This window comes from Paenibacillus sp. (assembly GCF_048976745.1).
Taxonomy (GTDB): Bacteria; Bacillota; Bacilli; order Paenibacillales; family Paenibacillaceae; genus Paenibacillus.
Genome location: NZ_JBHGUU010000005.1, coordinates 403117 through 518459, shown reverse-complemented (window position 1 = coordinate 518459; position 115343 = coordinate 403117). Strand labels below are relative to the sequence as shown.

Below are 115343 nucleotides of genomic sequence, written 5' to 3'. Positions count from 1 at the left end.
TATCGAGTCCATCCAGCAATCCTTTGGCATTACAAATATCAATCTGATCAAACCCGGAATCGGTGAAACAACCCGGGTGTTATTGCGTCGGGTCCCGTGGAAAATTCTTGTGAATCGACTGGATAATCCGGATTTGCAACATATCATGATGCTCGCCAGAGACAGAAATGTGCCGGTTGAGGTATATCCCGGACTAACCTATTCCTGTTGCGGCATTATTCAATCCCTGGGAGGTGGAGGAGAATGATGATCTACGCAAGTGATCTGGACCAAACGCTGGTGTACTCCCGTCGTGCGCTCCGTATTCCCGAAGATACACCGGGACTTGTTCCCGCAGAGTGGATTAACGGCAAGTTGTCCGCTTTTATGTCAGCTTATGCACTGGAGCGATTGCAGTCTTTGCCACAAGACATTGTATTTATGCCTGTGACGACACGTACAGTGGAGCAGTACCGGCGCATTCATATTTTTCAGAACGAATGTATTCCCAAATATGCGGTGACAAGTAATGGCGGCAACATCATTGTTGATGGTCATGTTGACGATGAATGGAACAGGCATATTCGTTCTTTGCTTCGTCAGCAGGCAGCTGCTCCTGAAGAGATTCTGGATTTATTTGACGATGTACTAAGCCCGGAATGGGTGATTAATCAGCGATTGTGTGATGAGTTGTTCTTTGCGCTGCTGATCGAACGTGATAAACTTCCCATGGAACGCATTGCGGACAAGATTCGGGTGTTAGAGACGCTGGGATGGGAGAGTTCAATTCAGGGTCGGAAGCTCTATCTGGTGCCTTCGGCCGTGAACAAACGATCTGCGGTGGAGCATGTTAGGCAACGGATAGGCGATGTGCCTGTGATTGCTTCGGGTGACTCGTTGCTGGATCGCTGTTTGCTGGATTTTGCTCACCATGCCATTGCTCCATCTCACGGAGAGCTGTATGTCGAGAGACAGCGAGCGCCCGAGCAAGTACCGTATCAATTTACGAAACAATTCGGTGCTTTTGCAGCAGATGAGATTCTCGATTACGTTCACCGTATTCATAACGATCAACAGATCCAGATAGACCATGCCGAGATAAGGGAGACCGTATAATGAATAAAAAGAAGATTTACTTCAATCGTTGGTTCTCTGTAACATATCATTATATGAATGCGATCCGAGACAATGAGGATGGGTTGGAATTTGAAATCTACGGCACTCATCCTGATCCGGGACACATGGCATTACAGGGCTGCGATGTTGCAGAAGTTGAACCGCGTGTAACGGGACGGGAATATGTAGATTTTTGCCTCGACTTTTGCCGTCGTCATCAGATTGATGTCTTCATTCCGCGGTGGAATATGCTGGATATCAGCAGACATATCTCCCTGTTCGAAGAGATCGGTACACAGGTTATCGTGTGCTCGGATACGGAATTGCTGGAACAATTGATGGAGAAAGACCGTTTCTATGAATCGGTACGTGAGAAGGGCATCATGGAGATTCCGGATTATTTCACGGTCAGTAATGCTGCCCAATTCCAGCAAGCTTATGAGGCGCTGCGTGCACGTGGACATGATGTATGCTTCAAACCATGTAATGGTGAGGGCGGCATGGGGTTCCGGGTGATTAACAATGAACGTGATCCGTTGCAGGAGTTGTTTGGGTATGCGCTTAACTCGATTTCATATGAAGATGCCCTGCGTGCGTTCTCTTCTGCTCCGTCCTTTCCCAATGTGATGGTGATGGAGGTGCTGGAAGGATATGAATACAGCATTGATTGTCTTTCGGACCGCAATGGGAAACTCTTAACGGCTATTCCGCGTAGAAAAGAAAGAGGACGCTTGCGCTTGCTGGAAGAAAAGGAGGAATTGCTGGCGATTGCCCGCAATGTGGCAGAGGTATATCGGATTCCTTATAATTTTAATATTCAGATGAAATATCGCAAGGATACACCGAAGTTGCTGGAGATCAATCCGCGAATGTCGGGTGGATTGCATATGTCTTGTCTGTCAGGCGTGAACTTCCCTTATCTGGCGGTCAAGTCTGCACTGGGCCATGATATTGGACCACTTCATCCGAAGTTTGGTATTCTGGGAAGTCATATCGAACAGCCATTTATAATCGACGTTCAGAAGGTAAGCGGAGTACAACACGTCTAGCTGAGAATTGACACCTTCTGGATGGTTTTTTTACAATACGGATAAGTGTTGTTACAGGCAGGAGGGCAAGTAATGTTACGAAAAACGAAGATAGGTATAGGCGCATTGGTCGGTTATGGTCTCGCGGCAATCACGAGTCCCTTCATCCCGGATGTCATCACGTGGGCGATTCCGGCACTGGCGACTGTAGTGGGTGGACTGATTCCTTCACGTTCCACGCCACGTACACAGGTCGAGGGTTCGTCATCTGCCCCTGTCCCCATTACAGACGCCGGTAATGAACCTTCCCGCTTGAATGGTGGACAAGCGACGAGTGGAGTGCCAACGGGGGCTAAAGATGCTTCTCCAGCACAGCCCCATTCGAGTTCCACTCCCGCACAACATCCGGGCTCAGAACAAGCGAAGCCTTCCCGGACTGAACCAGATCCTGTCTTTGATCCGGTGATTGAATACCTGGAAGTTCTGGAGGACATGATCATCTCCGAAGGTCAGAAGAACGAGCTGGATAATGAGATCGTGGAGAAATCCCTGGCGCTGTTTGCACGTCTGCAGCGTGTGATTCCCTCTCTTCAGGAGTTGAACAATGGGGATATCAACCATACGGTACGCAGATTGATTTTGAAAGACTTGAACGGGTTTATTAATCCATTTTTACGATTGAGTGGCGAAGCCAAACGCAATAATCGGCGTATGCTTTTGAATGGTCTTCGAGATGTGGATTCCAAGATATCGGATATTGTATCAACGATTGAACATAAAGACTTAATGGAGCTTCAGAACAAAGCGGAACTGATACATCAACGGTATAACAGCTCTGAATTATAGGAGGGATTGGCATGGCAACGGAATGGGCGCAGTTGAAACAGGAAGATGAGCAACGGATTAACCAGGAAGCAACGCAGCTTATTCAGAAAGTGTCCCAAAGTGATCCGGCTCACCTGGATACCTTAATGGATGATATCGGCAAGTTGGGCGTGAAAACACAAGAGAGAGCAGGACAGACTCTCAAGCTGCTTGATCGTCCGGTCAATGAACTGATGTCTGGCAATCGGGCTGAGGTATCAAATATGATTCTGAAGCTCCGTGATGAATGCGAGAGTCTACAGCAGAGCAAAAATGTGAGTTTTGTCGGGAAATTGTTACGGAAGAGCCCCCTGAAAAACTATGTATATCGTTATCAATCTGTTCGAACGAACATTGATGCCATCATTAACGGTCTGCGAGACGGTAAGGATAACCTGGAAGAAAGCATCGTGAATATGCGACAGTTGAAACGTTCTTCCATTCAGGAGATCTACAATCTGCAGACCAAAATCTCGTTTGGAAATCAACTGAAAGCATTATTTGAAACCGAGATTGCCAAGCCGGAGAACGAGAATCGTAAAGCACATCTGGAGCGTGGATTACGCAAAGTGGTTACACGTACCCAATCCATGACAGAGATGATTATGCTGTACAATCAGGCGATCGCAGCTACCGACATCATTAATGATAACAATGACAAACTGATTGATTCGGTTAATAATGCGATTGATAAAACAGCGAATCTGATCACGGTTTCGGCGATGATTGCAATGGCACTTAATGATCAGGAAAAGGTTATCTCCGCTGTGGAAGCTACGAATAAGACGATTGAAGATCAATTCAAAGAGAACGCCAGATTGTTGAAGACAACAACAGAGAAAACAAATGAGCTTTTGTCCAAACCGGCTATGTCCCTTGAAGCGGTCAATCAAGCGATGGGTGATCTGATGTCTGCGTTGGATCTGTCCGAGCAGTCCAATCGCCGCATCATCGCGAGCTGTAATGACTATACCAATAAGATGACAACACTTAACGCCAAAATGAGTGATCGATTGGGTCTGGAAGGGCCGAAGGCAGCTGCCATTCCGGAGAAAAACAAACCGGATTCCAGCGCATTAGGATCTTATCTGGATTAGGATAAAACTCGCTGCATATTGTGTCGAAATCGCTACATGTAATTATTTTCTACGAGGGACGCCGAGTGCGTCTCTTTGTTTCATTGGATAGAGTGAAGTTAAAATCTGGGGATGTGCAAAGGAGCTTGCTGAACATGCTGGACTTTTCATTCGAGATTATTGATGAGACCAAGATTAATATTCAATACAAATATGGCAGTGAGTTGTTTAACTTTAACCTGTATTATGCAAACGGGGAGTGGACGCTGCATCCATTTGACGGCATACTGATCCAAAATCGTGAAATGTGCAGTCTGATTGTGTCTGAGCTGCTCCGTAACAAAGATTTTCATGTCATGTTGGTCAAAGAAAAAATCATCTTATCTCAATTGCGCACCAGTATTAATCTTCAGTCCGACAGTCCAGATGAATGGGGAGTAGATCGAAGAATTGCAGATTACTCCAGCCATGATGATGAGTTGATGGATTACATAGGAAACCATAGCTTCGAAGACATATTACAGCTTGAGCAAGAACAGATTGAGTCCAGAGTGCAGTTCTTCCAACAGATCATTCAGAGAATGTTTATGGAGGGATTTGGACCTGAGGATGCTGATTTTATCAAAGTTCAGTCCGTGATTCGGGTATATAAAGAGACATACGATCGCCTGGGCGAATTGAGTGATGACTACCAGAGTGAGCGAGGACGTAGAAGATGGTAGGATGTAAAGTTGAAAAAAAGGTTCATCAGCCATAGGCAGATGAACCTTTTTGTTCTTCAGGTACTTAAGGGAGATGAATGGTTTGGATATGATCAGTATGCATCATGAAAGAAGCACCATCCGCTTCTACCAAGGTGAGCAAGTGACTGTCTGCATTCTTTAATAACCCTGCTCGGTAAGGCTTGCAACCGAGGTTGAGTACAACAAGTTCACCTATCATTTTATGAAGTTGCTGATCAAGTGTACGGGAAAGTGACATGGACGAAGGTTGCATAGGAAAATGTTGCTTACTAAGGGAGTAGGGTGTGCTGTTGGTAGGGGAAGGAATAATATACTTCAGATGATTAATGGAAACATAGACAGAATGATATATCGGAGAGTAGAACATAAAGTAATCATTCATAATATTGGTAATATAACCATGCAATGTTTTGCCTCCGATGGAGATTTCACTGAATCGTCCACGGGCATTCATCAATATTTTGCGGTAAGAGATGTTGGTGTGATCCATTTCAGGGTCAGGTGTTGGCAAAACTATACTTGAGTCATCTGACGTATTAACATGCATGGATTGAACATGATGAAGTGGAATATACACAAATCGCTGGTTTCCGTAGACGACAATCAGATCCTGACCTACATCAATGATCTCACCCTGGATTGGTAGTTTACAGCCGGACAGCTCCAATTCGATGGATTTACCCATCCACTGTGTTACGAGTTCCATAGTATTCCTCCTCTCAGTAGAGTATAGATGTCCAAATATATAGTGAAATTAGGCTAACAGTTAGACTGATTGGTATCACAATAAAGGTAACTTTCATATACTGTTTCCAGGAGATTCGAATATGATGGGTCTTTAATATATACATCCAAATTAACGTTGCTAAGGTGCCAATAGGCGTCAGCAAGGCTCCGATATCACTTCCCAGAATGTTCGCAAGATATGCAAGATGCAGTTGATATTCACTTAGTGGAAGATCTGTAACAGCAAAGGTCCCAATCATGACGGAGGGTAAATTGTTGAATAGATTGGAAAGTAGAGTGAGCATTAACCCCGACACAGCAATGATGCTGGCATTTCCTCCTTCTATTAAAGGTTTCACCCACTGAATGATCGACGCGGTCATGCCTGCTCGGTGAAGACTATCCACAATAACATAAATGCTGAAGGCGAAGAGTAGAATGTGCCAAGGCGTTTGTGTTATCACATCTTTGAGTCCGGTCCGGGTGCGATACCAACGCACAGCGAGCATGAGAAGAACACCAGTGATGGCAACTACCTCCATACGTATACCGACTTGCTCAGCCAGAAAATATCCTGCACGGATAAATACAACGATACCTATACAGACACGGAACAGCCACCAGTCTACTTTATTCTCGGATTCAGTTGTCTGTAACGGATGATATCCTGAACCTGATGAAGGCTGCAGGGATACTGGGAAATGATGAATAACTTTGGGAATACTTCTGCGAAAATAATAGAACAGCAGTATGGTCATCACCATGATTGCCAGCATGGATGGCACAAACATCATCTGAGTATACGTATTCAGATTTAAGCCAACCATTTGCAAAGCAATCAGATTAGCCAGATTACTAAGACCAATTGGCGCACTGGAAGCCGTAGCGATGAGCGCACCGGAGATCAGGTAGGGCAACCGTTGATGCATTTTCAGACGAAGGATAGAACAGATTCGAATAATAATCGGAGTTGTGATCAGAATACTGCCATCATTGTTGAAGAAGATGGTCATGAGAAAACAAAGTAATAAAATGAGCCAGAACAATCGAAAGCCGGAACCCCTCGCTTTCTCAATCATATTCAAAGCGATCCAGCGAAAAAAACCGATGCTATCGAGAATAATCGACATGACAATAGTCGAGAGAATGGTTACGGCTGCACCAGATACAATCCCGAAGATTCCAACAATGTGAGCATAGCTGCTCACGCCAGTTAAAATAAGAAGAAGGGCGCCAAGGGAGGTGGGTATAGATTCATTCAATCCGCCAGGACGCCACATCAGGAAAATGACAGTGATGATAAAGACCCCGAAGGTTAACCACAACTGGTAGTCAGGCATTTACTGTGATTCACCTCCCAGGGGGAGAAGTCCTGACGAAGCCTGAAGCAGATGTTCATGGGATGGAGTGGGCCTTCCGGGTGCAACGATCCAGTAAAAAGGCACACCAATCAAGACTAATGTGACGAAGATCAACATGATAATTCCCCCCTTTAAGCTGGTAGATAACTTAAGTGTCAGTTTATTTCAGTTACTTCTTTTTACCGCCAGATTTGTTGCCACGGGATTGGTTGCCTTGATTGCCTCGCGACTTGTTACCACCAGATTTATTGCCCTGGGATTGGTTGCCTTGAACCCGTTGTCCCTGAGAACGATTGCCTTGATTGCTCCGCGATTTGTTGCCTCCGGACTTATTACCCTGAGATTGGTTGCCTTGAGCTGCCTGGTTCCCTTGTGAACGGTTGCCACGAGACTGGTTGCCTTGAGCCGCCTGATTCCCTTGAGCTGCTTGGTTCCCTTGACTTGTATTATTACTGTTATTGTTGTTGTTCCCAGCCCCACGTACGAGGGAAACAGATTTCACATGTTGCATCGGGATACGAACAATCTCCTGATTTTTCAAAGCCATGATCAATTGGTTCTGGTTGGCATCGGCCAGGATGCCTTCCACTTTTTCAGGTCCTCCCCGGTTAATCTGAACACGGCGGAAGCGGAGTGCCTGCATAACACCCAGAAACGTGTTGGAAGGAATAGGATTCCCCATGGCTGAATTTCGGTTACCACCGGAACGGCCTGTATCTGTTATGCTTTTGACATGTGATTCATTAACGTAGACAATCCCTTCTTTGCAGTTCATTGCCATATAGTCCCAGCGTACGTCCGTAAGTGTACCTTGTACTGAATCAGGTCCTCCCCGGTTAATCTTGATCTCTCTTCCCAACAAACCTCTTATTCCTTGACCATTCATAGACATAGTGTTTTACCCCTTCCATGATATAAGTTCAGATGGACAAAAATGGTGGATGTGATTGTGATCCCTTCCATACATCATTCGTGTCTGTCTGTAGTTTAAGCATATGTAACATGCCTTTTGGAGGGACTAGCCAGTTAACTATATTTATATTATTTTGGCTATAATCTATTAGAATTTATGTATATTTATAGATTAATAACTCGGTTACCCACATTATGACAAGTGAAGTTGGCTGTGACATGTACAGGACTGTGCATTCGCCCGTACGACTTTCTGTGCTTCTGCATAGGATGGTGTAAGAGCCTGCGGGCGAATCTTACAGGTACTCGAAAGGCGGATGGAAATGGCTCTACCTGTATACCATATCAGCTTGTCTCCAACTGAATATCAAGAGTTAACGTCCAATATATGGTCAGAGACGTTTGTGAACAGCACGATGCAGATGGACGGCAAGCCGTTTCCAATCCGGATTCGATACCGGGGAGGACATACACGTGGCTATGTGAAAAAATCATTTGAGATTCGCACGGCCAGCCGGACGTATCATTTTAATGCGGAGTATGATGATCCTTCGTTGCTGCGCAATGCGCTTTCTTTTCGCTTTTTTGAGTCGATTCGTGTACCCGCACCGTCTTCACAACACTGCGTACTTTATCTGAACGGGCAGCTTCAGGGTGTATACCTGCGGATCGAAGGTGTAAAATCATTCTTTTTTCGCCAAAGGAAAATCCCTGTGCGCAGTATCTTCTATGCGGTGAATGATCATGCTGGTTTTACATTAAATTCGGATACCTCTTCTGCAAGCACCGATCTATTGTCTGGGTACAGCTTAATTCGGGGCAAAGATGCGGATCGCACAAGGCTGCGTAACTTTATTCAGCAGTTGAACACAAAGTCCAGGCTGGAATTGTTTCGTTTTTTACAATCGAGGGTGGACACGGACAACTATTTACGCTGGTTAAGTGGAGCTGTGCTTACAGGGAACTTCGATGGATTTCATCAGAATTACACTTGGTATGAGAAAATCAAAAGTGGAAAATATGGCATCCTGCCTTGGGATTATGAGGGGACTTGGGGGAGGAACTGTTATGGAACACGAGTTGACCCCAATCTTGTTCGTATTCAGGGGTATAACAGACTTACCGGACGATTGCTGGCCTTTCGCAGTTTCCGTCAACAATATAAGAAGCTGATGCGTCAGCATCTGATGAATGCTTTTACAGAGAAGCGAATTATGCCTGTAGTCCATCGATTGCACAATGAGATTCGTGAAGATGTCAGCAAAGATCCTTACATGAAATGGCCAATGGACGTATTTGCAGGTGAACCGGAAAGAATTCGCGAATATGTAGTGAAACGTCGGGAGTACCTAAGTGAAAAACTACATCAGTTGTAAGCATCGTACTGGAGGGGAAGGGAGACCTTCCTTTTTTTGCTGTCAAAATGTTATGTTCTCCCGCCAATGGAGGTTTCACTGCCACAAGCTCGTCCAACAGCCTCTTGAGACTGTAAACGTTAGAAAAGCCAACAAAATTTCTATACAAACAAATTAAAGTAATATAATATAATTTAAAATCAAAGTTAATTAATTGGAATAGTTTGTATTGACAGGGGGGGATGAAGTGGAAGAACGGGATTGGCGAATTCTGCAGGAATTGTACAAGCAGCGTAATATCACAAAGACTGCACAGAATCTGTTCATGTCACAACCAGCGCTAACAGCAAGGATTCAACAAATCGAGAAAGAATTCGAAACCACGATTGTACAAAGGGGAAGAAGAGGCGTAGATTTTACTCCCCATGGTGAATATATGGCAAAAGCAGCCGATGAAATGCTCAAAAGATATCAACATATCAAGGATGATTTACTTAAGCTGAATGACCAGGTTACCGGGACACTGAGACTTGGCGTCGGCTATTTTTTTACCAAGAACAAGCTGCCTCGGATGCTGCAGATGTTCAAGGAGCTATATCCGGAGGTGGAATATAAGGTCATTACTGCACGCAGTAAAACCATTCATAACCTGATATTGAATCAAGATATCCATATCGGTCTCATTCGGGGAGATTATACATGGAATGGGGAAAAACATTTTCTGTTTCAGGACACGTTATGTGTAGTGTCCAAGGAAGCGTTCACTTTGGAAGAACTGCCGCATCTGCCTCGGATTGATTACAGGACAGATCAGGTGCTTAAATCCGAGATCGATAATTGGTGGTCCGACCATTATTCCGTACCTCCCCGAATAGGCATGGAGGTCGACCATGCAGACTCAGCCAGGGAGATGGTGATGAATGGATTGGGTTACGCCATCATGCCAAGCATGTACTTCAACGGAGAGAGCCTGATGAAAATCCATATCAAGAACAGGAAGGGAGAGCCCATCATCCGCCGGACATATATGTTTTATCATCAGGAATTCATGCAGCTTAATCAGGTCAATGCCTTTGTGCAATTTCTGAAAAACTTTGATTTTAACAAATCCCTATAGGTATCATAGGGATTTGTAATGGTTAAGCATAGCGATTTCTTATTTTATTTATCTCACGCTATCGGTTAGAGTGAATTACAGTTACATTTCCAGTAAACGTCGTCACAAGAATGGATAAATCAGCTGATAAACCAACTAAACTCATGGGTTTATTTAATTTTAATTCTGTTCTGAGATTTGATGTGAATCTGACATATATATCAAAGGGAGATGGAAATTATGGCAACGTTGAATGAGTACCTTGCACAGAAAAGAGAAGCTGCACTGGCGTTACATCAACAGGCACTAGCCAACCCGGTGCCAAGAAAGTATTCCGCCAAGGTACGTGCGGCTGGTAGAAGCGGGGTCCGCGAGATTCGGATCAGGGATTTTCAGATCATTAGCGACAGTCCCGAAAATTTTGCCGGATATAGTCTTGGCCCGGCATCGCCGGAAATTCAACTGGGGGTTCTGGGCAGCTGCATGACGCACATCACATTGATCCAGGCTGCCAAGCTTGGAATTTCGCTGGAATCTCTCGAGATCGAGGTCCATGGACAGGAACATCCCCTGGCGGGACAAGAAGGGTACGAAGATGTCCCTATTTATCCGCACAATATTCATTACAAAATTCACATCACCTCTGACGAGAGCCCCGAAAAAATCCAGGAACTTCATGAAACGGTTGAGCGAGTATGCCCTATATATAATCTTTTGCTTAATCCTCAGACCATTACAGGCGAGGTTGTGTTAAACGCGGTCTCCGGTCTTCAAGGAGCAGCATCAGAACAAGGGAATTAAAACAATGGCCAAATATATCGTTCGATCCTTGCTCCAGATTGTACCGGTTCTATTCATCATTACAATGATTGTATTTATACTCGTTCATGTCACAGGTGATCCCGTGGCTATGATGCTTCCAGATACAGCCACGGCTGAGGACAGGCAGGTTCTAAGGGTTGCCTTGGGTCTGGATCAGCCTTTATATGTACAGTATTCCATATTTGTATCCAATTTGCTGCGAGGGGACTTCGGTGACTCCTTCCGTTACGGTCAAGCCGCCCTGCCCATCGTTATGGAGAGATTACCTGCCAGCTTCGAACTGGCGGCGGCTTCGATGGTCGTGGCCTGCTGTATTTCAATCCCTCTTGGCATATGGTCCGCGGTCAAACGCAACTCGTTTATGGATCTGCTGATCTCGGGCATATCCGTACTTGGCAAGGCGATGCCTAACTTCTGGGTCGGGATCATGCTGATCCTGCTTATCTCCGTCAAACTGGAATGGACACCCGTGTCGGGAAGAGGCGGCTTCTCACACTTGATTCTACCTGCGCTCACACTGGGTACTGGCATTGCCGCCGAGATGACTCGGATGATTCGTTCAAGTTTTCTTGAAATTATCGGGCAGGATTATATTCGAACGGCGCGAAGCAAGGGGCTCCGTGAAATGGTCGTTTTGGGCAAACATGCTCTGAGAAATGCTCTGATTCCGGTCGTGACGATATCCGGTTTGCAGCTGACCAATCTGGTCAGTGGATCACTGGTCACCGAAACGGTTTTCTCATGGCCAGGCATGGGCCTGCTTATTGTTCAGGCGATCAACACCCATGATATGGCGATCATACAGGCTGCCGTATTCATTATTGCATTTATCGTAATCCTGATTAATCTGCTCACAGACATCGTGTACAAGCTGTTGGATCCACGGATTAAATACAGCTCTTAATATCTGATGGCATTAATCCTACTTAACCTGTAAATGAACTTGGTATATATTTTAATTTTTTTGATCACTCATCTGAGAAAGGCGGATTAAACCGATGCAACGTTTGTATAAATGGCCACTAACCCTGCTTGTATTCCTTTTGGTTATCACCGGGTGTAATAATGCTGCTTCAGTAAGCAACGGCTCGTCTGGCGACGAAAAAGTGCTGACCATCGGCAATACCATTGATAATGTCACGTTTGATGTCCACGATCATGGCAACACACAAACCGAATCCATTCATGTCAATCTGTTTGAGTACCTTGTCAAAAAAGATGCTTCCGATCCCAAAAAGAAGCTGCCGGGTCTTGCTGTTTCCTGGGAAAGAACAGATGATCTGACATGGCACTTTATTCTGAAAGAAGGGGTCACATTCCATAATGGAGACCCGTTCACCGCAGCAGATGTCAAATTCACCCTGGAAAGGGTAGCACGGGACAAATCCCTCATCGATTATCCCTCGTATAATATCATCGACCGGGTTGAGATCAAGGATGATTACACCGTTGATATTATAACGAAAGAGCCTGACCCCATCTTGCTATCAAGGTTGAGTCGAATAAGCTCCGGCATTTTGCCAGCCAAGTATTTTCAGGAAAAAGGTGTTGAAGGTTTCAATGCGGCTCCGGTGGGGACAGGACCCTACAAGTTTGATCGATGGATTAAGGACGACCGGGTTGAACTTGTCAAAAACGAAAACTACTACGCTGGAGAGCCAAAATGGGACAGGGTCATCTTCCGTACAATACCCGAATCCACAACACGCATATCCGAGCTGCTTACGGGTTCGATTGATATCGCTGTGATTATTCCTCCGGGAGATATCCAGCGGGTCAAGGACAGTGGCAAAACGTATTATACGGATCTGGAGAGTGCCAGAGTCCAAAGCTTGCTGGTGCGTCAGACCCCCGGAACTGTCACCGCAGATCCTAAGGTGCGGGAAGCGATTGAGCTTGCAATCGACAAACAAACATTGGTGGACAATGTGCTTGAAGGTGCAGGAGTGCCAACACAAGAAGCAATCGGGCCTGGTATTTTAGGATTTAATCCGGATTTGTTCAATACCAATCTCTACGATCCGGATCGTGCCAAGCAATTGCTTGTGGAGGCAGGTTATGCAAACGGAGTTGAGCTGACGCTTAGCAGCCCGTCTAGCACCAAAGAGGTCGCAGAGGCCATCGCCGCCTATCTGACAGAGGCTAACTTTAAAGTGAATCTTGAAATTCTGGAGCAGACACAATACAAGCAGCGAGACAATTCCAACACGTTTAAGGAACTGGCCCTGCAAGGCAAAGGAAATTCCATGTTCGAGGCCCCGCTTCAATTGGAAGTGTTCAAATCGGAAAATGCCAAAGGACAAACAGACTATAACAATCCAGAAGTTGATGAACTCCTGACTGAAGCCTCTGTGAACCTGGACGACCAAAAAAGGGAAGCTCAGTACCAGAGAGTCCAATCTATTCTGGCGGAAGAGCGTCCAAGAATTTTTCTGTATCAGAATAAATTCAATTATGGCGTGAGCAACAGGATAGACTTTACGCCACGTGCGGATGAGATGTTCTTCGCAGAAGACATTACCCTGAAAGAATAGGCAACAACGTAAAGAAGGATTGGAGGGGATGGATTTGGCAAAATCCATTCAGACAGAAGCTTCACTGGTTATGCCGGCTCACTCATCCCATGAGGAACCGCAGCAACGTAGAGGTAACTGGAGGAACTTGTTCCAGAGTAAGACCGGGGTGGTGGGCCTGGTCCTGCTTCTGATAATCATATTACTATCACTCGCTGCACCTTATATTGCGCCACATGATGCGTCAAAGGCAAATATTGCACAAAAGCTTCTTCCCCCTGCTTGGATAGAAGGCGGAACTTGGGAATACGTCCTGGGTACCGATGGGCTGGGCCGTGATATTTGGAGTCGGATTTTATATGGATCACAGGTCTCACTTATCGTCGGTTTTAGCGCCGTGATTATTTCAGGACTCATCGGTATTGTGCTTGGCCTTTTGGCCGGATACTACGGCTCGTGGATTGATGCCATCATTATGCGTGTGACAGATGCTTTTGTCGCCATTCCTACCATTTTGTTCATGATGTTGTTCATGTTCGTACTTGGGGAAGGGGTAGGGACCTTAATCTTTGTCATTGGCATTACAGGCTGGGTGAGCTATACCCGATTGGTCCGAAGTGAGGTACTGAGTGTACGAGAGCGTGATTATGTGCGTGCAGCCCGTGTTAGTGGTGCCAAAACACGTCGAATTATAGGGATTCATATCCTGCCCAATATTAGTTCCTCCATTATTGTCATCGCTACGATTAATGTAGGCAGAGTCATTATATCGGAAGCCGCTTTGAGCTTTCTTGGATTGGGCATTCAGCCGCCGGCTGTATCATGGGGAGGCATGCTCAGCGACGGGAGGCAATACCTGGCTACAAGCTGGTGGGTAGCTACACTTCCGGGACTGGCCATTACCATCACAGTACTGGCGATTATTTTTGTTGGAGATTGGTTACGTGACTGGCTGGACCCCAAATTGAAATAGGCCGTATGGCAGAGTGGCTCATCCAAAATTCAGATTCGAGGTGATGTGTCTATGTCTATGCCCGAAACGTTGCTGGAAGTGAAGAATCTCCAAACCTCTTTCAGAACAAGGGAGGGGGTCATTCCTGCAGTCAACCGGGTTTCTTTTGAAATAGGGAGAGGTGAAACCCTTTGTATTGTCGGTGAATCGGGTTCAGGCAAAAGCGTAACCTCATTGTCGATTATCGGTCTGCTTGATTCACCAAACAAAGCGGTTACTGGTGAGATCAAGTTAAAAGGGCGTAATCTCCTTACCTTGAGCAAAAACGAAATGAGGAAAATTCGTGGCAGCGAAATTGCCATGATCTTTCAGGAACCGATGACTTCGCTCAATCCTGTATTTACGATCGGCAGCCAAATTGCCGAGTCACTCCGGACGCATACGGGGTTGAAGCGAGGTGAGGCCAAGGCTAGAAGCATCGAATTATTAAGAATCGTTGGCATTGCACACCCGGAAAAGGCATATCACTATTTTCCCCATCAGCTATCCGGGGGTATGAGACAGCGAGTGATGATTGCATCCGCATTATCCTGTAATCCAAGTCTGCTCATTGCAGATGAACCTACAACAGCTTTGGATGTTACCATCCAGGCTCAGATTCTTGAAGTGATCAAAGACCTGAGCAACAAGCTGAATACGGGCGTGATCCTCATAACGCATGATCTTGGGATCGTTGCCGAAATGGCCGATCGGGTCATCGTCATGTATGCAGGGGAAATCGTAGAAGAGGCACGGGTTGAGGATCTGTTCGATCGTCCGCTACATCCTTATACTTCCGGCCTGCTAAAGTCGCTGCCCCAGCTTCATATCGATCAGGAAGAGCTCTTTTCGATTAAGGGCACGGTACCGAACCTGCAGCAGCTTCCTCCCGGATGCGCCTTTCAGTCCAGATGCCCGTTCGCCACAAGCAGGTGTGGAACAGAGAAACCGGAACTTGAGTGGATTGAAGCAGGGCATAGGGCAAGATGTTTTTATCCGCTGAATTAGGGAGGGATAAGGTGAAAAGTGCATTGCTCGAAAATCATAAAGAACCATTATTGAAGGTACAGGGCCTAAAAAAATATTATCCCTACAGAACGGGCTGGCTGGGTGCAAGGAAGGGACACATTCAGGCTGTTGACGACCTCAGCTTCGTTGTGCACAAGGGAGAAACGCTTGGCATTGTAGGAGAATCGGGGTGTGGCAAATCGACGTTGGGGCAGCTGATACTTCAATTAGAGGAACCAACAGAAGGAGAAGTATGGTTTGCGGACCAAAGGCTGACGGGCATGAGCGAGAAGAAGCTTGGCAGCATACGTTCAGACTTGCAATTGATCTTTCAGGACCCCTATTCTTCATTGAATCCAAGGCTTAAAGTCAGGGACATTATTGCAGAGCCGTTTCGTATCCATGGTCTGCCGAAGGGAGAGTCTTTAGAGAGCAGACTTGCAGAATTAATGGAAACGGTTGGTCTGGCCAAGTATCACTTGGATCGGTATCCACATGAATTCAGCGGTGGGCAGCGGCAACGAATCAGCATTGCCAGAGCGCTGGCATTAAGACCCAAGCTCATCGTGTGCGATGAAGCTGTATCTGCACTGGATGCATCGATTCAGGCACAGATCCTTAACTTGCTCAGGAAGCTACGGCGAGAGCAAGGGATCACATTTATTTTTATTGCCCACGGTTTAGCCTCCGTCAAATTTGTCAGCGATAAAATCGCAGTCATGTATCTTGGCAAAATCGTAGAGCTGGCAGACAAAAATGAGTTGTTCAGCCATCCAAGACATCCATACACCCAATCCCTGTTGTCAGCAATTCCTGTATCGCATCCACGGGATAAAAAGCAGCGAATCGTGCTGAAAGGGGATGTCCCAAGCCCATCGAATCCACCCAACGGGTGCAGGTTTCATACGAGATGTCCGATAGCGCAGGAAATTTGCAGGAATCAATCCCCTGAACTTAGGGAAATCACAGCAGATCACAGGGTATCGTGTCACTTTCCGTTATAAACATTATATGAAAGTTGAGGTGAGGCAAATCAATGAACAGGAACCGCCAGATGATATTGAATTTTTTCATGAATAGCACAGGCTTTCACGAAACGGCTTGGAGATTGCCTTCGGCTGAACCAGAAGGCGTCACTTCATTTTCGCTGTACAAAAAAATGGCGCTGATCGCTGAGCAGGCCAAATTCCATACCGTATTTTTGGCCGATGCCTACGAACTTGGAGAGAATATGAAACATCAGGCGCTTAGCCGTCTGGAACCGTATACTCTTTTATCCGCATTGGCAGGGGTTACTGAACGAATTGGTCTTGTAGCAACGGTATCCACTTCTTATACAGAGCCTTATCACACGGCCAGACTGTTCGCTTCCCTGGACCATCTGAGCGGCGGCCGGGCAGGCTGGAATATCGTGACAACGGGTATCGGGAATACACATCTTAATTTTGGCCGCAAAGAAAATTATGAGCATAACGAGCGATATCAGCGTGCATTGGAGTTTGTACAGCTAGCCACTAAACTATGGGACAGCTGGGAAGACGATGCGCTCAAGTTTGACAAGGCCCAGGGCTTGTATGCGGATGTGGAACGTATTCATGCGGTGAGACATCAAAGTGAAATATTCTCCGTAGAGGGTCCATTGAATCTGCCGCGTCCACCACAGGGATACCCGGTTTTGGCCCAAGCAGGTTCTTCGGAGGATGGCAAGGAGCTGGCGGCGCGTATCGGAGAATTGATATATACAGCCCAGCAGACATTGGCAGATGCCCAGGCATTTTATACCGACGTCAAGTCCCGGGTAGAAAAATACGGACGCCATCCGGATGATGTAAAGATCGTTCCAGGAATCAGCGTAGTCGTGGGCGCAACCGAATCGGAAGCAAAAGAAAAAGAGGCCGAGCTGCGTGAATCCATTATTCCTGAACTGGGATTGTATCGGCTCTCCAAGCGGTTAAAGGTGGATCTGTCCTCTTATCCGCTTGATGGGCCTGTGCCTGAGCTTCCCGATCCTGCAACCATTAATGAAAACCGAAGCCGATTTGAACTGATGAAAAATATGATTGAATCTGAAAATCTTACCATTCGCCAGTTGATTGAAAGGGTGTCTGGTGGCAATGGCCACCGCACTTTTGCCGGTACGGCCGAGCAGGTGGCAGATGAACTGGAAGAGTGGTTCACGAACGGTGCATGTGATGGCTTTGTCATCCGGCCGCAGGCACTCCCTTCCGGCCTTGAGGATTTTGCCAAATTGGTGATTCCTGAGCTGCAGCGCAGAGGATTGTTTCACAAGGAGTATCGCGGAAATACGCTTCGCGAGAATCTCGGACTTGCCCGTCCGGCCAATTCGTTTGCAGTTCAGAGCCAGCGAAATAAGGGGGTGCAGCTGATATGAGCAGGGGAAGAACACTGAAGCTGGGATTATTCGTGCAAGGTGCGGGCCATCATGTGGCGGGTTGGCGTCACCCTAAGGCACTATCCGGGAGCGAAAATTTTGAATTGATCAAGCAGGTTGCGCAAAAGGCGGAGCAGGCAAAGCTGGATATGATCTTTTTGGCGGATGGACTTACGACATCTGCAAGCAGTCCGGCCTCCGTTGTAACGCGTTTTGAGCCGATTACGCTATTGGCGGCCTTGTCAACGGTAACCCAGCAGATTGGTTTGGCCGTTACAGCTTCCACGACGTATTACGATCCGTTCAATCTCGCGCGTCTTATCGCTTCGGTGGATAAGCTGAGCGGGGGCCGGGCAGCGTGGAATGTAGTGACTACGTCTACCCCTGAAGCAGCCCAAAATTTCTCCAACACAGCACATCTGGAGCACCACTTGCGTTATGAGCGTGCGGCTGAATTCGTCGAGGTTGTTAAGGGACTTTGGGACAGTTGGGAACAGGACCCTTACCTTGTAAACAAGGAGACTGGTGAGTACATCGACCCAAGCAAAGTGCACGAGTTGAATCATACAGGCAAGCATTTTGCTGTTAAAGGTCCATTAAGTGTGACCCAGAGTCCGCAAGGTCATCCTGTCATCATTCAGGCGGGGTCATCGGGACCAGGGCAAGAGCTGGCTGCACGGATTGGAGAAGTCGTGTTTACAGCGCAACAGTCTTATGCAGATGCCCAGGCATTTTACGCAAGCCTTAAGGGGATGCTGCCGAAGTATGGCCGTTCTCCAGAACACCTGCATATTCTTCCCGGTTTGTTTCCCGTCATCGGCAACACGGAAAAGGAAGCCAAGGAGAAGTATGAGGAACTTCAGCATTTCATCGATGATTCCCGAGCCTATGCGACGCTTGAGGAACGTTTCCAATATGATCTGAGCGGTTACTCCCTCGATGATCCAATACCGGATATCCCAGAGTCGGATGGTCGCAAGAGCAGACCTCAGCTTCTGATGAAGCTTGCCAGAGAAAAAGGGCTTACCCTGCGGCAGCTGTACCGTGAGGTTGCGGGAGCACGCGGGCACCGCATTGTGGTGGGCACTGCAAACCAGTTGGCTGACCATATTCAGAAATGGTTTGAAGGTTATGCTGCGGACGGCTTCAATATTATGCCTCCTTTCCTGCCAGACGGGTTTGATGACTTTGTTGAGGGCGTTATACCGGAGCTACAGAATCGCGGGTTATTCCGAACCGAATACGAAGGCAGCACGCTTCGGGAACATCTCGGTTTACCTGTACCCCAAAACCGCCATTCTATCGTTCCCACCCTATAAATAAGTTGAGGAGAGAAGAATCATGTCTGATATCGAGGTAAAGAACATTTTCCTTGGATTGCCAACGACCTGTATTTCAGATGTACTCGGGGGGCTGACCAATCTGGATTATGCGATCAAACCGATCGATCCCCAGCACAGAATCGTTGGGAGGGCCTTTACGGTGAGCATTCCCGCAGGAGATAATCTAACCGTTCTGCAGGGAATACGGGAAGCCCAGCCAGGAGATGTGCTGGTGATTGCAGCTCAGGGCGATACTCGCCGGGCTGTTGCAGGTGACTTCGTTGCAGGGCTGGCGCAAACCTTCGGACTTCAGGGGATGGTCGTTGACGGCGTCATTCGGGATATTGAAGGGATTCGGAACCTGAATTTTCCCGTTTTCAGCCGAGGCACAACGACGGCAGCGTCCAATAAGTACGGGGGTGGGCATACGAATATTCCGGTCTCGGCAGGAGGGACCAATATCCGGCCTGGTGACTGGATCATTGGAGACATCGATGGTGTGGTGACCGTTCCTAGGGAACAAGTGCACGAAGTAGCAAAGGCTGCCAGAAAGAAACTAATTCAGGACGAAGAACGCAGCAGCGGCATCCAGAGGGATAAAATTTTGGCCGGAATCTATATAGATAACCTGTTGGGGGCAATTCCTCAATCCAATTAATAATGTCGTTTCAGCTATTAGCTGTCTGAGAAATAAATGTAGTTGCTTAGAAAGGTCGCCAAATGGCGGCTTTTTTTCTTTTTTCTCCCTGGTCAGGGCGTTCCGTATTTTGTATTTGGGCAAACTAAGGGAAAATATGCATGGCACCCTGTCCATTTCAGGTTAATAATAAGAAGGAAAGTAAGATATTAGCGATTTGATGATTCAAAATGCGATATAATAAGCGTATTGTATACGTGAAATTTTACATAGATTTAAAGAAAGAGAATAACGGAGCTGATGGTAAGAACGTGGTGTAGGATCGCCTGAACGATGCTCCGAGCCGGAGGAATGCTTATGATCAAGCTGTTGTACTACTTGAAGAAGTACCGAGTTGCCGCGATTGCAGCCCTGGTCATGATGTTAATTGAGCTTGCTGTGGAGCTGGCTCAGCCTTATCTGATCTCCAAGATCATTGATAACGGGATTCAACAGGGAGATTTAGCTGTCGTCTGGTTATGGGGCGGCGTGCTGGTTGGCAGTGCTGTGGTAGCTTTTGCTGCCGGCATTGCGAGTTCGTTCTTTGCATCCCATGCGAGTCTGGGGTTTGGATACGATCTGCGGGAGAAGCTGTATGAGAAAGTGCAAACGTTCTCTTATGCCGTATTCAACCGATTCGCGACATCGTCCCTGATCACCCGATTAACGGGGGATGTGACCCAGGTTCAGGACACGGTCTTCATGAGTCTGCGATTCATGACACGTGTGCCGCTAGTGGTTGTGGGTAGCATGATTATGGCAGTCATCGTAAACCCGAGGTTGGGTCTGCTGCTGGTTGTCATGGTTCCTGTACTGCTCGTCGTTGTGGTGTGGATGATTAAAAAGGCAGCGCTGCTGTTCCGCAATGTGCAGCGCAGACTGGATGCCGTCAACGGAGTCATCCAGGAGAATCTGACAGGCATTCGGCTGATCCGTGTCTTTGTACGGATGGGCCATGAGATCGAACGCTTTGCCGGATTCAGTGGCAAGCTGATGAAGGGCACGATCTCCGCGCTACGCCTGACGGAGACCACGATGCCGTTCATGCTGCTGATGATGAACGTATGTATCATCGCCGTGCTCTGGTTTGGACGAGTAGACATCGCCTCCGGTAATGCAACCGTGGGTGAAGTGGTTGCCGTCATTAACTATTTGCTTCGCACTATCGGTGCCATGTCTGCATTGTCATGGATTCTGGTAACCTTCTCGAGAGCAAGCGCCTCAGCGCAGCGGCTGAATGAAGTGTTTAATACGGAGGATACGTCAGAGACTGAACAGAATAAAGCGGTAGCAACGTCTGCACCTTCTGCCGGATCTATGAAATCTTCACATTTTCCTCAATCTGTATACTCTTCGAAGAAACAGCGCGCTGTGCAGGGAGCGGTTGAATTCCGCAGCGTAGGTTTCAGTTATCCGAATAGTGAAATTACAGTACTGGATAACATCACGTTTACTGCAAAAGCAGGGGAACGTATTGCGATTATGGGAGCAACAGGCTCAGGCAAATCTTCACTGGTGCAGCTTATTCCACGGTTATACACAGAGGATCAAGGCAAGGTACGAATTGATGGTATGGATGCAACAGAACTGGATCTGTCCATGCTGCGTGGTTCAATTGGTTATGTGCCTCAGGAGGTTGTCCTGTTTACCGGTTCCATCCGGGAGAATATTGCCTGGGGTCAGGAAGATGCTACCCTGGAGGAGATTGTGGAAGCGGCGAAGCGCGCCCAGATTCATGAGACCATTGAGAATTTGCCAAACGGTTATGATACATTGCTGGGTCAACGGGGAGTGAATCTCTCCGGTGGACAGAAGCAGCGACTTTCTATTGCACGAGCACTGGTGCGCAGGCCGAAAATTCTGATTCTGGACGATAGCACGAGCGCACTGGATGTAGCCACAGAAGGCCGACTGCTGGATGCGTTGGAAGAATTGTCGTGTACGACGTTTATCATCACCCAGAAGATCAGTTCGACGACATCGGCGGATCTGATTCTGCTGCTTGATGATGGACAACTCATTGGACAAGGGAAACATGAAGACCTGATGGAATCGTCAGAGCTGTATCGTCGAATCCATGAATCACAATACGGGGAGGGTGCACAGCATGTTCAAAGCATTCATTGAGCCTTTCCGTCAGCCGCCACCGCCCATTGATCCACAGACGTTACGATCAGGCGGTGGCCGCAAACCCAAGGCACGGGCGAAGAACTGGTCAGGAACGCTAGGTCGCATCTGGACCTATTTGGCACGGCGTAAAGTCAAGCTGTCCATGGTACTGTTGATGGTATTTGCCAGCTCTGCCCTTGCTTTGCTTGGCCCCTACATGGTGGGGGTGGCCGTGGATGATTTCATCGCGGGTGAAGCCGGCTCAAGCTGGACTCGGTTTCTGATTGGATTAACGGCAGTGTACGTTTTGTTCTCTCTTACATCCTGGTTACAAAACATATGGATGATCGAGATTGCACAGGAAACCGTGTTCCGCATGCGGTATGATCTGTTCTCCCATCTGCACAAGCTGCCGATTCCATTCTTCGGTAAACGCCAGCAGGGGGAGATTATGAGTCGGGTGACCAATGATATCGAGAATGTCAGCGGTACGTTGAACAGCTCGGCGATCCAGATTTTTTCGAGTGTATTAACGCTGCTTGGAACGTTTGGGGTTATGCTCTGGCTCAGTCCGCTGCTGACCCTGCTAACCTTTATCGTTGTGCCTTTGATGGCGATCGGCATGCGTTGGATTACGCGCAGAACCGGACCGCTCTTCAAGGAGCGGCAGCGCAATCTCGGTGAACTGAACGGTTACATCGAAGAGACATTATCCGGGCAGCGGATCATTAAGGCATTCTCGCAAGAGGAGCGGGTGATTCGCGGTTTTGAGGAACGGAATACACGCATCCGGATTTCCGGTTTCTGGGCACAGACGATCTCCGGTTTTATCCCGAAACTGATGAATGGATTGAATAACTTGAGCTTTGCGATTGTTGCGGGCATCGGGGGTATTCTGGCAATTCAGGGTTCGGTTTCGGTCGGAGTAATTATTATCTTTGTGGAATATGCTCGTCAATTCACCCGTCCGCTGAATGATCTGGCAAACCAGTGGAATACATTATTGTCCGCAATTGCGGGGGCTGAGCGTGTATTCGAGGTATTGGACGAAGATGAAGAAGCGAAGGATGAAGGGGCAGCGGTATCTCTGGACAAGGTGGAGGGAGCCGTTCGTTTCGACAAAGTATCCTTTGGATACGATGAAGGACGTAACATTTTGCATGACATCAGCTTTGAAGCCAAACCGGGTGAGATGATTGCCCTGGTAGGTCCGACCGGAGCGGGGAAAACAACATTGATTCAGCTATTATCCCGTTTTTATGATCCGACAGGAGGCACATTAACGGTAGATGGACGCGACATGACCACCATTCGGCGTGAGAATCTGCGGTCCCACATGGCATTTGTACTACAGGATTCATTTCTATTCCAGGGCACGATTCGGGAAAATATTCGATTTGGCCGCCTGGACGCGACGGATGAAGAGGTGGAAGCAGCCTCCCGTCTGGCGAATGCCCATTCCTTCATTGTGAGAATGAAGGACGGGTACGACAAAGTGCTCCAGGCCGACGGAAGTGGCATCAGTCAGGGACAGAAGCAGCTGCTCGCCATTGCCCGGGCAATTCTGGCGGACCCTTCCATCCTTGTTCTGGACGAAGCGACGAGTAGCATCGATACTGTTACGGAGATTAAAATCCAGGAAGGACTGCAACGTCTGATGCAGGGACGGACCAGTTTTGTCATTGCCCACAGACTGAACACGATCCGCCAGGCCGATCGAATTCTGGTGCTGAAGGATGGGCATTTACTGGAGCAAGGCTCGCATGAAGCGCTGCTGGAACAAGGCGGGTTCTACAGCGAGCTGTATTACAGTCAGTTGCGTAAAAAGGCGCAATAGCTTTGGATAATATGTGACATGAATTAGAAAGCTTTAAAAAGAGTAAAAGAGCAGGGATGAGGGCACGATGCTCCTCAGTTCTGCTCTTTTTGCATATTTTATTGAATAAACGTGGGAAATGGAACTGTGATTGTATGTTAAAATAAGGATATATTGGAATAGGTCCGTTTTTAAAAGGTTGCCGGCGGTTTTGAAGAATGAGAAAATTGCTGCCTATAGTCATCAAGTAATGCATTAACAGAGAGGAGGGCAATGCAGAATGGAATTCAAATTTGGGAATGCTGCTATTCTTCTCCCCCCTTTACACATTACGATTATCGCAATCATTATTATTATCTTTCTGGTAAGGTGGAGCAAGCAATTAGAAACAAGACGTTTTACGGTTTTCTTTTATTTTTTGATTAGTACATTCATTACTCCGATTTATTCTCAAAGTACAAGAGAAGGTGTCTTTGAGCTATGGATTCCTTTAGGATTTATCGTGGTTTTCTTGTATTTAATTCGCAACGAACGAAATCATCCATCTAAAATGAAAGCGAGTATCTTAGGATTTTCCATAGCAATATATCAGTTAATTCTTCAATATATCGGATAACGGGACGTGTCAGGATAGATCAATTAGAACAAGTAAGCAATAGGTTGAAAACAAAAGAGCAAATCCTGTATCAGGATCTGCTCTTTCTCATTTAGCTGCCAACAACATGCCAGTTATCCGCCTGCTCCACTGTTAACGGCTGGTGTCTGCGGATGTAATCCTCTACCAGTGCGGCCATATCTGTCGCGCCTTCGTGCAGCACTTTTTTACCTGGATACATCGCATAATCCCCGCCGCCAGCAGCACGGTAGCTGTTCATCACCACAGAGTACATGCCATCCATGTCCATGGCTTTGCCTTCACGTTCCAACTTCACAACTCGACTACCTACAGGCTGGGAGATATCCAGCTCGTATTCAATGCCAGCCCACATATCGTAATTATAATGCTGAGGTTTGGGTTCCATATAAGCCGGATTGACTGCCACCTCGCCAGAAACATTTACTTCAAAGTAACGAGCCGTTTGTTCCAACGCCTCCCGGACATCCTGACCACTCAGCTTCAGCACCGTCAGAGTATTAGGATAAATGAAGTTGGATAACACGTCCCGTACGGTGATGTGACTCCCGAAACCACGGGCTTCTTCACTTAGCATGGCGGTATTGGAGAGCTGCGCTCCAGTCGCTTCCATCTGCACTTGATGTACAAAAGCAATAAAAGGATGCGCCTTAAGCCGCAGAGCCGTTGCATTGGAGATGGACAAATCCCCAGCAACCTCGCCAATCGGTTGATCCAGCCATGCTTGTGCTTCAGCTTCCAGCTCGTCCGTAAGCTTCATAATCGTAGCATCAGGCTTAATTTCCTCATTATGTTCATCCAGAAGCAACAACCGAGCCTTCTTATCTGTAATCTTCCATTTCCCGCTCGATGATTGCTCCAACTGAACGGAGACGTGCCCCGCACCATTTCCGCTGAATCCTGGCTGAATGACGGTTACGCCGTGGATATTAGCAGTAAGCTGACGATGCTGATGTCCGGTAAGCAGCACATCGATGCCTTCAATGTCTTGGCAGATGGCATAGCCTTGATTTTCTCCAGTTAACCGTTCGGCAGGCTCTCCTGTTTCCAGATCACTCTCAAACCCGCCATGATAACTGACAACCATTACATCTGGTTGTTCATGCTCGCGTATATAGTTAACCCATGTACGAATGGTCTCCAAGGCATCAAGGAACTGCAGACCTTCAATATTCTTCGGATGCTCCCAGTTCGGGATATAATGTGTCGTTGCACCCAAGAGTGCAATTCGAACACCGGAGGAGAGTGTCTTCATTAGATAGGGAGGGCCGAAGGCTGGCAGAGCTGCGCCTGTTGGTAGATCTGTCGAAGATTCTGATCCATTGGCTCTTGTGTGCTCATCATGCACAATGTTGGCTGACAGCCATGGGAAGTTGGAAGCGTCAACTGCTCGGCGCAGCAGATCCTGACCATAGTTGAACTCGTGGTTACCCATCACCGCAGCATCATATCCGAGTTCATTCAGTACTGTGATGAAGGGATGCCCTTCGTTGTTAGAAGTCTGTGAAGCTGCATAAGAGGCCAAGGGTGATCCTTGCAGCAGATCCCCGTTATCCACCAGCATCAGTTCAGGTGAACGTTCGCGTTCCTTACGAATCAGGGAAGCCAGCAAGGCAAGCCCAGCCGGGCGGTACGCATTGGTATTGTAATGAATGGGGCGAATTGCCCCGTGCAGATCACTGGTATACAGAATATCGAAGCTTGCCGTAGGGTGTATGGATGTCATTTTACAATCTCCTCTAATATATAAGTTCTTCCCATATCTTCAACCATAATGAGCCTATTTTAACAGACTACAAGTCGCGCTGACAGCCTGACAGGAAACTTTACAAAACTCCAAATTTCGTTTCACATCGCGCAAATATTTGGCAATTATAGTAGACAAGTACTGAAAAATAGAAAATCTTTGGAGGGTGTTCGTTTGAAGAAGTCTGCTTTATTTTTACCATTGTTGATTTTGGTTCTGTTTCTGAGTGCTTGTGGGTCTGGTAGTACAAATGGTTCGGCTAACGGAGAGAATTCGAGTTCCAATGCATCCGGTACGGCGACGACAGAGACAGAGAAAGCTGTCGAAGGTTATGTGCCAACGGAACTGACGGTTCAATTTGTTCCTTCCCAGAATGCAGACACGCTTGAAGCCAAAGCAAAACCGCTCGAGAAGTTGCTGGGTGACAAACTAGGCATTCCGGTGAAAGTCAGCGTATCCACGGACTACAACACGATTATTGAAGCAATGGCTTCCAACAAAGTAGACGTAGGTTTCTTGCCTCCGACAGCTTATGTACTGGCAAAAGAAAAAGGCGCTGCACAGGTTATTTTGCAAGCACAACGTTTTGGTGTAAATGATGAGACAGGTGCTCCAACCGAACAGTTGGCGGATTCCTATAAATCCATGTTTATCGTGAAAAAAGATTCACCGATCCAATCCATCGAAGACCTTAAAGGTAAAAAAGTCGCTTACCAAAACGTAACGTCTTCCGCAGGTTATGTATGGCCAGCAGGTCTGTTGCTCGACAGAGGCATTGACCCATTGAAAGATGTAACACCTGTAACGTTGAAAGGTCATGACCAGGGTGTGATCGCTGTATTGAACGGTGATGTTGATGCAGCAGCGATCTTCCAAGATGCCCGCAACACGGTAGCCAAAGACTATCCGACTGTATTTGAAGATACACGTGTACTGGCGTTCACTGAGCCTATTCCTAACGATACCATTGCCGTTCGTACCGACATGAATGCCGATTGGACTGCGAAGATCAAACAAGCCTTCATCGATATCGGTAAAGATACGGAAGGTCACCAGATCATCAAAGAAATCTATACGCATGAAGGTTATGTAGAATCCGATGATAGCAAGTTTGAGATCGTTCGTCAGTATGGCGAAAAAGTGAAAGGTGAATAATTTGGATCCAAAAGTAGTTCGGGATCTGTTCACTTTGTAGTAGCTTTCTTGGATGGGAACAGCTTAATCGTAGCAATGGACAGGCCAGTTCAGCGTGATCTACGCTGCGCTGGCTTGTGCCATTGTAGCAAGCACTTAGGTAGGGTTGATCATTATGAATGAAAGAAGGATTATTGCCATGATTGAGCTTCATAACGTTACCAAAACTTACGCTAACGGCACCAAGGGCCTGGATAATATTAATCTAAAATTTGAGCAGGGGGAATTCATTGCTGTAGTGGGTCTGTCGGGTGCGGGTAAATCAACTCTCCTGCGATCCATTAATCGGCTGCACGACATTAGTGAGGGCGAGATTCTGATTAACGGAAGTTCCATCACGAAGGCGCAAGGCAAACGGCTGCGCATGATCAGACGTGACATCGGCATGATCTTCCAGAGTTTCAATCTGGTGAAACGGTCCAGTGTACTACGTAACGTACTCGCTGGGCGAGTTGGATATCATTCCACCATGCGAACCATTCTGGGTCGTTTTCCCAAAGAGGATATTGAACTGGCTTTCACTGCGCTGGATCGGGTTAACATCTCGGAGAAAGCCTATTCCCGTGCAGATCAGCTATCCGGTGGACAGCAACAGCGTGTGGCTATTGCCCGTGTACTGGCACAGGAAGCGAAAATCATTCTGGCCGACGAACCGGTTGCGTCACTCGATCCCCTTACAACGAAACAGGTCATGGATGACCTGAAACGCATCAATCAAGACCTCGGGATTACCACCATCGTCAATCTTCACTTTATCGATCTGGCGAGAGAGTATGCGACCCGTATTGTCGGATTGCGAGCAGGTGAGGTGGTATTCGACGGTCCGGTGGAAGAGGCAACGGATGAGCGCTTTGCAGAAATATACGGCAGAAAGATTCTGGCTGACGAATTGTTGGACAAGCAGGCTGTGCATGAGCAGGGAGAAGTTGTGATATGAAGGGGCAGTCCAACGTTCCACTTCAGAATGCAGGCGGAGTGGGCAAGGAACCTGGTTCCAGCCCGGCTCAGGTTGTGAATCGCCCGAAACCGCCTGGGCGTACGAAACATCTGCTCACCTTCGTGATCATTCTGCTCCTTCTGTGGGCCAGTGCGAAGCAGACAGATGCCAGCTTTACGGAGTTGTATGAAGGTTTTCCCAACATGCTGGACCTGCTGAAGGAGATGTTCCCACCTCGGTGGAGTTACTTTGATAATATCGTGCAAGGCATGCTGGAAACGATCCGAATGGCCCTGATCGGGACAACCATTGGTGCCATTATTGCGATTCCGATCTCGATCATCTGTGCCGGTAACCTGATGCCGAGCCGCTGGATCTACTATCCGGCACGTTTTCTGCTGAACCTCATTCGGACCGTGCCGGATCTGCTGCTTGCTGCTCTATTTGTAGCCGTATTTGGTCTGGGCCCAATCCCCGGAATCCTGGCGCTGGCTGTGTTCTCGGTAGGTCTGATCGCGAAGCTCACGTATGAGACACTGGAAACGATTGATCAGGGGCCGCTGGAAGCGATGACGGCTGTTGGTATGAACCGGATTCAGCTCATTGTGTATGGCGTGGTGCCGCAACTGGCTGCCCAGTTCACATCCTATGTGTTATATGCCTTTGAAATTAATATACGTGCCGCTGCCATTCTCGGACTGGTGGGAGCCGGAGGAATTGGGCTCTATTATGAGGCCACACTTGGATTCCTGGAGTATGACAAGACCAGTGTAATCATTCTATTTACCCTTGTCATCGTTCTGATCATTGATTATGTAAGTACTAAGCTGCGGGAGAAATTGCTATGATGAAAAACGAAACAAGCCGCATCCGGCCAAAACCACGGAAGAACCCGCTTCGCTGGGTCATTGTGTTACTGCTGATCCTTGTATATGTCTGGGCGCTCGCAGGCGTACCGTTTACTGGCTTTAAGGAAACCGCTGGTCAGATTATGAAGGCCATTGTAGCCGGTATTTTCTCACCGGACTGGGATTTTGTATACTTGCCAGAGGGTGAAGACCTGCTTCGGGGACTGCTCGATACACTGGCGATTTCCGTGTTGGGAACCGTGATCTCGGCTGTACTCTGTATCCCGTTTGCCTTCTGGTCTGCCCGTAATATGAGTGGGCATCGTTCCATCTCCGGTGCAGGCAAAATGGTACTCAGCTTCATCCGCACGTTCCCTGAGATTATCATGGCCTTGTTATTCATCAAGGCAGTGGGTCCCGGATCATTCGCAGGGGTACTCGCCCTCGGATTGCATTCCATCGGCATGTTAGGCAAATTGTACGCCGATGAAGTTGAAAATATCGACTACGGCCCATCTGAGGCGCTGCTTGCCTCCGGAGCCAATCGCATGCAGCAGTTGTGGTTCGCCATTCTGCCGCAGGTTATGCCTGGATTCCTGAACTATACCTTGTATCGGTTCGAGATTAATGTACGCTCTGCGACCATACTGGGGGTAATCGGCGCAGGGGGGATTGGTACACCGCTGATCTTCGCGTTAAGTACTCGGAACTGGCCGCGAGTAGGGATTATCCTGCTGGGGATAATCGTGATGATCACGATTATCGACTTGATCTCGGGGTATATTCGTAAGAAGCTGGTGTAGGGTTTCTGTGGGGCTACGAAGATAGTGGTTCTACAAAGTATACTAGATAATAAAGTAAGAACAGATAATAGAGTAAGAATAGAGGGCTATTCTGTGCCAGAATAATGGCAGGGATAGTCTTTTTTGTGTCTGCAAATCAACAACAGAATGTTTTATTGCCGTGCTGATCATTATTCAATAAGGATGTTCAAAGAATATGCAGACCGAGGATTGAATTAATTTCCAATTACATGTAGTATTAATAGATTCCTATATAAAGGGAATTAAGGATATTAATCGATATTCCTCATAGATAACCATTACAAGTAATCAGTTTTTCAAAAGGAAGGTGACCTATGGAATTATTTCAATATATATGGATTGGGTTTATGGTACTCCTGTTACTCTACAGAATGTTCTTTCAGAAGTTTAAAAAGCATAACATAGAGAATATTGGACTCAGTGCAATCCTAATCGTTTTCACGGGAAGCGCTTCGCTTACACACATGAACTTGATCTTTGTCATCAGTGTCATCGCCGTGGCTGTTTATGCTGCTGTATGGAACAGTATCCTAGGTTGGAAGAAATGGAATGAACCGGAACGATTGAAATGAATCAGCGCTTTGCATCTTCGCTAAGTTAAGGCATTTAAACCATGTAGCGTAGCTTTGCTTTGCAGGAGCTGGGCTAACGAACTTGAGAGCACTTATATTGCCTCATAAGGCCTCACTGGAATTCTAACGAATCGTAGTGACGCTATATGTTGCATTTTGTCCGTTTTGATCCTTTGGTTGCTGCAATGTAGTTCAATAGCGATGCTGAGGTTCGTTAGATTTTGGAATTCGGTCAAAATGGCTGAATAAGATCTGTCAGGTTCGTTAGGGCCTATGGAGTGCAGCAATTTGGAAGGCAGAGGCCGACAGAGTTATCATTAGCGCCAAAATTGCCATTAGTGTCATAAATGCAATAAGTGCCATTACTGCATAAGTACCACAAGCGTCATAAATGCAATTATTGAAATAATCTCCATAATTGTCTTGAGTGTCTTAAGTGCCATAAATGCCACGAGTGTCTACTTTCTGGCCAGGGGTCCTACAGGCATGATCATCAATAAACGCAACCAATTCACCCGTTTTACCGACACATGTGTCCTTCCAACCAAAAAAACCGAAACCAGGTTGCCCTGTGAATCAGGCAATGTTGGTTTCGGTTTTTTGTTGCTTGGTTAAACGTTAGGCTTCTTTATTAAGACTTAGCTAGCCAAAGGCAACGCTTTGGTCACTTGAACCGTGATCGTCTCTGTGCTAGTTACGCCTGCGGCGTTGATCAGCTCAGCACGGTACGTATATGTTCCGTTAGCACGACCGGACACGTTCGTTGTTGCACTTTGAGAAGCAGGTGTAGCGGCTTTCAAAGTTTGTGTATCAATCAATACATCATTCTCATAGAGACGGTATTCGGTTGCGTTCGTACCCCACCAGAGGTTCATGGATACGCTGTAGTTGCCATCACCATCCCAGTTGTTTTGGGACAATGTTGCTTTGCCAGGGGAGGCGTTCGTTACTTGTACCGTCAGCACGTCACTGCGTGTTGTGCCTTTGTCATTGGTCAGCTCGGCAACGTAAGTATATGTGCCATTCGTTTTGCCAGTAATGGCCGTTTTAGCAAACTGTGAAGAAGGTGTAGCCGCAGTCAACTTCTGCGTATCAATCAGAACACCGTTCTCATACAGTTTGTACTCGGAACCATTTTCACCCCACCAGAGGTTCATGCTTACGTTATACGCACCTTCGAACAAGCCAGTCGTATATCCATTATCAGAAGAAAGCACTGGTTTACCCGGTGCTCCTGCAGCTGGAGTGGAAGGCTGTTCGCCTCCACCTTGATCTTCAGCAGGTACAAAATCATTCAAGCTTCTAGGTTTCAATTGATATACGTCTTTGAAAATAGCAGAAACGCCTGTGATATCAATTTTGTCCCCAGCAGTATAAGGGAAGGAAGTCTCCGTCACGCCTGTACGGGTGTCTACACGGATATGTGTAGTTGCTCCGTCCGCAGCCACTGCGTCAAATTCGAAAGATCCAGCCGGTGTAGCGCTGATGATATTCTCAATCGTTACATTTTTCAGTTGAACCAGTTGTCCTTGGTTCCCATCTGTAATGGCTGTAACTTCGATTGGAGCAGGTACGGAAGCCGTGCCTGTTTTCTCAATCGCAACGATGTCCGTAAGCTCGAACTCGCTGTTATAGATGGTTGTTGCTGCGGTTACTTTTACAGTGTCACCTGCATGAAAGCCACTTGTGTGCTGGAAGACATAAATTCCGGCAGTTTCATCTTGAAGATAGAAGGCTTGTCCACCGAATGCACCTGGTTCTGTCGTTACAACACCTTCGATGGTTACGGTAGTACCGACAGCTTTGGTGCGTGCTTCAGCAACGGTAATCGCTGCTGGAATCGGTCCTTCTTCTTCCGGAAGCTGCTCTGCTGGCACATTGCCAACGGTTACTGCATTGGTAATCAGGTTACTGCCGTTCAGACGCAGACGCAGGCTCGCAGCGCCAGTTGTACCCGGTTTGATACGTACATTCAGATCTTTGATCCCGCGACCTTGGCTATCCGAGGTTACACTGAATGTGGAGCTGTAACCGTACGATGTCGGCCAAGTACCACTTTCATTCTGAATCATGGCTACCTGTGTTCCGCCAGTCAGATAGATACCAGCACTATAACCGGATACGGTTGTGTTTGGAGCCATGTTCTCCACAACGACACGAATCTGGAAGTCTTCTGCATTCGGAAGCGTATCCTGTTTCACGAAGCTGTAAGAAGCATTTGCGCTGGATGCAGGGCCGCCGTAAGAACCAGCCTTGAACGTGGAACGATCGTACCACTTGTATCCGGCAGCAGGTGCGGCCCAAGGTTCAGCCTGTGGTTCTGTAGAAGCAGCCGGCTCTTCGAATGGCAACAGCGCTGTAGCTGTATCCAGTTCAAGTCCGTTTACTTGAGTGAAGTCCGTGTAGTTCTCTTGTGTAGCAAGCCAGTTCACCGTGTTCACGAGCAATACGGCATCATCGACTTCTTTGAATCCGTCATAGGTTGTTTTGCGTGTGCCCGTCTCTTCACGCAAGTATTTAGGCGATGCATCTTCTACTGGAGAGGAGTCACCGATGAAGGCAGCCTTACCTGCTCCAAGCTTGGATACGGCTACGTAAGGACCTTCTTCGATCCCGCCGCCGTTGTATACGCCTTGGTCCACCGCGTTGTTCCATTTTGCGTTGGTTTTTGGCAGGTACACAATGCCTTTTGCCTTTTCCGGATCAGTGATTGCGAGGGTTGAGCCGGCATGCATGGCTACAGCCGACACGCCTTCTGTGATGCCGAAGGCTTGATCTGCCGGTACAACGATATTGGCATTGATATCGCCAAGTGCGTTATAGCGGAATCGTACGCCAAAATTATCGGACAACCAGTCCGAGCTGGTGATGTTTTGCATGGCTTCAGAATTACGCTCATCTGTGCTCATGCCTTTGGCTGGATCTTCGAATGCTCCACGACGATAACCGTTGATAACTTCAGAGCCATCCCAGCGGTTTTTATTACGGTCTGCATTATAGTGATCTCCAACGAAGAAGATGCTGCCGCCTGTTTCAACATATTGTTTGAGTGCTGCCTGTTCGGATGTTTTGAAAGGAATTTGAGGCTCTGCAATAACGAATACGTTATACTCTTTCAGATCATCATAGGTAAATGGAGTCGTCTTGCGAAGTTCTTTGACATAATAACCATCATTCGCGAGTGCATTCCCGAAGTCAGAGAAACCTCCATCGATGACCCAGTCTGCTGCTCCAGCCGTCTGGCCGTGTGAGTTGTCGAACAATACTTTCTTGCCTGCATTTTGGTTCACAACCTTCGCTTGGATGAATGGTGCCGGGTCTGTCGGTCCTTCCGCATGAACCGATGCATCTCCGTTCCATAATCCGATCTGAAGCGGCAAAGCCATGGACAATGCGAGGAGTGATTTTAGAAATACTCCGCGCATACCTGTTAATTTACCCAACCAAATCCCTCCCAAATATTAGTTAATTCATGAGTTCGTCCATATTCTACCACATGAAAATCTCACATAGTCATAACAATTTGTAAAAATTAACTCGATATTTGTAAAATTGGGTCTTTTGACATATCCATAGGTATTTCGATCCTGTCTTAACACTCCCATCCGGCGTCACTGTTGATTTTGCATAAAAAAAGCCATCTCTATGAGATGACTTTGGCCCGAATTCGATTGACGGCATGGAAGACAGAAGACTTAATCATGCCTTCACTGCGATTCACCAGCTCTGCCGTTTCCTTGATGGAGTATCCGTGGATAAGGCGAAGTTCTAATATTTTTCGGTGTTCCGTGTTGTTGATATGGGAGACAAGATCATGAACGCCTTCATTGATTTCAAGTTGGGGTGTATCGAGGTGATGGGTAGGTACCTCCAGACGGCTGTCACGTTTAAGTGTACGGGTTCGCCTGCGGAAACTGTCCATGGCAAGGTTTCGGGCAATCCGTTTGAGATAATAGAGGAGTCGATCTTCAGGGATATCTACGGTCACATTCATCAGTCGAATGAAGCAATCCTGAGCCAGATCTTCTGCGTCTTGTGGCTGTTTGACGATATGGGATAGATACCGAGTGATTTCTGATTTATAGTTGACATAAGCATCGTTGATTTGTGCAGTGTTCATATGATGTGAATCCCCCTTGGATACAGATCAGGCTTGGGTCCGGTCTGGTATGAGTCTCTTATGATCCAAGTATATCGAGAGGTTGTTTCCAAACGGTTCAGAGTTGTATCGAAGTTGTAACATTTCGTGCTTCCCTCTATTCAAGCACAAGGCTTGGGATACAAAATATAGGCAGATGAAATCCATAGAGCAGGGAGATTACGAGGGTATCATGAGACCAAAAGAGATTTTAATTATTGAGGATGAGGAGTCCATTCGAGATATTTTGTCCTATTCGTTACGCAAGGAAGGATTTGAGATCAAGGAAGCAGCTACGGGTAAAGAGGGGTTGAATCTGCTTCGGGATTCGAAGCCGGATCTGATCCTGCTGGATCTGATGCTGCCGGATATGAGCGGTTTTGATGTGTGTCGGCAACTGTCTGTGAACTCCAAGATACCCGTCATCATGATCACTGCGAAGTCTGACATGCTGGACAAGGTACTTGGCATGGAGCTTGGGGCGGATGATTATATCACGAAACCTTTTGATATCCGTGAGGTGGTTGCGCGCATTCGGGCGATCTTTCGCCGGATTGATCTCATCAGCGAGACGCTGGAGAATCAGTCCTATGAGGTGGTCAGGCTTGGCAAGCATATTGAGATTCGCAAGGATGAACGGGAAGTGTGGAAAGACGGGGAACGCGCAGGACTCACCAATAAGGAATATGACCTGTTGTTATTTCTCGTGACCCATCATCGTAAGGTACATACACGTTCTGAACTGCTGGACAAGGTATGGGGATTTGATTTTGCAGGAGATACCCGAACGGTGGATATTCATATACAACGAATTCGCAAGAAATTGGATAGTGGTGTGCAGGGCATTTCGATGATCGAGACTGTATTTGGTGTAGGGTATAAGCTGAATATTCAGGTGCAGACATGAAGTGGACCATCCAGTTCAAAATGGTGGTGCTCTTCTCGGTCATCGTCTTTATCGGATTCTCCGTTCTGCTGATTCTGTCCAATAAGGTGGCACAGGAGAATATGTACCGGGAAGTGCATGAGGACATGGTGCAATCGAAGAAAAATCTGGATATCGCGCTGAATCAGTACTTCCTGATTCATAACAAACGCATGAGCAGAGACTCGCTCGAAGCAGGAAGCCGCGAGCTTGCGGAGCAGATTGGTTCAGCCGTTGGCGGAAAAATTACCGTATATCGCCCTGATGCTTCGCCATACGGATCTACTGGCAGTGAAGCTAATGTCGCTAAGCGGTCTGACCATCCTGATGTGAAGGCGGCCATACAATCCAAGATCGCGTATACCACAGTTGTGGATAAAGGTCGGGTCACCTCCAGTCTGTCCTTTCCGCTTCAGATGGATCAACAATTGATCGGAATTGTGCAGATGGAGAAGGATTACACGGATTTGTTCAAACGCAACCTGCGTTTTCAAAATACGATCAAATTGTTCGCAGCGGTGATTTTCGTATTTGTATTTATCGCCTCCATCTTCATTTCCCGGAAAATCACCCAGCCTATCCGTGTACTTACGAAACGTTCTGCGGAAGTGGCTCAGGGGAGTCTGAATGCAGACATTCAGATAACCACCAAGGATGAGATTGGTGAACTGGCTTCAAGCTTCACCATCATGATTGATCGTGTGCGGGAGCAGATTGATGTGATTGAGCGAGAGCGGGACGAAGTGAATCAAGTACAGGCGCGAAGCAAAGTCTTTTTTGACAATGTGACACATGAACTGAAGACACCACTAACGACCATTCTGGGATACGCCCAGATTTTGCGGGATAACGGATTTACCGATCAGGATTTTTTTGACAAAGGCATGAATTATATTATCAAGGAAAGCCAGCGTCTCAACACGATGGTTGCGGATATCCTGGAGGTCTCGGTCTCCTCTGCGGTCATTCAGGCGTACCGATTCGAACGTATCGATGTATCGGATATTATTCGTGAAGCTTGTGAAGACATGTCGATTAAGGCGGGCAAGTACAATATAGGCATTCATTATGAGCTGGAGGAACATCAGTATCTACAGGGCGATCGGGACAAGCTGAAGGAGGTATTCCTCAACGTTCTGGATAATTCGGTTAAATACAGTGATGTCAATTCAATCATTGAAGTACAATCCTTCCGGTTAGGTGAGACTATCGCTATTGTGATTCGTGATCAGGGGGAAGGAATTGGTGCTGAAGCACTCCAGCATGTATTTGAACCCTTTTACCAGGATAAGGGAATCAACAGGGCGGAGAAGGGCAGCGCCGGACTGGGCTTGTCTATTGTGAAAAACATCGTGGAGCGTCATGGAGGAACAGTGGAGATGAAGAGCATCATGCGGCAAGGGACACAAGTAAATATCAGTCTTCCGGGGGAAATGAACGCATGAGACATCCTGGATTTTGGCGTAAACACCGCGACATATTGATGCTGTCCGGGCTGTTGATCACATTTGTCAGCGGAATTTTTGGGATTGGAAGCCTGTTCAGTATCGCAAATCTCAAACCAAGAACAGTAATTTTGCCAAGTCAGCAATTCAACAGCCGTTTGGCGCCACCGCCGAGTAGTACAATTCAGATTGAGTCGGCTACGAAGATTCCGAATGACTTTGCAATCTTTGATTTTGAAGTGGTGGATCGAAACACGATTATCATCAATCATTTGGAACCCTCTTACTCACGACTTCAGCTATCTCTCCTGCATCTGGATGATAACGCAGTGAAGAGCATTGCGAGTAATACGGATTATGGCGTTGCGCTAAGCCCGGATCACAAGAAAATCATCTACTCTCAGTACCGAGCGGGGCAAGTGCAGAAGACGACGTATGAGTATGTGATTGAGAGCGGGGAACGTCGCAAGCTTCCGAACGACAACTCGTATTATAGAGTGTTTACAGGGAACCAGTCCTACATCGGTCAGGATGATCTTTTGTTTAAACAGGTCGATCTGAGCCAGGAGACGAGTCAAGTCATCTACACGCAAGAAGAGCTGATGAGCATATTCACAGGATCAACACAAGGGAAAGATTCGAAAGATACGTTTATCGTTACGGATGTGTTGCAGGTCAGTGAAGATCTGAAGCAGTTCTATATGCTGGTGATGCTGAAAGACAGTTATGCCATCTATCAGGTGTCGCTTGAGGGTGAGCATGAAGTAAAGGCGTATGCTGCAATGGAGGACATTCAACAATTCAGGTTGCTGAAAAATGGGGACATGCTCATCCAGGGGACGAGGAATAAGGTGCAGGGGCTATATCGGTATCGTGCCGCGCAGGGGCAGTATGATCTGGTATTACAAGCTTCCATCTGGAACTTCGAACTGGATGCAGATGAGTCTCGAATCGCTTATTTTTATCCCATGGATAATCAAAATCTGAAGAATGAGCTGCATATTGCCTACCTGAACGAGAACAAACTTTCGTCAGATACGGTCATCTACCGCAATATTGATAGCTTCATCAATCTGAAATGGAACAACGATGAGCTATTTGCAGTGGGCAGCACGATGGATAAAAGTGAGATGTACCGCTTTAGTTTCAGAGCCTGGTAAGCTGCGGAAGGTTATATAAATATAAGGCCTTGGTCTGGTGGAGCTGGCGATAGCGGCTCTGTGGACAAGGTCTTTTTGTTTCGACATTTTACAAGTTGGATACAACTCCGGCCAGCCCGGATACATCTCCACCCTATAATGAAAAGGGAATGAGCTGCGCGAATCCATACATATTCAGAAAGTAGAAAGGAAGACATGTAGTAATGCTTCAAGTTGAACAATTATCCCACTCGTTCCGGAATAGCCAGGGAAATGTGCCGGTGCTTCACGATATCAACCTGACGATTGAAGAAGGCAAGATGGTGGCTCTGCTGGGCAGTTCAGGTTCGGGCAAGTCCACACTGCTGAATCTGATGGCGGGGCTGATGAAACCGGATCAGGGCAAGATTCTCATTGCGGGACAAGATATTGTGCGTTTCAGTGAAAATTGCCTGGCTGAGTTCAGGCGCAGTCACATCGGGTTTATTTTCCAGTCCTATGAGCTGCTGTCTAATCTTACGATCCGGGAAAATGTAGAGTTACCTTTGGTGTTCATGGGCATAAGCCCTGCGAAACGCAAAGCAAAAGCATTAAAGCTGCTGGAACAGGTTGGACTGAGTGAAAAAACAAACTTGTTCCCGTCCCAGTTGTCGGGCGGTCAGCAACAACGTGTCAGTATTGCACGTTCGCTTATTACCGAACCCTCGGTGATCTTTGCAGATGAGCCTACCGGGAATCTGGATACCGAGACGGAGGAAGAGATTATTGCGATTTTGCAGCAGCTTAACCGGGAGTTGAATACCACCTTTGTTATTGTGACACATGAAGCAGAGGTCGCGGAGCAGATGCAGGTCGTGCTGACACTGCAACATGGAATATTGGTTGAAGAGGCTGTAAGGGAAGTTTGAGGCAAAAGGAGAGGAAATGTGAGAATACGCGATGTAGCACGTATGGCCTGGGGCCAGATCATTCGCAGAAAAATGGTCACACTGCTGTGTATGATGGGGCTGTCCATCGGCTCTGCCGCCATGATCATTGCACTTAGTGTGGGGCAGTCCGTACAGACCTATAGCGAGAAAACATTAAATGACAACTACAAGATGGACGAAATTACGATTACGCCTAATGAAGGCATACGTACTGGCAACGGCAAGGGGAGTGGTCAGACATCGAAGTTTGAGCGGGGTGCGCTGACGCTGGAAAAAATTAAGATTATCCAACGACTTCCTCATGTTGTTGCCGTGGCTCCCATGTTAAAGCTGGATTCGCTCGAAATGGTGCTTCCGGATGGCCGCAGTACTTACGTTGAAGTGATGGGTACTGAGCTGGAGACACTAGGCGGGTTTGGATACAGATACGCTGAGGGACGTGGTGCAGAGGATGGCCGTATGGCGGTGACCAGTTATGGGGCCACATTCGGACTCATAGATCCCAAAGTCACGCAGAAATTATTTGAGCAGTTGAATGCTGATCCCTATAACAATGAGCTTTTGCAGCAGTATGCGGAAATGTCATCAAAGCAGGATCAGCTCGTTCAGCAAAGTATTCAGTTTCGATATGAAGATTATACCAATGCGAGTAAAACCAAAATGAGCGGCTCGATACGCGTGTCTGGAGAACTGACGAAGCCTCCCAACATGGATGAGATGAGTGCTCAGAACGATAAAAAGATATATCTGCCGCTGGATACAGCTCGCGCCTTGCAGGATGAGCTTGGATTGCAGCAGGCTGACAGCAGTGCAGCCAAACATCTGAACTTGGCTCTGGTCAAGGTTGAGGACAAACGTTATGTATCCCAGGTGGAAGAACAGATCCAAAAGTTGACGTTAAACACACAGAGTAATCTGTTTCAGGAGGAAGCGATGACAGGCCAATTGGCAATGTACCAAAAAGCAGCATTGGGAATCGGTGGTTTTATCATGCTGCTGGCCTCGTTGTCCATTATTGTGGCAATGATCATGTCTACGCATCAGCGGCGTAAACAGATTGGCGTGATGAAGGTGCTGGGTGCAAATCTGTGGCAGATCCGCCAGATGTTTATTACCGAAGCAGCGATGCTTGGATTGATGGGTGGCGTGGCTGGTGTTGGGATTGCCTTTGCTGCCCTCGGCGGGGTGAACAGTCTGCTGGCGAGTCAGATGGCAGATCAGGTCAATGGCCCGATGACCGTGGTTATTCAGCAGTCCGCTCTGCCACTGGGCATTGTGTTTGCTGTGCTGGTTGGCATTGTGTCGGGGATTTATCCGGCAATCAGCGCATCCCGAACCAACGCATTAACTGTGATCAAATCGATGTAACTTTATCAGCGAAAGGGAAATTGGGCACATGAAGAAATGGATTAAAATCATCATCACCGTTGTACTTTTGGCAGGTGTAGGGTACTGGCTGTATGAAAAGTATAAGCCAAAACCGGAGGCACCTATAGAGATCCCGCCCCCGATTACCTTTGATGTGACACAGGAAACGATGACGCAATCGATACAGGTGAAGGGGAAATCCGTATACACCGATCAGACCGATATCTTCGCACCGTATGCTTCCAATATCAAGCAGTGGCACGTGAAAAGTGGGGAGCAGGTGAGCAAGGGAGATATCCTGTTTACGCTCGACACCTCCACGTTACAAACGGAAGTAGAGCAACTGCAGAGTGATCTGGAGAAAGCCCAGTTGGAAAATAAGATGAATCAGGTTAGCCAGGATCAGGCGAATATGAGTGAGACGCTTGGCGTGACGGAAGAAGAGCGCAAGAAGGCATTTGCAGATCGGGAAGGCAAACGCCTGACGAATGAATTGAACGTAAAAGCACTGGTGCTCAAGGAGAAGGAGATACAGAAAAAGCAGGCAGTAATAAGTAAGTCTGTTGTATATGCTTCTGCCTCCGGTATATTTCAGATGAATGAAGAGGACAGCAAGACACGTGCAGTGACGGAAGGACAGTTAATCGGGTCCATTACCAATATCAACAAATTGAAATTTATGACGATTGTTGGTGAAGAAGAAATGTTCAGACTTAAGGCGGGAATGCCGGTTAAGGTGCGAATGACAGCGCAGAAAGACCTTCAATTCACCGGGAAGGTAAGCAAGGTGTCCAAGTTCGCCCGGAAGAGTAGCGATACAGACCTCAAGCAGGCTTCCCAGTTTGACGTGGTCATTGATCTGAAGCCGGATGCAAGGATGTATGGAGGTGTGAGTCTGGAAGGCGATATCGAGACGATGCGTAAAGATAAAGTGACGGTTGTATCCAGCCTGGCCATCATGCGGGATCAGACCGAACCTTACGTCCTGTTAGACAAAGGGAACGGACTGACAGAGCCGCTGACCATCAAGGCTGGAATGGAATCGGGGGACAAGACGGAAGTGGTAAGCGGGTTAAAACCGGGAGATGTCGTTGTTCTGCCCTAAACAAACGGGTGAAATTCGACCTTGATCAACACGAGGTTCATTGTGGTATAAGGCCAGGATGAACCTTTGGTGTGGTTAGGTCCAAAGGATGTCCAGATTCCTGCCTGAATTATGGAAAAAAATATAATTAAATTTATATAATTCAATTTACAGTAATATTTACATGTCGTATAATCAGAACATAAGGAGGTGACACCAAACTTCATGATTTCAGATGGTAGGGAAGGCCTTTTTTTAAACCGCTTAAAGAAAGCGCTTACCTAAATGGGTTGTTAGATCCTATAATCCATCTTTCATGCTTCTTCATGTCTAACACACGTTCAACCACACCCACCACATTATATTCATTCACATGATTCGCCCTCACACACCATTTTTTTGCTCAATATTCCAGTTCTACAACCATTCCTTGTGGAGGTGATACAACCAACTCATCCGGACGTTCTCTTCGTGCTAAGCATCTTAATGACACAGAGGATCAGACATTGAGTACAACCCAATCTAACTAAAGGAAAGGTGGAACTATGAAGACTAAATTGAAAACCAAATCGAGAGGTAAGAAGATCCTGCGCAAAGGGGTAAAACAAATGCTGGCAGCAACGTTGCTCGCGGCGGGGATTTTCCCGGGGATGTCTCCAGGTCTGACTCAGGCGGCTGAAGCACATGTGGATAATCCATTTGTGGGAGCCACGGCTTATCTGAACCAGGACTATTCGGCACTCGTGGATACGTCCATTGCGCTGACCAACGATACATCGCTGAAGGCCCAGATGGAGACGGTCAAATCGTATCCAACCGCAGTATGGATTGACCGGATTGCTGCGATCTATGGCGGTACGGACAATGCGGGTCGCAAAAGTGTAGAGGAACATCTTGATGCTGTTCTCGCCCAAAAGAAACCTGGAACACCAATAACGGCTTCATTTGTTATCTACAACTTGCCCGGACGGGATTGTCATGCCCTTGCTTCGAATGGTGAACTTCCACTAACACAGGCTGCACTACAGACGTATAAAACGGATTATATTGATGTGATTGCAGATATCTTCGCAGATCCGAAGTATCAGGATATTCGTATTATTGCCGTCATTGAACCGGACAGTCTGCCTAACCTTGTGACCAACCTGAGTACACCAGCTTGTGGTCAAGCTAGCTCAACAGGTATCTATGAGGCTGGTGTGAAGTATGCACTGGACAAGCTTCACGCCATTCCGAATGTGTACAACTATCTGGATATCGGCCACTCCGGCTGGCTTGGATGGGATAACAACCGTTCTGCAGCAGTCGCGCTGTATACAAGTGTTGTGCAAGGGACGGACGCGGGTCTGAGCAGTGCAGATGGCTTTATTACAAATACAGCGAACACTACACCGCTGGGGGAGCCGAACCTGTCTAACCCTGATCTTAATATCGGTGGACAACCGATTAAATCGGCCAAGTTTTATGAGTGGAATCCGTATTTTGACGAAACCGATTTCACCGCTGCGCTGTATGCCGATTTCGTACAAGCTGGTTGGCCAAGCAGCACAGGTTTCCTGATTGATACTAGCCGGAATGGCTGGGGCGGGGTAGACCGTCCAACATCTGCCACGGGTAGCAACATCAACGATTATGTGAATTCCGGACGTGTAGACCGCCGGGAGCATCGGGGAAACTGGTGTAATGCCAGTGGCGCTGGTATAGGGGAAGTCCCTAAGGCTGCACCGGGACCCGCACATCTGGATGCTTATGTATGGGTGAAACCTCCGGGTGAATCCGATGGCTCCAGCTCCGAAATTCCGAATAACGAAGGGAAAGGTTTCGACCGGATGTGTGATCCAACCTTCACAACTCGGGATGGGGTATTAACAGGTGCATTGCCTAATGCTCCGGTATCCGGTCACTGGTTCCATGATCAATTTGTACAACTGGTGAAAAACTCATTCCCTGTACTTCCTGCAAGTAACGGTGGCAATCCTCCGGGTGGCAATACCGCTCCGGCAGCACCAGCAGCATTGACGGCTACTGCCGGTAACGCTCAAGTCTCCTTGACGTGGACTGCTTCTGCAGGTGCAACGAGTTATAGCGTGAAGCGGGCACTGAGTGCATCAGGTCCATTCACAACGATTGCGGAGAATGTGAGTGGTACATCTTATACGAACACTTCCCTGACCAACGGCACAACGTATCATTATGTGGTAAGTGCAGTGAATACAGCAGGGCAAAGTGCCAATTCCGCTGTAGCTTCAGCAACACCTCAAAGTGTTGTTGTACCGACCAGTGATCTTGTTCTGCAATATCGTGCTGGAGATACCAATGCGCTGGATAGCCAGATCAAACCGTATTTTAATATCAAAAATCTGGGCAGTACTGCTGTGAATCTGAGTGACCTGAAGATTCGTTATTATTTCTCCAAAGAAGGCTCGGCTGCGATGGATTCTGCCATCGATTACGCTCAAGTTGGCGGAGCCAATATCCAGCGTACCTTCACAGACTCGTATGTGGAGCTGAGCTTCACATCTGACGCTGGCAGCATTCAGGCTGGTGGACAGACTGGCGACATCCAGCTTCGCATGTACAAAACTGACTGGTCCAACTTTGACGAGAGTAATGACTACTCCTTCGATCCAACCAAAACATCCTATCAGGATTGGAACAAGGTAACACTTTACCAAGATGGAAACCTGGTATGGGGCATTGAGCCTTAAAATTTACTCGTAATTGTCTTAACCGCAATCCTCAGTATATTAGAGGATTGCGGTTTTTTGCTATTCATTACAAGAGTCATTTTGAAATGAAGTACTTGATCAACTGAGGAACGTAGTGGAGGGGACGAAATCGATTCTGAAGAAGCGAAGAAAGGGGATGGAAGAAAATCCGGGGATAACAGCGATCATAAGAACGATTCGTAACCGGAACGGATATCCCTCACAGCTGCAAGTGCTTATTCCTAAATGACTCCTAAAAACACTGATTATTGATCGTTTTGGACGGATATTTGCCTAGGGTCTGACAGGCAGGATGTCTATAATAGAAGCCGATGGGTGAGATCGCTTCGCTCGGATTGGAGAGAGAATGGAAGGGGGACCGCACTCCGGTAGTTGGGCAAGCTGATTTCTCTTTTTTAATATTGTAAGCGCAATCATTGCGTGGAGAAACATCCGTTGAAGAAAGTCTTCACGGTTGATCAAACGTCCAAATCATCATCAAAGTGTATGTATAAGCGGCACCTATTCTGTCTCAAGGAGCGTGAACGTGAATGAACTCAGAAACAACAGCGCCGATACATAAAGGATCGGCTTCAGATCAGCAATCCGGTCGCAGGAAGGGGCGTATGCCACTTGCAGCAAAGGTGCTCTCTTCGGCACTCAGCGTAGCTTTGCTCATTGGAGGGACAGCGGGAATCACTGGAGCAGAAGCTTCGAATGGAAAGAGTACAACGGAGGCTGGTCTGCAATCACATAAGGGGGGCAGTCACTTGAAAGGGATTCAACTGGAATATCTGGATCGGGGTCTGGTGGCTGCATCCACATCCGAAGGGGTGTTTCTCAGTTGGAGATTGCTTGGTGACGAAGCCACAGGGTATAGCGACCAAGGGCTGACAGGGACGGACTTTAACGTCTACCGTGATGGCAAAAAGATCGCTACCGTCACCGATAGCACCAACTATGTAGATAGTGCGGGCAAATCGTCTTCCCGTTATGAAGTGGCAGCGGTGAACAAGAAGGGCAAGGAAAGCAAACGCAACGCATCCGTCAAACCTTGGGCGAACGGGTATGTGGATATTCCATTGCAAAAACCCGCCGATGGTGTGACACCTGTGGGAGAAGCTTATACGTATTCCGCCAATGACATGAGTGTTGGGGATGTGGACGGGGATGGCCAGTATGAGTTTTTCGTCAAATGGGACCCTTCCAATGCCAAGGACGTATCACAAAAAGGATACACCGGTAAAACCTACATTGATGCGTACACCTTGGACGGACAATTGCTCTACCGGATCGATCTTGGAGTCAACATCCGTGCAGGTGCTCATTATACACAGATGCTTGTTTATGATTTTGACGGGGATGGCAAGGCCGAAATGATGTTTAAGACCGCTCCGGGCACGAAGATTATCCAATATAACAAAAAAGGAAAAGTGACATCCGAGAAGTACATCACGTTACCGAAGGAAGATCGCAAGGCAGGCGTGAAGAACGAGGATGACTATCGTTTAAGTGCTGAGGGTTACTACGATCACGTGGTGGATATGTTCAGGAACTGGCACAAGCACGACGAGGTTGTGAAGGGTAACTGGCCTGCAACATTGGAAGAGGCTTTTGGAATGGAGCAAAAATATAATTATCCATTATCTCAGCAGGATGCCGAGAGCCTGGCCGACTACTTCATTGATGTATACGCGGTAGAACGCAGCAACCGCAATGAGTTGCGCAAGTTCGAAGGGTTTATCGTGGATGGACCGGAGTATGTTACGGTATTTGAAGGGAAATCAGGAAAAGAGCTGGAGACCATTCCATATGAACCCGAGCGTCATGATGATGGCCTGATGTGGGGCGATTATGCCATGGCACGGATTGAACCGGGCAATCGGGTGGACCGTTTCCTGGCAGGTGTGGCGTATCTGGACGGCAAGACACCGTCTGCTATCTTTGCACGCGGATATTATACACGTTCAACGATGGTTGCCTACAATTGGGACGGCAAGAAGCTGAAAAAGGAATGGAAAGTGGACAGCGGCTGGACACCAATGAAGAACCCGTTTAATGATGGGCCACATGGTGTGGATGGCACAGATCCACAGTATGGCTCCATTACAACACAGGGCGCACACTATTTCAGTGTGGCGGATGTGGATGGAGACGGCAAACAGGAGATCATCTATGGCTCCGCGACAATTGATCATGACGGCAGCGTGCTGTACAGCTCAACAGACCTGATGCCTGCGGAGAGTGCTGCCCCGGGAACGATTGCCCGTCTGGGTCATGGAGATGCACTTCATGTGGCAGATATCGACCCGGATCGTCCGGGACTGGAGATCTTCATGGTTCACGAGGGTGGTCCTTGGGCGCCATATGGCTATTCCCTGCGTGATGCAAAGACCGGAGAAGTAATCTATGGTGGATACACAGGGAAAGATACCGGACGTGGTATGGTGGGTGATGTTGATCCAACTCGTCGTGGGCTGGAGACATGGGCTGTAGGATTATGGACAGCGACTGGTGAGAAAATCAGCGATCAAGCACCGGGAACAAATATGAATATACGTTGGGCTGCCGATATGACGACACAGATCGTTGATGGTGCGATTGATGTTACACCAACCATCAAGGATTGGAATCGTGGCACGTTGCTCACGGCAACAGGCACATTGACCAACAATCATACGAAAGGTACACCTTCGCTCGTAGCTGATATTTTCGGGGATTGGCGGGAAGAGATGCTGGTGAGAACCACAGACAGTTCCGCGATCCGCATCTATCTCAGTACCGAGAAAACGGACCGCAAGTTGTACACGCTGATGCATGATGCAATGTATCGTGTGGGCATTGCCGGACAGAACAGTGGATACAACCAGCCGTCCTATCCGTCCTTCTACATGGCATCGGATATAGACTGGTCAAAAGTAACGCTGCCCAAGTTCTACACGCCAGGTAAAGGCGGAAAGTAAGCAGAACAGATGAGTAATAGCTGGCAATAGCCATACAAAATGTGTTCAGGATCAGCCTGAAACGTAAAGCAGCGTCAATGGATATGAGCAGGGATTGAAAAGGGATTGAAGCGTTCTGAAGCGCTGCAACACTCTTTGAAGTGCTTTAAAACTCTCGAATCTCCCATGTGTCTCGGCATAGGGGAGATCCGAGAGCTTTTTCTACATGAGGATCAGAGGATTTGTGGACATCACTTGGCATTTTTTAATCCGTCCGGTACGTCACTCTTGTACATAGTTAGTTAGAGTCTTAGATGCTCGGTAGAAGCGAACGCCTTGATAGTGTAGTTTCCTTGATCATGAATTAATGTGGTAATGGAGCACTCAGGGATCAATTGGTTCTGCATAGCTATAAAGTCGGAATGCCAGAGGTTTAGCTCGCGCTCGTTAAAAGTCTGCACCAGAAAATCCGTAATGAGTCCACCATGTGCGACCACAATGATGTTACGATTCTCCGGTTCTTCACTAGCCAATTCAGTTAGCAGGGAGGCCAGACGTTCACCAGCCTGTTTGGCCGAGTCTCCGACCGGTGGAATGTAATCTGGGTAAGCGGTACATCTATCCCACATCGCGATAAATTCTTCGAATGACTGTTTCGGGCAATCTCCCCAATTGGCACGTTCACGCAGACGAGGATCTTCGGTTATATAGGCATGGGTAAGGCGGGCAATCATGCTGGCGGTTTCTTGGGCTCGTCGAAGTGGGCTGGTCAGGATTTTAGTAACGGGATAGGCAGCTTTGGCAAAATGAAGAGCTGTGGCTTCGGCTTGTAAAATGCCTTCGGAAGTGAGGGGGACATCCCCGATTTGTCGTTCTTTAAGTCCATGTCTTACCAGATGAAAGGTGGTACTCATGCATGAAAACCTCCTTTAGTTATTGACCGTTTACTTTTAAGATTAGATAATATACTAATTATATATTCATCTAATTAAATGATGCAATGAGACTTTTAAACAAGACCGTTTATATTCAACCTATAGAATTGCTACAATGGAGAAAAGTGAGGATCGATCGTTGCAGGGATGGAGGCAAGGACATGAGCATTTCGAAGCGCTGGACAGGAAGTCTGTACCAGGAGACATTGCGCACAGAGGACTGCGGGCCGCGTTTTTACGCGTACTATTACAAGCAGTGGGACAACTACCGTATGTCCTATCACCATCATGATTCAACGGAGATCATGTATATTATTTCGGGAATTTGCCGGGTGGATGTGCAGATGCCGGATGGCAGCTCAGAGCAGAGCGTTTTGAAAAAAGGACAGTTCATTATTCTTGATGCAGATGTCCCGCACCGATTGCTGGTGGAAGATGGCGTGCCTTGCCGGATGCTCAATGTGGAGTTTGGCTTCTCCGGCTCGCCTCCCGGACAATTATCCATCCGTCAGCTCGCGCAGGAAGAGGAAGAAGTCCATACTTTACTAACTAATGCATCGCCATATCTGGTACTGCCTGATCCGGAAGAGGTGTATCACATTATGAAAAGTCTGGTGCTGGAACTTGATCAGCGCGGTCTGCTGGAGCAAGGAAGATCAACTGCGCCGATGAGGATTATTCCGTCAGAGGAACGGTCGCATCATCGCGAAGCCCGGAATCTCTCGTCTCCGGAACAGGGGATGCTGGTGCGTACATTGTTCATCCAATTGCTGGTCCGTGTTGCACGTCTGCGCGGAGAGATGAGCCGGAGTGCGACCGATCAGGCGGAGCTGTATGTCAAACGAACCATTGAATTCATGCATCACAATATGGATCGTAACATTCAGATGAAGGATACCGCAGCAGCCGTCAATCTGCATCCGGGCTATTTACATCGCATTTTTCGCCAACACACGCAGCGGACACCGACCGACTACTTGACGATGCTTCGCATGGAGAAGGCCAAGATGCTGCTCCAGCAGACCAATATTCCAATATCGGAGATCTCTGACTATGTTGGAGTAGGCAGTCGTCAGTATTTTCATATGTTATTCAAAAAATATACAGGCCGTACGCCAGTTGAATTTCGCTCCTCGATGGAACGACATGTGAGTCAATATCCTCCGGATGAATGAGTCGTTTGCAGTTATTTTCGAAGACAACTGGATTAGTGGATCTGGCGCGTAGAAGTTAGGATTTTTGACAACAAGAACTTGAACAGGTCATGATTTTGATAACGCTTCCCCGTTTGCCGTTGGTACAATGATTTCATGAAGAGAGTCATTAACCGAAACAAAAGGTTCGGATTAGGGGAGGACATAGGTATGTCATTTAAAGTGGCGTTTATCGGGGCAGGGAGTATCGGATTTACACGGGGATTGCTGCGGGATTTGCTCACGGTACCGGAATTCAACAACATTGAGATTGCATTCTGCGATATTAGCCAGCACAATCTGGACATGGTAACTGAGCTGTGTCAGCGGGATATCCGGGAGAATGGATTGAATATTCAGATTCAGCCGACAACGGATCGGAAAGAAGCGTTAAAAGATGCAAAGTATGTACTGTGTACGATTCGTGTCGGGGGACTGGAAGCCTTTGCAACGGATGTGGATATTCCACTGAAATATGGGGTAGACCAATGTGTCGGCGATACGTTGTGTGCAGGCGGCATTATGTATGGGCAACGCGGAATCGCCGAGATGCTGGACATCTGTAAAGATATTCGTGAACAGAGCGCACCCGACGTGCTGCTCTTGAACTATTCCAATCCGATGGCGATGCTCACATGGGCTTGCAATAAGTATGGTGGTGTGCGGACGATCGGACTGTGTCATGGGGTACAGCATGGTCATCATCAGATTGCGGAAGCTTTTGGTTTGAAAAAGAGTGAAGTGGATATCGTCTGTGCCGGCATCAACCATCAGACCTGGTATATTCAGGCTTCTCATGAAGGTAAGGACCTTACAGGTGATCTGCTCGAAGCCTTCGAGAAACATCCAGAGTACAGCCGTACCGAGAAAGTGCGGATTGATATGCTGCGACGCTTCGGATACTACAGTACGGAATCGAATGGTCATCTGAGTGAATATGTGCCGTGGTATCGCAAACGTCCCGAAGAGATCAACGAATGGATCGACCTGGGCAACTGGATTAATGGAGAGACAGGTGGGTATCTGCGGGTATGTACCGAGGGGCGCAACTGGTTCGAGACTGATTTTCCAAACTGGATGAAGGATGAGCCGATGCAATTCGTTCCGGACAAACGGGGCGAGGAGCACGGTTCGTACATTATTGAAGGACTGGAGACGGGACGTGTCTATCGTGGACATTTCAATACCGTTAATAACGGAGTCATCTCCAACCTGCCAGATGATGCGATTATTGAAGCACCGGGATATGTGGATCGAAACGGTATTTCCATGCCGCATGTAGGGGATCTGCCCCTTGGCCCGGCTGCGGTATGTAATGTGAGTATTTCCGTGCAACGGCTTGCGGTTGAAGCAGCGGTCAATGGAGATGATAAATTACTTCGTCAGGCGTTCATGATGGACCCACTCGTGGGTGCCGTATGTAATCCAAAAGAGATCTGGCAGATGGTCGATGAGATGTTGGTTGCACAGGCTCAGTGGCTGCCGCAGTATGGTGAGGCGATTGCAGCCGCAGAAGCAAGACTCGCTGGAGGAGACTTGATTCCAACGAAGGAATACGAAGGTGCTGCTCGTCTCAAGGTGAAAACGGTGGAAGAGATGCAACAGGATCGCGATGCTGCCAACAAAAACGCGGGTGAATCCGATAAAGGCAAAGATCGTGAGAAAGTGCAGCAATAGACAAAACGAGTATAGGGCTTCTCCATAATTGGAGGAGCCCTGTTTTATTTTTTTTGGACGCCGCGGACAACGGCTAAAGTAACGTTCACATCGTACTTATGAATTGTATTATAACCACCTCTTTATTCCTTCCATGCGAAAAGCAAGAGAGGAATATTGCAACGTTGCTCACTTTGAGGCATATTTACCATGTGATACATATTACCTTTACAGACATAGTAATATGTCTTATAGTATACGAAGGATGGAAGAAAGTCGGTGAATTTAGCAGATGGATGTTCAAGTAATTAACAGTGATCTGATTCGGGGCAATATTGACCCCATCATTCTGAGTGTACTTATACCTTCTGATAACTATGGTTACAGCATTATTAAGGAGATCTATCGCAAGAGTGGAGAGCAGTTTGAATTGAAGGAACCTACGCTTTATTCCAGTTTGAAGAGGCTGGAGAAGAGTGGATATGTGGAGTCCTACTGGGGGGAAGAGACACAGGGAGGACGACGCAAATATTACCGGATTACAGTGCAAGGCCTCGAAGCCTATAGAGAGCAGGTTCAAGCTTGGCAGGCAGCCAAGGCACTGATTGATTGTATGATTGTCACTGGAGAAAAAGGAGATGAAGACCTATGAGATTGGAAGCTCGCATCACCCGTCATGTAAAGCATCTGTTCGCTCACGTACCGGATACATTGGACAATCGAGAACTGCAAGAAGAGATTCACAGTAATCTCGCTGCGCGGATTGACGATTATATCTCGCAGGGGATGAGTGAAGAGAAGGCGTTCCAGACCGCCATCCAGCATATCGCTGGTATGGATGAAGTGATGAGTGACCATCGAAGAGTACATCGTGTTCCTTACTGGACAGCGTTGTTGCAGTCTGCTCTGATATACAGCCTCATAGCCTGGATCATTACCATCCCAATGAGAGTGCTGATACAAGGCTCCGCCATAAACAACCTGCTTATGATCGTGAGTCTCATTGTTGGTGGAACGTATGTGTTGTATATCTTGACCAACAGGACGAATGATCCTGCCACTTCTGTTAAAACAACGGTTATTCGAATCCCTGCCTTAGTGCTGTGGAATCGAAGAATATGGTGGTTGTGGGCGGCATTCATATTCGTACTATGGGGTACGCAGGCAGCGTTGCGATTCGGAAGCAACATCTGGTTTAATCGACCCATTCAGGTGGAAGGACCCTACCAGTTTGCTGTGATCGTCATTGCTTTTGCCGTCCCGTTACTAAGCGTTATTATTCCTTTGGTAGTGCATCGGGCGTATCGGATCGTTAGCAAGTATGAAGTGAGGGATGCGTTATGAGAGGCAGGAATATATGGATTATTGCCCTCGTTGTTCTGGGTGTGGTTGGCCTCGCAATCGTTGAGGGTTTCGTTAATCCGAGGATTGAAGCACAGCAGGATCGGTATGAAGCAGAGCAGCAGAACCCGCTGACGCATGATTTTGAAGCTTTAACGAAATATCGCAGTCCCTACATGGGTGATAATTCAAACTTGAGTCATCTGAATCAGGCTTTACCTTTACGTGAAAGATTGAATGGTTACCAACTGTACCCGGAGGCGTTCACGGCTCAAGTGAATTATAGCTTGGATACGCATGAGATGGATGCAGAGGAACTTGAGCGGATACTGGTATATAATGCGGTTGCGAACTTTGTTATGATCGATAATCTGGAGCAGGTCGTCTACCAGTTAGAGAATACCAGCTATACCTTACGTCGTGAATCCGCCCAACAGTGGACAGGTTCGGAATTAAAAGAGCTTCAGACCCCGGAGTTATGGAATTCGACTGTTCGCAAGAAGCTGGTGGAACCGGCGCAAGTGAAAGAGGCTTTTTCACAAATTGTTGACAATTAAGCTGCATGAAATAGAAGGAAATAGGCAACATACTCGACTCTTCTTCCATGCTATGTTATTATAAATCTCTGATAACGTGGTAACGAACTAAAGCGTTTGGGTTTTGGTTATAGACATGGAGGGGTTCAAGAGATGAGAAAAAAAGCGATTCTACTATTATTCATTAGTATATGTGTATTGATTGTGGCTGGTTGTTCCAGTTCTGCAAGCAAAGACGATAACACGATTGTTGTAGGCATTGACGATAAGTTTGCTCCAATGGGTTTCCGGGACGAGCAGAATGAAATTGTTGGTTTTGATATTGATTACGCAAGAGCTGCAGCGGAGAAAATGGGTAAAGAAATCACATTCCAGCCAATCGACTGGTCTTCCAAAGAGTCAGAGCTGAATAGTGGCCGGATCGACATGATCTGGAACGGGTACACCATTACGGATGAGCGCAAAGAAAAAGTGCTCTTCACGAAGCCGTATCTGGAAAACAGCCAAGTAGCTATTACCTTGGCAGACTCACCAATTACGAAGCTGGATGAACTGGATGGCAAAAATGTGGGATTGCAGGCGCTATCCTCAGCGGCAGATGCACTGGCAGCAAGTCCTCTCAAGGATAAAGTAAAAGCTTCCGAGTTCAAGGATAACGTCCTTGCTCTTACCGATCTGAAGACGAAACGTCTGGATGCGGTCATCATTGATGAAGTGGTAGCGAGATACTACATGTCCAAGGAAGAGGGAACATTCAAACTGATGGATGAATCTCTTGCACCGGAACAATATGGCATTGGTATCAAAAAGGGAAATGAAGAGCTCTTGAATCAGTTGCAAAAAGCGCTGGATGAGTTGAATGCAGACGGAACAGCCGCTAAAATCTCTACCCAATGGTTGGGTGAAGATAAGGTTCTGAAATAGACAGGTTACACACCTGATATATAGTTAGAAACAAAACGGACCCCGTATTCCATGCTGGAGCGATTTATGCTTCGGAGGAATGCGGGGTTAACAGATTAGAGGAGACAAAATAATGAGTTGGGATTATATATCGACCATTTTAAAACCGATGCTAGAGGGTGCGCAGACCACCATTTTCATGTTCTTGCTCGCGATCGTGTTATCTGTACCGCTTGGATTCGCGGTCACGCTGGCGATGAGAAGCCAAATTAAACCACTGGCATGGATTGCCCATACGTATGTATATGTGATGCGAGGAACACCACTGCTGCTCCAAATTCTATTTTTCTGCTTCGGTTTACCGTTGCTTCCTGTGATTGGAGAGTATTTGGTGTTTGATCGCTTTGTTGCAGCGGGGATTGCGTTCATCCTCAACTATGCGGCGTACTTCGCTGAAATCTTCAGGGGCGGTCTGCTTTCCATTGATAAAGGGCAACATGAGGCAGCGAAGGTACTTGGATTAACGAAGTGGCAGACGATGACCAAAGTCATCATTCCTCAGATGATTCGTGTGGTACTGCCCGCAACGGCCAATGAGTCCATTACGCTCATCAAGGATACGGCACTTCTCTACGCTGTAGCTGTACCTGAGCTGTTGTATTACGCCCAAGCGGCGGTAAATCGGGACTTGCAGTTGATCCCTTTCTTCGTGGCAGCGGTGATGTATCTGCTCATGACACTCGTACTTACGTTGTTGTTCAAGGCACTGGAGAAGCGGTTTTCATTTGAATAAATTAAATCTGATCAATCAAAGGACTGTCTGCATATGAAACATATAATAGAAGTAAAAGAGTTGAGAAAATCTTTCGGTACCCTTGATGTGCTGAAGCAGGTATCCTTCAACGTGGAACCAGGCGAAGTGATTGCGGTGATCGGTCCTTCGGGATCGGGGAAAAGTACGATGCTGCGCAGCCTGATCCATCTGGAGGATATTTCGGGCGGAACGATTCGCATTCAGGATCAGACGTTGGTTGATAATGGCCGTTACGCGGGTGCCGCAGATATTCGCAAGATGACGGATCGTATGGGTATGGTATTCCAGCATTTCAACTTGTTCCCGCATCTGACCGTACAGGATAATCTGGAACTTGCACCGAAGACTTTGAAAAAAGAAAGCTCAAATGTCATTCGATATCGTAGTCTGGAATTACTCGGCAAAGTAGGGCTGTCGGACAAGGCCGATGTCTATCCAGCCAATCTGTCCGGTGGACAGAAACAGCGTGTTGCCATCGCTCGTGCACTGATGATGCAACCAGACATTCTCCTGTTCGATGAGCCGACGTCGGCGCTCGATCCCGAACTGACGGGAGAAGTACTGCGTGTTATCAAACAACTTGCGCAGGAAAATATGACGATGATGATTGTCACACATGAGATGGGCTTCGCCCGTGACGTTGCGGATCGTGTGTTCTTCATGGATAACGGGGAGATCGCAGAGGCGGGACCGCCAGAACAGATCTTCGGCAATCCAAAGCTTGCACGTACCCGTACCTTTTTGCAGCGGGTGGAAGTGGAAGGATAGAAGACATTGCATCTAAGAAATGTGGAAAGAACGCAATCCTATGAGTAATGAGGGATTGCGTTCTTTTTTTAATAGCTTATGTCCACAGGTATATATTCCAGATAATTAATACCATGGTCAACACGATATAAGTCACTACATTCCAATGGGTTCGAATTCTAAAAGTCGTATAACTCATGATTCCAAACAAAGCAATGCTAAAGCATAAAACAGCTACATTATTTCGATAAAGAGCAATAAGAAGAAGCATCAAAATCATAAGTATATTCATGACTTTATCGATTTTCATCCGAGTGATCCCCCAATGTAATCCAGAAAAGTACTTCCATAATAATATCTGTATGTTAGAGAAATTATTTGTTTGGATCATCAGAGTGAAAAACGGGTTCTAAACTTCATATTCTAGAAGTACAATGTGTAAGCTTACGCTTCAATTATGTGTTCAGAGGATGGATAAAATAAAATTAATAACAATTCGCTATTTACAAAATATGGTACACTCATTCCCTCTAAAACATTATAATGAACATACTTAATAAACAGGGAGGATTTACCATGGAACATCGTGAAAATGATGTGAATCGTTATTATAACGACACACTTCCACCACCACCTTATGTAATACCAAAAACGAATAGCAAATCGATTGCAGCACTTGTTTTGGGCATATTGTCCATCGTGATTCCATATGTGGGATTATTGATTGGTATTGTTGCCATCATCATTGCCTCTATATCACTCAAAGAAGTGAAGAACCGCATGGAACAGGGCAGAGGCTTAGCCATTGCTGGCCTTGTCTGTGGAATAATCAGTGTAGCGTTATATGTATTACTGATTACGATCGTGCTATTATTTACTTTCGCTGTCTCGAGTTCTGATATGTACTCTACATACTAGGAAAAGGAATACTATCGATGCTATTAATCACTAGAAAATCTATAGACCGGTTAACTGAACCATATAGAGAACCTGATATGCTGGCCTGTTACGCCATTTCACAGACGATTTCATCACCGACGAGCAAAGCGATTTTACTAATCAATAAAGACAGATTAAGAGTTCTCTTTCTCAATGTATTTTCCTCGAAAGTTGTAGAAATGGTTGATTTTGCTTTGGAGGATCTGAAAAATCAAAAATTAAAATCTGGAATGGGGCTTTCCACTATATGGTCATTCCAGCTCAATGGTACCCATTGGCGATTTAGCATGATCAAGAAAATGCTTACCCTTGGCTCCATGCAAGGTGATTTTCTGAGTTTTCTGAACCAACACATTGTGAAGGATCTTGGCTAAACTGAATATCGAAACTAACAAAAAGACAAAGGCATATCCTTTTAGCCCAGACTTGCGATCCAGCGAGTCGGGACAGGGGGATATGCCTTGCCTATTTTTTCGTACTACGCGTGAAGTGCGACTTCACTGCTGATGTTTTCGTTCTCTGTGGTGCGAGTGCGAGGCATCAGGAAATACGTTAAAGTTCCTCCCAGACCAATCACGGCGAATATGCACAGAATGCCGATCTGATCCCAAGCAACACCCAACTGTCCACTTGAGATGACTGCTTTATAACCTGTTACAGAATAGGTCATAGGCAACCATGGGTTGAAAACTTTCAGCCAATTAGGAATGAGTTCGAGCGGGAAGGTGCCCGCGCTGGTAGTAAGCTGGAAGATCAGCATGAGAATCGCAAGGAATCGTCCCGGGTTCTCCAACCAAGTTACCAGTGCCTGAATGATGTACATGAAGCTTAGACTGGTCACAAAGCTGAACAAGAGGAACAATGGAACACTCTGTACTTCCAGACCCAGACCGTACAAGACCAGCCATGAAGCAAGCAGCGACTGCACAGCACTCATGAGCGTGAAAGCCAGCGTTTTACTCACAAAACGATTCCAGCCACTTGCCTCGCTAACCGTGCTGCCTCGTGTTGGAACTACCAATGTGGCAATCAATGCCCCGACAAACAGCCCGAGGGACAGGAAGTAAGGCGAGAATCCTGTACCGTAGTTGGGTACCTCATTATATTTATGCTCATCCACCTGAACCGGCTCCGCATACATCGTTACCAATTCATCGGTCTTTTTCACACTACCCGTCTGCTCAGCCGCTTCATTCAGCTTGGTGGCAAGTTCGCCAGAGCCGTCCGTCAGCTTAAGCGTACCTTCTTTTAACTGACCGGCGCCGTCATCGAGCTTATGTGAACCATCTGCAAGGGTTGAGATTCCGTCTGTAAGCTGGCTTACACCTGCAACCAATTTGCCTGCACCAGCATTCAATTGACCTGAACCATCCGCAAGTTTGGCTCCACCAGCGGCTGCCTCGGATAATTTTGAATTGAATTGCTGTAGGCCCGTTGCAAGCTTTTCTTGTCCGGCGGATAACTGTGTAGCTCCTTGTACCAGTTGTTGTTCACCCTGTACCAACTGACTGCTGCCTTGATGCAGTTGCTGTTGTGCAGCATACAGGTTTTGGCTGCCTGCGACCAACTGCTGTCCACCCTGATACACTTGTTCGCTGCCAGCGGCTACGGCTTGACTGGCTGCCAGGAGCTGCTGGACAGCAGGACTTGCGGCCAGTTCCGGACTGGCTTCAGCTAATTGCGCAAGACCTTGGGCAACCGCTTTGGCCCCTTCGCTGACTTTGCCACTGCCTTCAACAGAACTTTGCAGCCCGGCAGTCAGCTTTGCACTGCCTTCCTCGGAAGCCGCCAGTCCTGCATCCAGCCTGGCTGCGCCTTCTTGAGCAGATTGAATGCCAGCCTGTAGCTGTTTGCCGCCAGTTTCAGCCTGGGTTGCTCCATCACTCAGTTTCGAACCTGCTGCTGCCAGTTGGGACAGCCCATTGGATAGGGCACTCGCACCTGTATGAAGATCACTGATACCTTGAGCGAGAGTAGATGTACCTTCTTTTAACGGAACAACGCCTGTTTCCAGCTTGTCGGTGCCAGCGGCCAGTTTGGACAGGTTCTCTTTTAATGTAGCCGCACCCTCATCCAGCTTGATCGCACCATCATGAATCTGACCTGCGCCATCCCCGGCATCCGCCAAACCGCCAGAGATTTTTTCGACCTGATCCAATAACGTTTCGGTATACGATTCAGTGACTTTGGCAGCGACTTTGGAGCGAATTTGTTTGACCGCCGTCCCGCCAATCTGACCCGCAAGGAAGTTGTATCCTTCATTGGGTTCATAGATTAGGTCTGCCGGCTCCGGGTGCTCATCCATCAGAGTGGTGGCTTTTGCTGAAAAATCCTCCGGAATCACAATGGTCATATAATACGTGTTGTCTTGCATACCTTGTTCTGCTTGTTCACGAGTCACGAATTGCCAGTCGAAATCATCACTTTTTTTCAATTCATCGACCAGATTCTGACCGACCTCCAGTGATTTATCGTTGTAGACTGCACCCTGATCCGTGTTGACCACGGCTACAGGTAATTCATTCATTTTGCCATAGGGGTCCCAGAATGCGTTCAGGAACAGGCCACTATACAGCACCGGAATGAACAGTACAACGAGAATCGGAATAAATACTTTTGGTTTCTTGAAGGCGGACTTCAAGTCCTGCCCAAATACATGTAATGATTTCATCATGTTCTCTCCCTATCCTTACGCTCATCCGTTTGTTCTATCTCTATTATGTGTTTAATTTAGCGGCGTGCCTTTCTCTAGGTGGGGGATAAGCCATTCTTGAGAAAGAGGCCCACAAAATCCTTGATCTGATCCTTATGCAGCGTAGGATGTGCTTTGTTCCAATCCGAGGTTAAGGTGACATACAGCTTCAGCAGGACAAAAGAAACCAGTTTGGGATCGTCCCTGCGAATCTGCTCCAACTCCATGGCACGGCTGACCTGACGCTCCAGGTATTCGAGAATGGCTGTCTCCACTGTCTGCAAACCTTCCTTGGCTTGCGGTGTACCGAACTCGTTGACCTCCTGAAAGAGCTTGATTAACAGCTCATGTTCCTCCCGGTACTCCAGCAAAGAATCCATGCTCATATGCACGTTATCCAGAAAGGAGTTCTCTTCCTTCACCGTCTGCTCTGTAATCTGTCTCATATCCGCAATGATCGAGCGCAGAATCTCGCTGAACAGCTCTTCTTTATTTTCGAAAAAAGTATAGATCGTTCCCTTGCCCACATTGGCAAGTCGCGCCACCTGCTCCATTGTTGTGGCCTTGTAGCCAAACAGGGCAAAGGATTTCTCGGCAGAATCCATTACCTGCTGCCTTCGATCTATCGTTTTCATGGCATATACACCTCCTTGTAGGTTGAAAGGATAATGGGTATGGTAGATTTTTTTTGACCGTTTTACTATTTCGGTCATTTGGTCGTTGATAACTGTATCACTTGAACAGGGAAAGTGGATGTGAGGATTGTCATAATGTGGGCTGAGAAATGAAAAAAACTGACTAGAGGGAGGTAGGGAGTGAGATGTTTCTATTATATGGAAAGTTTCGAATATATCTGTTCTAGAGGTGAATCGCTATAATAGCTAAGGGATAGTGATGAAACTGTGAGTTATAAAATTGAGCAATGAATGAGGAGTATATATGGAACACGTTTTATGGACGGTCTATCTTGGGTTGCTGGGCACAGCTTCACTCTCGTACCTTATTAAAGGGAAGTATAAGTCTAACCTTAGCAAGATAGATTTTGTCGTATCCGTCATTACATGGATAGGGTTGCTAGGATATGTTACGGAAACAGCTATTTTAAATCCTTCCTGGTGGAGAATTATTACTGTTCCTGCTCTGTTATGGGATGTATTATTCGCGATGCTTTTAAAGGATAACGAAGGGGAAGAGATTTTGGATGGATTACCGATGATGACGAGGATAGTTTGGATGTTGATAACATTAGTTGTCGTGATCGGACCTCTATACTATGGACTGTTTAGATATGCTTTCTCTTAGGGGGTCCAACATGATACGGGGAAGGTATAGAACATACCTCAGTAACAACAAAAAAACCAAGGCTTTGAGTGTAGTCACTCATGAGCCTTGGTTTTTTACTGTGTCGTATTCTTGTTCGCTGTATCCTATTAATTCTCTGCGCGTACTTTAAAGAATGAGATCAGTTCTTGAAGTTGCTCGGATACAACGGAGAGCTCATCGGAGGCACTCACAATGGCTGCCATGGAGGCTTCCTGCTCATCAATGGACTGCTCAATCTGTTTACTGCTATTGGCTGCCTTGCTGACACTGGCAGACAGTTCATCAGCCGTGGCAGACATTTCTTGAGTGCTTGCCGAGATCTCTTCGGTAGAACTGGAGATATCCTGAATCTGGTTTGCAACTTTATTCGTAGCAGTCAGAATATTCTCAAAAAATACGCCAGTCTCTTGGGTAACTTCCAAGCCTCTGGTGACTTCCTTGGAACCCAGCTGCATCGCCTCGGAAGACTCCATGATATCCCGCTGAATTTCTTCAATTAGCTGTCGTATTTGCTTCGCTGATTCCTGCGATTGCTCTGCCAGGTTACGTACCTCGCCTGCAACGACAGCAAAACCTCTTCCTTCTTCGCCTGCGCGGGCCGCCTCGATCGAAGCGTTGAGTGCCAGCAAGTTGGTTTGTCCGGCAATCTCCGTGATCAGATTAACAATGTTGCTAATCTGGTTTGAGTTGTTTTCCAACGACTGAATCGATTTTGACGTATTTTGCACCGCACCCGAGATCAGACGCATCTGCTCAATGACTTGTTGCATCACCACATTACCCGTGCTGGAGCGCTGCTCCATGCTGAGTGCTTCATCTGCCACATCGGCTGAACTGCTGGCGATGGTCTGCACTACCGTTGACATCTCTGTCATGGCACGTGCATTCTCTACAGTGGCTTTGTCCTGTGATACCAGTCCAGTGGATATCTCCCGGATATTGCTGCTGATCGATTGAATATTTACATTATTTTTCTCGGAAATGCCCAGTAGTTGTTTGGAAGATTCCGAGAGGTGATGCGAAGTATTCTGTACTTTATAGATGGTTGTATTGAATCGATGGATCATCGCATTGAACTTCTCGTTGATGATACCCAGATCATCTCGCCCGGTATCGATGGTTACGTCCAGATTACCTGTGCTGACTTCTTCGATCCCTTTCATCAGGTTGCGGATTGGAAGCAACGTTCTCTTCAGCAAAATGAATTGCAACACCATGAACAGGATCAGGAAACCAATCAGGAACATCAAACCGTACGTGAGTAGTTCGTTCAGTCCTTTTGGAACCGCACTTGCATCAACATCGAAGTAAAGAGCAGCGTACATGGAGCCATCTGCGTTATTAATAGGGTAGATCAGGGTGGTCCAAGTTCCGTACTCATCCGTGTAGAAATCACTGAAGGCAGGCTTTCCGTCCTTTTTCATCTGTTCCAGCACTACGACGTTATTCTGAGGCAGCGGGTACATGGCACCTGCGGGCAGATTGCTTTCCTCGAATGGTGCCAACAGGTTTGTTGGAATCGCGATGATGGACGTTCCGTTGCCTTGCTCAAGTTCTGAACCAAAAATGTACGCTTGCGCGATGTTTGGATAGAACTCATGGATGGAATCGAGATACGTTTTCATTTCCTTTTGTACAGGACCGGAGTAGCTTTTTTCCTTAGCTGCTTCTGCCACTTTGGCCGTGTCGAGATCGTCGTACCATTTCTGGGTGATGACGGTAGCCTGGTCGTGCAACTGTTCAACCAGGATGTTTTTTTGTAATTGATACGCGGCAGTAATCAAGATAATACCAATCAAGGTGATGCTACCAAACGAGATCACCAAATTTTTGATAAAGAAAGGCATGGTACTCCAGCGAAGCTTAGTTAACAAATTGTTCACTCCTTCTACAAATATGAAAATGCACTATACCTGGATGGGATCTATACGCTATGTAATCTAACGAATATTTAGTGGGAAGTTGTGATCGTGCAACTTCTATCATTCTGATTTTTGCTGTGGTTACGGGACGTTCTCTCATGCTTCAGTGTGTTTCTTGCATTGTTTCCAGTTCTACTCACTTATAGGACCCCCAGGTAAGTTACTTCGTAGAATATATCGTTATATAGTCATATTAATATTAGCTTTTAGAGAAAAAATGGTTCTAAGGTACTGGTTCTGTAGGCTTGTTATTCGTTTTCGAACTTTATTGTTTCGTTTGTTAATGCAAGGTCCTGAGCTTTTTGGGCTTGCTTGTCATGACCTAAAGAAAACACAAGTGAACGAAAAGACAGTCCATTGTTGCCCTTCCGCAGGAACGTTAAGATGAAGTTGTTAAAGCGTTTATATCACCGTAATGAAGGGAGCTTAAATCGGATGCCAGAAATTACGATCAGGCTGTATGAAGGAAGGACGGATGAGCAAAAGCAGGAGATAGTGGAGGTGTTCACACGCGAGCTCTCGCGTATTATCGACCGTGAGCCGGATTACATTTCCATCAAATTCAATGAAATCCCGTGGGACGAGAACGTTCCTGATAATTTGAGAGCCATGCAATCACAGAAGCAGGGAGGGGAGAAGACGTGAAGCCGGTAGATATCGTGCCACCAAGCCGGAATGCGACCGGGCTTCACTCGTCTGGTCTGGGCGCTCGGCTCGGAGATGCGGGACGTTATCTGTGGCGATACCGGATACTATATCTGCTCTCGGTACCGGGTATTCTGTATTTTTTCCTCTTCAAATATGTACCTTTATTCGGTTCAGTCATTGCCTTTCAGAACTACAACATTTTCAAGGGCATCACCGGAAGTGATTGGGTAGGTCTGGAGCACTTCCAGAAGATGTTCAGCCATTATGATTTTTTAAGAATTCTCAATAACACACTTCTGCTTGGATTATATGATCTTGTGATTGCATTTCCAGTACCGATTGTGCTGGCAATTCTGCTCAATGAAGTGCGGATGATTATGTTCAAGCGTATGCTGCAAACGATTGTATACATGCCTCACTTTTTGTCCTGGGTCGTCATTAGCGGCATCTTCATGGGTATTTTTTCGATGGACGCCGGGGTGGTGAACAAGGCGCTTGAATTTCTGGGGATGCAGCCGGTCTACTTCCTTGGAGAAGACTCGTACATTCGTTCCATTCTGATTGGTTCCGGGATCTGGCGCGACTCGGGGTACGGCACGATTATTTTCCTGGCTGCCATTGCCGGCATCAATCCCGATCTGTATGAGGCGGCAGAGGTGGATGGAGCTGGACGTTTGAAGCAGATATGGTCGATTACCCTGCCATCCTTGCTGCCAACGATTATGATTCTGTTGCTGCTGCACATTGGGAAGTTCCTCGATCTGGGCTTTGAGCGTGTGTTTGTATTTCTGAATCCGCTTAATCTGGAATCGGGCGAGATTCTCGATACGTACATCTACAAAGCCGGGCTTCTCTCACAGCAGTACAGCTATACAACAGCCATCGGGTTGTTCAAGTCGGTCGTGGGCTTGATGCTTATTCTACTCGGTAACTTTTTTAGCAAAAAAACAACCGGCGAAAGCCTGTATTAGGAGGCGAGGTAGATGCGTACCCCCAGTGTCCGTTACCGTATATTTCGCATTGGAAATCTCGTTTTTCTTACGCTGCTCTCGTTGACGATGATTCTGCCTTTCATTAACGTGCTGGCCCAATCACTTAGCAGCTCGGAAGCGATTATGGGCGGAAAGGTCAGCTTCTGGCCTGTTGCTTTTACCTGGATCAATTACGAATATGTATTCGGCGATGCTGCCTTCTGGCGGGCCTTTGCGGTATCAGTTGGGGTAACGTTAGTGGGTACGCTGGTCAATCTCGCCGCAACGGCATCACTCGCGTATCCCGTGTCCCGTCCAGAGTACAAGGGGCGCTCTCTTGTTGTCATGTTTGTCCTGATAACCGTTGTATTCTCGGCGCCGCTCATTCCGAACTTTATCCTGATGAAGGAGCTTCATCTGGTCAACAATCCACTGGTGCTGATTGTGCCAGGAGCGATTAACGCCTTTAACTTTTTTGTCATGCGTTCGTTCTTCTCACAGCTACCGGGTGAACTGATCGACGCTGCCCGCATCGATGGCTGTGGGGAGTTTGGCATCATCTGGCGTATCGTTATTCCATTATCCAAACCGGCCATGGCATCACTTGGCATTTTCTATGCGGTGGGCCACTGGAATGCGTATTCCACGGCGCTCTATTATCTGAATGATCCGGCCTGGTGGCCGATTCAGGTCACGCTCAAGAAGCTGTTTGAGAGTGACGATATTTCCGTTGATCCGGGTTCCGCCGTCTATAGCACCCTAGCACATACATCGCCGGAAGGCATCAAAATGGCGACCATCATCATCGCCACCTTGCCAATCATTATCATTTACCCTTTCCTGCAAAAGCATTTTGTAAAAGGAATCATGGTCGGCTCCGTCAAATCTTAACTACAAGCAGCATACAGATCTGACGGAAACGGGGGAATGGCGATGTTCAGAATCTTGATTACGGATGATGAGCCGATGATTCGGATGGGTCTGGCAAAGATGATTGAGCAAGCAGGGCTGTTTGAATGTGAGATTCGACAGGCGACGAATGGGGAAGAAGCCCTTCAGGTGGTGAAGGACTTTCGGCCACATATCCTGTTCACGGATATTCGCATGCCAACGATGGATGGCATTGAGCTATGCCGACATTTATCCGAGCAAGGCAGTACGATGCGCATTATTGTAGTCTCCGGTTATTCTGACTTTGAATATGCAAGAGCCTGTATGGATTATGGGGTTAAGCGATATCTGCTCAAACCTGTGGGACGACAGGAGCTCCATGAGCTGCTGCTCAAATTGCTGGTCTCGGAAGAGGATAAACCTACGGTATCTCTTGTCCCCGTGAGGGAGCTGAATGATTGGGCCATGCGTCTGGAAGAGGCGATATGGGAGCTAAGGCAATCCGATGTGACTGAGCTGCTCGCAGCATGGTCAACTCGTTATCCGGCATATGCCCTGATGCCTGAGCAGACAGCAGAGCTTTTTCAGGAATTGCTGGAATTGATCGTGGCTCGAATGAATGCACGGGGAAACGGAACGATGAGTACGTCCAGCGAGGTAATTGTAAGCGCTTCCTCAAAAGAGTGTTTTGAGGCTCTGGGCAACGAAATCCAGATGTTGATGAAGACAATCAAGGAAAAGCGCAGCGGCAAGCGCAAACATCCGGTAGAAGAAGCAAAGGCTTATCTGGCGCAGCATTTGCGCCAGGAAGTGTCACTGGACGAGATTGCCGCCAAGTTGGGACTGAACCCGTCTTACTTCAGCCAACTGTTTAAACAGACGACTGGTCAGACCTTTATCCAATACCGAATACGCAGCAAAATGGAACTGGCCAAACGCATGCTGGAACAGCCGGGCAACCGAATTACGGATATATCCTACGAAGTGGGGTATGCGGATCATCCCCATTTTACCAAAACATTCAAGAAGATTACCGGACTGACCCCATCCGAATACCGAAGCAAGTTGGGCATTGAATGATGAAGCGCAGCCTGTCAATCCGCCTGTTCTTTCATTTTGCCATCGTGATTACGTTGTCCCTGTCCGCCATCGGCTTTTTTACCTATACCTATGCTTCGACTGAAATGAACGATCAGCTGGCGGACAACATCGCCCAAACGATGCGTAATACGGCATACCAAACTGATCTGTATTTGCAAAATTATGATCGCGCGACCTACTCCATCCTCTCGAATGGAAGTGTGAAGCACTTTCTCGATATGAATTCGGAAGATAGTTATGCCTATTACGAGTACAGCCGTCAGATTAAAAGGAACGTATTCCCGCCTGTCTTTATGTTATATCCACAGATCAAGTTCCTGTATGTTATTGGGGAGAACGGGCGGGTTGTCATCGATGATAACCAGAATTCAGCGGGCATACCCGATATCGATGCTGTACAGCAGTATAAGGAGCTGCTCGCTGCAACCCCTGCGAATGGCGAATCAACTTTGCTTACCCGCAGCATTCGCAGTGGACAGAGTGCCAATGTCATTACGATTGCACGCCGGATCAGGGGAATGTCCTCCTATACACCCAATGGAGTGTTGGCGATGGAAGTAAATGTGCTGGAGCTTGACAACATCTGGGGAGAACTCGATCTCGGTCAAGGGGGATACCAGTATGTGATGGATCAGAACGGAAATGTCATCTACCTTCCTGGGGACGAGCAGGCGCAGACCGTGATGTCGTCCAGCACGGTGGACAGACTTATGGACATGGAGGCAGGATCACTGGAACAGGACACGGATGGCACCAAACGGCTGTTTATATCGGAACTGTCTGCCTATTCGGGCTGGCGCTTTGTCGCTTCCGTGCCGCTGTCGGAGCTTCAAAGGCCAATTGCAACGATCCGCTCAGCCACATTATGGGTTGGTGCAGGGACCTTGCTCGCTGCACTTGTTGTGGCCTACCGGATTGGAGCATCTCAAGTGGAACCCATTCGGGTGCTGATGAACGGCATGAGACAGACGGAGAAGGGAATCTGGAACAAGGTGGAGATGAAGGAACGGCGTGATGAGATCGGAGTGCTGATCCGCAGTTATAATCTGATGGTCAGTCGTCTGTCGGACATGATTGAGAGTGTATATGAGTCAGAACTGCGCCGCCAGAAGTCGGAAATTGAGCTACAACAGGAAGCGTTGGAACGACACCGTGCGGAATTTCAGGCGCTCCAGTTGCAGATCAATCCGCATTTTCTCTACAACACGCTGGAGACGATCAAATGTTATGCCGTTGTACAGGATTCCGAAGAAATTACGCAGATGGTGGAATCGATGGCTCATATGCTCCGTTATTCCATTCAGACCAATCTGGAGGAAATTACGGTTGCCAATGAGCTGAAGCATGTGCTGGCCTACCTTTCCATCATGAAACATCGCATGGATCGGGAGCTTGAAGTTGAAGTGATCATTGCACCGGATCTGTTGTTGGAAAAAATGGTTCGTCTTACCCTCCAGCCCCTGGTGGAAAATGTGCTGCAACATGCGTTTCCGCAGGGCATGGAACCCGGTCATTTTATACGCATCGATGCTCGGCGTCTGGAAGATCGATTTCTTGTCATCATTCAGGATAATGGTACAGGGATGAGCAAGGCACGTCTGGAGAAGCTGCGTCGCCGTCTGGAACTGAACCGCCTGGCAGGTGAAGACACTGATGATGTTTATCATCGCGGAGGGATCGGACTTATGAATGTGCATCGCCGGATTCAGCTCGTATTTGGAGACACGTACGGTTTGATGATGGAGAGTGAGGAAGGCATGGGAACGACCATTACGATGGCGCTTCCGGCGGACCAGCACAGCAAGCGGATTTAATTCAGACCAATAACAAGGAGGAAGATAGAACATGAATATCAATTTACAGAACAAAATCGCATTGGTCACAGGTTCCAGTGGAGGGATTGGCGCTGCTATTGCCGGAGCATTGGCTCGTTGCGGGGCGAAAGTTGCTGTGAATGGTCTGCATAATATGGAGCGGGCGGAGGAAGTTGTGACCGCAATCCGGGATGCTGGTGGTGAAGCGGCGGCATTCCAGGCAGATGTGACAGATACGGATGCGATCAGGGCGATGGTTGAAGATATTACACTCTGTTTTGGCGGTCCAATTGACCTGTTGGTTAACAACGCGGGACATCTGGTAGAGCGAAGCCCCATTGAAACGATGAGTGAGGAGCTGTACAGCCGAATTATGGATGTCAATCTGAAGAGCACCGTCTTTGTCTCCAAAGCGGTCATTCCTGGCATGAAGGCGGCTGGTGGCGGACGAATTATCAATCTGACCTCCGTAGCGGCTCATAATGGTGGCGGGCCGGGTGCAGCTATTTACGCAGCATCCAAGGCGGCCATCATTGCGTTAACCAAAGGGCTTGCCAAAGAGCTTGCACCTGGCGGGATTACGGTGAATGCTCTCTCTCCAGGCTTCATCGGACAGACGGCGTTCCATGCTACATTTACCTCGGCAGAAGGTCGGTCTTCTGCGGTAAGCAGCATCCCGCTTGGACGGGAAGGTACTCCCGATGATGTCGCAGGAGCGGCGTTGTACCTTTGTTCTGACCTGGGTTCTTTTATTACCGGAGAGACGCTTGAAATCAATGGCGGCATGTATATGCGTTGATGTTACAACATTGCGATAAGGAGGGGACAAAACGATGGAAGTGAAGCGAAAGCTTACAGAAAGATCGTTGTACCAACCCATCAGCGGGCCGTTTCATGTGGACTATGCCCCTGACGAGCATACTGTTCTGGCAGAGAATCCGCCAAGGTTTACCTGGATGGCGGCACAGCAGGAGGATGACAATGCCTATCTGCTGCAAGTGTCGGCGAGCCCTTCTTTTCAGGAAGAAGAAACGATGACCTTTGCGCCGATTCCGTATAATTTTTTTACGCCGGACCGGGTATTTGAAACCGGGGATTATTATTGGCGATATGCGCTGCTTGTGAATCATCCAATGCAGCAAGGGAGCGACTCCGAAGCACATGTCGCACAGGGGAAGCCAGAAGAAATGTCAGCATGGAGTGAGGTACGGCGTTTTATGGTACCAGTGGGACTACCCGAGACACCTCTACCTTCCCGGGCACAGCGATACGTCTCCACAGACACGTCTCACCCACGGCTGTGGCTTGGTGAGCATGGGCTGAATGCACTTGCCAGAAGTATTGCATCCGATTCCGCGTATTGTGGCTGGGATGCATTTATGGCCAATTCCGTGGAGCCGTGGGCAAACCGTGAGCCAATTCGTGAACCGCAGCCTTACCCGGAGAACAAACGTGTCGCCGCACTCTGGAGGCAAATGTACATTGACTGTCAGGAAGTGTTATATGCCATTCGTCATCTGAGTATCGCCGGGCGGGTGCTTCGAGACAAACGGCTGCTTGAAGCGGCGAAAACCTGGCTGTTGCATGTGGCAGCTTGGGACCCGGAGGGAACGACCTCCCGCGATTATAATGACGAGGCGGCCTTTCGGGTTGCCGCTGCGCTCGCTTGGGGTTATGACTGGCTGCATGAGGAGTTGAACAGTGAGGAGCAGGAAGTGGTAAGGCGCAGTTTGCTGCGTCGTACAGAACAGGTAGCCCAGCATGTGATGGTCCGCTCGAAGATTCATCATGTGCCCTATGACAGCCATGCGGTGCGTTCATTGTCCTCCGTGCTTGTACCGTGCTGTATGGCTTTGTTGCATGAGGAGCAGCAAGCTGCAGCGTGGCTGGATTATGCGATCGATTATTATGCCTGTCTGTACTCCCCTTGGGGTGGCAGTGATGGGGGTTGGGCGGAAGGTCCGATGTACTGGACAACAGGCATGGCCTATGTGACCGAAGCGATGAATCTGCTGCGAAACTATGCGGGCATCGACTTCTTCCGTCGACCGTTCTTCCAGCGTACCGGGGATTTTCCGCTCTACGTGTACCCGCCTGATGCACGGCGCGCCAGCTTTGGAGACCAGTCTACGCTGGGTGACCCGGTAAACCTGAAAACAGGTTATCTTGTGCGCCAACTGGCTGGGGTTACAGGCAATCGCTGGTACCAGTGGTATTTTGAGCGTGTACGCCAATCCGATCCGGGGACAGAGGGAGCTTTTTATAACTACGGCTGGTGGGACTTTAAATTTGACGAATTGGTATATCGCCACGATTATCCGCAGGTGGAGGAAGAGTCGCCTGTAGACATCGAGCCGCTGAAGTGGTTCCGTGATGTGGGGTGGGTAGCCATGCATCACCGGATGGATGATCCGGATGAGCATATGATGCTGCTGCTCAAGTCAAGCCGTTACGGCTCCATCAGCCACAGTCATGCGGATCAGAACAGCTTTACCCTGCATGCATTCGGCGAGCCGCTTGCGGCGGATACCGGCTATTATATCGCGCATGGAAGTTCCTTTCACCGGGAATGGCGCAGGCAGACACGCTCCAAAAACAATCTGCTGATTGGCGGAGCAGGGCAGTATGCCGAAAACAACAAGGTGCTGAACATGGCCGCAACCGGACAGATTGAAGAGGCCTATTGGCGGGATGGCGATGGTTATGTACGCGCGGTAGCAACGGATGCCTATGCCAGCACCGTACCCCATGTGAAGCGTGTTATACGGGATATTCATTTTCTGCAATCCGCCTACTTCGTTATTGTGGACCACATTGATCTGGAGAAACCGGACAGGATTCAGTGGCTGTTCCATGCACTGCACCCGTTACAGCTGAAAGGGCAGAGCTTCCGTCTGAACGGCACTAAGGCGGGGCTTGAGGGGACGTTTGTATATGCTTCCTCTGGTGAGTTGTCGCTCAGCCAGACGGATCAATTCGCAGAGGTGGACCCGACAGAGTACGAAGGGCTGGACAGACATTATCATCTGAGCGCGGAAACGCGGCCTGCGACAAGTCATACCATTGTAACGCTGCTTGTTCCCTATAAGATCGAGGAGCCGAAGTATGTCCCTTATTTCATCGATGACCAGGATCACGGCATTCATCTCTATTTTACCGACAACGGTATAACAAAAAAGATCGAGGTATCCAAGACGTACTAGTAAGTGATGACCTAAAGAAAACGCAATCTCATCTAAAACATCCCCATTGTTGCAGGCGGTGGGGATGTTTTATCATTTGTATGAAAGCGCTTCACCAATAAGTGATACCTAAACCTAATCAGGATGAAAAGAGGGGTAGCATGAAAAAGTGGATGATCACAGGCATGGCGCTATTGCTGACGGCAACCGTCATGGCGGGATGCAGCACTGGAAGCGGGGCGGAATCCGGTGAGAATGGGGGAGACGGCAAGACGAGATTCTCCATGTCACTGCGAACGCTGGCGTATACGTATGTGGAGAAGTCGCCGGACATCAACCAGGATAAATGGGTGAAAAAGCTGGAGGAACTGACCCATACCGATCTGAAAATCGTGCTTGTGCCTCATAAGGAATATGAGCAGAAAATGGTCCAGATGTTTGCCACCAATGATATTCCTGATGTGGTGCAGGGTGATGGCGGCGTCAACGGCAAGGAGATGGCCGGTTCGGTCGAAGCCGGAGTATTCCAGCCGCTGGATGAGCTGTTGCAGCAGTATGGGCAAGATTTGCTGAAGGCTGTACCGAAGGAAGCCTGGGACCAGGTCACCCATGACGGTCAGATCTATGCCATTCCCGAATATTTATCCAATCCATCCCGCCGGGCAACCTGGATTCGTAAGGACCTGCTGGATCAAACCGGATTGCCGGTGCCTACCACGGTGGAGGAAACATTGGAAGTGCTGCGCGCCTTTAAAAAGCTTGGCGTGGAGAATCCATATATGGGGCGTGAGGATTTCAAATATGCGGATACCTTCTTTGGGGCCTATGATGTGCAGCAGTTCCTGTCCATGATGGAGCAGCAGGGCGACCAGATTGTACCTAAGTTCATGGATAACGAGAATATGCAGCAAGCCCTGACGGTTTATAAGACGATGTACGAAGAAGGGCTGATTAACAAAGAGTTTGCGACCATTAATTCGACGGTATTCAAAAATACGATTCTCTCCGGCAAGGCGGGCATGTGGTCCATGAACGCCAACGAACTGATTCAATGGGAGAAGCAGATTAAAGCGTCGGTTCCCGATGCCAAAATCGAAATTATCCCTTCGCCTGTTGGGCCGGACGGAAAGGGCGGGTATTATCTGTACGGTCCGGTGACACGTGCCTACTTTATCAATAAGGATGCTGCTGATCCGGCCTCCATTATCCGTTTTTTTAACTGGATGGTGTCCGATGAAGCGGAAAAATTTTTCACGTACGGGACGGAGGGAGAAACCTATACAGAGGATAATGGCGTGATTTCGTATACCTCTCCAACGGATTCCGCTGGCGTGGATGAAGAGCGTTACCGTCAGTCGTTCTTATGGTTTGTACAGGACACAACGTACAATAAAGGCTCGTTATCGCTGACAGAAGAAGGCAGGAAGCTGATGAATATTTACGATACGATTTTAGCCAAAGAAGGCCGGGATGGCATCAACTTTGATCCGCGGTTGGAGGCCTTTGTACAGAATCCCGAGATTGCTCCCAATTCGGATACACCTCCTCAGGTATTGCTCACACACATGATCAAGATGGTTTATGGTAAGGAACCGATCTCGGATTGGCCAAAAGTGGTAGAGGAATGGAAAGCCAAAGGTGGCGATCAGGCCATCAAGGAAGCTACGGAGAAATTTAAGAAGGGTGAGGGCGTGTCCGCACCACGTCGCTAACTATATAAGTCGAACTATACATTTTACACGATAACGGAGAGGACAGAAATAACCTTAAGAAGCGAAGCGCGCGCCTTTATCCCCGGATTTTCCCCTTTGAAAAGAGGAATCAAAAAATTTGAGGATAACAGTGATCAGAAGGTTGTTCTGTCATCGGAGTGGCAAGTCAGGCTGAATACGGAGGGATACTAATGAAAGACTTGTTCAAAACGTGGACGAAGCGGGCTGTACTTCTTGCCATATCTTTCATACTCATTAGCGGTATCGCCATTCCTGTGCATAAAGTCCGGGCGATGGAAGACGATATTCCTCATTCTGTTATCAATGCTGCACAAGAAGAAAATATCCCGGAACCCGACGGTCCAGAACTGGAGATTTACGCGGAAAACTTTGATGATCCCGACAATTTTGGCTCTACCGGCGGAATTGCATTGAAGGCACCGTGGCGTCAGGACGGTGCGGGTGGGAGCAAGGTCAAAACGTCTTCTTCAACAACCGCACCATCCCAACCCAATATGATCAAGATGGACGGAACCGATGCGCTTGCACTGCCTCTAAACTTGACTGGATACGGAAATATACGGCTGAGCTACTACACGCGTGCTTCCTCCTATGTAAGCGGCAGTGTGATTATTGAATGGTCGAAGGATGGTGGCACATCCTGGACGACGCTGGAGACATTTGAACTTCCCCCGGGCACCCCGGACCTGAAGAACAAGGAAGGCAATACGCTAAAAAGCTGGACGCTGGGTTCGGAAGCGAACAATAACAGTACAGTGAACATTCGATTTCGGACAGGAGATGCCATGCAGGCCAACATGTATATCGACAATGTTGCCATTTACGGTCAAGCGATTCCCGGCATAACGCCTGCCCCATCTCCAGTGCCGCCTGGAGAAGAGAATACTGAGTTTACGCCACCGCAAGGAGTGACTTTATACGAGGATGTGGAGATTGGCATGGCTGGTGGGCGGGCGATGTATTCATCCATTGCCGTTCCCGAGACAGCGACAGCTGAACCGATGCCAGTCATGGTCTATATCCATGGAGGTGGATGGAACCACGGGGATCGAAAGCAGGCATTAAACTCCATATGCAATTATGTACTTAAACGCGGTTACATCGGTGTATCTCTCGATTACCGGCTGACGCCTGAGGCGCCTTTCCCTGCCCAGATTCAGGATGTCAAACTTGCTATCCGATATTTGCGGGCCCATGCTTCCCAGTACAATCTGGACCCAAGTCGTATCGGCGTCTGGGGATCATCCGCGGGTGGTCATCTGGCCGCATTACTCGGGACTACGGGAGACTTGGTCGCTGGTGCTCCTGTCATGCTTGATACAGGAGTCACGGCAGAGGTCCCAGATCTCGAAGGCTCTGGAGGCTGGCCCGAGTATTCCGACAAAGTGCAGGCGGTCGCCGACTGGTACGGACCTGCCGATTTTACGACGACATTTGCTAATAACTATAGCTCGGTCACGGCCCTGCTTGGCGGGCATCGTGCGTTCGATGTTCCGGAGCAGGCCAGACTTGCCATGCCGGGCACTTATGCTTCACCGGATGATCCACCGTTCTGGATTCGGCACGGTGACGCTGACGCCACTATTCCCTATACCGACAGTGTTACTTTGGCGGGACAGCTTCAATCTGCGGGTGTGCCCATTGTGGATATGAAAGTCGTACCCGGTCAAGGTCATGGATTCACAGGGACGGCTTCCGAGACTGCGAATGCAGAGGCATGGGCCTTCCTGGATGAACATGTGAAGAACCGGATCGTTACGGAGCCTATTATTTACAAAAGCAATCCTGAAGACACTTCGCCTGAAGATGAAGAAGTGGCTGAAGAAAAACCGTTGATTGAAAAGGTCATCGCCAGTAAGCTGCCAAGCGACGATGCGGCGATTGACAGCAGCAAGCCTGACCTGAATTTCAATCAGGCCACGGGCTCCAGTACCGGATTACTAAGCATCTCTTCCACTTCTTCAACCAAGAAATATGTGTACTTCAAATTTGATATGTCTGGAAATGAGCCGGAAGGAGATCGGTATCGATTGCGGATTGCAGCCAAGAAAGGCACATCAAATATCGATACCACGTTGTCTCTGTACGGTTTGAATCTAACAGACTGGAGTGAATCATCGTTAACCTGGTCGAATGCTCCGGTCCAAAGTCTGAGCGAAGGTTCGCTGCTCGGCACATTCCAGGTTACGGCAGATCGGAATGGAAGCCCAGCCGTCTATGAAGTGGATGTAACCGATGTTGTGAAGAGTCGTCCAGATGCGGAGCAGGTTGCATTTTTGCTTGCGGATGCGGAATCAACGGGTGTTTCCGTGAACGTATACACCAAGGAAGCGAATGGAACGAGCAATCCGCGTCCACAGTTAGCAGTCATTGCTTTGATCGAAGAAGGCAGTGACACGCAGTCACCCGAATGGGAGCAGGGAGCTGAGCTTGAGGTTCGCAACTGGGGTACGGATTTTGCGGAACTGAGATGGCCAGCGGCTAGCGATGATACAGCTGTATCTGCCTACCGAATTTATCGGGATGGAGTCCTGCTGGCAGAACAAAGTAAGCGGTCATTTCATGACAGCGAACTTGCAGCTGGGACATTGTATACGTTTCAAGTGAAAGCAATTGACGAGGCGGGCAATATCAGCAGTGCTTTATCAACCGAAATGACAACCCTTGCGGTTCCGGTATCGTCCCTGCCTGTGGCTTCTGTCACGGCAAGTGGCAGCGACGGCAACCTCGCGACCAATACCCTCGACAATAACAGCTATACACGCTGGTCTGTTGCCGGGGAGGGCCAATGGATCACATTTGATCTGGGTCAGATACAGTCAGTGGGTTATGTGGGGATTGGTTTTTACAAAGGGGATGTCCGAAAGACCTTTTTTGAGATGGAATCGTCTGTTGACGGTGAGCAGTGGACCCAGGTATTCAACGGCGAAAGCAGTGGGGATACAACCGAAATGCAGGCGTTTGATATCCCGGATATATCTGCACGTTATGTGCGAATCACCGGACGTGGCAATTCAGATGCAAGTATTTACACAAGTCTGACCGATGTGCATCTGTATGCCGCTTTTGAAGGAGGAGGGACACCTGTGGCTCTGATTCCACACATTGTGCCACAACCACCTGAAGGGACGATGCCCTTTATCTCCCCAGGTCTGACGGAAATAGATGGCACACCACATGCTGTCCATGCTCCACATGCCGTGACCGGACGTACAATTGATGTACGGGATTATGGAGCAGATCCTGCCGACAATATGAGTGATGACCGCCCTGCTATACAGGCTGCCATGCACGAGGCCAACGTTGGGGATGAAGTGTTTTTGCCTGACGGAGTGTACAATTTGTTATCCGGGCCGGATGGAACCACCAACCTGATGCTCAAATCCGGGGTGAATCTGAGAGGAGAGAGCCGTGAAGGAACCGTGCTCAAGACATCACTGGATCAGGTGACGGGCAGTGCCGTTCTGAAGGCATCAGCTCAGCATAGCATTCTCGTATCCAACATGACCCTCACTTCATCCTGGTCCGGCAGCTACACGACGGATCATCAGTCCAATAATCCCTCCGCAGGGGGGCCGGATAGTCTGATTCATATCGCCAATTATGGTGAGTTACCATCGTATGACATTACAATTGACGGCGTAATTGTGGAGAAGTTCAAACGAATGGCGATCCGAATTGAGCACAGCCGCGATGTCGTTGTGAAGCATGCCACATTTCGCAATGCAACCGATCTGGGCCCCGGAGGTTCAGGATACGGAATTTCAATTCAGGGAACGGCCAAGACCGATCGACTTGGTTTTGATAATGATACGTTATGGAATGTGGTGGAGGACAGTACATTTGAGGGTCCTTATCTCAGACATGGAGCACTGATTCAGTTTGTGGCTCACAATAACGTGTTACGTGGCAATACATTTAATGGAACCAAGCTGGATGCCATTGATCTTCATGGTGAACTGGAGTATTTGAATGAAATCTCTGGCAATGTCATTACGGATGTGCTGACAGGTGCAGGGATTGGGCTTGGCAATACAGGGGGTTCAGCGCCCAGTAACCACAGCAAGTCTGGCAAAGGAAACTACATCCATGACAACACAATCAAGAACAGCCGGATCGGTATTTCGGTGACGATGGGTACCCCCGATACTCTAATTGAGGATAATCTCATCGAGAATACAACCACGATTGCAGATGCGGCTGGAATCAAAGTGTTGAATGGACCAGGTACGGTAATTCGCGGCAATGTGATTCGTAACAATACGGCGAGCGGTTACTGGGGTGTGAGGCTTGAGCGTGACAAAGGCGATGCCGGAGCAGGCAATGTCGGCGAAGGGGACCCTGAGAATGTGTCGATTGAAGATAACCTTATTGAAGGGAACACAAACGGAATCGGTCTCTTTGCCGGAGTAGGCATTCTAATGAAGGCCAACATTTTAAACAACGTGAATGAGAATTATTACAAAGCAGCAGGTGTTACAGTTACCGAGTTATAAAAGATCAGAGCAAGTAGCCTGATGGGGCTACTTTTTTATAGTTTGTTTATTTAAGATTCACTAAAGGTTCGTCCTCTACCATGGTTACATAAGCCTCAGTTGCTTAACAGAAACCAAGAAGGAGGATTTATCATTTGAATATTTTATTACGAAAAGCTGCAGTGACGGCATTGTCCGTGACCATGGTAACGTCATCTTTTGGCCTGATTCCAAGTCCGAATGCGGCATATGCTGCAGAAAGTACAGCGACAACTACGAGTGCAGGCGTGACGCAAGCTTATGAATCGTTGTTCCAGACGGATAACGTCATTGACGTGAATGTAACGATTGATGATGCAGACTGGAAGAGTATGCTCGAAAGTCCGCTGGATAAGGATTATAAGAATGTTAGTGTGGAAGTGGATGGCAACAAGCTGGACAACGTCGGTTTCTCCACCAAGGGCAATCTGACCCTGAAAGCCGTATCCTCAATGGAAGATTCAGACCGGTACAGCTTCAGACTGAAGTTTGATAAATACGATAAAACACAAACCCTGCTTGGACTGGATAAAATGGTCTTGAACAACAACTATGCCGATCCATCATACATGCGTGAAGTTCTTCATTATGAAGCACTGCGCAGCATTGGCATGGATGTACCGATGACGAACTATGTTAATCTATATGTTAACGGCGAGCTGGTTGGTTTCTATACTGGCGTTGAAGCGGTGGATGACAGCTATCTGGAGCGTAACTACGGTGAGGATTACGAAGAAGGTGTCCTCTATGATACGGATGAGAAGAGTTATCTGCAATATGAAGAGGGCAGTGACTACAGCACAATCACCAAAGACTTGGGTACGGATAAGGACAAAGCCAAACTAAAAACGTTTATCCAAACCCTGAACGAGATGCCAGAAGGTGAAAAAGGCGATATTGAAAGTGTGCTGGACGTGGATTCGGCACTTCAATATATTGCGGGCAACATGGTTTTTGGCAACTATGACAGTTATAACGGCGACAAAGGACACAACTACATGCTCTACAGTGATGCCGATGGCAAGTTCACCGTTGTTCCTTGGGACTTTAACATGTCCTTCAACGGGTACTCGGGTGGAGGCGGACGTGGCACAACAACCGGATCAACCACGACCAACACCAATGCAACAAACGTATCTGTGGACGAGCCCGTACTGGGCATTAGCATGGAAAATGTACCGATGATTAATAACCTGCTTGCTGTGCCGGAGTATAAGGAAAAATATATGAGTTACGTCAATGAACTGACGGACTATATGGAAGGCATTCAGGATCGTATTACCGGCCTTGCCGATGAGATTCGTCCTTATGTAGAAGCAGATCCAACGAAATTCTATACAACAGAACAGTTTGAATCCAACATTGCTTATTCTGCAAATGCAGATGCAGCAGGTGGCATGGGCGGCACACCACCAGAAGGATTTGAGGAAATGACACCACCGGAGGGCATGGAAGGCATGACGCCGCCTGAAGGTTTTGAAGGAATGACACCTCCAGATGGAGCAACACCTCCGGATGGCACAACGGGAACAGGAACAACAGATAGCACAGGCAATATGCAGATACGTCCTGGCGGTAACTTTGGCGGAGGAGGCGGAGGTATGGGCTCCATGGCAGCCGGATCACTGACGACATTTGCCCTGAACCGTCTTGCGAATCTGCAAGAGCAACTTGGGCGTGAAGTAACGCCGTTGCCTGAGACTTCAGAAGATACAGGCTCGAGTACTTCATCCGGTACAACCGACAAAACCATTACCGTAAAACTTGATGGTAAATCAATCACCTTCCCGGATCAGGATCCGCTGCAGCAAAGTGGCAGAGTGATGGTACCTGTGAATGCAATTCTCGAAGCACTTGGTGCAGAAGTGACTTGGGACAAAACGGCAAAAACAGTAACAACCGTTCTGAATGACCAGACTCTTGTGCTCAAGATCGGAAGCAGCACGGCAACCGTAAATGGGGAGACATTCGAAATTGATGCACCAGCGATTATTCAAAACAGTCGCACACTCGTGCCGGTTCGCTTCATCTCCGAAGGACTGGGACTGACCGTGGATTGGGATCAAACCGCTGCACAAGTAAGCCTTACATCCAAATAAGAAATATCTCCTGAAGAGCAGCTTTGTTGTACGGAGAACGAGAAAAGGGATTCGATGGTCAGATCGAATCCCTTTTTGTGCTGCTTTTGCAGATTATTCTCACATAATTACGGAGAAAGCGGAAAAACTTTGATTTTTAATTGTGAAAACTGTGATAAATGTCACTGAAATATTATAAATATTGTGATCTATCCTACCGATAAGACTATAGTGATGTTCGAAACGGAATTGAAATCGGCTTGAATATCCCCACAATTATATAGGGAAAAGGGTGGCTCACACACATGCGAAGCATGAGCATCGGTACCAAAATCAGTTTGATCGTTATCAGTATATTTATCGTCTTCTCCTCAGCCGTGGCGGTAAGTGTAATCATGGAGATGAGACAGGGGATTACGACATTCGCAACAGAGAAGGCGAAGCGAGATTTGGAGATGGCGAATCATATCATTACATATAAGTATCCAGGAGATTGGGTCATTAAGGATGGACAATTATTCAAAGGGGATACCGCGCTGGAAGGTAACTTTGAACTTGTAGATGAGATTGGAGAAGCATCCGGGGACACGGTAACGATCTTCCGAGGTGACGAACGTGTTGCTACGAATGTTATGGTGGACGGGGAGCGCGCTGTGGGCACGAAGGTATCGGCTGAGGTTGCCCAGACCGTTTTGCAGCAAGGGGAAAAATACTTCGGTGAAGCTGTGGTTGTGGGTCAGAAATATCAAACGGCCTATGAACCAATCAAGAACGCATCCGGAGAGATTATCGGAATTTTCTATGTTGGTGCTTCTCAATCATTAATCGATGTGATTATCTCCTCGTTCCTTAAGACATTCCTGATCGTATTCCTGCTTGCAATGTTGGTCGCAATCATCTTGATCCTGTGGTATGTTCGCAGGGTGAGAGTACGGATTGAACGGGTATCCGTGGCGATTAAGCGTGCGGGTACAGGCGATTTTACACAGCCGGTTGTGGACCATGTCCAAGACGAAATTGGCATGTTGGGCACCGGATACAATGAGATGAGAAGTAATCTGCAGGTCATCATTCAGGGGGGACTTCAGGCTGCGGAGAAGGCGGGACATTCGACCGGGCTGCTCCTGAAGATTGCGGATCAAACAGCCAAAGAATCGGCGCAGATTGCATCCTCTGTTGAACAAGTGGCACAGGGTGCCAAGAGCCAGACGATCAGTACGGAAGAAAATCTGCAGGCCATGGAAGAAGTGGCTATAGGCGTACAACGTATGGCGGACAAGGCCTCCAGCATCTCGGACTCTGCGTTGTATTCACGCAACCAGGCAGAAACGGGAGGTGAAGCGGTGCAACTTACCGTTCAGCAGATGTCTACGATTGAATCCTCCGTTACCAGAACCGATGAAGTCATTCGCATGCTGGAAGGGAAGTCGGCACAGATTAGCCAGATGGTTTCCACCATTCATGAGATTGCGAATCAAACGAATCTACTCGCCCTTAATGCATCCATTGAAGCGGCAAGAGCCGGGGAACATGGCAGAGGATTTGCCGTGGTATCTACTGAGGTTCGTAAACTGGCTGAACAAGCTGGAGACTCTTCAGATCGTATTGAAGAACTGGTCAAAGCCATGGAACAAGATATGCAGCAATCGCTATCGGCCATGTCGAGAGTGAAGGAGGAAGTGCAAGAAGGACTGCGCTTGACCCGGGAAACGGAGCAAAATTTCAGCCTGATCCGGGATACGAACTTGCGTATGGCTACAGAGATTGAGGACATGGCTGCGACGAGTGAAGAGATGTCCGCAGGCGTGGAGCAGATTGTGGCTTCCGTACATGAGATTGCTCGCCATGCGCAGACGGCCAGTACCAATTCACAGCAGGCTGCCGGATCTGTGCATGAACAGCTCAAGTCGGTAGAGCAGATCAAGGCGTCTGCGGCTATTTTGTCTGATGTGTCGACAGAACTCCAGACTTCACTTCGTCCGTTTAAGATATAATATCTGTTACAATAGGGAAAAGGAGGGACTGTCTATGGCCCCTGATAAAACAAAACTTTTCCCAAATGAGAATATCCGAACGGTGTGTTACATTCAAAACCTGCCACCGCGTTCCAACGTGGACATTGGAAATTATACGTACTATAGCGATAACACGAATCCGCCAGAGCAATTCTATGACCGGATACAACATCATTATGACTTTATTGGTGATCGCCTGGTCATCGGTAATTTCTGTGCAATTGCGGAAGGTGTGACATTCATTATGAATGGCGCCAATCACCGGATGGAGGGCATGACGACGTATCCGTTCAACATTTTTGGTGGCGGATGGGAGCGGGTGACACCTACATTGGAGCAACTACCATATAAGGGTGATACGGTACTGGGCAACGATGTCTGGCTTGGGCAACATGTGACAATTATGCCTGGTGTTACGATTGGAGATGGCGCTATTGTTGCATCTAATTCAACGGTTGTGAAGGATGTTGAACCCTATACCATTGTTGGTGGTAATCCAGCCAAGATTGTCAAAAAACGCTTTGATGAAGAAACGATTGCGCTGCTGCTGGAATTGAAGTGGTGGGATCAGGATGAGGAGTGGCTCGATACACATCTGGAACGTCTTGTCTCTACCTATGATTCACAGACACTACGCGAACTTCTGAACAGGAAGTAGGATAGATGTAAAAGAAGACATGAAAATGGCTGTTTACGGACGGAGCTATTTTCCACGCAAATCAGGCCCTGGACCGTTTTGAGCGGATCAGGGCCTCTTGTTGTCCAAGATGAAATGTTAGTTTAGCGGGTGGGTGGTCGTAGGGTGCAATCAGACTGTACTGATGGGGGCTTTAAATGAGTATGAGCTTCTGCATGATCCGTGTTTGTCTGTTTGCCTGAATAAAAGTTAATGATATCATCAACGGTAGTAAACACGACATTTAAATCCATATTATCATTGTGTGTTTGAATAAAAACCTCTTTTCAATGGGTTGTTACGTTTGTTACGTGGTTTAATTTAAAGCTTCTTTCATGCTTAAGCCTGCTGTGAATACAGGAACTTTACCGGCAGGTAATTGAATTTCTTTGCCTGTTCTCCGACTTCTTCCCGTTCTTGCCTCACGTTTCTGTACTTCAAATTTCCCGAATCCAACCAGTTGAACTTCTTTACCTTCTTTGAGAGCTTCGAGAATCGAGTCCAGTACAACAGTTACAGCTTTTTCAGCATTCTTCTTGGAGAAACCGCCAGCCTTAGCTACTTCTGTGATTAATTGTTCTTTATCCATGGGGAATACCTCGCTTTCATTCTTGGAATGTGAAGTTGTTTTTGTACAAAATCAGTATAAATAAAAAGCTGCCTTGCAAAAGGCAGCTTTCATATAATTAAAGTTTAGTAACGTTCTCAGCTTGTGGTCCACGGTTACCTTGAGTTACTTCAAATTGAACGCGTTGTCCTTCGTCCAATGATTTGTAACCTTCACCTTGAATTGCACTGAAATGAACGAATACGTCTGTTCCTTCTTCAGTTTCGATAAAGCCGAATCCTTTATCCGCGTTGAACCATTTCACTGTACCTGTTTGCATGTGATTCCTCCAAAAAATAAGTTTTTAGCCGATCATTATGACGAGTATAATTTAAAATTGACACTCACCTGGTGCATTTAAACCACGAACTTGATGTCCGCTAATGTATCGATTAATATGATAATACCATGTCCGCTAATATAAGTCAAGATTTGGAGGTATTTTCTAATGAATCAGTCATCAGGCATATCGGTGCAGCGGGAACCGACGATAGAAGAATTCATTCATATGCTTGCCAATGAGGATGAATTGCAACCCAAAACCGTGAAGGAATATGCAAGTGATCTGAAACACTTCATCGAATGGTACAAGGAAAGCACCATGCTCAGCGAAGAGTTTACAATGCGCATTGAAGACGTAGAAACATCCACTTTAGTCCATTATCGCGAAGATTCACACAAAATTATGTTATTGAAGCCAGCCACCATTAACCGGAGGCTGATTACGCTGAAGCGTTTTTTCAAATGGGCTGTCTTGGAATCGAGGCTCAGTCATGACCCTTCCAAAGCATTAAAATTCATTCCGGAAGACAAAGTCAGTCCACGCCGAATGACATCCGAAGAAGAGCAGGCATTCCTCGCGGCAGTGGAGTATGGTAACTCCCTTCGTGATCAGACCATCCTGACCCTTATGTTTCACACAGGCTTGCGAACGATGGAGGTATGCAATCTCACGCCTCATGATATCGAACTTGGTAGACGAAGTGGTCACCTGACAGTGAGAGCCGATAAACGCAACGTGCAGCGTAAGATCCCTTTGAACATGCAGTGTATTGTAATATTGAATCAGTACTTATCTAATCTTGCTACCGATAGTGTATACCTTTTTCCTTCGGAGAAGACAAACGATCGTTTAACGGAAAGAGCACTGCGCCATCTGATTAAAAAAGTAATGATTGCAGCAGGGCTGGAAGGTCTGAGTTCACACGACCTGCGTCATCGTTTTGGATACGCCATGGCAGAGCATACGCCACTTCACCGTTTGGCGGAGATGATGGGACACACCAATCCAGATACAACAATGATTTATGTGAAAACATTAAGTACGAATCATCGTTGAAAACAAAAATGAAGGATTAAAATTATAGTTAGAATCAAAATACCACTTATTAGAAGTACTTCGAAATTTCCGTGTTTGTATTACTTTAACCTATCCTTATCATTCATATACTCCCCTTCACATTTCACTTAGGCACTGCCCGACAGGGTTGCCTTCCCCCTATTAAAGAAAGCGATTACATATCCCTGATAATATTGTATATTATGATGGCAACCTTGGAACTGGACAACATGAGCCGTTTGTATTAGGCATACATTTGGTGAGCGATCAAAATCAAATGATTCACAATGCTACATATATATTATTTGCTAGGGCATAAGGCCCGTCATAAAGGGAGGAATCCAAACGTGTACCGGGTACTGCTGGTGGATGATGAAGAAGATGTGCGTGAAGGACTTGTTGTGGAGGTCGATTGGGAAGCGCTCGATCTGCGGATTGTTGGTTTGGCTGAGAATGGGCGGGAAGCATTGGAGATGGCGGAGCGGGTAGAGCCGGATATTGTGGTGACCGATATCAGCATGCCCTTCATGAATGGTTTGGAACTCGCGCAAAGATTGAGGAAGCGAAATCCACTTGTGAAGGTGGTTATTTTGACTGGATATGATGAATTTGATTATGCGAGGCAAGCTATCTCGTTAAGTGTGGATGAATATCTGTTGAAGCCGTTCTCGGCAGGACATCTCACTGAACTGCTCACAAGACTGCGCGCCCAGATGGCGGCTGAAGTGGCTGAGCGTGAAGATGTACAACAACTGCGTGAGCACTATCATACCAGCTTGCCATTACTGCAGGCAGATCTGATGGCGACCCTGCTCCATCGGCAGAAATCTGCGACATATATTCATAGTAAAGCCAAACAATGCGGATTGGATCTGACAGGAGAACGCTATGGGGTGTCCGTATTGACACTGCATATGGAAGGAGATGCGCAGAAGGAGAAATCTGAGGGAACATTCAATGAGCCTCCACAGCGACATAACCAAGCAACATCTGGGGAAGCAGTCCAGTCTGAGTCTGAGATATTTGTTCCCGGAGGTTCCTTGCGTCAATCGGAGGATGCTGAACTGAAACGCTTTGCTGCACTTAACATTGCGGCAGAAGTCTGGTCGGAGCATGGGGCTGGTCATGCTTTTATGCATCAGGAGACAATTGTGCTGCTCTATGTGGATCGATCGGGCGGTATAGATGGAGCGAAGCGGCAACAGAAGGCATTGGAAAATGTGATGCGCAGCATCAACCACTATTTGCGTATCCCGGCAACGGTGGGATCTGGTCAGATTGTCGATACCCTTGCGGATGTGAATCAGGCCTATGAAGATGCCCTGCGGGCATTGGATTATCGGCTTGTGCCTGGGACGGATTCAATCATATACATCGCGGATGTGGAGCGACAGACGGCGGGCAAGCTGCGATTCGACGAGTTGAAGCAGCAGACGCTGACACGTTGTCTGAAGGCGGGTACACAAGCGGAGCTGGAGGAAGCACTTGCGATCATTTTCCGGGAAATTACAGTGGAACACGGGCGAAGTGATATTCAGCTCTATCTGATTGAAGTGTTAACAACCGTATGGAAGGCAGCACAGGCATCAGGGGAAGAAATGGAAGACATCTTTGGTGCAGGGTTCCAGTTGTATGCGGATTTGTTCCGACTGCCGGGTCTCACTGAAGCACAGAAGAAGGTACGGGAGGTCTGTCTACTCGTACAACATCGCATTGCCAGCGGCCGCCAGCATGTATACAAGGATATTGTCGAACAGGCGTTAGTCTTCACCAAAGAGCATTATGCCGACCCGGACCTGTCCATTCAGAAGGTATGCGGACATCTGCATATCAGCTCCGGTTATTTTTGCGGCATTTTCAAAAAAGAAGTACAACTTACCTTCCTTCAGTACCTGATGCAGATCCGAATGGAGGCAGCCCGTGAACTGCTTCGCTCGACAGAGCTGAAGTCCTTTGAGATTGCGGAGCAGGTTGGCTTTGCTGAACCGAATTACTTCAGTTTTTGTTTCAAAAAACATATTGGCGTCTCGCCCAAAGAATATCGTAAACAGGCTTCCCAGGCAGTAATTGAAGGTTCAATCCGATGAAGTTCTTGTCCGGATGGGTGAAGTCCATGGGACTGCAATTACGCTCCCGGCTGCGTTCGTCCAGAGTCAGCAGTATCCGGTTTATTATTACGTGGTCCTTCTCTGTTTTCATCGTTCTGGTGCTGACCATCATGGCGATGCTTCTGCATGACAAGTTCACGCAGGCTGCCGAGCGAAGTGCGGAACTGACGACGAGACAGATTGTAGATCAGGTCAGTTATAACCTGGAGGATTACGTTCGCAGCATGTCTCATCTGTACCGTGCCATTGAGGAACACATGCTGCGTGACGGAACATGGGAAGGGGAACTGGTGGACAAACAGCTCGACACACTGCTAAGCAGTCGTGAAGATATTATCTCGATTACTCTGCTCGATTCCACGGGGAAATTGCTCAAGAACCGACCTACAGCCGAATTAAAACCGAGTGCCCATGTGACACAGCAAGGGTGGTTTCAGTCTGCGCTTCGTGTGCCGGATCACCTGAGTTTCTCGTTACCTCATATTCAGAACATGTACACAGGCCCATATAAATGGGTCGTTTCCATGAGCAAGGGCATAACGATACGGCAAAATGGTCAGGATCGGCAGGTTATCCTGCTGGTTGATATCAATTTCAAACAGATGGATGAACTGAGCCGTCGGGTCAGTCTGGGACAACGAGGATACGTGTATATCATCGATGAGAGTGCGGGCAATATCGTGTACCATCCGCAGCAGCAATTGATGTATATGGGACTCAAAAGTGAAAATATCGAACAGGCTTTGGTGGCATCCGGCAGTTACGAAGATGAAGCTGATGGACAGAAAAGGCTGAATACCGTGAAGTCCGTTGCCAATATCGGGTGGAAAATTGTCGGTGTTGCCTATTTGGATGAGATTATGACAACGCGCCAGGAAGTCAATGGATATCTCATTCGTGTATTGGTCGTTGTACTGGTGCTGGTCATTCTCGTATCGTTGTTTCTTTCCTCCAGTCTGACTCGTCCGATCCGGCGAATGGAACGCAAGATGAAGGCCGTAGAGCGTGGGGATTTCAACGTGGAGTTGCCTACGACTGGGCCGCTTGAAGTGGAACGTTTATCCCGTCGCTTCAACCTGATGGTCAATAAAATCCGAACTCTGATGGATGAGATCATCCACGAACAGGAACAGAAGCGGCGTCTGGAGCTGGAAGCCTTGCAGGCCCAGATTAATCCGCATTTTTTGTACAATACACTGAATTCCGTGGTGCGCATGGTAGGCATGAGCCGTAATGAGGAAGTGATCACGATGATCACGTCTCTTTCGCGCTTGTTCCGCATCAGTCTTAGTCAAGGGAAAACGATTATCACGATCAGGGAAGAGCTGGAGCATGCGCAGCATTATTTGACGATCCAGCAGATGAGGTTCAAGCGCAAATTCAACTTTATCATCCATGCAGATGAGACGCTCCTGGAATGCCTGACATTAAAGCTGGTGCTTCAACCCCTGATTGAGAACGCCATTGTTCATGGCATCGAGTACCACATGGACGAAGGAAGTATTGAGGTTGATGTCTATCGTGAGGACAACAAGCTGGTATTTCGCATTACAGATAATGGGGTCGGCATGACGAAAGAACAGATGTCGGGATTATTAAGTGGCCGTCCTGTGGTCAAAAGCGGTGCAGGCTCAGGCGTAGCGGTACGTAATGTACATGACCGAATCCGGCTCTATTATGGGGAGGGCTACGGTCTTGAATTTGCAAGTGAGCTGGAAGAAGGCACCACGGTCTGGATTCGGATCCCCATTCAATCGCAGCAGAAGGAGGGCGAGCCTGATGATGGACAACAAGATGAATAGAAACGATGCCCATAGAGTTAAAGGTTTGAATATCCGTATATTTTGGAAAAAGAATGGTGCGAGTTTCCCGGGAGTTCGGAAACGTGGGTTATTAACTCTGGCAGTTGCAATCTTCTGTCTGCTTATAAGCAGTGCCTGTGGCCTATCGAGTCCAGATGCAACGGTATTACCACCACGTGTTGCGCTGATTACACCAGCTGGAACTGGCGAACTTGCGGAAGCCATCCGGCTTGGTGCCGAAGCGGCTGCCAAAGAGAGTGGGGCGGAACTGATTAACGTGGAAGCATACCCTCCAGATGGTCATATGTACACACCAGCCATTCCAGACTCTGATGGAAGTAAGAAGAAGATCAAACAGGCAAATCCCAACAGCCAAACGATGTCTCGCAGTGTGCGCGAGCAGGCTCAGGTGGAAGCCGCCGCCTTGGCTCTGAAGCAGGGAGCATCTGCTCTATTGGTTGATCCTCTAAGTGAGAAGGCACTTAGCGATATCATTCAGGAGGCACAGACAACACATTCCGATGGAACCATCGTTCCTGTCATTGTGCTTAACGATGAATTTCCTGTGAAAGGTATTACCAGCATCATCTCCATGGATAACATGGAGGCCGGGAGACAGGCGGGTCAGGCCATGGCGGAGCTTCTGGAAGGGAAAGGACATGTAGCACTATTGGGGCCAGACCCCGTGAATTCCGGTCTGATTCAGAGAGAGCAGGGGGTTATGGAAGTCCTGGTACAGTATCCTGACATCCAAGTGGGACCCAAAGCGATATGTAATACACGGGATGGATGTTGGCAGACTGCGAAGCAATTGCTGGACCAGCAGGAGGTGGACGTGCACGGCTTCATTGCGCTTCAGGAACCGGCTTCACTGGGAGCAGCCGATGAATTGAATCGACGGAAAACTGCGGACAAGGTAAGGATTGTTGGATTCGGCAGTGAACAACAGCAACTGGAGCAATTGCAGGAAGGGGTCCTGGATCATCTCATCGTCCAGAATGGATACAGTGCAGGTTATCTGGGATTGAATCAAGCTGTTGCGCGGCTGAACAATCAACAGGTGCAAGCGAGAGTTCTCCTTGAGACGAAGCTGGTGAGTACTGACAATATGTTCTGGATGGATAACCAGAAGCTGTTGTTTCCTTTTGTACAATGAATGAATACAGGAACGAATGCTGAATGAAGAAATGAAGACACTTTATAACTTGAGGAAGATTTCGATAGAACAGGTGAAGATATTGTATTCGAATTTAATGTAAACCCTTTCATAATAAAGACATCGGTGAAGCCGAATGAACTTGGGGGAGGTCATTAGGATATGAAGAAAACATGGATGACACTGTTGATTACGGCATGTATGGTTGTGGCGGCAGGATGTAGCAGCGGCGGAGACAGTGCAGGTGGAAGTACGGGAACAGATACAGGAGGCCAGACAGCAGCCGGTACGGAAACACCCAAGATTGGTGTTGCCATCTACAAATTCGATGATACATTCATGACGGGGGTACGTAATGCGATGACCGCAGCAGCGGAAGGCATAGCGACTCTGGATATTGTGGATAGCCAGAATGCGCAGCCAACCCAGAATGAGAAAGTTGATCTGTTTGTCTCCAAGAAATATAATGCAATGGCTGTGAATCCGGTAGACCGCACGGCAGCAGGGGTCATCATTGACAAGGCCAAGGCAGCGAACATTCCAGTGGTATTTCTTAATCGTGAGCCAGTGGCTGAAGATATGAACAAGTGGGATAAAGTGTACTATGTAGGAGCAAAAGCGGAGGAATCCGGTACGATCTCCGGGCAGCTGATTGTGGATTACTGGAAAGCACATCCGGAAGCAGACAAAAACGGGGACGGCAAACTTCAATACGTCATGCTGAAAGGGGAACCGGGTCACCAGGATGCCGAGCTTCGGACCAAATATTCGGTTCAGGCGATCCAGGATGCCGGTATCGAAGTGGAAGCACTGGCGGAAGACACGGCGATGTGGGACCGCGTGAAGGGTCAGGAGAAAATGCAGGCGTTCCTGGCTTCCCATGGGGATAAGATTGAAGCTGTTCTCGCGAACAATGATGACATGGCCTTGGGGGCCATAGAGGCATTGAAAGCAGCCGGATACTTCAAGGATGGCAAATCGATGCCGGTTGTAGGTGTGGATGCAACAGCTCCAGCCATTCAGGCTCTACAGGATGGCACGATGCTGGGCACGGTGCTTAATGATGCCAAGAATCAGGGTGCAGCCACGGTGGCACTGGCTTCCGTACTTGCCAAAGGTGAGACACCAACGAAGGAAAATACCAAATACGATATTACAGATGGTAAATACGTCTGGATTGCATACAAAAAGATTACAAAAGACAACATTGCCGACGCCCAATAACAGCACGAGACAGGGACGTCCGACATTCGGGTAGCGTCCCTTTTTTGCCGGTCATATGGAAGGGAGGAACCAAGATGGAGTCACCTTACCTGCTGGAGATGAATGGAGTTTCCAAAGCATTTCCGGGTGTGCAGGCACTAAGTCAGGTCACATTAAAAGTGAAGCCGGGGACGGTTCACGCATTGATGGGAGAGAATGGAGCGGGGAAATCCACACTTATGAAATGTCTGTTCGGGATGTATCACCCGGATGAAGGAACGATACGCATCGAAGGAAAGGAAGTGGATATTCCAAATTCCAAAGCGGCACTTCAGCAAGGGATATCCATGATTCATCAGGAGCTGAATCCCGTCCCGCATCGTCCAGTGATGGAGAATATCTGGCTGGGTCGTTTTCCAATGAGGGGGATACTGGTAGACGAGAAACGGATGTATACCGATACACTATCTCTGTTCAAGGACCTGGACCTGGATATTGATCCGAAGGCTCAGGCCGGAACATTGTCTGTCTCCAAGATTCAATCGATGGAAATCGCCAAGGCGGTCTCATTCAATTCCAAAGTCATCGTCATGGATGAGCCAACTTCTTCCCTGACAGGCAAGGAAGTGGACCAGCTCTTCGCCATTATCAATGAACTGCGAAGTCGCGGTGTGTCCATAATTTACATTTCCCACAAGATGGAGGAGATCCTGACGATCTCGGATGAAGTCACGATCATGCGTGATGGCTTCGTTGTCGGGACTTGGGATGCTGCGGATTTAACAACAGATCTGATCATCACACGCATGGTGGGGCGTGACATGGACGAACGATTCCCGGAACGGACGAACGTGCCCGGTGAAGTGATATTAAAAGCGGAGGGGCTGACATCAAACCAATCCAAATCGTTTCGTGATATATCCTTTGAGCTGCGTAAAGGTGAGGTGCTCGGCATCGGCGGTTTGGTTGGAGCACAGCGGACAGAATTGATGGAGTCCTTGTTCGGGCTGCGAGGTCTTGCTTCAGGTCAGATTTCGATTCATGGGCGCAAAGTAAAGATTCATTCTCCCGCTGCCGCGAAACGTTATAACATTGCGTTGCTCACGGAAGAACGACGGGTTACGGGGATATTCCCCGTCTTGTCGGTGTATGAGAACACCATCATCGCAAGTCTTGGTCGTTACCAAAATCGCATAGGTTTGCTGAATGAGAAAAAAGGCCGCGAGGAAGCACGGGAGCAAACGCAGAAATTCAGAACCAAAACGCCTTCGGTTAACACGCTGATTCGCAACCTTTCGGGTGGGAATCAACAGAAAGTTCTACTGGCTCGCTGGTTGCTGACCGACCCGGAGATTCTGCTGCTGGATGAACCGACACGTGGAATCGATGTAGGGGCCAAGTTCGAAATATACACCATTATTACGGAACTGGCTCGTCAGGGCAAAAGCATTATCATGATAAGCTCGGAGATGCCCGAACTGCTGGGGATGTCAGATCGCATTATGGTGATGAGCGAAGGGCGTCTCACCGGAATCGTGGACGGAGCTGAGGCAACAGAGCAGGATATTATGAGGCTGGCCGCGCAGCAGCGGATGGCTTAGACAGGAGGGAAACCGATGAACCCACAGATGATCAATCAAGTGAAGCAATATGTAACACAGAGAGCCATCTTTATCGTACTAATTCTGCTCATCATTGGCATTGCTATCGCCGATCCGAACTTCCTTGCTTTTTCCACGCTACGCGATATATTACAGCAGTCCTCCACAAGGGCCATTATTGCACTCGGTGCAGCCTTCATCCTGGTTACAGGAGGGGTCGATCTCTCCGCTGGTCGGGTTGTGGGTCTGACGGCTGTCGTATCCGCATCGATGCTTCAGATCGACGAGTATGCGAACCGTTTCTTCCCCGATCTGCCACAATTGCCGGTGTTATTGCCGATTCTGGTTGGAATCACGGTTGGCCTGTTCGTGGGCTTGGTGAATGGTCTCATTATCGCCAAACTACATGTGCCCCCTTTTATCGCAACGCTGGGCACAATGGTTGCCGTGTATGGACTGAACTCCATTTATTTTGATACGGAACCCAACCAGTCGCAGCCGATTGGAGGATTGAGACCCGATTTTACCGTTATTGGTTCTGGATACATTGATCTGGGCGGGGGTTATTCCATCCCGTATATTGTCCTCATTGCGATTGTTGTGGCATTCATCTGCTGGGTGATCTTTAACAAAACACGTCTCGGCAAAAACATGTACGCGATCGGTGGCAACATTCAGGCAGCACATGTATCCGGGATTCATGTAGCCCGCAACCTGGTTGCGCTGTATGCCATTGCGGGTGCGTTGTATGGTCTGGGTGGTGTGCTTGAGGCAGCACGAACAGGTGGAGCGACGAACAATTACGGTAATATGTATGAGCTGGATGCGATTGCCGCATGTGTGGTAGGCGGCGTATCAACGGCGGGAGGTATTGGAACGGTACCTGGAGTTATGGCAGGTGTGCTGATCTTCGGGGTCATTAACTATGGTCTGACGTTTATTGGTGTAAGTCCATACTGGCAGTTGATTATCAAAGGATTGATCATTGTTGCTGCGGTGGCTTTTGATATCCGTAAGTATATGGCGAAAAAATAAGAAGGATATGGGATGAACGTGAAAAGGTTACACCGTTGTACTCCGAGTGCAGTACCATCTTCCGATCGCCCTTATCCCCTGATTTTCTTGATTCCCTATATTAATAGGGGAAAATCCGGTGATAAATGCGAACGCTCTCGCTTCTTCAGATTGGTTCTGTACTCTACGTTATGGTGTAAAAATTCCTTTCATCTTATATGGAAAAAGCAGCAAAGAAGCCAGCCCTCGGGATATAGAGAGCTGGCTTTAGGTGTTATGCATTTACAAACCAATCTACAACAGTAATTATAGGGCCAATAATACAAAATACCAGCATAAATGCGGCCACATTACGGGCAACACTTGTGCCATAATGTGAACGATTTTTTCGGGCTATCCAGAAGGTAGGAATCCAGAAGAGGGCTGCTACTACAAAAGGAATGTGAAGTCCTTGAGTTCCGTTGCTGTAAATAGGCACGTTTATTAAGTTGAAAAGGTAATGACTGATCATGAAATTTGCTTGGCCCCATGGAAAGTTAAAAGCGAATCCCATAGCCAGTACGAGCAGAGATAACGTTCCAAAGCCCAGTGGTTTTTGTTGTGTTGTCATGTGTCTTCCTCCATATACCCATAATTTATCCCAAATTAATCCATTAATGTATTGTAACATAATATTGACCATCGTTGAGGAATTGTTTCACTTTTGTCGATTACAATTACATCATATGTCCTATTGCCTTCATAACTTATACATTCATGCGAATTTGACGAGCCTCCACTAATCGACAACATCAGCTACTCATAATCGATATAATACATGTACATAAGTTGTTTGATGTGAGTTTTCTGTCAAAGGGGGCGAGGCTGTTTGCTAAGTTACACGATGAAAATGGTGATATTCCCGCTAGGTTGTCTGCTTGTCATTCTGTCCTCTTATGTTCTAAGACTTACACCTCATGTGGCAATAATGTCGCTTTCGGGGACGTTATTGGTAGTAAGTATTTTGGGGGAGAGACGATATCCTGTGCTGCGGAAGTTTCAGTGGATTTTTCTCGGGATATTCCATTATTTCAGTCAACTGAACTGGTGTAATATGCTCTATTATATGCTCATTATTTCTATGATCCAGGACAAACAGCGGTTGGCGCAGACCTTGCCGATTTCGTTGCTGCTTATGCTGCAATATACGGTGATTCGGCTTTCGTATGTACCTGTAGATACATATACTTTGCTTGTTTCGTTATTTGACCTGTTAACCTCAGTTGTTATCATTTTTTTGTATCATACCTTAATCAACAGTGAGGTCGAGAAGCGCAGACTTCGGGAAAAAAATCGTTTCCTGACCCTGCATGATCCGCTTACCGGACTGTTGAATTACGAAGGTTACATAGAGGTGCTGCATAAGACAGTAGAAGAGCATCGGTCTTTTATGCTTGTCCTTTTGAACGTTAATAACTTTAGCGGTTTTAAAAAGGATTCAGAAGATCCTTGGTGTACGGTAATCACAGGTACAGGCGAGATGATCAGCAATCATTTCACCGAGGCCTATGGCATATCGCGGTATGCAGGAGACCGATTTGCGGTTGTTTTGCCGGAGATACAGGATGTGGAAGAACGAATGTCTTCATTGCTATCCGTTCAGCTTCAAGGACTCCAGGTAAGCTACAGCATCTCTCTGTACCCGGAAATGTCAGATTCGTTGCAGCACTTTATGACGGTAGCCGAGGATAGACTGCTTCAACAACAGCGCAGCAAATGGCTGAAAAATGAAGAAGAAGTCTTTCGTTCCGAAAGATTAAGGGCCGTTGGTGAACTGGCTGCGGGTATGGCTCACGAAATTCGGAACCCGCTTACGGCAATTCGGGGATTTCTACAGTTGTCACGTGGACAAGCATTTAATATCGCGCCATGGTATGAAGTGATAATGGGTGAGGTGACAAGAGTGACCGATCTGACGGCTGAATTTTTACAGTTTTCCAAACCACATGCCAATCATATGAAGCCGGAACAATTGGGCCACTGCCTTGAGCGGGTAATGTCTTTGACCGAGTCGGATGCGGCATCCCGAGGGCATCGAATTACGCTTGAAATGTCGAATGAGCCAGTTGTAATCAACATGGATCGGGATAAGATTGTGCAGGTATTGATCAATCTGATTCGTAATGCTTTTGAAGCAATGACAGACCCTGGTGAGGTTCATATGGATCTGTTGCAGGAAGGAGACGACGTACTCATCTCCATTACAGATACAGGTAGCGGCATTCCGGAAAATTCGCTATCCACAATCTTTAATCCCTTTTATACAACCAAAGAAGAAGGTACGGGACTGGGACTTGCACTCTGCCAGAAAATCGTTCAGGATCACAATGGTAAAATTACCGTCCATAGCGAAATGGGGGTTGGTTCCACCTTCACGCTTCATCTGCCAATGGAGACGTAACGTGTATTACAGACCCAGGGACAGGAACAACATAGTCATTAAATAAAATCATAAAAATGCCGCATGGGTCCTGATGAACCCCATGCGGCGTTTAGTATTTTGATTAAACGAATGTGCAGAAGCCACATCGGTTCAGATCAGACTATATTGAGTTGAACTAATGATTTACACGTAACGGAGAGGACAGAAAAAACCTGAAAAAGCGGAGCGTTCGCCTTTATCCCCGGATTTTCCCCTTGTGAAAAGGGAATCGATAAAATCTGGGGATAACAGCGATTGGAAGGTTATTCTGTCATCGTAGTGTCTGTGTAAACAATCATTAGTTCGACTTATTGAGCTGTCCCTGATGTAACTGATAGTAGAATCCTTGTTGCTGCATTAACTCGTCATGGCTTCCCCGTTCAGCAATCTGTCCATCATCAATGACGAGAATCTGATCGGCTTCACGAATCGTGCTCAGTCTGTGGGCGATGACAAAGCTGGTACGGCCTTTCATTAAAGTACGCATCGCTTCCTGGATCTGCATCTCTGTACGCGTATCGATGCTGCTCGTTGCCTCATCCAGAATAAGAATAGCCGGATCAGCCAGAATTGCCCGGGCAATGGTCAGAAGTTGTCGTTGTCCCTGACTCAGATTGCTTCCTCCGGAAATGATGGGCGTATCGTAACCCTGCGACAGTTTACGGATGAACGAATGTGCATTCGCAAGCATAGCCGCTTGCCTGATCTCTTCATCGGTTGCGTCCGGCTTGCCATAGGCGAGATTGTCACGAATGGTACCCGAGAACAGGTAGGCATCCTGAAGTACAATGCCAAGTTGCCTACGGAGCTGATCTTTCTCCAGTTCCGAGATGTTACATCCATCGATGGTGATCCGTCCGCCTGTAATCTCGTAGAAACGGGGTAACAGGTTGATAATGGTCGTTTTGCCTGCGCCGGTGGGTCCAACCAGTGCAATCATCTCCCCAGGTTTGGCGGTAAAGCTAACCTTCTTCAGAATGTCTCGCTCCGCACTATACCCAAAGGAGACGTCTTCAAATACAACTTTGCCTTGAATCTGATCCAGCTGTTTTTTCTGTTCCTCCACGTATTCGCCAGGCGTATCCATAATGTGGAACACCCGTTCAGCACCTGCGATTGCAGCCTGAATCAGATTGTACTGATTGGCCAGATCGCTCAGCGGCCGCTCAATCTGGCGGGAGTATGCGAGAAAGCTGACAATGAGTCCGATGGATGTCAACTCATGATAAGCCATCCATCCACCTACAGAAGCCAGTATGGCAAACCCGATGTTATTCATCACGTTCATCGTAGGTCCAACCAAACCCGAAACCGTCTGGGCCTGTGTGCTGGATGTGCGCAGTTTCTCGTTCAGGTTCCTGAAATGCTGATGTGCCTGATCCTGACGGTTATAAGCCGCGACGACTTTCTGTCCAGCAATGGTTTCCTGAGCGTACCCATTAAGCTCACCAAGTAATTTCTGCTGGGCGGTGAAGTGTTCGCGTGTTCTTGAGGCGATCAGGCGAGTGGCGATGGTAATCAACGGTACCGTTATCAGACTGAGCAGGGTAAGCCGAACATCGAGTGCAAACATGATCGACAAGGAGCCAACGAGCAGGATGGCACTGGACATCAATTGGGTTACGCTTTGATTCAGCGTTGTAGATACGTTATCAATATCGTTGGTGGCCCGGCTCATCAGGTCCCCACTTTGGTTTTTATCAAAAAAGCTGACAGGCAGCTCTTGTAGTCGGGAGAACAACGCATGTCGCAGATCTTTAACGGTGAGTTGGGACACCCCAATCATGACATAGGATTGCGCCCACATCAGGAGTGAGCCGAGGACATAAACACTCAGCAAGAGAAGACATTCCTTCAGTAAACCTGCTGTTATTTTGGGAACGATATGTTCGTTAACGGCGCGGCCGAGAAGGTAAGGCCCTGCCAGATTAAGCAGTGTTCCGAGAGCGGTCAGCACTAATGCAGCAATAACGCCTTTGCGATGACGTCCCATGTATGACCATACCCGGATTAGGGCGTGGCGAGCATTTTTCGCTCTGACTTTGGGAACAGGTCCTCTGCCCGCTGGTCCGGGTCTTCCAATCGGAGGAACGACGGTTTGCTGAAGGGAGGAAGAGGCAGGTTTAGCCAAATTGAACATCCTCCTTCCGTTGCTGCGAATAATAGATCGCTTGGTAGTGTGATGAATGAGCCATAAGATCATCATGTGTGCCCCTGGCAACGATCTGTCCTTCATCAATGACATATATACAGTCTGCATCCTTCACGGAGGAGATCCGCTGTGCAATCAAAAAGGTCGTGCTGTCTTTCATCAAGGATTGCAAAGCCTTCTGAATACTGGCTTCCGTGCGCAGATCCACCGCACTGGTGCTATCATCCAGAATCAGCACTTCCGGTCGCATGAGCAGGGCGCGTGCAATGGATATACGTTGTTTCTGTCCACCGGACAGATTGACCCCGCGCTGACCCAGTTCCGTGTCGTATCCGCCTTTCAATTTCATAATAAATTCATCCGCTGCCGCAGCTTGTGCTGCAGCACGCAATTCAGCATCCGTTGCACCGGGCCGGCCGAAGCATATGTTATCCCGGATGCTGCCGCTGAACAGAATGGATTCCTGGAGCACAATGGACACACGGCTGCGAAGATCCTGAAGATCCCAGTGGCGAACGTTCACTCCATTCACGAGCACCTCACCCTGCGAAGCATCATACAGACGGGGAATTAGCTGCACCAGCGAGGTTTTGCCTGAACCTGTTGAACCGATCAGAGCGACTTTCTCACCCGGGCGAGCTATCAGATTAATGCCGGTAAGTGCATGTTCTCCGTCATAACGGAAAGAGACATCTCTAAACTCCACTTGACCGCCTGTGTGTGTGAGAACGGGAGACGATTGGTATGAATTCTGATCACGGATAGAAGGTAGTGACTGTACTTCCCCGGAGTTATCGGTTCCCGATTGGATATCTGGCTGTGTATGTAACACCTCATTGAGCCGGGCAGCAGATACCTTGGCGCGAGAGAAGCTCATCATCATCATGCCGATCGACGTGAGGGATGAGAGTACCACCGTGACATAGTTGATAAAAGCAATCAGATCTCCGGCAGCAATATCGCCTCCAACTACCTGGAAGCCCCCGAACCACAGCACCGCTACAATGGTAGCGTTCAGCATCAGGCTGAGCACGGGTGCATTCAGCGTGACAATACGCCAGGCTTTGACGGCGGTTGAAGTATAATCTTCGTTGGATTGTTTGAACCGCTTTTTCTCCAGACGCGCACGTGCAAACGCCTTGACCACGCGGATGCCGGCAAGATTCTCCTGGAGCACAGCATTGACCTGATCAAGTTTGCTCTGAACACTGGCGAACAGGGGATAGGAAGCTTTGATCAGGATAAATAAAATAATAAACAGTATCGGCACAGTGGCAATAAGAATCAAAGCCAGCTTCACACTGATCGTAAATGCCATGATGATACTACCGATGATCAGCATGGGTGAACGGATAAACATCCGCAGCAGCATCTGTACAAAGGTCTGCATCTGGGTAATATCACTGGTCAGACGAGTGATCAGAGATCCGTCCTGAAACGTATCCAGATTGCGGAAGGAGAAGGTTTGGATATGGTCAAACAGTTCCTGACGCAGATCCGTGCCGTATCCTACGGCAGCTTTGCTTGAATAGAGTGTACAGCCTGCGCCGCCCACCCAGCCGATTAACGCTACAAGCAGCATGATCAGACCTGTAGTCACGATATGGGGCAGGTTCCCTGCAAGTACACCATCATCCACGATGCTGGACATCAGTTTGGGCTGGAGCAGGTCCATGGTTACCTCAAGTACCATGAGCAGCGGGGCGATGATCGCCGCCGACTTATACGGGGTCAAGAATCGTTTTAACGTCCACAATTAGGAAATCACCTCAGTTTTAATTGCATAAATGGTATCAATGCATAAGTGGAATCCATTTCATCATACCTTTACCTGCTTCAATCAAGGTTAGGTACTACCTCAAGCTTCACGCAGGTTTTGGAGCATACGCTGTGCAAGTAAAGACATGATCCGGGATTCTTCCGGTGTAAAATCTTTCTGGGCTTGCTGTTCCAACTCCTGAATCACTTCTCTCAATTCTTGCAGCGCGGAGCGCCCCTGATCCGTCAGGTATACCCGCAGACTGCGCAGATCCTTCGGGTCTGCTTCGCGTCTCACATAACCGGATGATTCCATGCGCTTGAGCATGACGGTTACCGTTGCAGGACTGCGCTGAAGTTGTTCGGCCAGATTTTTCTGGGATTGGCCATCCTCCCGTTCAAGCTGGAACAGTAAAGGGGGCTGCCCAGGGTATAACTCGGGGTGGTTTACAAGTTTCTCATGAACCTTGTAACGTTTCAGTTTCACGAGTTCGGATAGCTGTCCCATTAACCGATCGTTTTGGACTGGGTTCATATGATCTACTCCATTTCTAGCTTCATTTCATATTCTCGGTACTGAAAACCAAACTTTTTGAACACGCAAATTTAGTTAGTCGACTAAATAAATCTTAAGTTTGATTTGACATATCGTCAAGTGAATACAGATCATTTTTTTGGAATGGAAATATTGACCTGAGATAAAATGATGTGATAAATTGATATTATCTAAATGTTAATAACATATTGTTAATAACAGAATGGGGTTTGTATAGTATGACTTACGAAGGTTTCTCTGGAGGAAAAGCCCCCGATCACCGGGAGCATCACGATCAGGCACATATCAGTGAAGAACAGTTTTTGGACAGCTATGATGCTGGCAATTACGAACGTCCTTCCGTCACCGTGGACATGTTGGTATTTACGATCCGCAGTGAAGCTCAGGAGAATTATCGCAAGCTCGCGGAACCCGAACTCCAGTTGCTGATGATTCGGCGGGGCGGCCATCCCTATCTGGGACATTGGGCGTTACCGGGCGGATTTGTCTCCATGCAGGAATCATTGGAAGATGCTGCTCGGCGGGAATTGTTGACGGAGACCGGGCTGGATGATATTTATCTGGAACAACTGTACACCTGGGGAGATGTGGAACGAGATCCGCGTACACGGGTCATCAGCTGTTCCTATATGGCGCTGGTTGATAGCAGTGAGCTGGAACTTCAGGCTGGTGATGATGCCAGTGAGGCCAATTGGTTTCGGGTGGAGCAGCGACTTCTGGAAGAGAAACGCCATATCCATGAGCGTGGACGTGTGACAGAACGCAGGCTGCAGTTGATTTTGACCAATGGAACAGAAGAGTTGTCGGCAATTGTCGAGACGAGAGAGACGATTGAAGGAAAAGTGCGGAGCCATCGTATGACGTTGGGTGAGGTTCAGGGGATTGCATTTGATCATGCCAAAATCATTCATTATGCGCTTGAACGTCTGCGATCCAAGATTGAATACACGGATATTGCATTTAATCTGATGCCGGAGACGTTCACACTGACTGCACTTCAGAAAGTTCATGAGATCATCAGTGGCAAAAAACTGCTGGCTGCCGCTTTCCGGCGCAAAATTGCCGATTGGGTCATTGAGACGGGAGAGTATGCGAGCAGTGCCGGTCATCGACCCTCACGTTTATACAGATTGAATCCAGAGAGGCAGAACCCATAGAAGATGGTATGCATCAACGAAATAGAATGATGTCATTCAATACGTTTGCGGGATAATTGCATACATGAGGATCAAGTAAAGAGGGGATAAGGATGGAAAAGTTTACGTATTTCTGGCGGACGGCATCTCCGTTCTCACAGTGGCACCCGGCGGATTTTACCGTGGACGGGGTCCAATATACGAGTGCGGAGCAATACATGATGCACCAGAAAGCGCTGCTGTTTGGCGATCAGACCATCGCAGACAAGATTCTGAGGGCAAGCTCTGCTTCGGTACAAAAAAAGCTGGGCAGACAGGTCGCGGGCTTCGACCAGACTTTATGGGAAGCTGAGTGCCAGCGCATCGTTTACGAGGGGAATTGGGCCAAATTTACACAAAACGAAGAACTGCTGACCGCGCTGCGCGCCACTCGTGGAACGACCCTTGTGGAAGCAAGTCCGGATGATCGCATCTGGGGTGTGGGACTGGCGGAGGAAGACCCGCGTATTCGCAATCGAAGAACATGGCGGGGAACCAACTGGCTGGGTGAGATTCTGACCCGTCTAAGAGAAGATATAGGAAGTGATTCAGATGAGTGATAAGCGTGGCTCTAATTCACGTTCTATGCGGGCTAATATCGCAAAGCAGACGTTGGCTATTTTGGATGAAGGGCAATACGTAAATGGGTATGATCGCAAGGTTGAGATCGGTACAGATGTGCAGCAAGCCATCCGAAATTCGGTCTTATACCGTCCAGCAGCATTGTCCGCGCTCAGAGAAAAGCGTTCTATAGCACCTCGCATTGCAACTTCATCGGCAGCCCCATCCGCTGACGTTGAAGCTGTGTCAGTTCGCATTGAAGTTACTGGTGAGACGACACTTGGAGCTGCTTTACGTTTGACGGTAGCTGAAGGAAGAGAAGATGTGGTCTGTCTCAACTTTGCATCAGCGAAAAATCCGGGCGGCGGCTTCCTAGGCGGAAGTCAGGCACAGGAAGAGAGTCTGGCCCGAGCGACAGGTCTATACCCGTGTATCGCTCAAATGGATGAAATGTACGAATACAATCGCAAACAGCGATCGGGTCTCTATTCAAATTATATGATCTATTCACCGGATGTTCCGGTGATCCGTGATGATGAAGACAGACTGCTGGACCAATATTATGTATCCTCATTCATTACTGCGCCGGCGGTGAATGCGGGTGTGGTGAAAGAGCGTGAAGAAGCGGATGATCTACAGATTGAGTCGGTGATGAAGGAACGCATCCGTTATATTCTGGACGTGGCTGCTGTGAATGGTCACCGCGCGATTGTTCTGGGTGCGTACGGTTGCGGTGTATTTCGTAATGAACCGGCAGTGGTGGCGAAGTATTTTCATGATGTGTTAGTGGGAGAGGCTTATAAGGACGCCTTTGAACGCATTGTATTTGCCGTATATGATCGATCAGCAGGTCAGAGAACATTAAAGGCATTTCAACGTATTTTGGCAGAGGCCTAATAAGTAAAATAAGGATCTCGATATGTTGAACTAATCATTTGCACGATAACGGAGAGGACAGAAAAGACCTGAAAAAGCAAAGCGTTCGCCTTTATCCCCGGATTTTCCCTTCATAGAAAAAGGAATCAAAAAAATCTGGGGATAACAGCGATTGGAAGGTTATTCTGTCATCGTAGTGTCAGTGTAAATAATCTTTAGTTCAACCTATATAGATTGAATAAGAGCACGTGATATAAAGGAGAGGAATGCCATGCAGTTCCATGAGAGACAACAAGATTTATTTGAACTGGGAGATAATTACTCGCTTGCGCACTGCATATCAGCTGATGCAAGGATGGGCAAGGGCATTGCGGTACAGTTTCGCGAGCGATTCGGATTGGAGAATCTTCAAGAACGGGCCAAACAAGAGCCGCTTGAGATTGGACGATGTTATCCGGTAGGACGGACGCTCAATCTGGTCACCAAAGCAAAGTTCTCCAACAAGCCGACGTACCAATCGTTGACGAATGCGGTAGAATCCATGCGGGACATATGTGTGATGAAAGGTATTACGAAACTGGCGATGCCCCGAATAGGATGCGGGTTGGACAGACTGAAATGGGAGAAAGTCAGCCCGATTATTCAGGAAGCTTTTGCCGATACCGATGTTGAGATTGTTGTCTGTACAGTGTGAGTACGCAGAGTGGAAAAGGTAGATTGCAGCTTGCTGATAGATTCAAAAGAAAAAACCTCAGCTTTGACCGGAATAGAGCGTCAGTATGATTCATACCAACGTTGTTCCGATTTCAAAGTGAGGTTTTTTTGGTTATTTTTTGGAGAACATTTCTTTCGCTTCATCCATGGCCATTTTGTTACCAATCGATGAGTAATCAAGCCAAGGTTGTGCCCCAATCGGGTAGACATGACCGGCTTTGACTGCTTTCAGACCTTGCCAGATCGGATTGTTTTGCAGCTCCTTGAACATGGTTTGAGCTTCATCATCCGAATTCACAACCACAAAGATCGCATCTGCATCATAGTCCGGCAATATTTCACGAGAGACGACCTGATACGGTTTAGTCGAATCGATATCTGTGATCCCTTTGGCAGGAGTCAGACCGAGATCCTCATACAAAATGGGACCCATGGGACGGCGTGTACTGAACACACGTAATTCTTTGGCAGTAACACGAATCGCCATTACGGTACCATCACCAATCGTGTCATGAATCAGAGATTTCACTTCTTCCGTTTCGGTCGCATAGTCCTGAATGTACTGTTCGGCTTCCTTCTCGCGATTCACGAGTTTGCCAATGTCTTTCAGATGATCGCGCCATGTACCGTCATCCAGATTGAAGACATGCACTGGAGCAATTTTCTCGAATTTGGCAATATCATCACCGGAGAATTCTTCGTCCAGATAGATTACATCGGGTTTCAGGGCAAGCAAAGCTTCCATATCCGGGTCTTTAACCGGACCAAGTGGCGTTGTATTTTGCAGGCGATCAGCAACATGGGACAGGAAGCCTTTGGCTTCGCCGCCAATAACGGAGCCAACCGGAGTAATACCGAGAGACAGCAGATCATTGGTCAGATGGATCGACATGGAGGCAATACGTGGCTCTCCTGAACTTGCACTGTTGTCCTGATTGTTGTTTGAAGTATCTGTGGATGAACTGCCTGAACCAGATGATGAATTATTGGCCGTTCCACAGGCTGCGAGCACAAGCACCAGACAGATACTCATGACCAGCATAAGATTTTTCTTTAACATGGGTAGTCACATTCTCCTTGAACATCTCTTGGATGTCTTTATTGTTTTTGTGAAAAAAAGATTACTTGCTTCGTACTAACAGGTACAAAAAGTAAGGTGCGCCAATCGCGGCAACCACTACACCTGCCGGAATGGCGTTAGGCTGAAAGATCGTTCGCCCGATTGTATCGGCGCTCACCAGAATAACCATACCGATGAGCCCGGCAGCAGGGATCAGATGCCGATGCATCGGACCGACAAGCCTGCGCGCCAGATGTGGTGCTGCCAGACCGATAAAGCCAATCCCACCAGCCATCGATACACTGACGGCAGACAAGGCCACGGCACAGAGCAGCAAAATAACACGTTGGGATCGAACAGGTGTCCCGATACTGGTTGCGGCAGCATCTCCAAGATTGAAGGCATCAAGCGTTTTGGATCGACTCCAAATGTACGAGATACATAACACCACCCAAGGAAGCAGTGCTTGCACATGAATCCAATCCCGACCCCAGACGCTACCTGCCAACCAGCGAGCGGCAAATGAATAGGTGTCTTCATCCAAACGCAGGGATAGGTAGAGTGTCAACGCATGGAACCCGGCGGCTACCGCGATTCCCACCAGAATCAGCTTAATGGGAGATACGCCGTTGTGCCGATCATAAGATAACAGCATGATGATCAGGGCGGCAGCCACACTGCCTGCAAAAGCAAATAACGGAATGAATAAGGCTACAGAGCCGTCCATTGTAAAGGACAGGCTAACAAACACCATGAGTCCAAACGCTGCCCCAGCATGTAATCCCAGAATACCCGGGTCCGCCAGTGGATTGCGGGTGATCCCTTGCAAGGCTGCTCCGGCAATACCAAGTCCTGCTCCGGCCAGTACAGTGACCAGGATGCGAGGCAGGCGGTAATCAAACAGTACAATCTGATCATCTGAACTGCCATGACCAAACAACGTCTGTAACACAGCCACTGGGGAGAGACGAATGGTTCCCGTGTTCAGGCTGATCACAATAACGGCAATGGCAATGCAGAGCAGTGTGATACTGACGACTAACGAACGTTTACCTCGTGATCGTGAAGGTGTATTAAAATTCATCGCTACAAGGCCCTCCTTTCTTTACGGGCCAAATAGAGGAAGAATGGCACACCGACAAAAGCGACCATAATGCCTACCGCGAGTTCCTCGGGCGGGTTCACGATGCGTGAGCCCAGATCGGCGAGCACCAGTAATATCGCTCCAAGCAGAGAAGACATCGGAATGATGAGTCGATAATCCACACCCACCAGTTTGCGGGAGATATGAGGGATGACGAGTCCGACAAATCCAATCGAGCCTACTGCTGACACGGACACACCAGCCAGCACAACAACCGCTGCGAGGGCGAGAAACCTCGTCAAGCGCAGGTTGATCCCGAGATTAATCGCCACTTCTTCACCGAGTGACATAAGGGATACACGCCGGGCGAGTGGCATAATCAGCACCAGTGTCACGAGCAGCACGGGAAGAATCAGCTTCAGATGCCGCCATTCGATTCCGCCAAACCCTCCCGCATACCAGAAGGCCAGATCCTGACTCAGGTCAAAATAAATGGCAACGCCTGTGCTGAGCGAGGTTAACATGGCTGCAATAACGGCCCCGGCAACGGTCAGTCTGATGGAATTCAGACCACCAGGTGCTGCCATTCCAAGCAGGAAGATTAGCAGTGTGCCCAGAACAGCCCCCACGAATGATAAAACCATGATCCAGCCATATGACAGTCCGGGCCAAAAGGCAAAGCTCAATGCTACGACAAAAGTGGCTCCGGCATTGATGCCCAGAATGCCCGTGTCTGCCAGTGGATTACGCGTAATACCTTGCATTAAAGCTCCTGCAACGGCAAAGGCAGCGCCGATAATAACCGCGGCAAGGACACGAGGCAGCCGCAGCTCATGAATAATCTGATGTGGTGTCAAAGCTGGGTTGTACTGAAATATGGCAGCCCATACGGTTTCCAGCGTTAGCCCTTTGGCACCTAAAGAGATGGCGACAAACATACTTAGCAGCAGTATGGCTATGGCAGACAAAAACGTCAGCCCAACGGTCACTGCAGATTTTTTCGAATTAGATGGACGATGTGGCAGTCCCGGATGTTGAATACGGGTCACTCCTTTGGTACCAACAACGCATTTCATTGTTATTGATTATCATTATCAATTAGTCAACATTATAGAATCTTAATTCAGGCCCGTACATGGCATAAATTAAGATTTGAGAGATGGACATTTTTTAGATTACAAAAGTGAAGGTTTGTTCGTCAACATATAGAGCGCTTCATCGAGCTGGATGTTGATGGAATATGGAGCATATACGACCCATGAGTGCCAGTCGATGAGATGTACACGTCCGTTTTTGACCGCAGGATGGCTGTTCCATAGTGGATTCGAAGTCATCTCTTTCAACAGTGTTGCCTTTTCATGCATAGAATTAATCGCCAGTACCAGCACATCGGCTTCCAGTCCGTCCCAATCTCCTGGTGTGAAGGGCAGCCAGTTGAATCCAACGCCGGGAGATTTGCCAGCCAGTTCGGTCTGAATGCGTTGAGGAGCGGCCAATTGCAGACTGCGGTAAAAGACGTGTCCAAAGTTGCGTTGGCTGTACATCCGTGGACCTTTAGGCGTTAACGTGCCAACGGCAACGGTAATATCTCCGGCCAATTCCTTCACTTTTTTGCGTGCACGCTCCGCTTTGCGTTCATGACGATCGAGCCAATCTGTCGCGGCTTGGGTACGATCTACAATGGATGCAATCTGATGCAGATGACCAAAGACGTCTGTCTGGTTCCAGGGAATCGTGATGATGGGGGCGACATCGCCAATATGCTCCATGGCTTTTGCTGTTGCGTTGTCCTTGGTCAGAATCAATTCAGGATTCACATCAAGGAAAGCCTGACGTCCCTGTTCCCACGGTTCATAAGCGTGGAAGGGCAGCGCCAGTGATTTCGGCATATGAGGCAGATGGCCTTGAATCTGAGCAGCACAAGGCGTGATACCCAGTGTCATCAGGTGATCCGTGTATGGGTAGGAGAGCGACACGATATTCCGGTGGACCTGCTTTGCATAGGAAGTGGGAGCATATCCAGCATGGTTCCGGAAACGTCGGCTGAAATAAAACTCGTCACGGTAACCCACTTCACGAGCCACATCACGGATACGCAGATCGGAAGTGAGCAGCAATTCCTTGGCCCGGTTCATACGCAGATGAGTGATGTATTCAATCGGATTCTTCTGCATGCGGCTCTTGAATAGCTGTGAATAATAGGATGGATGCATGTCAGCCAGTTCGGCCAGCTTTTCCAGCTTGATCTCGTGCATGTAGTTTTCGCGCATGTATTGCAGGGTCGACCTGAGCCACTGTTCGGGTTCATCCTGTCCAGCCACTACGTCAGTCTGGTTTTCTTGAGGCCAGAGCATATGTAACAGTTCCGTCAGGAAGAGCTGTGCTTTCAAGTCTTTTTGCGAATTATCGTTGTTAAGTTGTGTAAGCTGCACGGCAATGCGCTGTATACCGTAAAAGGGGCCCTGAATCCAGCCTGTAACCGGTGAGCTGAGCTCACGTTCGTAGATGCGTCTGGCTTTTGTTTTCTCCGTAGCCCGATACAGATCGAAGTGAATGATGTACAGTTCAATATCATGCTCTTCATCTCCGGTCAGTTCAATTGAGGTACCTGGTGTGCAGAGACAAGCTGATTTGCGAGCTACGTGGGATTCGGTCCCATTCATGATCAGTGTGCCCGTGAATTTGTGCATATATATGAAGGTATGATGAGCAAGCTCCGTTGTGGACCAGCGCCATTTCCCTCGGGTTATTATATGTTCTGCCTGACGAAGTTCGATCAGGGTATCATTCAGGAAGGCATCCAGTCCTGTCCGGGTTGAGGATTCCTTTTCTGAATTGGGAAGTGTCTGTTGATGTAACATGTGTGAATTCATGCTGCTGTGGGCGGTACCGGGGATGGTAGTCATGGTGCGATGCGACCTCCTCTCGTTTGAACAGTTATTTAGGTCATGATGAAATCTGGAAAGTATCATATTTTTCTACTTTTTCTACCTGAACGTCTTTCTTGAACACCTATTGATGCGCGTGGTATTATGCAAAAATTGTATGGATTGAACAGGGGATATACCCGGATCATGCCGTGTGGACACATGTGCAGAATTAGGATCGCGCTTTGTGGAAGCTATACCAAGAGCTTACCTTCAGCTCGGAGACGCTGGAGTATAATTGTTGGCTGCCTTGTCTGTCAGGGTCCGTTCGCAGTATAGTCAGATATTTTATACCTGTAAGACAGGGATATGATGTGGTTGATCAGGTGTGATGGTTAATTTAACAGGATTATGCTGGTTACAACCATGGGAAGGGACAAGATCTCTTGGCCCTGGTCTGCTGATAATCTTAGCAAATCTACTGGAGAATTGAAATGTGCACAGATATGTTCGAGGCGCTGAGGAGTTGGAAGTTTAATGAACGTAAATAAAAGTAAAATAATCGAAAACGTTTTCTGACGTAAGCGTTTCTTTTTGGTAAAATAAAGGGGATAACATGTTGGCCTGATCTGAATCATGAACCTTTTCAACTAAATATGCAGTAGGGAGGCTTCGATATGACTGAAGTAGCGGGACGGGACAAAGTACGTTGGGGCATTATGGGCACGGGATGGATTGCATCCCAATTCGCAAAGGATCTGGAGCATGCCGGGAACGCGGTGAAAGCAGCGGTAGGTTCACGGACAGCGGGAAGCGCGGAGAAGTTTGCAGCTGAATATGGTTTTGCACGCGCTTACGGCTCGTATGATGAGATGCTGCAAGATCCTGAAGTGGATATTATCTATGTGGCAACACCTCATCCTGTGCATAAGGAGAATGTGATGGCTTGTCTGGAGGCAGGCAAGGCGGTGCTCTGTGAAAAGCCGTTTACAATGAATGCGCGTCAATTGGAGCAACTGGTGGAGACGGCACGTGAGCGCAACCTTTTTCTGATGGAAGGAATGTGGACACGCTTTTTGCCGCCGATCGCTCAAGCCAGAGCATGGATTGCAGAAGGACGAATCGGTGAAGTGCGTTTGCTTCAGGCAGACTTTGGATTCCGTGTCGGTTGGGAGCCGGAAGGAAGGTTACTTAACCCGGACCTGGGTGGGGGAGCTTTGTTGGATGCAGGGGTGTACCCGATCTCCTTTGCTTCGATGATCTTTGGCGAACAGCCCCAGCATGTCTGGAGTACGGCGAATATCGGTGAGACGGGTGTGGACGAGCAGTTTTCCGTGTTGTTGTCCTATTCCGAGGGACGTTCTGCATCACTGAGTGCTGCCATTCGTCTGAACCTTAGCAATGAAGCGGTCATATACGGTACGGAAGGCAAGATTCGTCTCCCTTTATTCCTGGCGGGCAAAGAAGCCTATCTGCATGTGAATGGTCAGGACGAGCCCGAGAAGTTCACCGATGATCGAACATGTATTGGTTATGCTTTTGAGGCAGAAGAAGCGGGACGTTGTATCTTGGAAGGCCGCACGGAGAGCAATACCATCAAACTGGACGAATCCCTGGAAATCATGAAGCTGATGGACACGATTCGGGGTCAGTGGGGATTGCGTTACAAATCGGAGTAAACAGACGGGAGCTGACGTGTGATGGTGAAGATTCTGATATCCGGGTTTGAACCTTTTGGCGGGGATGCGGTGAATCCAACAGGAGCGTTAATGGAAGCCCTTGTGAACGAAGTGATGGAGGGTGCTGAGCTAAAAACAGTGCTGTTGCCCGTACATTTTGATGAATGTGCAGATCTGCTGATCGCAGAGATGGAAGCCTATCGGCCCGATATTGTCATCGCCTGTGGGCTGGCCAAGGGCAGAACATGCATCACACCGGAGCGGATTGCCGTGAATGTCAAAGACATCCCGCCGGGCTCCTACGCGGATAACCAGGGACAACGTCCGGTGGACGAACCCATTGTAGACGGCAGCCCGGACGGTTTGTTCTCCACGTTGCCCATACGTGCCATGGTGGATGACATGTCCGCAGCAGGTATTCCTGCTGCCGTGTCCAATACAGCAGGTACATATATCTGCAACAATACAATGTACCGGGTGCTGGATTACATTCGAGTAGAGCAGCTTCCGATTCGTGCCGGATTTGTACACTTTCCAGCCTCCACAGAGATGGCTGTGATGCAGCCTTCCGTTCCTTCGCTGCCTATTCCCACGATGCTGGACGCGCTGCGGATCATGATCCGCACGGTTGTGGCTGAATCGTAGGGGATGATTGCGATTGTTCGGCTGCGGTTGTGAAGCAGATCGTAGGCGATGATTGGTTTTGTAGACCGCAGTTTTGAATGGGAGAGCGTTGGGTTGGAATGATGGAGTACAGTAGGGTTAAAGATGACGTGGGAAGCGTGCAGTTGCATGGGTTTCTTTCTGCTTTGATCTTGGGTCGAGTAGAGTGGTAGATATGAGTGTAAATATAAAGTTGAATATGAAGTAGAACATGAAGTTGAAATATGAAGTTGTATATAAAGTCAAAAAAAGAGTTGTCCGATCGTCATGAATCTGACGTTAGGGGACAGCTCTTTCTATTTTGTGTGTCATGTGTAGCACAAGCATGGTTAGTGAGGCCACTAGTTTGCAGCAAATCTTAATGCAAGTATTTCGCCTAGTTAGAAATTAGACTCTAAAACCCCACACCCCAAACCCCACACCATAAACTAGGTAAGGCTTATACAACTTTTACTGGAGAGTAGGGATTCAGCGAAACAGTTGCAGGGGAGTGTGAAGGAGAGGCTCCAATTCGTGAGTCTTTTGAATACTACCTTTATCAACTCGAAGTAATCAGGCCCTTAAAAAACAAGGCGATAGAACACGACCATCACGCTGGCTAGCGAAGAAGCTTGTAAACCCGTACCCTATGCAGGACTCTAACGAATCGAGCACACGTTATTTGACGAAAATACGCACATATCCATTTCTAACGAATCCTAGGATCGTTATTGTGTGGAAGAAGTGAGTTTGTCGATGATATGAACGAACGAATTCTAGCCGAATACGGTGTCTGAGATTCGTTAGAATTCTCATACCACGTGATTCGGCTAAATAAGATGTGCTGTGTTCTTTACATATATAGCGAAGAGAGAAACTGACTCGAATTATAGCAAAGTTAGATCCGCAACAGATCAAGATCGAACTCGGGAACGAGCCCTTCTTTCATGGCACGTCCAAGTAGTGCAGTAATCGCACCGTAGCCATCATCGCCCAGGTTGGCGCTGAATTCGTTAACATACAGTCCGATATGCTGTGCAGCCACGTCAGGGTCCATTTCTTGGGCATGTTCCATCACGTATGCTCTCGACTCATCCGGGTGCGCCCAAGCATATTCAACGGAGGCGCGTGCCCATCCTGCGAGGGCATGAGCATCCATATTGCGACGTGCGATAATCGCTCCAAGCGGAATTGGAAGACCTGTGTCACTTTCCCACCAGTTACCAAGATCCGTCATCAGTTTGAGATCATAGTTCTGGTACGTGAAGCGTGCTTCATGGATAACAAGTCCGGCATCAATCTTGCCGTCCCGCACAGCAGGCATGATCTGGTCGAATGGCATGACAACAATTTCGCCTACACCGTCAGGTACATTTTGCGCTGCCCACAGACGGAATAATAGATATGCTGTCGAGCGTTCACTTGGCACAGCAACTCGTCGTCCGGACAGATATGCTGGATCGGTCGTACCGTTTGCTGTCAGAACCAGCGGACCACATCCTCTGCCGAGTGCGCCTCCAGCAGGAAGCAGCGCATAGTCAGATAACACGTATGGCAGTGCTGCATAAGATATTTTCATCACTTCAGGAGTATCTGGTCCATCGGGATTTGCCGCCAGACCATTGGTAATATCAATATCCGCATAACGGACTTCGAGCTCAGGTGCGCCCGGAATCAAACCGTGCACCCATGCGTGAAAGATAAATGTATCATTTGGACAAGGGGAAAATGCAATTTTCATGATGTAATAACCTCCCGTAAAATGGAACTTGCAGCCTGAAGCGCATCGAGGGCATCCTTGATGCGCCAAGCGTCGCGGTCGCGTGGACCGACCGCGTTGGATATGGCCCGCAGTTCGAGTGCTGGCACGCCGAACTGCTGGGCAGCTGTTGCCACGCCGAAGCCTTCCATGCCTTCGGCGGCGGCATCCGGCACGCGGCGCAATAGCTCCGCGGCCGTCTCCGCTGTTCCGGTCGCCGTGGACACGGTGACCGCAGTGCCTCCGCTGACAGCGAGCCCGGCCCGCTGCAGCTCATGGCGCAGGCGAGCGGCAAGCTCCGCGTCCGCTGCCACAATGGACGAGCCGAATCCGAGCTCGTCCACGCTAAGAAAGCCGTCTGGCGTCTGCGAGCCCAGATCGGCAGCAACCATGGCATCGGCTACCACGAGGGAGCCGACGTCCGCCCGGCCGGGGAACCCGCCGCCGATGCCGGCACTGATCACCAGCATGTAGGCTGGTGAAGAGCCGGTCCCGGCAAGGGCCCCCGGCCTTGAAGATGTGGCAGATGCCTGTGCCACATCGGAAGGGCTTGGCGCAGTGGAACCCTGCGCCAACGCCCTTGTGCTTGCAGCCGCTACGGCATATGCCAATGTAGCGGCTGTTCCTGCTGCAGCCGAGGCTGGGCCAACGCCCGCAGCAATGACGTCAAAACGTTCCGCGGCCGTGTCTCCCAAGCCGCGGAGGACCGCGTCTTTCTCCGCATCAACCGCGGTTACAATTAACACACGTTGTGATGAATTTGCTTGGATCGAACTTATATCTGAAGTGTTTTTTTTCCCGGTTAATTCCCCGTGGTGTCCACTATTTGCGAATGACGCGTTTGGTTCATTATTTTTCTCTTCATCCTGCCTATGTTCATTCATCGCCGATTCTCCTTGTGAGGTATTAGAAGCGTAGACTATGCCTCCATAGTATCTTTCTTACAGCAAGCTTTTAGCTACACTTTTTAGGGTATGGCTGACTTCTATATTTCTGTGTACATGTATAGTTCAACTTATATAAATTAAATTTGGGTATATATTTGTCCACTACAAAAAGACATATCTCTTAATTTTGTCTTTCAAAGAGTGGACACTTTTTCTAAAAAGGCAATCTATCCTGTCAGAAAGACGGAACACTACATATGGACATTTTCATATATAAAACAAAAAAAATAATCTATATGCAGAATGACGACTCCAGCTTGATTACTCAGGTCCGTGTCCACCCTTTGAAAGACATATCTACAATATGTATGCCCGGTTCGGACAGCACAAGTTGACACTCCAATTAAACTGATAAGCGATTGAAAAGGCCGAAGACTGCCCCGACCCAATCAACGCTAATCATATATCGATACCTTCGAATTTTAGACCAACAAATCCAATGAATAACAGGCCGATTCTACACTCGACCCCTGCATAGTAGCTCATTTATGCAAATTCATTTGTGCAAATCCGAACTTATAGCAAATATATAGTTTCGCTAACTCTATTTTAGCCGCCTGCTGAACAGCCAACTTCTGTGTAAAAAATAGATCTATAACGCAGCGCAACATATTTAACGCGTAACAGACCCAACCATCAATCAGGCTAAACCGGCACAAAAAAGTAATCAAGATACAGTGAATATTGAACAATAGTTCATCTCCATCATAACGGAAGGGGAAAGACCTGAACAACCTTTGCAATGTAATTCTATCAAAAGCGTCAAGCAAAGGTCTCGGGTAGGCGTACCACATCAAATAACCGCAACGTTTCAAGTAGGCGTATCAATTCAGGTAGTCATATCGCTTCAATAAGCCTGTGTCACCTAACCTCATGCGAATGTCACCTTGATCATGCCCCATCCTAAACCGAAGTGAACCTGCTCTCCAGCCCAAAACGATATGTCAAATATACCATATAGACTATCCTTCTTAACGTACTCCGTATAAAACCAGAAGTCAAAGTTAACAGTTGACAATTCGAATTAACTGTATTAATAATAGTAGTACAGTTAATACACCTAAGCGTTGAATACGTACAGTTGTACAGCTCAGGTAACGCCTTTTAACATCCAGATAACTACACATACACCTCAGATACAGTCATTATTTTAACCGATAAGTTATTTCACACATGTACAGAAAGGAGGTGCGGGATGTTCGAATTAGATGTACGCAGCCGTAAGGCGATCTACGAGCAACTGGTGGACAAAGTCAAAGAAATGATCGTATACGGTATTCTAAAGCCCGACGAGCAGCTTCCTTCCGTTCGTGCGTTATCCACGCAGCTGACTGTGAATCCAAATACGATTCAGAAAGCGTATCGCGAGCTTGAACGTGAAGGTTACATTTATTCTTTGCAGGGAAAAGGGAGCTTCGTATCATCGTCAGTGGAACATCCGAATGAAGCCATGAGAGATGAGATCAGAGAGTCTCTGGTGAAGTTGATTGCAGAAGCTTCGTATTCCGGTTTGACCAGAGCGGATATGACGCTTTTGTTTGAGGAAGCGATGGCCCGTATAGAGAAGGAGGAGCCTCATGATTGAGCTGAATCAAGTCGTCAAAGCATTTGAACAGGAAAAGGCAGTGGATGGCGTAACGATGCACATACATAAGGGATCGATCTATGGTTTGCTCGGTTCCAACGGGGCAGGCAAGACATCGCTGCTCAAAATGATAGCTGGCATTTACCGTCAGGATAGCGGGACTGTTCGTATTGAGGATGCTGAGATTTATGAAAATATGGAACTCAAAGGCCGCACCATTTTCATGGCAGATTCGCCCTACTTTTTTCCGCAATCTTCCATAACTCAGATGGCTGCATTTTATCGTTCCGTATATCCGCGCTGGAATGAGGAACGGTTCAAGCAACTGGCGACGGTGTTCAAATTGGACGTAAAACGCAAGCTGCATCGCATGTCCAAAGGCATGCGCCGTCAGGCAGCAGTATGGCTGGGACTTAGCTGTATGCCTGAAGTGCTGCTGATGGATGAGCCGATTGACGGCCTCGACCCGGTCATGCGCCAGCAGATCAAAAACCTGCTGTTCCAGGAAGCGGCTGAGCGTCAGGTAACCATCGTCATCTCGTCGCACAACTTGCGTGAGATCGAAGATCTGTGTGACCATGTGGCGATTATGCACAAAGGCCGAATTATTGTAGAGAAGGATCTCGATGATCTGAAGGCCGATACGCATAAAATCCAGGTTGCTTTCCGCCACC

Annotated in this window: 95 protein-coding genes (2 of these 95 only partly in view); 72 read left to right on the top strand and 23 right to left on the bottom strand. The window is 47.9% G+C overall.

Features of this window, described 5'->3' with window-relative positions; genetic code table 11:
• From ACE3K2_RS06060 to ACE3K2_RS06035, 6 genes are all read left to right on the top strand, one after another.
• Positions 1-247, top strand: the end of a protein-coding gene (locus ACE3K2_RS06060; RefSeq protein WP_421887947.1) for a cysteine protease StiP family protein. Its footprint begins 905 nt before the window's first position; the window shows 247 of its 1152 coding nt (coding positions 906-1152); its start codon lies beyond the left edge, outside the window; it ends in the stop codon at positions 245-247.
• Entirely contained in the window at positions 247-1095 is an 849-nt protein-coding gene (locus ACE3K2_RS06055) for an HAD family hydrolase (protein WP_421888389.1), read from the top strand. Before ACE3K2_RS06060 ends, ACE3K2_RS06055 begins: the two co-directional genes overlap by 1 nt.
• Entirely contained in the window at positions 1095-2144 is a 1050-nt protein-coding gene (locus ACE3K2_RS06050; protein ID WP_421887944.1) for an ATP-grasp domain-containing protein, read from the top strand. Before ACE3K2_RS06055 ends, ACE3K2_RS06050 begins: the two co-directional genes overlap by 1 nt.
• A gap of 72 nt (positions 2145-2216) precedes the next feature.
• Positions 2217-2969, top strand: coding sequence for a hypothetical protein (locus ACE3K2_RS06045; protein ID WP_421887941.1), 753 nt, complete (start codon positions 2217-2219; stop codon positions 2967-2969).
• An 11-nt stretch (positions 2970-2980) separates the two neighbouring features.
• On the top strand, positions 2981-4084 hold the full coding sequence (locus ACE3K2_RS06040; protein WP_421887939.1) for a toxic anion resistance protein: 1104 nt from the start codon (positions 2981-2983) through the stop codon (positions 4082-4084).
• A 134-nt stretch (positions 4085-4218) separates the two neighbouring features.
• Positions 4219-4785, top strand: coding sequence for a hypothetical protein (locus ACE3K2_RS06035; protein WP_421887937.1), 567 nt, complete (start codon positions 4219-4221; stop codon positions 4783-4785).
• A gap of 64 nt (positions 4786-4849) precedes the next feature.
• Here ACE3K2_RS06035 and ACE3K2_RS06030 read toward each other — a convergent pair whose 3' ends face one another.
• Genes ACE3K2_RS06030 through ACE3K2_RS06015 form a run of 4 tightly spaced genes read right to left on the bottom strand, consistent with a single transcriptional unit; the run spans position 4850 to position 7785 of the window.
• Complete coding sequence (locus tag ACE3K2_RS06030; protein ID WP_421887935.1) at positions 4850-5512, bottom strand: DUF2642 domain-containing protein; 663 nt, start codon at positions 5510-5512, stop codon at positions 4850-4852.
• Positions 5513-5525: 13 nt separating this feature from the next.
• A complete protein-coding gene (locus ACE3K2_RS06025) occupies positions 5526-6872 on the bottom strand; it encodes an arsenic transporter (protein WP_421887933.1) in 1347 nt (448 codons plus the stop codon).
• A complete protein-coding gene (locus ACE3K2_RS06020; RefSeq protein WP_421887930.1) occupies positions 6873-7010 on the bottom strand; it encodes a hypothetical protein in 138 nt (45 codons plus the stop codon). It abuts the gene before it with no gap.
• A gap of 52 nt (positions 7011-7062) precedes the next feature.
• A complete protein-coding gene (locus tag ACE3K2_RS06015; protein ID WP_421887928.1) occupies positions 7063-7785 on the bottom strand; it encodes a hypothetical protein in 723 nt (240 codons plus the stop codon).
• Positions 7786-8128: 343 nt separating this feature from the next.
• On the opposite strand from ACE3K2_RS06015, the gene ACE3K2_RS06010 reads away from it, so the two are divergent.
• From ACE3K2_RS06010 to ACE3K2_RS05945, 14 genes are all read left to right on the top strand, one after another.
• Positions 8129-9181, top strand: coding sequence for a CotH kinase family protein (locus tag ACE3K2_RS06010; protein ID WP_421887925.1), 1053 nt, complete (start codon positions 8129-8131; stop codon positions 9179-9181).
• 226 nt (positions 9182-9407) lie between these two features.
• Positions 9408-10277 carry a LysR family transcriptional regulator gene (locus ACE3K2_RS06005; RefSeq protein ID WP_421887922.1) on the top strand — a complete coding sequence of 290 codons (870 nt, stop codon included), beginning with the start codon at positions 9408-9410 and terminating at the stop codon, positions 10275-10277.
• Positions 10278-10496: 219 nt separating this feature from the next.
• Positions 10497-11057 (top strand): OsmC family protein, encoded by a 561-nt coding sequence (locus ACE3K2_RS06000; RefSeq protein WP_421887919.1) that lies wholly within the window; start codon positions 10497-10499, stop codon positions 11055-11057.
• 4 nt (positions 11058-11061) lie between these two features.
• Positions 11062-11982: an ABC transporter permease gene (locus tag ACE3K2_RS05995; protein ID WP_421887916.1), complete on the top strand. Its 921-nt coding sequence runs from the start codon at positions 11062-11064 to the stop codon at positions 11980-11982.
• A 94-nt stretch (positions 11983-12076) separates the two neighbouring features.
• Entirely contained in the window at positions 12077-13612 is a 1536-nt protein-coding gene (locus ACE3K2_RS05990; RefSeq protein ID WP_421887913.1) for an ABC transporter substrate-binding protein, read from the top strand.
• Between the two features lie 70 nt (positions 13613-13682).
• Positions 13683-14564 carry an ABC transporter permease gene (locus ACE3K2_RS05985; protein WP_421888386.1) on the top strand — a complete coding sequence of 294 codons (882 nt, stop codon included), beginning with the start codon at positions 13683-13685 and terminating at the stop codon, positions 14562-14564.
• A 57-nt stretch (positions 14565-14621) separates the two neighbouring features.
• Positions 14622-15590, top strand: coding sequence for an ABC transporter ATP-binding protein (locus ACE3K2_RS05980; RefSeq protein ID WP_421888384.1), 969 nt, complete (start codon positions 14622-14624; stop codon positions 15588-15590).
• Between the two features lie 11 nt (positions 15591-15601).
• Positions 15602-16594 carry an ABC transporter ATP-binding protein gene (locus ACE3K2_RS05975; RefSeq protein WP_421887909.1) on the top strand — a complete coding sequence of 331 codons (993 nt, stop codon included), beginning with the start codon at positions 15602-15604 and terminating at the stop codon, positions 16592-16594.
• Positions 16595-16626: 32 nt separating this feature from the next.
• A complete protein-coding gene (locus ACE3K2_RS05970) occupies positions 16627-17982 on the top strand; it encodes an LLM class flavin-dependent oxidoreductase (protein WP_421887906.1) in 1356 nt (451 codons plus the stop codon).
• Positions 17979-19301 (top strand): LLM class flavin-dependent oxidoreductase, encoded by a 1323-nt coding sequence (locus ACE3K2_RS05965; RefSeq protein WP_421887903.1) that lies wholly within the window; start codon positions 17979-17981, stop codon positions 19299-19301. Before ACE3K2_RS05970 ends, ACE3K2_RS05965 begins: the two co-directional genes overlap by 4 nt.
• 22 nt (positions 19302-19323) lie before the next feature.
• On the top strand, positions 19324-19962 hold the full coding sequence (locus ACE3K2_RS05960) for an RraA family protein (protein ID WP_421887900.1): 639 nt from the start codon (positions 19324-19326) through the stop codon (positions 19960-19962).
• A 336-nt stretch (positions 19963-20298) separates the two neighbouring features.
• Positions 20299-22107 (top strand): ABC transporter ATP-binding protein, encoded by a 1809-nt coding sequence (locus ACE3K2_RS05955; RefSeq protein WP_421887897.1) that lies wholly within the window; start codon positions 20299-20301, stop codon positions 22105-22107.
• A complete protein-coding gene (locus ACE3K2_RS05950; protein WP_421887895.1) occupies positions 22088-23926 on the top strand; it encodes an ABC transporter ATP-binding protein in 1839 nt (612 codons plus the stop codon). Before ACE3K2_RS05955 ends, ACE3K2_RS05950 begins: the two co-directional genes overlap by 20 nt.
• A gap of 259 nt (positions 23927-24185) precedes the next feature.
• Positions 24186-24521, top strand: a complete 336-nt coding sequence (locus ACE3K2_RS05945) for a hypothetical protein (protein ID WP_339303805.1) — start codon at positions 24186-24188, stop codon at positions 24519-24521.
• Positions 24522-24612: 91 nt separating this feature from the next.
• Here ACE3K2_RS05945 and ACE3K2_RS05940 read toward each other — a convergent pair whose 3' ends face one another.
• Positions 24613-26265, bottom strand: coding sequence for a bifunctional metallophosphatase/5'-nucleotidase (locus ACE3K2_RS05940; protein ID WP_421887893.1), 1653 nt, complete (start codon positions 26263-26265; stop codon positions 24613-24615).
• Positions 26266-26445: 180 nt separating this feature from the next.
• On the opposite strand from ACE3K2_RS05940, the gene ACE3K2_RS05935 reads away from it, so the two are divergent.
• The 5 genes from ACE3K2_RS05935 (at position 26446) to ACE3K2_RS05915 (ending at position 30661) form a co-directional block, all read left to right on the top strand.
• Positions 26446-27441 carry a phosphate/phosphite/phosphonate ABC transporter substrate-binding protein gene (locus ACE3K2_RS05935; protein WP_421887890.1) on the top strand — a complete coding sequence of 332 codons (996 nt, stop codon included), beginning with the start codon at positions 26446-26448 and terminating at the stop codon, positions 27439-27441.
• Between the two features lie 178 nt (positions 27442-27619).
• Positions 27620-28417 carry a phosphonate ABC transporter ATP-binding protein gene (phnC, locus tag ACE3K2_RS05930; RefSeq protein ID WP_339308744.1) on the top strand — a complete coding sequence of 266 codons (798 nt, stop codon included), beginning with the start codon at positions 27620-27622 and terminating at the stop codon, positions 28415-28417.
• Complete coding sequence (gene phnE, locus ACE3K2_RS05925; protein WP_339303802.1) at positions 28414-29265, top strand: phosphonate ABC transporter, permease protein PhnE; 852 nt, start codon at positions 28414-28416, stop codon at positions 29263-29265. The genes phnC and phnE (ACE3K2_RS05925) overlap by 4 nt, the downstream gene beginning before the upstream one ends.
• Entirely contained in the window at positions 29262-30068 is an 807-nt protein-coding gene (phnE, locus tag ACE3K2_RS05920) for a phosphonate ABC transporter, permease protein PhnE (protein WP_339303801.1), read from the top strand. Before phnE (ACE3K2_RS05925) ends, phnE (ACE3K2_RS05920) begins: the two co-directional genes overlap by 4 nt.
• A gap of 335 nt (positions 30069-30403) precedes the next feature.
• Positions 30404-30661, top strand: a complete 258-nt coding sequence (locus tag ACE3K2_RS05915) for a hypothetical protein (protein ID WP_339303800.1) — start codon at positions 30404-30406, stop codon at positions 30659-30661.
• Between the two features lie 638 nt (positions 30662-31299).
• Here the strand turns inward: ACE3K2_RS05915 and ACE3K2_RS05910 are convergent.
• Both ACE3K2_RS05910 and ACE3K2_RS05905 read right to left on the bottom strand, forming a co-directional pair.
• The gene (locus ACE3K2_RS05910; RefSeq protein WP_421888381.1) at positions 31300-34086 is read right to left on the bottom strand and encodes a DUF5689 domain-containing protein; all 2787 of its coding nucleotides are present in this window, start codon (positions 34084-34086) and stop codon (positions 31300-31302) included.
• A 218-nt stretch (positions 34087-34304) separates the two neighbouring features.
• Positions 34305-34781, bottom strand: coding sequence for an RNA polymerase sigma factor (locus ACE3K2_RS05905; RefSeq protein WP_339259133.1), 477 nt, complete (start codon positions 34779-34781; stop codon positions 34305-34307).
• 211 nt (positions 34782-34992) lie between these two features.
• Between ACE3K2_RS05905 and ACE3K2_RS05900 the strand changes: the two genes are divergently transcribed.
• The 8 genes from ACE3K2_RS05900 (at position 34993) to ACE3K2_RS05865 (ending at position 47360) form a co-directional block, all read left to right on the top strand.
• A complete protein-coding gene (locus tag ACE3K2_RS05900; RefSeq protein WP_253430918.1) occupies positions 34993-35706 on the top strand; it encodes a response regulator transcription factor in 714 nt (237 codons plus the stop codon).
• On the top strand, positions 35703-37169 hold the full coding sequence (locus ACE3K2_RS05895; RefSeq protein ID WP_421887886.1) for a sensor histidine kinase: 1467 nt from the start codon (positions 35703-35705) through the stop codon (positions 37167-37169). Before ACE3K2_RS05900 ends, ACE3K2_RS05895 begins: the two co-directional genes overlap by 4 nt.
• Positions 37166-38329, top strand: coding sequence for a hypothetical protein (locus ACE3K2_RS05890; RefSeq protein ID WP_421887883.1), 1164 nt, complete (start codon positions 37166-37168; stop codon positions 38327-38329). The genes ACE3K2_RS05895 and ACE3K2_RS05890 overlap by 4 nt, the downstream gene beginning before the upstream one ends.
• A gap of 203 nt (positions 38330-38532) precedes the next feature.
• The gene (locus ACE3K2_RS05885; RefSeq protein ID WP_421887880.1) at positions 38533-39216 is read left to right on the top strand and encodes an ABC transporter ATP-binding protein; all 684 of its coding nucleotides are present in this window, start codon (positions 38533-38535) and stop codon (positions 39214-39216) included.
• A gap of 18 nt (positions 39217-39234) precedes the next feature.
• Positions 39235-40605 (top strand): ABC transporter permease, encoded by a 1371-nt coding sequence (locus ACE3K2_RS05880; RefSeq protein ID WP_421887877.1) that lies wholly within the window; start codon positions 39235-39237, stop codon positions 40603-40605.
• A gap of 28 nt (positions 40606-40633) precedes the next feature.
• The gene (locus ACE3K2_RS05875) at positions 40634-41710 is read left to right on the top strand and encodes an efflux RND transporter periplasmic adaptor subunit (protein WP_421887874.1); all 1077 of its coding nucleotides are present in this window, start codon (positions 40634-40636) and stop codon (positions 41708-41710) included.
• 524 nt (positions 41711-42234) lie between these two features.
• Complete coding sequence (locus ACE3K2_RS05870) at positions 42235-44397, top strand: glycoside hydrolase family 6 protein (protein ID WP_421887871.1); 2163 nt, start codon at positions 42235-42237, stop codon at positions 44395-44397.
• Positions 44398-45023: 626 nt separating this feature from the next.
• Positions 45024-47360, top strand: a complete 2337-nt coding sequence (locus ACE3K2_RS05865) for a rhamnogalacturonan lyase (RefSeq protein WP_421888378.1) — start codon at positions 45024-45026, stop codon at positions 47358-47360.
• A 281-nt stretch (positions 47361-47641) separates the two neighbouring features.
• Here the strand turns inward: ACE3K2_RS05865 and ACE3K2_RS05860 are convergent, their stop codons facing one another.
• Positions 47642-48253 carry a histidine phosphatase family protein gene (locus ACE3K2_RS05860; protein ID WP_421887868.1) on the bottom strand — a complete coding sequence of 204 codons (612 nt, stop codon included), beginning with the start codon at positions 48251-48253 and terminating at the stop codon, positions 47642-47644.
• Between the two features lie 182 nt (positions 48254-48435).
• Between ACE3K2_RS05860 and ACE3K2_RS05855 the strand changes: the two genes are divergently transcribed.
• The 10 genes from ACE3K2_RS05855 (at position 48436) to ACE3K2_RS05810 (ending at position 56777) form a co-directional block, all read left to right on the top strand.
• Entirely contained in the window at positions 48436-49449 is a 1014-nt protein-coding gene (locus tag ACE3K2_RS05855; RefSeq protein WP_421887865.1) for an AraC family transcriptional regulator, read from the top strand.
• 189 nt (positions 49450-49638) lie between these two features.
• Positions 49639-51144: an alpha-glucosidase/alpha-galactosidase gene (locus tag ACE3K2_RS05850; RefSeq protein ID WP_421887862.1), complete on the top strand. Its 1506-nt coding sequence runs from the start codon at positions 49639-49641 to the stop codon at positions 51142-51144.
• A 271-nt stretch (positions 51145-51415) separates the two neighbouring features.
• Positions 51416-51775, top strand: a complete 360-nt coding sequence (locus ACE3K2_RS05845) for a PadR family transcriptional regulator (protein WP_339239986.1) — start codon at positions 51416-51418, stop codon at positions 51773-51775.
• Positions 51772-52467 carry a permease prefix domain 1-containing protein gene (locus ACE3K2_RS05840; protein WP_421887859.1) on the top strand — a complete coding sequence of 232 codons (696 nt, stop codon included), beginning with the start codon at positions 51772-51774 and terminating at the stop codon, positions 52465-52467. Before ACE3K2_RS05845 ends, ACE3K2_RS05840 begins: the two co-directional genes overlap by 4 nt.
• Entirely contained in the window at positions 52464-53021 is a 558-nt protein-coding gene (locus tag ACE3K2_RS05835) for a DUF4825 domain-containing protein (RefSeq protein ID WP_421887856.1), read from the top strand. The genes ACE3K2_RS05840 and ACE3K2_RS05835 overlap by 4 nt, the downstream gene beginning before the upstream one ends.
• Before the next feature lie 132 nt (positions 53022-53153).
• A complete protein-coding gene (locus tag ACE3K2_RS05830; protein ID WP_036606344.1) occupies positions 53154-53924 on the top strand; it encodes an amino acid ABC transporter substrate-binding protein in 771 nt (256 codons plus the stop codon).
• Between the two features lie 112 nt (positions 53925-54036).
• Positions 54037-54696 carry an amino acid ABC transporter permease gene (locus tag ACE3K2_RS05825; protein WP_421887852.1) on the top strand — a complete coding sequence of 220 codons (660 nt, stop codon included), beginning with the start codon at positions 54037-54039 and terminating at the stop codon, positions 54694-54696.
• A 33-nt stretch (positions 54697-54729) separates the two neighbouring features.
• A complete protein-coding gene (locus ACE3K2_RS05820) occupies positions 54730-55485 on the top strand; it encodes an amino acid ABC transporter ATP-binding protein (RefSeq protein WP_421887848.1) in 756 nt (251 codons plus the stop codon).
• 555 nt (positions 55486-56040) lie between these two features.
• Entirely contained in the window at positions 56041-56382 is a 342-nt protein-coding gene (locus ACE3K2_RS05815) for a DUF4190 domain-containing protein (RefSeq protein WP_421887845.1), read from the top strand.
• Between the two features lie 17 nt (positions 56383-56399).
• On the top strand, positions 56400-56777 hold the full coding sequence (locus tag ACE3K2_RS05810) for a hypothetical protein (RefSeq protein ID WP_421887843.1): 378 nt from the start codon (positions 56400-56402) through the stop codon (positions 56775-56777).
• Positions 56778-56881: 104 nt separating this feature from the next.
• Here the strand turns inward: ACE3K2_RS05810 and ACE3K2_RS05805 are convergent, their stop codons facing one another.
• Positions 56882-59074 (bottom strand): YhgE/Pip family protein, encoded by a 2193-nt coding sequence (locus ACE3K2_RS05805; protein ID WP_421888375.1) that lies wholly within the window; start codon positions 59072-59074, stop codon positions 56882-56884.
• A 77-nt stretch (positions 59075-59151) separates the two neighbouring features.
• On the bottom strand, positions 59152-59730 hold the full coding sequence (locus ACE3K2_RS05800; protein ID WP_421887840.1) for a TetR/AcrR family transcriptional regulator: 579 nt from the start codon (positions 59728-59730) through the stop codon (positions 59152-59154).
• 304 nt (positions 59731-60034) lie between these two features.
• Between ACE3K2_RS05800 and ACE3K2_RS05795 the strand changes: the two genes are divergently transcribed.
• Positions 60035-60397 (top strand): hypothetical protein, encoded by a 363-nt coding sequence (locus tag ACE3K2_RS05795; RefSeq protein WP_421887837.1) that lies wholly within the window; start codon positions 60035-60037, stop codon positions 60395-60397.
• Positions 60398-60525: 128 nt separating this feature from the next.
• On the opposite strand, the gene ACE3K2_RS05790 is transcribed toward ACE3K2_RS05795, so the two are convergent.
• Positions 60526-62265 carry a methyl-accepting chemotaxis protein gene (locus ACE3K2_RS05790; RefSeq protein ID WP_421888373.1) on the bottom strand — a complete coding sequence of 580 codons (1740 nt, stop codon included), beginning with the start codon at positions 62263-62265 and terminating at the stop codon, positions 60526-60528.
• Between the two features lie 510 nt (positions 62266-62775).
• Here ACE3K2_RS05790 and ACE3K2_RS05785 point away from each other — a divergent pair.
• The 12 genes from ACE3K2_RS05785 (at position 62776) to ACE3K2_RS05730 (ending at position 81945) form a co-directional block, all read left to right on the top strand.
• Positions 62776-62985, top strand: a complete 210-nt coding sequence (locus ACE3K2_RS05785) for a tautomerase family protein (protein WP_421887834.1) — start codon at positions 62776-62778, stop codon at positions 62983-62985.
• A 56-nt stretch (positions 62986-63041) separates the two neighbouring features.
• Positions 63042-63959, top strand: a complete 918-nt coding sequence (locus ACE3K2_RS05780; protein WP_249911862.1) for an ABC transporter permease — start codon at positions 63042-63044, stop codon at positions 63957-63959.
• Positions 63960-63971: 12 nt separating this feature from the next.
• Positions 63972-64850: a carbohydrate ABC transporter permease gene (locus tag ACE3K2_RS05775; protein WP_036672498.1), complete on the top strand. Its 879-nt coding sequence runs from the start codon at positions 63972-63974 to the stop codon at positions 64848-64850.
• A 42-nt stretch (positions 64851-64892) separates the two neighbouring features.
• The gene (locus tag ACE3K2_RS05770; RefSeq protein ID WP_421887831.1) at positions 64893-65930 is read left to right on the top strand and encodes a response regulator transcription factor; all 1038 of its coding nucleotides are present in this window, start codon (positions 64893-64895) and stop codon (positions 65928-65930) included.
• Positions 65927-67765, top strand: a complete 1839-nt coding sequence (locus tag ACE3K2_RS05765) for a cache domain-containing sensor histidine kinase (protein WP_421887828.1) — start codon at positions 65927-65929, stop codon at positions 67763-67765. The genes ACE3K2_RS05770 and ACE3K2_RS05765 overlap by 4 nt, the downstream gene beginning before the upstream one ends.
• A 31-nt stretch (positions 67766-67796) precedes the next feature.
• Positions 67797-68564 carry an SDR family NAD(P)-dependent oxidoreductase gene (locus ACE3K2_RS05760; protein WP_421887825.1) on the top strand — a complete coding sequence of 256 codons (768 nt, stop codon included), beginning with the start codon at positions 67797-67799 and terminating at the stop codon, positions 68562-68564.
• 34 nt (positions 68565-68598) lie between these two features.
• Complete coding sequence (locus ACE3K2_RS05755) at positions 68599-70968, top strand: DUF4962 domain-containing protein (protein ID WP_421887822.1); 2370 nt, start codon at positions 68599-68601, stop codon at positions 70966-70968.
• A 140-nt stretch (positions 70969-71108) separates the two neighbouring features.
• Positions 71109-72659 carry an extracellular solute-binding protein gene (locus ACE3K2_RS05750; protein WP_421887819.1) on the top strand — a complete coding sequence of 517 codons (1551 nt, stop codon included), beginning with the start codon at positions 71109-71111 and terminating at the stop codon, positions 72657-72659.
• 191 nt (positions 72660-72850) lie between these two features.
• On the top strand, positions 72851-77176 hold the full coding sequence (locus ACE3K2_RS05745) for an alpha/beta hydrolase fold domain-containing protein (RefSeq protein WP_421887815.1): 4326 nt from the start codon (positions 72851-72853) through the stop codon (positions 77174-77176).
• A 134-nt stretch (positions 77177-77310) separates the two neighbouring features.
• Positions 77311-79293: a CotH kinase family protein gene (locus tag ACE3K2_RS05740; protein ID WP_421887812.1), complete on the top strand. Its 1983-nt coding sequence runs from the start codon at positions 77311-77313 to the stop codon at positions 79291-79293.
• Between the two features lie 284 nt (positions 79294-79577).
• Positions 79578-81266, top strand: coding sequence for a methyl-accepting chemotaxis protein (locus ACE3K2_RS05735; protein WP_421887809.1), 1689 nt, complete (start codon positions 79578-79580; stop codon positions 81264-81266).
• Between the two features lie 34 nt (positions 81267-81300).
• On the top strand, positions 81301-81945 hold the full coding sequence (locus ACE3K2_RS05730; RefSeq protein WP_421887806.1) for a Vat family streptogramin A O-acetyltransferase: 645 nt from the start codon (positions 81301-81303) through the stop codon (positions 81943-81945).
• 334 nt (positions 81946-82279) lie between these two features.
• On the opposite strand, the gene ACE3K2_RS05725 is transcribed toward ACE3K2_RS05730, so the two are convergent.
• Complete coding sequence (locus ACE3K2_RS05725) at positions 82280-82552, bottom strand: HU family DNA-binding protein (protein ID WP_169480336.1); 273 nt, start codon at positions 82550-82552, stop codon at positions 82280-82282.
• 97 nt (positions 82553-82649) lie between these two features.
• Complete coding sequence (locus tag ACE3K2_RS05720; protein WP_017690333.1) at positions 82650-82850, bottom strand: cold-shock protein; 201 nt, start codon at positions 82848-82850, stop codon at positions 82650-82652.
• A gap of 168 nt (positions 82851-83018) precedes the next feature.
• Between ACE3K2_RS05720 and ACE3K2_RS05715 the strand changes: the two genes are divergently transcribed.
• The 7 genes from ACE3K2_RS05715 (at position 83019) to mglC (ending at position 92814) form a co-directional block, all read left to right on the top strand.
• Entirely contained in the window at positions 83019-83909 is an 891-nt protein-coding gene (locus ACE3K2_RS05715) for a tyrosine-type recombinase/integrase (RefSeq protein WP_421887801.1), read from the top strand.
• Between the two features lie 347 nt (positions 83910-84256).
• Positions 84257-85996 carry a response regulator gene (locus ACE3K2_RS05710; RefSeq protein WP_421887799.1) on the top strand — a complete coding sequence of 580 codons (1740 nt, stop codon included), beginning with the start codon at positions 84257-84259 and terminating at the stop codon, positions 85994-85996.
• Positions 85993-87819: a histidine kinase gene (locus tag ACE3K2_RS05705; protein WP_421887797.1), complete on the top strand. Its 1827-nt coding sequence runs from the start codon at positions 85993-85995 to the stop codon at positions 87817-87819. Before ACE3K2_RS05710 ends, ACE3K2_RS05705 begins: the two co-directional genes overlap by 4 nt.
• Complete coding sequence (locus ACE3K2_RS05700) at positions 87797-88975, top strand: substrate-binding domain-containing protein (protein WP_421887794.1); 1179 nt, start codon at positions 87797-87799, stop codon at positions 88973-88975. The genes ACE3K2_RS05705 and ACE3K2_RS05700 overlap by 23 nt, the downstream gene beginning before the upstream one ends.
• A gap of 162 nt (positions 88976-89137) precedes the next feature.
• Positions 89138-90199 (top strand): galactose ABC transporter substrate-binding protein, encoded by a 1062-nt coding sequence (locus tag ACE3K2_RS05695; RefSeq protein ID WP_036672480.1) that lies wholly within the window; start codon positions 89138-89140, stop codon positions 90197-90199.
• Between the two features lie 74 nt (positions 90200-90273).
• Positions 90274-91779 (top strand): sugar ABC transporter ATP-binding protein, encoded by a 1506-nt coding sequence (locus ACE3K2_RS05690; protein ID WP_421887792.1) that lies wholly within the window; start codon positions 90274-90276, stop codon positions 91777-91779.
• A gap of 15 nt (positions 91780-91794) precedes the next feature.
• Positions 91795-92814 (top strand): galactose/methyl galactoside ABC transporter permease MglC, encoded by a 1020-nt coding sequence (gene mglC, locus ACE3K2_RS05685; protein WP_421887789.1) that lies wholly within the window; start codon positions 91795-91797, stop codon positions 92812-92814.
• A gap of 253 nt (positions 92815-93067) precedes the next feature.
• Here mglC and ACE3K2_RS05680 read toward each other — a convergent pair whose 3' ends face one another.
• A complete protein-coding gene (locus ACE3K2_RS05680; RefSeq protein WP_421887785.1) occupies positions 93068-93403 on the bottom strand; it encodes a hypothetical protein in 336 nt (111 codons plus the stop codon).
• A gap of 258 nt (positions 93404-93661) precedes the next feature.
• On the opposite strand from ACE3K2_RS05680, the gene ACE3K2_RS05675 reads away from it, so the two are divergent.
• Positions 93662-95233: an ATP-binding protein gene (locus ACE3K2_RS05675; RefSeq protein WP_421887782.1), complete on the top strand. Its 1572-nt coding sequence runs from the start codon at positions 93662-93664 to the stop codon at positions 95231-95233.
• Positions 95234-95552: 319 nt separating this feature from the next.
• Here the strand turns inward: ACE3K2_RS05675 and ACE3K2_RS05670 are convergent, their stop codons facing one another.
• From ACE3K2_RS05670 to ACE3K2_RS05660, 3 genes are all read right to left on the bottom strand, one after another.
• On the bottom strand, positions 95553-97394 hold the full coding sequence (locus tag ACE3K2_RS05670; protein ID WP_421887780.1) for an ABC transporter ATP-binding protein: 1842 nt from the start codon (positions 97392-97394) through the stop codon (positions 95553-95555).
• On the bottom strand, positions 97378-99162 hold the full coding sequence (locus tag ACE3K2_RS05665) for an ABC transporter ATP-binding protein (protein ID WP_421887777.1): 1785 nt from the start codon (positions 99160-99162) through the stop codon (positions 97378-97380). Before ACE3K2_RS05665 ends, ACE3K2_RS05670 begins: the two co-directional genes overlap by 17 nt.
• 102 nt (positions 99163-99264) lie before the next feature.
• On the bottom strand, positions 99265-99699 hold the full coding sequence (locus tag ACE3K2_RS05660) for a MarR family winged helix-turn-helix transcriptional regulator (protein WP_421887775.1): 435 nt from the start codon (positions 99697-99699) through the stop codon (positions 99265-99267).
• A 239-nt stretch (positions 99700-99938) separates the two neighbouring features.
• Here ACE3K2_RS05660 and ACE3K2_RS05655 point away from each other — a divergent pair, with 239 nt between their 5' ends.
• The 4 genes from ACE3K2_RS05655 (at position 99939) to ACE3K2_RS05640 (ending at position 103026) form a co-directional block, all read left to right on the top strand.
• Positions 99939-100877 carry an NUDIX hydrolase gene (locus tag ACE3K2_RS05655; protein ID WP_421887772.1) on the top strand — a complete coding sequence of 313 codons (939 nt, stop codon included), beginning with the start codon at positions 99939-99941 and terminating at the stop codon, positions 100875-100877.
• A 92-nt stretch (positions 100878-100969) separates the two neighbouring features.
• Positions 100970-101455, top strand: coding sequence for an NADAR family protein (locus ACE3K2_RS05650; RefSeq protein WP_421887769.1), 486 nt, complete (start codon positions 100970-100972; stop codon positions 101453-101455).
• A complete protein-coding gene (locus tag ACE3K2_RS05645; RefSeq protein ID WP_421887766.1) occupies positions 101448-102353 on the top strand; it encodes a TIGR02452 family protein in 906 nt (301 codons plus the stop codon). Before ACE3K2_RS05650 ends, ACE3K2_RS05645 begins: the two co-directional genes overlap by 8 nt.
• Positions 102354-102603: 250 nt before the next feature.
• Entirely contained in the window at positions 102604-103026 is a 423-nt protein-coding gene (locus ACE3K2_RS05640) for a macro domain-containing protein (protein ID WP_421887764.1), read from the top strand.
• 132 nt (positions 103027-103158) lie between these two features.
• Here the strand turns inward: ACE3K2_RS05640 and ACE3K2_RS05635 are convergent, their stop codons facing one another.
• From ACE3K2_RS05635 to ACE3K2_RS05620, 4 genes are all read right to left on the bottom strand, one after another.
• A complete protein-coding gene (locus ACE3K2_RS05635) occupies positions 103159-104106 on the bottom strand; it encodes an iron-hydroxamate ABC transporter substrate-binding protein (protein WP_421887762.1) in 948 nt (315 codons plus the stop codon).
• Positions 104107-104167: 61 nt separating this feature from the next.
• The gene (locus tag ACE3K2_RS05630) at positions 104168-105190 is read right to left on the bottom strand and encodes a FecCD family ABC transporter permease (RefSeq protein WP_421887759.1); all 1023 of its coding nucleotides are present in this window, start codon (positions 105188-105190) and stop codon (positions 104168-104170) included.
• A gap of 2 nt (positions 105191-105192) precedes the next feature.
• Complete coding sequence (locus ACE3K2_RS05625) at positions 105193-106266, bottom strand: FecCD family ABC transporter permease (protein ID WP_421887757.1); 1074 nt, start codon at positions 106264-106266, stop codon at positions 105193-105195.
• Positions 106267-106365: 99 nt separating this feature from the next.
• A complete protein-coding gene (locus ACE3K2_RS05620) occupies positions 106366-108096 on the bottom strand; it encodes a helix-turn-helix domain-containing protein (protein ID WP_421887754.1) in 1731 nt (576 codons plus the stop codon).
• A 638-nt stretch (positions 108097-108734) separates the two neighbouring features.
• Here ACE3K2_RS05620 and ACE3K2_RS05615 point away from each other — a divergent pair.
• Positions 108735-109736, top strand: coding sequence for a Gfo/Idh/MocA family protein (locus ACE3K2_RS05615; protein ID WP_421887750.1), 1002 nt, complete (start codon positions 108735-108737; stop codon positions 109734-109736).
• Between the two features lie 21 nt (positions 109737-109757).
• Positions 109758-110381, top strand: coding sequence for a pyroglutamyl-peptidase I (locus ACE3K2_RS05610; protein ID WP_421887746.1), 624 nt, complete (start codon positions 109758-109760; stop codon positions 110379-110381).
• An 895-nt stretch (positions 110382-111276) separates the two neighbouring features.
• On the opposite strand, the gene ACE3K2_RS05605 is transcribed toward ACE3K2_RS05610, so the two are convergent.
• On the bottom strand, positions 111277-112119 hold the full coding sequence (locus ACE3K2_RS05605; RefSeq protein ID WP_421887743.1) for a 1,4-dihydroxy-6-naphthoate synthase: 843 nt from the start codon (positions 112117-112119) through the stop codon (positions 111277-111279).
• On the bottom strand, positions 112116-113021 hold the full coding sequence (locus ACE3K2_RS05600) for a futalosine hydrolase (RefSeq protein ID WP_421887740.1): 906 nt from the start codon (positions 113019-113021) through the stop codon (positions 112116-112118). Before ACE3K2_RS05600 ends, ACE3K2_RS05605 begins: the two co-directional genes overlap by 4 nt.
• Before the next feature lie 1258 nt (positions 113022-114279).
• On the opposite strand from ACE3K2_RS05600, the gene ACE3K2_RS05595 reads away from it, so the two are divergent.
• Complete coding sequence (locus ACE3K2_RS05595; protein WP_105600873.1) at positions 114280-114669, top strand: GntR family transcriptional regulator; 390 nt, start codon at positions 114280-114282, stop codon at positions 114667-114669.
• On the top strand, positions 114662-115343 hold the 5' portion of the coding sequence (locus tag ACE3K2_RS05590) for an ABC transporter ATP-binding protein (protein ID WP_421887737.1). Its footprint extends 221 nt past the window's final position; the window shows 682 of its 903 coding nt (coding positions 1-682); it begins with the start codon at positions 114662-114664; the stop codon falls past the right edge of the window. The genes ACE3K2_RS05595 and ACE3K2_RS05590 overlap by 8 nt, the downstream gene beginning before the upstream one ends.

What these genes read in the sequence shown, in the direction of transcription:
- ACE3K2_RS05940 (WP_421887893.1), bottom strand. Translation starts at nt 26,265, where the DNA reads ATGACATCCATACACCCTACGGCAAGCTTCGATATTCTGTATACCAGT.
- ACE3K2_RS05890 (WP_421887883.1), top strand. Translation starts at nt 37,166, where the DNA reads ATGAGACATCCTGGATTTTGGCGTAAACACCGCGACATATTGATGCTG.
- ACE3K2_RS05705 (WP_421887797.1), top strand. Translation starts at nt 85,993, where the DNA reads ATGAAGTTCTTGTCCGGATGGGTGAAGTCCATGGGACTGCAATTACGC.
- ACE3K2_RS06010 (WP_421887925.1), top strand. Translation starts at nt 8,129, where the DNA reads ATGGCTCTACCTGTATACCATATCAGCTTGTCTCCAACTGAATATCAA.
- ACE3K2_RS05750 (WP_421887819.1), top strand. Translation starts at nt 71,109, where the DNA reads ATGAAAAAGTGGATGATCACAGGCATGGCGCTATTGCTGACGGCAACC.
- ACE3K2_RS05945 (WP_339303805.1), top strand. Translation starts at nt 24,186, where the DNA reads ATGGAATTCAAATTTGGGAATGCTGCTATTCTTCTCCCCCCTTTACAC.
- ACE3K2_RS05605 (WP_421887743.1), bottom strand. Translation starts at nt 112,119, where the DNA reads ATGAAAATTGCATTTTCCCCTTGTCCAAATGATACATTTATCTTTCAC.
- ACE3K2_RS06025 (WP_421887933.1), bottom strand. Translation starts at nt 6,872, where the DNA reads ATGCCTGACTACCAGTTGTGGTTAACCTTCGGGGTCTTTATCATCACT.
- ACE3K2_RS05955 (WP_421887897.1), top strand. Translation starts at nt 20,299, where the DNA reads ATGATCAAGCTGTTGTACTACTTGAAGAAGTACCGAGTTGCCGCGATT.
- phnE (WP_339303801.1), top strand. Translation starts at nt 29,262, where the DNA reads ATGATGAAAAACGAAACAAGCCGCATCCGGCCAAAACCACGGAAGAAC.
- ACE3K2_RS06045 (WP_421887941.1), top strand. Translation starts at nt 2,217, where the DNA reads ATGTTACGAAAAACGAAGATAGGTATAGGCGCATTGGTCGGTTATGGT.
- ACE3K2_RS06000 (WP_421887919.1), top strand. Translation starts at nt 10,497, where the DNA reads ATGGCAACGTTGAATGAGTACCTTGCACAGAAAAGAGAAGCTGCACTG.
- mglC (WP_421887789.1), top strand. Translation starts at nt 91,795, where the DNA reads ATGAACCCACAGATGATCAATCAAGTGAAGCAATATGTAACACAGAGA.
- ACE3K2_RS05735 (WP_421887809.1), top strand. Translation starts at nt 79,578, where the DNA reads ATGCGAAGCATGAGCATCGGTACCAAAATCAGTTTGATCGTTATCAGT.
- ACE3K2_RS05720 (WP_017690333.1), bottom strand. Translation starts at nt 82,850, where the DNA reads ATGCAAACAGGTACAGTGAAATGGTTCAACGCGGATAAAGGATTCGGC.
- ACE3K2_RS05965 (WP_421887903.1), top strand. Translation starts at nt 17,979, where the DNA reads ATGAGCAGGGGAAGAACACTGAAGCTGGGATTATTCGTGCAAGGTGCG.
- ACE3K2_RS05630 (WP_421887759.1), bottom strand. Translation starts at nt 105,190, where the DNA reads ATGAATTTTAATACACCTTCACGATCACGAGGTAAACGTTCGTTAGTC.
- ACE3K2_RS05875 (WP_421887874.1), top strand. Translation starts at nt 40,634, where the DNA reads ATGAAGAAATGGATTAAAATCATCATCACCGTTGTACTTTTGGCAGGT.
- ACE3K2_RS05610 (WP_421887746.1), top strand. Translation starts at nt 109,758, where the DNA reads ATGGTGAAGATTCTGATATCCGGGTTTGAACCTTTTGGCGGGGATGCG.
- ACE3K2_RS05885 (WP_421887880.1), top strand. Translation starts at nt 38,533, where the DNA reads ATGCTTCAAGTTGAACAATTATCCCACTCGTTCCGGAATAGCCAGGGA.
- ACE3K2_RS05985 (WP_421888386.1), top strand. Translation starts at nt 13,683, where the DNA reads ATGCCGGCTCACTCATCCCATGAGGAACCGCAGCAACGTAGAGGTAAC.
- ACE3K2_RS05635 (WP_421887762.1), bottom strand. Translation starts at nt 104,106, where the DNA reads ATGTTAAAGAAAAATCTTATGCTGGTCATGAGTATCTGTCTGGTGCTT.
- ACE3K2_RS05680 (WP_421887785.1), bottom strand. Translation starts at nt 93,403, where the DNA reads ATGACAACACAACAAAAACCACTGGGCTTTGGAACGTTATCTCTGCTC.
- ACE3K2_RS05840 (WP_421887859.1), top strand. Translation starts at nt 51,772, where the DNA reads ATGAGATTGGAAGCTCGCATCACCCGTCATGTAAAGCATCTGTTCGCT.
- ACE3K2_RS05990 (WP_421887913.1), top strand. Translation starts at nt 12,077, where the DNA reads ATGCAACGTTTGTATAAATGGCCACTAACCCTGCTTGTATTCCTTTTG.
- ACE3K2_RS06055 (WP_421888389.1), top strand. Translation starts at nt 247, where the DNA reads ATGATCTACGCAAGTGATCTGGACCAAACGCTGGTGTACTCCCGTCGT.
- ACE3K2_RS05785 (WP_421887834.1), top strand. Translation starts at nt 62,776, where the DNA reads ATGCCAGAAATTACGATCAGGCTGTATGAAGGAAGGACGGATGAGCAA.
- ACE3K2_RS05655 (WP_421887772.1), top strand. Translation starts at nt 99,939, where the DNA reads ATGACTTACGAAGGTTTCTCTGGAGGAAAAGCCCCCGATCACCGGGAG.
- ACE3K2_RS05790 (WP_421888373.1), bottom strand. Translation starts at nt 62,265, where the DNA reads ATGCCTTTCTTTATCAAAAATTTGGTGATCTCGTTTGGTAGCATCACC.
- ACE3K2_RS05980 (WP_421888384.1), top strand. Translation starts at nt 14,622, where the DNA reads ATGCCCGAAACGTTGCTGGAAGTGAAGAATCTCCAAACCTCTTTCAGA.
- ACE3K2_RS05700 (WP_421887794.1), top strand. Translation starts at nt 87,797, where the DNA reads ATGATGGACAACAAGATGAATAGAAACGATGCCCATAGAGTTAAAGGT.
- ACE3K2_RS05850 (WP_421887862.1), top strand. Translation starts at nt 49,639, where the DNA reads ATGTCATTTAAAGTGGCGTTTATCGGGGCAGGGAGTATCGGATTTACA.
- ACE3K2_RS06030 (WP_421887935.1), bottom strand. Translation starts at nt 5,512, where the DNA reads ATGGAACTCGTAACACAGTGGATGGGTAAATCCATCGAATTGGAGCTG.
- ACE3K2_RS05650 (WP_421887769.1), top strand. Translation starts at nt 100,970, where the DNA reads ATGGAAAAGTTTACGTATTTCTGGCGGACGGCATCTCCGTTCTCACAG.
- ACE3K2_RS05815 (WP_421887845.1), top strand. Translation starts at nt 56,041, where the DNA reads ATGGAACATCGTGAAAATGATGTGAATCGTTATTATAACGACACACTT.
- ACE3K2_RS05960 (WP_421887900.1), top strand. Translation starts at nt 19,324, where the DNA reads ATGTCTGATATCGAGGTAAAGAACATTTTCCTTGGATTGCCAACGACC.
- ACE3K2_RS05620 (WP_421887754.1), bottom strand. Translation starts at nt 108,096, where the DNA reads ATGACTACCATCCCCGGTACCGCCCACAGCAGCATGAATTCACACATG.
- ACE3K2_RS05970 (WP_421887906.1), top strand. Translation starts at nt 16,627, where the DNA reads ATGAACAGGAACCGCCAGATGATATTGAATTTTTTCATGAATAGCACA.
- ACE3K2_RS06020 (WP_421887930.1), bottom strand. Translation starts at nt 7,010, where the DNA reads ATGTTGATCTTCGTCACATTAGTCTTGATTGGTGTGCCTTTTTACTGG.
- ACE3K2_RS05640 (WP_421887764.1), top strand. Translation starts at nt 102,604, where the DNA reads ATGCAGTTCCATGAGAGACAACAAGATTTATTTGAACTGGGAGATAAT.
- ACE3K2_RS05845 (WP_339239986.1), top strand. Translation starts at nt 51,416, where the DNA reads ATGGATGTTCAAGTAATTAACAGTGATCTGATTCGGGGCAATATTGAC.
- ACE3K2_RS05745 (WP_421887815.1), top strand. Translation starts at nt 72,851, where the DNA reads ATGAAAGACTTGTTCAAAACGTGGACGAAGCGGGCTGTACTTCTTGCC.
- ACE3K2_RS05765 (WP_421887828.1), top strand. Translation starts at nt 65,927, where the DNA reads ATGATGAAGCGCAGCCTGTCAATCCGCCTGTTCTTTCATTTTGCCATC.
- ACE3K2_RS05805 (WP_421888375.1), bottom strand. Translation starts at nt 59,074, where the DNA reads ATGAAATCATTACATGTATTTGGGCAGGACTTGAAGTCCGCCTTCAAG.
- ACE3K2_RS05810 (WP_421887843.1), top strand. Translation starts at nt 56,400, where the DNA reads ATGCTATTAATCACTAGAAAATCTATAGACCGGTTAACTGAACCATAT.
- ACE3K2_RS05950 (WP_421887895.1), top strand. Translation starts at nt 22,088, where the DNA reads ATGTTCAAAGCATTCATTGAGCCTTTCCGTCAGCCGCCACCGCCCATT.
- phnE (WP_339303802.1), top strand. Translation starts at nt 28,414, where the DNA reads ATGAAGGGGCAGTCCAACGTTCCACTTCAGAATGCAGGCGGAGTGGGC.
- ACE3K2_RS05870 (WP_421887871.1), top strand. Translation starts at nt 42,235, where the DNA reads ATGAAGACTAAATTGAAAACCAAATCGAGAGGTAAGAAGATCCTGCGC.
- ACE3K2_RS05625 (WP_421887757.1), bottom strand. Translation starts at nt 106,266, where the DNA reads ATGAAATGCGTTGTTGGTACCAAAGGAGTGACCCGTATTCAACATCCG.
- ACE3K2_RS05725 (WP_169480336.1), bottom strand. Translation starts at nt 82,552, where the DNA reads ATGGATAAAGAACAATTAATCACAGAAGTAGCTAAGGCTGGCGGTTTC.
- phnC (WP_339308744.1), top strand. Translation starts at nt 27,620, where the DNA reads ATGATTGAGCTTCATAACGTTACCAAAACTTACGCTAACGGCACCAAG.
- ACE3K2_RS05830 (WP_036606344.1), top strand. Translation starts at nt 53,154, where the DNA reads ATGAGAAAAAAAGCGATTCTACTATTATTCATTAGTATATGTGTATTG.
- ACE3K2_RS05775 (WP_036672498.1), top strand. Translation starts at nt 63,972, where the DNA reads ATGCGTACCCCCAGTGTCCGTTACCGTATATTTCGCATTGGAAATCTC.
- ACE3K2_RS06040 (WP_421887939.1), top strand. Translation starts at nt 2,981, where the DNA reads ATGGCAACGGAATGGGCGCAGTTGAAACAGGAAGATGAGCAACGGATT.
- ACE3K2_RS05865 (WP_421888378.1), top strand. Translation starts at nt 45,024, where the DNA reads ATGCCACTTGCAGCAAAGGTGCTCTCTTCGGCACTCAGCGTAGCTTTG.
- ACE3K2_RS05905 (WP_339259133.1), bottom strand. Translation starts at nt 34,781, where the DNA reads ATGAACACTGCACAAATCAACGATGCTTATGTCAACTATAAATCAGAA.
- ACE3K2_RS05995 (WP_421887916.1), top strand. Translation starts at nt 11,062, where the DNA reads ATGGCCAAATATATCGTTCGATCCTTGCTCCAGATTGTACCGGTTCTA.
- ACE3K2_RS05855 (WP_421887865.1), top strand. Translation starts at nt 48,436, where the DNA reads ATGAGCATTTCGAAGCGCTGGACAGGAAGTCTGTACCAGGAGACATTG.
- ACE3K2_RS05690 (WP_421887792.1), top strand. Translation starts at nt 90,274, where the DNA reads ATGGAGTCACCTTACCTGCTGGAGATGAATGGAGTTTCCAAAGCATTT.
- ACE3K2_RS05755 (WP_421887822.1), top strand. Translation starts at nt 68,599, where the DNA reads ATGGAAGTGAAGCGAAAGCTTACAGAAAGATCGTTGTACCAACCCATC.
- ACE3K2_RS05915 (WP_339303800.1), top strand. Translation starts at nt 30,404, where the DNA reads ATGGAATTATTTCAATATATATGGATTGGGTTTATGGTACTCCTGTTA.
- ACE3K2_RS05760 (WP_421887825.1), top strand. Translation starts at nt 67,797, where the DNA reads ATGAATATCAATTTACAGAACAAAATCGCATTGGTCACAGGTTCCAGT.
- ACE3K2_RS05800 (WP_421887840.1), bottom strand. Translation starts at nt 59,730, where the DNA reads ATGAAAACGATAGATCGAAGGCAGCAGGTAATGGATTCTGCCGAGAAA.
- ACE3K2_RS05825 (WP_421887852.1), top strand. Translation starts at nt 54,037, where the DNA reads ATGAGTTGGGATTATATATCGACCATTTTAAAACCGATGCTAGAGGGT.
- ACE3K2_RS05835 (WP_421887856.1), top strand. Translation starts at nt 52,464, where the DNA reads ATGAGAGGCAGGAATATATGGATTATTGCCCTCGTTGTTCTGGGTGTG.
- ACE3K2_RS05860 (WP_421887868.1), bottom strand. Translation starts at nt 48,253, where the DNA reads ATGAGTACCACCTTTCATCTGGTAAGACATGGACTTAAAGAACGACAA.
- ACE3K2_RS05645 (WP_421887766.1), top strand. Translation starts at nt 101,448, where the DNA reads ATGAGTGATAAGCGTGGCTCTAATTCACGTTCTATGCGGGCTAATATC.
- ACE3K2_RS05770 (WP_421887831.1), top strand. Translation starts at nt 64,893, where the DNA reads ATGTTCAGAATCTTGATTACGGATGATGAGCCGATGATTCGGATGGGT.
- ACE3K2_RS05595 (WP_105600873.1), top strand. Translation starts at nt 114,280, where the DNA reads ATGTTCGAATTAGATGTACGCAGCCGTAAGGCGATCTACGAGCAACTG.
- ACE3K2_RS06015 (WP_421887928.1), bottom strand. Translation starts at nt 7,785, where the DNA reads ATGTCTATGAATGGTCAAGGAATAAGAGGTTTGTTGGGAAGAGAGATC.
- ACE3K2_RS05615 (WP_421887750.1), top strand. Translation starts at nt 108,735, where the DNA reads ATGACTGAAGTAGCGGGACGGGACAAAGTACGTTGGGGCATTATGGGC.
- ACE3K2_RS05820 (WP_421887848.1), top strand. Translation starts at nt 54,730, where the DNA reads ATGAAACATATAATAGAAGTAAAAGAGTTGAGAAAATCTTTCGGTACC.
- ACE3K2_RS06050 (WP_421887944.1), top strand. Translation starts at nt 1,095, where the DNA reads ATGAATAAAAAGAAGATTTACTTCAATCGTTGGTTCTCTGTAACATAT.
- ACE3K2_RS05670 (WP_421887780.1), bottom strand. Translation starts at nt 97,394, where the DNA reads ATGTTCAATTTGGCTAAACCTGCCTCTTCCTCCCTTCAGCAAACCGTC.
- ACE3K2_RS05600 (WP_421887740.1), bottom strand. Translation starts at nt 113,021, where the DNA reads ATGAATGAACATAGGCAGGATGAAGAGAAAAATAATGAACCAAACGCG.
- ACE3K2_RS05900 (WP_253430918.1), top strand. Translation starts at nt 34,993, where the DNA reads ATGAGACCAAAAGAGATTTTAATTATTGAGGATGAGGAGTCCATTCGA.
- ACE3K2_RS06035 (WP_421887937.1), top strand. Translation starts at nt 4,219, where the DNA reads ATGCTGGACTTTTCATTCGAGATTATTGATGAGACCAAGATTAATATT.
- ACE3K2_RS05660 (WP_421887775.1), bottom strand. Translation starts at nt 99,699, where the DNA reads ATGAACCCAGTCCAAAACGATCGGTTAATGGGACAGCTATCCGAACTC.
- ACE3K2_RS05795 (WP_421887837.1), top strand. Translation starts at nt 60,035, where the DNA reads ATGGAACACGTTTTATGGACGGTCTATCTTGGGTTGCTGGGCACAGCT.
- ACE3K2_RS05910 (WP_421888381.1), bottom strand. Translation starts at nt 34,086, where the DNA reads ATGCGCGGAGTATTTCTAAAATCACTCCTCGCATTGTCCATGGCTTTG.
- ACE3K2_RS05695 (WP_036672480.1), top strand. Translation starts at nt 89,138, where the DNA reads ATGAAGAAAACATGGATGACACTGTTGATTACGGCATGTATGGTTGTG.
- ACE3K2_RS05895 (WP_421887886.1), top strand. Translation starts at nt 35,703, where the DNA reads ATGAAGTGGACCATCCAGTTCAAAATGGTGGTGCTCTTCTCGGTCATC.
- ACE3K2_RS05730 (WP_421887806.1), top strand. Translation starts at nt 81,301, where the DNA reads ATGGCCCCTGATAAAACAAAACTTTTCCCAAATGAGAATATCCGAACG.
- ACE3K2_RS05715 (WP_421887801.1), top strand. Translation starts at nt 83,019, where the DNA reads ATGAATCAGTCATCAGGCATATCGGTGCAGCGGGAACCGACGATAGAA.